The organism is Promicromonospora sp. CA-289599 (genome assembly GCF_050936155.1).
Lineage (GTDB): Bacteria > Actinomycetota > Actinomycetes > Actinomycetales > Cellulomonadaceae > Promicromonospora.
Window position 1 is genome coordinate 1,422,255 of record NZ_JBNJNI010000001.1, and the last position, 115,343, is coordinate 1,537,597.

Genomic DNA, 115,343 nt, shown 5'->3' on the forward strand with positions numbered 1-115,343 from the left:
CACCAGGATCGGGATGTCCGCCTTGGACGCCAGCGACGCGAAGGGGTTCGACGCGAGCAGCACCGTCCGCGCCCCCCGCGCACGGGCCATGTCGAGCGCTCCCCCGACGTACGGGGTGCCGCCGCTGGCGGCGATGCCGAACACGATGTCGGCCGGCCCGACGTCGGCGACCAGCGCGCCACCCGCCGCGATGTCGTCCTCCGCGCCCTCGGCCGCCTTCTTGAAGGCGTTCAGCCCGCCCGCGAGGTGCGGCACGAACATCTCCTCGCCCACGCCGAAGGTCGGCAGGAGCTCCGCGGCGTCGAGCAGGCCCATGCGACCCGACGTCCCCGAGCCCACGTAGTGCACCCGCCCGCCCGCACGGATCCCGTCCACCGCGATGTCGATCGCCTCGACGATGCGCGGGTGCGCGGCGCGAACCGCGGCGATCACCGCGGCGTCCTCGTCGGTGATCATGCGCACCATCTCGGCCGTGGAGACCACGTCGATGTCACGGGTCCGCGGGTTGCGCTCCTCGGTCGGTGAGACCGGGCGCGGCAACGACTGTGCGTGCCGTTCGAATCCAGCCTCCGCGATCATCGGCGGGCCTCTCTCTCATTACCTGCACTGCGTTGAACGCCGCGCTGTTGGTCTCGGTGCTGCTGTCGGTCTCTGTCCTGCTGTAGGTCTTGGTCCCTCTTCTGGAACCCGTGCTGCTCTTCGCTCATGGCTGCTCTCACTGCTCGCTGCTGCGCTGTTCTTCGCTGTCCCGCCGGTCCACGAGGCCGCGGAGACGCTCGACGGCGGCCGCCGCGTTCGCTCGTCCGGTCCCGCACGCCACCACGACAGCCGGGCCACCACCACTCAGCGTCCCGAACCAGTCGTCCACCGGTCCGGGAAGCCCCGTGTGGACCACTACGAGATCCGGCCGGGCCGCCCAGAGCCGTTCCAGGCGGTCGCGTTCGGCCGAACCCGGGACGGGTTCACGGGTGATCACGACGAGTGGTTCGGAGCGGTGCGCACCCCGGGGCCCGCCCCCAGGAAATTCTGCGCCACGTTTGACACCAGTTCTGTCGAGATCCGCCGATACACCGTACCGGGAGATTCGGGCAATAAGCACCGCAAGTCCAGATTCGTCGAGAAGAAGTTCCGCAGCCCCCTCCCCGTCGGCTTCCTCACCAGGCGTTTCCCCCGACTCGCCCGGCGACGGACCGCGCGACAGCCTGGCGCCCGGCCATGCCGCCGCGACCGCGGACTGCACGTGCCGGGCCGTGCGTCCGGCGGCATGGTCCAGCCGGGTACGCAGGTCGACGACGTCGGGCTCGGCGTCCGGCGGGAGCGGCACGAGCCGACCGCCACGCACGTGCACGACGGCGTCCGCGATGCGCCCCCCGAGCGCCGACAGGTCCGCGAGCGCCTCCTGCGCGGCATGGTCGCCGGTGGCCGTGCCGGCCGCAGCTCGCCGGTCCCGGAGTGCCGCCACGAGCTCGCGCGTGCGCTCCCCCGACTCCTCGAGCCGATCGACGGTCAGGCGGCCGGAAGCGACGGCCCGGCTCAGCGCGTCGTACGACTCCGGGTACAGGGCCGGGTCGAGCCCCAGGCAGAGCAGGTCGGCGCCGGCCTCGACGGCGCGGACGGCGGCCTCCCCCACCGAGCCGCTGAGCTCGCGCAGGGCGCCCATGTCGAGGGCGTCGGTGATGATCGGGCCGGTGTGGCCGAGCTCGCGGAGCAGCCGCGTGGCGGCCGGCTCGATGGAGGCGGGCGCCGGGCCGAGCGCGGGGAAGAGCACGTGGGCGGTCATGACCGCGTCGAGGGCCGACTGGCCGGCGTCCCGGCCCTCGGGCCGCAGGGCGCGCGTGAACGGGAGGAGGTCGCGCGCCCGGACGACGTCGAGCGGCTCGTCCACGACCGGCAGTCCCACGTGGGAGTCGACGGTGGTGGCGCCGTGGCCGGGGAAGTGCTTGCCGCAGACGCCGACGCCTGCGCTGCGCACGCCGCGGGCGAACGCGATGCCGTGCCGGGCGACGGCGTCGGGCGTGGTCCCGAAGGCGCGGACGCCGATCACGGGGTTGTCCGGCTCGGAGACGACGTCGAGCACGGGGCCGAGGAGCAGGTCGATGCCGGTCGCGGCCAGCAGCCGGCCCAGTGCCCGGCCGGCGTCCAGGGAGACGGTGCCGCCTCCGGGGTAGGCGCCGAGCGCTGCCGCCCCGGGCAGGGACGACCCGGTGGCCACCTCGAGCCGCGAGACGTCGCCGCCCTCCTCGTCGACGGAGATCAGCAGGTCGGGCGAGATCGAGTGCAGGGCGGCGGACAGCGCGGCGGTGGTGGCGACGTCCGGCGTGTTCCGCGCGAAGTAGACGACGCCGGCCAGGCCGGCGCGGGCGGCGTCGGCCAGCCAGTCCGGGACGAGCACGCCCTCGAAGCCCGGCAGGAGCACGCCGTTGACCGCCCGCTCCGTGCGGGAGGCGGTGCGCGCAGGCCCGGCGGGCTCCGCCGTCATGCCTTGACGGCCCCCGCGGTCAGCCCCGAGGCGAGCCGGCGCTGGACCAGGATGAAGAAGATCATGACGGGCACCGTGATGATCGTGGAGGCCGCCATGATGGCGCCCCAGTCGTTGGAGTGGATGCCGAAGAACGAGCGCAGACCGATCGCCACCGTGTAGTTCTCCGTCGCGCCGCCGAGCATCGTCATCGCGAAGATGAACTCGTTCCACGCGGTGATGAAGCTGAAGATGCTCGTCGCGACCAGGCCCGGCGCCACGAGCGGCAGCAGGACCGACCAGAACATCCGGCCCCAGCTCGCGCCGTCGAGGTAGGCGGCCTCCTCCAGCTCGACCGGGACCGCCGCGACGAAGCCGCGCAGCATCCAGATCCCGAACGGCAGCGCGAGCGCCACGTACACGACGACCAGGCCGATCAGGGTCTCCAGCAGCTGCAGGTCCCGGACCTGGACGAACAGCGGGATGACCAGCGCCTCGAGCGGCACCATCTGCACGATCAGCACCAGCATGAGGATCTGGGTGCGCATCCTGAAGCGGAAGCGCGCGACGGCCACCGACGCGAGGAGAGCCAGCACCGAGGAGACGAGCACGGTGCCGAGCGCCACCAGCAGGGAGTTGCGCAGGAACGTGCCGAACCCGCCCTCGGTGAGCACGAACACGTAGTGGTCGAGGGTCGGCTCGGCCGGCCAGAAGCTGTTGGTGAGCCCTGCCTGCGCGTCGAGCGAGCTGTTCAGCATCCAGTAGACGGGGAACAGGGTGAACACGAGCAGGAGCGCGACGAGCACACCCTTGCCGACCTGCCGCAGCGGCGAGCGCCGTGAGCTCATCGTTCCTCCTCCGCCAGCACGGTACGCACGTAGACAGCGGTGATGGCGAGCAGCAGCAGGGTCAGCAGGACGGCGATCGCCGAGCCGAAGCCGTACCTGTTCTGCCCGAACGACTCGACGTACGACCACACGCCCAGGTTGAGCACTGATCGATTCGATCCGGCGCCGCCGGGCATGAGGTACACCTGCGCGAACACCTTGAAGTCCCAGATCGTCGACAGGATGATCACGACGGCGAACACCTGCCGTAGCTGCGGCACGATGATCGAGAAGAACCTGCGGAACGACCCTGCGCCGTCCATCTCGGCGGCCTCCAGCATCTCCTTGGGCACTCCGAGCAGCCCCGCGAGCACCGTGACGGCGACGAACGGGAAGCCGTGGTGGATCACGTTCAGGAGCACGATGGCGTAGAACGTCCACCGGTCGGTGAACCAGTTGGTGGGGTCGTCCAGCAGGCCGAGGCCCAGGAGGACGTCGTTGAAGACCCCGCGGTCGGCGTCGAAGATCCAGACCCAGACGTAGGTGCCGGTGACCGCGGGCATGGCCCAGGCCGCCATGATCGCGCTGGACGTGATCGTGCGCCAGAAGGTCCCGAGCGACGCGAGCAGCACCGCCACGCCGGTGCCGAACGCGACGGTCCCCGCCACGGACAGCGCGGCGAACCCGACGGTGTTGGGCAGCACCACGGTCCACAGCTCGGGGGACGTGAGGATCTCGGCGTAGTTCGCCGTGCCGATCCAGTTCGGCTCGCCGGTGGTGATCTCGCGCAGGCCGTAGTCCTGCAGGGAGAAGAGGAACACCCGCACCAGCGGCCACAGGAGCAGCACCGCGAGCACGATCAGCGCGGGGGCGAGCAGCAGCCAGGGCCGCACGACGGCGGCCCTGGCCCGGCTGAGCCGCGGCAGCTTCTCCGGCCGGCTCACCTGCTGGCTCGCTTGCCGGCTCGCCCGCTGAGGCGCGTGCTGGGTCACTCAGACCCGTTCAGCACGCTCGTCATCTCCTCGGCGGCGGCCTTGCTCGCTTCCGCTACGTCGGCGCCCCCGGAGAGGATCGACTGCATCATCGTGCTCGTGGTGAGCTTCGCCTGCACCGCGCCGTAGGTGGGCGCGACCGGCACGGAGGCACCGCCCTCGACGAACTGCTGCGCGAACGGCGCCACGAGCGGGTCGGTGCTCGCGAGGGTCTCGTCGAGCAGGGAGACCTGGCCGGGGAAGTACCCGGACTCCTCGCCCCACTGCTGCGCGAACTCACCGGTGGTCATCATCTCGATGAACGCGAAGGCCAGGTCCTTGTCCTCGGCCGTCTCGAACATGCTCAGGTGCGAACCGCCGAGGACCGAGGGGGCGATGCCGCCGTCCTTGCCCGGGATCGGCACGGCGGCGAACTTGCCCTCCATGTCGGGGTTCGCGTCGACGATCGCCCCCGGCGTCCACGAGCCCATGACCGCCATACCGACGTCGCCCGCTGCGAACGTGTCGAGCACGTCCGTCTCGCGCCAGGTGGTGGCGCCCTCCGACGAGTAGCCGCCCTCGGTGGCCAGACCGGTCCAGAACTCGATGCCCTCCTGCGACTCGGGGCTGTCCAGGCCAGAGGTCCAGGTGTCGCCCTCGAGCGTGGCGACCTCGCCGCCGGCGCCCCAGACCCACGGGTAGACCGTGAACTCGGCGTCGCCCGGGACGGCCACCGCGAGCTTGTCCGGGTACTCCTCCTTGAGCGCCGCCGCGGCGTCCTCGAGCTCGGCCCACGTGGTGGGCGGCTCGACGCCGGCCTGCTCGAACATCTCCGTGTTGTAGACCAGCGAGCGCACACCGGCGTACCAGGGCATGCCGTAGAGCTGCTCGTCGTAGGTCCCGGCCTCCACGAGACCCTCGACCAGGTCGTCGCCGATCCCGGCGCCGTCCACGTACTCGTCGAGCGGCGCGAGCGCGCCGGCGTCGGCGAACTCGGGCGTCCAGGTGGTGCCGGTCTCCGCGACGTCGGGGGTCGTGCCGCCGGCGATGGAGGTGACGAACCGGTCGTGCGCGTCGCCCCACTCGACGAACTCGACGTCGAGCGTCGCGCCGGTCTGCTCCTCGAACGCGGTGGAGACGTCTGCGAAGAAGTCCTCGGCATCCGGGTTCGTGCCCTGCATGATCCACACGCTGAGAGAGCCGTCTCCCTCGCCGTCGCCGTTCCCGCTACCGCCACCGCACGCCGCCGTCGTGGCCGCGAGAAGCAGTGCACCGGTGGCCGCCGCTATGGGCCGCCGCATCGCTCGAGTCATCGTTCGGCTTCCTTCCGCTGGTCCTGCGCTGAGCGCCGCGAGAGTAGCCAGGTGAAATTGCTGAGAAATGAAATTCCCAATACGCGGCATTGCGTGGAGATTACTGACGTGATGAATGATCTGCTAGGGGTGTTACCAAACTGTGATTGCTCATCATGGCACGGGGCCTATGGCACGCGTGCCGTCCATTTCCGCGTGCCGAACTTCGACTCGACCAGCCCTTCGGCGAGCGCCCACTCCTCGGTGGTGATCTCGCCGGTCACGGTCCGGTACCGCGCACGGAACGACGCCTCCAGGGCGTCGATCACCGCGGTCCGGCCGAGCCCGGTCTGGGAGCGCAGCGGGTCCACCCGCTTGTTCGCGCTGCGGGTGCCCTTGTCGCTGAGCTTCTCGCGCCCGATCCGCAGCACGTCCGTCATCTTGCCGGCGTCCATGTCGTAGGCCATCGTCGCGTGGTGCAGGACGGCGCCCCCGGCGAGCCGCTTCTGGGCGGCGCCGGCGATCTTGCCGGCCGGCGAGGCGATGTCGTTGAGCGGCACGTACGCGGCGTCGATGCCGAGCCCGTGCAGGGCACCGATCACCCAGTCGTCGAGGAACGCGTAGGACCGCTCGAAGCTCAGCCCGTCCACGAGCGAGCCCGGCACGTACAGGGAGTACGAGATGGTGTTGCCGGGCTCCATGAACATGGCGCCACCCCCGGAGATCCGCCGGATCACGCGGGCCCCGTGCCGCGCGGCACCCTCGACGTCGACCTCGTTGCGCAGCGACTGGAACGATCCGATGATCACCGCGGACTCGTCCCACTCCCAGAACCTGAGGGTCGGCCCGCGCCGTCCGGCACCCAGCTCCTCGGTCAGCACCTGGTCGAGCGCGACGTTGAGCAGGGGCGACACCGCGGGGGTGCGGATCACCTGGAACTCGTGGTCCTCCCAGGCGGTCGCGTGGCCCAGCGCCCGCCGGGCGGCGACGGCCACGGCGTCGGCGTCGAACCCTACGGCGGTGGCACCCTGCAGCGCCCCCCGCACCGCCTCGGCCAGCTGGGCCTTCGAGGCGTCGGCGGGCAGCCCGTCGAGGGCCTCGCCCATGGCCTCCAGGGCCTCGTCGGGTTCGAGGAAGAAGTCCCCGCTCACCCTCGTGTCCGCCAGCCGGCCGGCCGACCCCTCGGTGTCGACCACCTCGGTCTCGACACGAACCAGCTTTCCGTGTGGAACCTTGAACTCTCCGCGCACGTGTTCACAGTAGGCGACGGTGCCTGCGGAGTCCGGCGCCGGACTCGACCTTGGTACGGAAGGCACGAGTCCGGCGTCGGGCACACCGGTCGGACACAACCGACATTTGGCAAGATGGCGCTGCAGAACAGACCAGAATTTCCTCCTTTCTTTAGACATCCTTGCCCCGGTTCCGTGTCAGAATGATCGGGTGTCCGAACTCGCACTGGATATCGATGAAGTGGCGATCGACGCCTGGGTCGTTGCTCTCGACGTAGGCGGTAGTGGCTCGCGCCTGGTCGCAGAGTTCGGCAACTCCACGCACCCCGAGCGCATCAGCCTGACCGGCCGCGCCGTGAAGGTGAACCACCACGGCAGCGATGCCGCGGCGGTCGTCGCATCGCTGTGCCAGTCCTTCAACGCGTGGGCCGCCCGCATGGGCCACGACGGCATGAGCGACGGCAGCACCGCTCCCGTCTCGTCCGCCGCCGTCGGCATCACCGGGCTGACCTCGCTGGTCGAGAAGCCCCTGGAGATCCACGACATCCTGGCCCGCGAGCTGCGGACCAACCGGACCGCCGTCGCGGGTGACGCGCTCACCGCGCACATCGGAGCCCTCCGCGGGCGCGCCGGTGCCGTGCTCTCCGTCGGCACGGGTGCTGTCGCCTTCGGGTTCGACGGCGTGAACCGCTGGCGTCGTGCCGACGGCTGGGGCCACCTGCTCGGTGACCTCGGAGCCGGCGTCTGGGTCGGCGGCGAGGCACTGCGTGCCGCCGGTCGGTACCACGACGGCGCGAGCCGCGGCGCCTCGAAGCGCCTGCTGGAAGCAGCGGTCGCCAAGTTCGGTCTCATCGAGAGCTGGCCCAACCAGTTCTACAAGAACGCCGAGCGCGCCAAGCAGCTCGCCTCGATGGCCCCTGAGGTCATCATCGCTGCGGCCGAGGGCGACCCGACGTCGATCAAGATCCTCGAGGAGGCGGGCCGGCACCTCGCCGACACGCTGTCGAGCGCACTCGGCAAGGGCATCCCGCCGCTCGCGTCCACGACCGGCCGCCTGGTGCAGGAGGAGTCACCGCTCACGGTGTCGCTGACCAAGCACCTCTCCGAGGACCGGCCCGACGTCTCCCTCGTACCCAGCGGCGGCACGCCGCTGGACGGTGCGCTCACCCTGGCCCGGCGCCTGACCAACGCGCCGCAGTCGGTCGGTGGCTTCCGCCCGTGGCTGACCGTCCGCGTCGACGGCCACCACACCCTGCACGAGACTCCGGAAGACACCGGCGCCAAGGAGATCCTCGCCGCAGAGCTCTCGGCCACCGAACTGCCTGGTGACGAGTTTCAGTGACCGACGGTCCGTCACTGACGCGTTCCTTCACTACCCCGTCATGCCCGAATCCCCGGTACGGGTGTATGTTTCCGAGCCCCAGCCCCACCACCCCAACCCGGGAGATGCGACATGACAGGTGACGTCCTCGTCCGACTCAGGCGCGCACTACCGACGCTGCGACCAGCAGAAGCCAGAGTGGCTCAGACGGTCCTCGACGACCCCAACACCGTCGTCCAGTCGACCATCACCGAGCTCGCGGGTCACGCGGACACGTCACAGGCCACAGTGGTGCGGTTCTGCCGTGCCGTCGGCTATGCGGGTTACCCCGAGTTCCGGATCGACCTGGCCCAGGCGACCAGCCGGCGCGAGGTCGAGATGGAGCGGTCCGGCATCGCCGAAGGCGAGATCAACCAGACCGACGACATCGAGGCCGTCGTCTCGAAGATCGCGTTCCACGAGGCGCGGACCATCGAAGAGACCGCCCGCATGATCGACACCGACGCGATCGAGCGGGTGGCCACGGCCATCGCCGAGGCCAAGCGGGTCGACGTCTACGGTGTCGGCTCGTCCAACCTCGCCGCCGCCGACCTCGCGATGAAGCTGCAGCGCATCGGCGTCTTCGTGTTCACCTCCCCCGACCCGCACCAGCAGCTCGCCTCGTCGGCGCTGCTCGAGCCGGGCAACGTCGCGATCGCCGTCTCGCACTCGGGTCAGACGCGCGAGACCAACCAGGCGCTCGAGATCGCCCGCAAGCGCGGCGCCCTCACCGCGGCGATCACGAACTTCCCGGACGCGCCGATCGGCCTCGTGTCCGACGTCGTCCTGGCCACCACGGCCCGCGAGACCCAGTTCCGGGTCGGGGCCATGTCGAGCCGCATCGCGCAGCTCACGGTCGTCGACTACCTGTTCGTCCGCGTCGCGCAGCGCACGTACGACCGCTCGTCGATCGCCATCAAGGCGACGTACGAGGCGGTACGCGACCAGCGCCTCGACCAGGGCAGGCCCAAGACGGACCGCCCGGCGGCCCCGGTCGCCTGACCCACCCCTCTCGTTCGAGACAGGCCTCTGGCGAGGGGTCTCGACAAGCTCGACCACCGGTGGTCGGGCTTGTCGAGACCCCTCGCCAGAGGCCTGTCTCGGCAATATCTACAGGCGGGGCTCCACGCCCGACTTGAGAAGGCCGTACACGTACGCCTCGGTGACCGCTTCCCAGGCCGCCTCGACCACGTTGGGTCCGACGCCGACCGTGGCCCACGAGTGCTCACCGTCGGTGGTCTCGATCAGCACGCGCGTGATCGCGTCGGTGCCGAGCTCCTGGTCGAGGATCCGTACCTTGAAGTCGATGAGCTCGAACCTGCTGAGCTCCGGGTAGACCCGCGACAGCCCGGTCCGCAGCGCGTGGTCCAGCGCGTTGACCGGCCCGTTGCCCTCGCCCGTCGTCACGATCCGCTCGCCGCCGGCCCAGATCTTCACGGTCGCCTCGGCCACCGCGACGGCGTCCGGCGCGTGGACCGGCGGCGCCGCCGCCCCCGCGGGAACGGTCTCGATGATGGTCCGCCACGACTCGACCGTGTAGAACTCCGGGCGTTCGCCCAGCTCTGACCGCAGCAGCAGCTCGAACGACGCGTCGGCGGCCTCGTAGGTGTAGCCGGCCGCCTCGTCCTCCTTCACGCGGTTCGTCACCCGGGACAGCAGCTCGCCCTGGCCCGCTAGGTCGAAGCCGAGCTCGCGACCCTTGAGCTCGATCGAGGCCCGGCCGGCCATGTCGGAGACGAGCATGCGCATGTCGTTGCCGACCAGGGTGGGGTCGGTGTGCTGGTACATGTCCGGGTCCACGCGGATGGCGCTGGCGTGCAGCCCGCCCTTGTGCGCGAACGCGCTCGCCCCGACGTACGGCTGGCGCGCGAACGGCGAGATGTTCGTGATCTCGCTGATGGCGTGCGAGATCCGGGCGGCCTCCCGCAGGCCGCCGTCGGCCAGGAGCGACATGCCGGCCTTCAGCTCCAGGTTGGCGACGACGGTGACGAGGTCGGCGTTGCCCGTGCGCTCGCCGTAACCGTTGACGGTGCCCTGCACGTGCGTCGCGCCCGCCTCGACCGCGGCGAGCGAGTTCGCGACGGCGCACCCGCTGTCGTTGTGCGCGTGCACGCCGAACTTCTGCTCCGGGCCGACGCCGGTCCGGGCGCGCAGCTCGCCCACCACCTCGCCGACCCAGGTCGGCAGCATCCCGCCGTTGGTGTCGCAGAGCGTGACGACCTCCGCCCCCGCCTCGAACGCGGTGGTGACGGCGCTCGTCGCGTAGTCGGCGTCGTGCCGGTAGCCGTCGAAGAAGTGCTCGGCGTCGAGGACCACGCGGCGGCCCTCCGCGACGAGAAAGCTCACGGTGTCGGCGATCATCGCGAGGTTCTCGGCGCGGGTCGTCCTCAGCGCCCGCTCCACGTGCCGCACGTCCGACTTGGCCACGAGCGTCACGACGGGGGTCGCGGCGTCGAGCAGGGCACGCACCTGCGGGTCGTCGCCCGCCCGGACCCCGGCGCGGCGCGTCGCCCCGAACGCGGCGAGCACCGCGTTCTTCAGGGTGAGCTCGGTGGCGGCCCGCGCGAAGAAGTCGGTGTCCTTGGGAACCGCGCCCGGCCAGCCGCCCTCGATGTAGCCGACGCCCAGCTCGTCGAGGAGTACCGCGATAGCGAGCTTGTCGGAGACGGAGAGGCTCATCCCCTCCTGCTGCGCGCCGTCGCGCAACGTCGTGTCGTACACCTGGAACGAGGCGGTGGTCATCGATGCTCCCAACGATGTATCTGCCGGGCCCGCTGGAGCGGGGCGGCCTGACCAACAAAAAAAGACCCTCCGAGTGTGGAAGGTCTGCGCGTCCGGTGGGGTGTCTCCGGACGCGCTAAGAAATGATGATCACCTGTCGCAGGGTGGAGCGCGGGGTCGTCATGCGGGTCATCGTGCCACAGCAGGGCGGACGACGGAAGCGGTGCCCAGCAGGCGGACCAGCGGGCCGCCCGAGCTTCTCCGGACCATGCCCCCCGGCGGCGGAGAAGTTCCGGTCCATGTCGGGCATCTCGCTTCTTACGCGAATGTTTGAACTTTTGTTTGCTAATCGCCATAAGTGCGGGATAGGTTGCTCGGGACGACGACGTCGAACCGGGGAGCGATGATGCACGACGCCTCTGCACGCCACGATGCAGCAGAACGCACGGGAGTCTGGTTCGTCGGAGCCAGGGGCTCCGTGGCCAGTACCGCAACAGCCGGCCTCGCGGCCATCGCCGACGGGCAGTCCCCGCCGACGGGCTGCGTCACGGCACGCGAACCCTTCGCCTCCGCGGGGCTGCCCGGGTTCGCCGACCTCGTGGTGGGCGGGCACGACATCTCCTCCGTCACCATGACGAAGCGGGCGGAAGCCCTCGTAGAGACGGGCATGATCCCGCCGCGCCTGCTCGCCGCGACCCACGACGCGCTCGAGCGGGCCGACGCCGAGGTGCGCCCCGGGTACGACCCGCGCGCGGGCAAGGAGAACGCCTCCCAGCAGGCGGTCGCCGAACGCCTCGCGGCCGACATCACCTCCTTCCGCGAGCGGCACGACCTGGCCCGGGTAGTCATGGTGGACCTCTCCTCGACCGAGCCACCGGTCGTCCACGTGCCCGAGCACGACGACGCCGACGCCCTGCTCACCGCTCTGACCGACCCGACCCGGGCGGTGCTCCCGGCGTCCTCGGTGTCGGCGTACGCGGCGATCCTCGCCGGTGCGGCGTACGCCGCCTTCACGCCGTCGGCCGGCATGGGCGTACCCGCCCTGGCCCGGCTCGCGCGCGAGCGCGGCATCCCCGTCGCGGGACAGGACGGCAAGACCGGCCAGACCTGGCTGCGCACCGTCCTGGCCCCGGCGTTCGCCGCGCGCAACCTGAAGGTGCTGTCGTGGTCCGGCACCAACCTGCTGGGCGGCGGCGACGGCGCGACGCTCGCCGACCCGGACGCCGTCCGCAGCAAGCTCGCCACGAAGGCCCGCGGCCTGACAGCGCTGACAGGCAGCGAGACGACGCCCCTGCACATCGACAACGTGCCCGACCTCGGGGACATCAAGGTCGCCTGGGACCACGTGCACGTCGAGGGCTTCCTCGGCTCGCGGCTCACGCTCCAGACCACCTGGAGCGCCCACGACTCGATGCTCGCCGCGCCGCTCGTGCTGGACCTGGCCCGCCTGCTCGCGCTCGCGCACGCCGCCGGGATCAGCGGGACCATCGAGGAGCTGGGCTTCTTCTTCAAGGACCCGTGGGACTCCGACGTGCACGACGCCGCCGACCAGGCCCGCGCCCTCGAGGAATGGGTCCGTCGCACGTCGGCGCGGGTCCAACGATGAACCCGGTGCCACAACCCCGGTTCGCACCCCGCTTCGACCCCCCGCTCGGCGACTCGTCGGACGAGCCCGCCGGGTATCCGGCCCGACGCCCGCCCGGTGCTCGGCCGAGCCTCCGGGACATCGGTGAGCTGGTGCGGGCGCCCGCCGCGCTGAGCGTGGTCGGCGACTCCCTGGCCGGGCTCGCGGCCGCCCGCGCCGGGACGCCGACGGCGCTCCGGGGACGCCACGCCCTGCTGCCCGTCGCGTCGGCCTGCCTCTACCTGGGCGGTATGGCACTGAACGACTACGCCGACCGGCACCTGGACGCCGTCGAACGCCCCGAACGGCCCATCCCCTCCGGCCGGGTCACACCGCGCGGCGCGCTGACGGTGGGCACGGCGCTCACCGCGGCGGGCGTGGCGGCCGCGGGCCTCGCGGGCGGACGCCGCGCCCTGGCGGTCGCCGTACCGCTCGCCGCCTGCGTCTGGACCTACGACCTGGTCGCCAAGGACCACCCGACGGGGCCGTTCGTCATGGCCGCGTGCCGCGGGCTGGACGTGCTGCTCGGCGCGACGCCGGGGCACCTGCGGTCCGCGCTCCCGGCCGCCGCGGGCCTCGCCGCCCACACGCTCGGCGTCACGGTGCTCTCGCGCGGCGAGGTGCACGGCACGACCACGCGGGTCGCGGGCGGCGTCGTCGTCGGAACCCTCGCGGGGGCCGCCGCTGCCGCCGCCACCGCGCCCGCCGCGGGCTCGGCCGCCACCGGCCGCCGCACCGCCGTCCGCTGGACCACCGTCGCGGCCGCGAGCGCCTACGCGGCGGCCTGCCTGCCCGCGCAGGTCCGCGCGGCGGTCACGCCGACCGCCGGCAACGCCCGGACCGCCACCCGGTCCGGGATCCAGGCGATGGTGCCGCTCCAGGCGACCTGGGCGGCCCGCTCGGGAGGCCTCGGCACGACGGCGCTCCTGGCCGGCGTCGCCGCCGTCGGGTACGGACTGCGGCTCCTGGGCCGCGCTCGCGGCAAGGCGGGGGTGAGCATCACGTGAGGCCCCCGTTCCTGCTGGGCTACGGCACCAACGGCTTCGGCGACCACCCCCTGCACCAGGCGCTCGACGTGCTCGACGACGTCGGGTACGACGCGGTGGCGCTCACCCTGGGCTTTCCGCACCTCGACCCGTTCGCGCCGCTGGCCGGCGACGACGTCACCGCGGTCCGCGCCCACCTCGCGCGGATGCGCGGGGGCTCCGGGGCCGCGGTGGTCGTGGAGACCGGCACCCGGTACCTGCTCGACCCGCTGCACAAGCACCGGCCCACGCTCGTCGACCGGGACGCCACGCTGCGCGTGCGCTACCTCGAACGCGCCATCGAGATCGCCGCGGACCTCGACGCCCGCTGCGTCTCGTTCTTCTCAGGGATCCTGCCGGACGACGCCGCGCCCGCCGACGGCTGGGCACGGCTCCGCGACCGCGTCTCCGCCCTGGTGGAGTACGCCGGGGAGCGCGGGGTACGGCTCGCGGTCGAGCCCGAACCGGGCATGCTCGTGGAGACGGTGGACGACGCCCTGCGGCTCCTGGACGACGTCGGCATGCCGCCCGAGCTGGGGATCACCGTCGACGTCGGGCACTGCCTGGTCGTGGAGCCCGACGGCGTGGAGGGCGCGCTCCGCGCCGCCGCGCCGTACCTCAGCAACGTGCAGCTCGACGACATGCCGCGCACGCACCACGAGCACCGGCCGTTCGGCGAGGGCGTCGTCGACCTGCCGATGGTGCTCGCCACCCTGGCCGACGTCGGCTACACGGGGGTCGCCGCCGTCGAGCTGCCCCGGCACTCGCACGACGCCCCCCGGCTCGCCCTCGACAGCCGCGCGGCCCTGATGCGGGCGTGGGGCGCCGTCATCGGCACGCCTACCGGAGAGAGGACCGGGTCATGAACGCCGACATCCCCGTCGACCGGGCAGGTTCGGACTGGCTGACCTCGGCCCTTGCCGAGGTCGCCCGCGACCCTGACAGCATCACCCGCGCGTTCGCGTTCGCCGCCCGCCGGGTGGGCCGTGCGCCGCGGCGGCCCGACGCGGACCCGTCCGGCGTCGTGCACGGCACCCTCGACGACGCCGCCCGGGCGGCCCTGGTCGTCGCACTGGCGGACGCGGTGGGCACCGGTCCGGACTGCGCGGACCGCCTGGCCTCCCTCTACCGGCAGGGCGACGCCGCCGAGCGGCGCGGGGTGCTGCGCGGCCTCGACGTGCTGGCGGAACGGGACAGCCTCGGCGGCGATGACGCGACGGCGCTCGTCTCGGCCGGCCTCGACCTCGCCGCGGACGCCCTGCGCGCCAACGATCCGAGCCTCGTCGCGGCCGCCGTCGGCCCGTTCGGCGCCCGGTACCTGGACCAGCACACGTGGCGGCACGCGGTCCTCAAGCTCGTCTTCCAGGGCGTGAGCCTGGAGGCCGCCAGCGGCCTCGCGGCCCGGGCCGACGACGAACTGGACCGCATGGCTCGCGACTTCGCGGCCGAACGCCGGGCGGCCGGCCGCGAAGTACCCACCGATCTCGACCGGCTCACAGCTCGGCCGTCGACCACAAGGGAGTGACGTTGCGCATCCTCGACCCCCACATCCACATGACGAGCCGCACCACCGACGACTACGAGGCCATGTACGCCGCGGGCGTGCGCGCCGTCGTCGAGCCGGCGTTCTGGCTGGGCCAGCCGCGCACCAGCGTGGGCTCGTTCACCGACTACTTCGACTCCCTGGTCGGCTGGGAGCGGTTCCGGGCCGCACAGTTCGGCATCCGGCACCACGCGACGATCGCGCTCAACCCGAAGGAGGCGAACGACCCGCGCTGCCGCGAGGTGCTCGCCGAGGTGCCCCGCTACCTGCTCAAGGACGGTGTCGTGGCCGTGGGCGAGGTGGGTTACGACTCGATGACGCCCGAGGAGGACGAGGTGTTCGCCGCGCAGCTCCAGATGGCGCGCGACGCCGAGCTCCCCGTCCTGGTGCACACCCCGCACCGTGACAAGCTCGCCGGCACGCACCGCACCCTCGACGTGGTGCGGGAGTCGGGCCTGGCGCCCGAGCGGGTGCTCGTGGACCACCTGAACGAGACCAACGTGGCGCTGGTGCGCGACGCCGGAGCCTGGGCCGGGTTCTCCATCTACCCCGACACCAAGATGGACGAGGACCGCATGGTCGCCCTGCTCAAGGAGTACGGGACGGAGCGCATGATCGTGAACTCCGCCGCCGACTGGGGCCGCTCGGACCCGCTCAAGACCGCGAGGACCGGCCGGGCGATGCTCGCCGCGGGGTTCACCGACGACGACGTCGACCAGGTGCTCTGGCGCAACCCCGTCGCGTTCTACGGGCAGTCCGGCAACCTCGTGCTCGACGCCGTCCCCGGGTTCACCGAGGGCGCGCCGCCCACCCCCGGCGTCGAGTTCGAGGGCTCGTCCGTGCTCCGCGGCGCGCGGGCCTGAGGGGATCACGATGCTGCTCTCCTACTGCACCAACGTGCACCCGTCCGAGGACCTCGACGGGGTCATCGACCAGCTCGCCCGCTACTCGGGCCCGGTGCGTGCGGCCGCGGGCCTCGACACGCTCGGCGTCGGCCTGTGGCTGCCCGCCGAGCTGGCGCACCGCCTCGACGCGTCCGCCGAGGACCGGGAACGGCTGCGCACGGCGCTCGCCGAGCACCGGCTCCAGGTGCACACCCTCAACGCCTTCCCGTACGGCGGCTTCCACCGCGAGGTCGTCAAGCTCGCCGTCTACTCCCCCACCTGGGCCGAGCGCGCCCGCCTCGACTACGTCCTCGCGTGCGCGCGCGTGCTGGCCGACCTGCTGCCCGACGGCGCCTCCGGGTCGATCTCCACCCTGCCCCTGGCCTGGCGTGCACCCTGGACCCGCGCCGACGACGACGAGGCGACCAAGGCGTTCGCCACGGTGTCCGCCGAACTGCGCGAGCTGGAGCGGCGCACCGGCAGGACCGTGCGGATCGCCGTCGAGCCGGAGCCGGGCTGCGTGCTCGACACGGTGGAGGACGTCGTCGCGTGGCTCGCCGCGCGCACCGGCCCCGAGTGGCCCGAGGATCGCCGCATCGACCCCGAGTACGTCGGCGTCTGCCTGGACACGTGCCACCTGGCGGTGTCGTTCGCCGACCCGGCGGGTGCCGTCCGCCGGATCACGGACGCGGGCCTGCGCGTGGTCAAGGTGCAGGCGTCCGCGGCCCTGGAGGTCGCGGACCTGTCGGCGCCGGGCGCGCGGGACGCCGTCGGACGGTTCGTCGAGAAGCGCTACCTGCACCAGGTGCGCGAGCTCACGGGATCCGGTGACGTGCTGGCCTCCGACGACCTGCCCGTGGCGCTCGGCGACACCGATCGGCGACCCGGTCTGCCGGGCGAGGGCCCGTGGCGCGTGCACTTCCACGTGCCGCTGCACCACGAGCCCGCGCCGCCGCTCACCGCGACGACCCAGGTGCTGCGCGACGCCGTCGCCGCCGTCCGGGCCGCGCCGCACGGCTCCGAGGCGCACCTCGACGTCGAGACGTACACGTGGTCGGTCCTGCCGCCCGACGTGCTGCCCGGCGGCGCCGACGAGCTCGTCACCGGGATCGCCGCCGAGCTGCGCTGGGCCCGGGAGAACCTGCTGGTCCGCGCCGACGTCACCACCACCACCAGCTCGGAAGGAACCTACGCATGAGGCCTGTCCTGCTGCTCGACGTCGTCGGGCTCACCGCTCGCGCGCTGGCCCGGATGCCGCGCCTGCGCCGGCTCGCGGCGGCGGGCTGGCAGTCCGAGCTCGCCACCGTGCTGCCCGCGGTGACGTGCAGCGTGCAGTCGACGATGCTCACCGGGCTGATGCCCGCCGAGCACGGGATCGTCGGCAACGGCTGGTACTTCCGCGAGCTCGGCGACGTGTACCTCTGGCGCCAGCACAACAAGCTGGTCGCGGGCGAGAAGATCTGGGAGGCGGGCCGCGGGCACGACCCGATGTACACGGCCGACAACGTGTGCTGGTGGTACGCGATGGGCATGACCACCGACGTCACGATCACGCCCCGCCCGATCTACCACGCCGACGGGCGCAAGTCGCCCGACGCGTACGTCCGGCCCGTGGCACTGCACGACGACCTGATCGGCCGGTTCGGCGACTTCCCGCTGTTCACCTACTGGGGCCCGACGGCCTCCATCGCCTCGTCGCGGTGGATCGTCGACGTGACCAGGCACCTGCTGCGGACCCGGAGGTCCCAGCTCACCACCGCGTACGTGCCGCACCTCGACTACGACCTGCAGCGGTTCGGACCGGAGTCACCCGAGGCCGACCGGGCGGCGGCCGAGCTCGACGTCGTGCTGACGCCCCTGCTCGACGACGCCGAGGCCGCGGGCGTGACGGTCGTCGTGGTCTCGGAGTACGGCATCGGTCCCGCGAACCAGCCGGTCGACATCAACCGGGTCCTGCGGCGCGAGGGCTTCCTGGAGGTCTACACCCAGGACGGCCGCGAACAGCTCGACCCGTGGACGTCGCGCGCCTTCGCCGTCGCCGACCACCAGGTGGCGCACGTGTACGTCGACGACGCCTCGGACGTGACCCGGGTCGCGGACCTGCTGCGCGGCGTGCCCGGCGTCGACGAGGTCCTCGACCGTGAGGCGCAGGCGAAGTACGGGCTGGACCACGAGCGGGCGGGCGAGCTGGTCGTCGTGGCCGAGCCACGCGCCTGGTTCACGTACTACTACTGGCTCGACGACGACCGCGCGCCCGAGTTCGCGCGCGGCGTCGACATCCACCGCAAGCCCGGCTACGACCCCGCCGAGCTGTTCTTCAACCCCGCCGATCCCCTGGCCAAGGCGAAGGCGGGCCTGAACCTGGTGCGCAAGAAGCTCGGCCTGCGGTACGCCATGAGCACCACGCCGCTCGACGCGTCGTACGTGCGTGGCACGCACGGCCGTCTGCCGGACTCGTCGGCGGACACGCCGCTCGTGCTGTGCTCGGACGCGGACGTCCCGGGGTCGGTGGCCCGCTGGGTCGACGACGACGCCGGCCAGGTCCCGGCGTCCGCCGTCAAGAACCTGGTCCTGGACCTGCAGCACCTCCGCTAGGGCCGGTGGGGGACGTGGCGGACCAGGACGGCGCTCTTCTCCTTCGGGTCACGGCCGCCCTCGACGCCGACGAGCTCGAGCTCGCCCTCGTCGAACAGGCCCACCCGCTGGCCGACCTCGACGTCCGACTGAGCGTGGCGGCCGTCGTCGGCGCGCACGAGCAGGCGCGCCGTCGGCACGCCGTGGCGCGGGCCGGCGACCATCACGCCGATCCTCGCCGTCCCGATCCGCAGCTGAGCGCTCTGCCGCACGCGGAGCACGGAATCCGCGGGCACGGCGGGGCTTCCTCCGTCGGACATGGCCATTCCTTCCGCTCCGAGAGCAGCCGCTCCGGCATCAAGGTCCGTCATTTCGTCCGCTCACCGTAGGTCACCGAGTCAAAGTTCTTGTAGAACTCCTCGGCCGACATCGTGAGCGTGCCGGGCTTCGAGGCGCCGTCCGACCCGGTACCGCCGGTCGGCCCCCACGGGTTGACCAGGGTGATCGTCTTGCCGTCCGCCGAGACGCCCTGCACCGTGTACACGTGGTTGCCCACCACCTTGTTGTCCGGAGGCGGGTCGCCGAACCAGCCACCGCCGTCCGGGGATGCCGCGACGACGGGCTCACCGTTCTTCACGCGCTCGCCGATGGACTCGAGGCTGGGCGGGTCCTCCCACGGCAGGACCGGATCGAGCGACTCGCTCGAGGTGTCCTTGCCGGTGATCATCTCCAGCGCCGTCTCGGCACTGTCGTAGTTCATGTCCTCGTACTCACCGCCCATGTACACCGCTGCCGCCTTCTCGTAGACCGTGATCCACGACGCGTTGCCGTTCGGGTCGCCCGCAGCGTTCTCGTAGGCGGTGTCCTCGACGGTGATGTGTACCGGTTCGCCGTCCCGGTAGAACGTCACCGTGTAGGTGCCGTCCTGGGCGTTGTACTTGATGTGGTCCTGGATCCACTTCGGGTTGCTCTCGGCCACGGCGCCCGCGGACGCGAGGAACCAGCAGTCGGCGAGCCGCCCCTGGTCGATCATGCTCGCGTCGATCGCCGCGTCGTCGAGCGGCACCTGGCCGATGTCCTCGACCTTGCCCATGTCGCCGGCCGCACCCGCCGGCTCCTTCTCCTTGCTCCCCTGCCCCTCGGACGAGCTTCCGTCGGTCCCCTCCGAGATCCCCGAGGGCACCCCGCCCCCGTCGTAGGACTCGCTCGTCTGCTCCTGCGCGTCCGCGTTGGCGACCGCCTTCGCCCCCGCGGCCGCGATCGCCTGCGCCACGGCCAGGAGCGCCACGGCATGGCGCGCCTGCCACTCGTTGACGAACTCCTCGTGGTCCTGTCCGGACCACTGGACCGAGTTCACGGCATCGGTGAGCTGCCCGACCGCGAGCTCGAGGGTCTCGCCGTGCCGCTCCATCGCGGTGCCCAGCGCCCGCAGTGCCTCGACGTCTGCGCCGTACATCTCACTCATGCCAACACCTCCACGTGCAGAGAATAGGGCTTGCGGACTGCGCGGCACCACGAATACCGCGTGGGGTGAAATATGCCGTGCGACCTGCGCCGATATGTGCCGTGCGCGCCGAGGCGCACGGGTGCTAGCTCGAGGATCCGTAGGCCGCCAGCACCACGAACGGCTCGTCCTGCGCCACGTAGACGTCGGTGGCGTACCCGCCGCCCGACACCGCGCTGTCCAGGGCGTCGGAAGAGAGCAGCGTGCCCGCGGGGAGCTTGTCCTGGATACCGCTGACCACGTCGGGCGGCGTGCTGACCGCCTCGGGCGCGTAGGTGGTACGCAGCTCGTCGGCGACGGCCGGGTCGACCTCGATCACCGCGTCGATCCAGTAGGTGGTAGGCCCCGGGGCGTCGCCCAGCGTGCCGCCCATCCACTCGGCGCCGACCGGCGTACCGAGAGTCGAGAACCGCTTGGTCAGCGGCTCCAGGTCCGTCCGCAGCTCGCCGTCCCCGAACTTCTCGCCGATCGCCGACTCCTCAGACATGCCGCCTCCTCGTCCGCCTGTACCGCTCGTACCGTCCGTACCGTTCGACCCGCCGCACGCCGTGGTCAGCAGCAGCACTGCCACCAGCCCCGCGACGAGCGCCCCGCTGCGACGCCTGTTCATCAGCGACCACCTTCCGGTTCCGCGACCTTGACGCTGCCCGGGTCGCCGACCGTCCACGTGACGACTCGCGTCAGCTGACCGTGGCTCTCGAACGGCTTCGCCCACCCCAGCTCCGTGAACCGCCCGTTCTCATCGTCCGGGGCCCCGCTCGCGATGTCCGCGTCGCCGGAGTTGAAGTTGTAGTAGTCCTCGGCGTGCACCGTCACGGTCATGGTCGCCTGGTCTCCGACGACCTCGACGTCGCCGCTGCTCCACTGCTGGTACCCGCCGATGGTCTTCTGCCAGTTCTCCGTCTTCGGGTAGAGGTTGTCGTCCGACGTCGCGTGGGCGTCCCCGGTCACGGAGAACTCCCCGCTCGCCCCGGACGCGATGAGCTGGTCGACACCCTGCTGCGTCCGGGCGATCTCGTTGTCCACGAGCTGTCGCACCGACTCGTCGTCGCTGTACGCCTCCTCGTAGTCGAACTCCTTGGGCAGCCCGGTGTTGTCCCGGTAGTGGCTGTAGAAGTCGGCCGCGTCCTGCAGGCCCGGATGCAGGTGGGCCGCCTTCTCCTTGAGCCCCCAGGTGTTCCAGTCGACGTAGTCGCCGAAACCCGGATCCGCGGAGCCGTACTCGAAGTCGTCGTCCCACGTGATGTCGGGCTTGGTGGGCGGACCGATCACCACGCCGGGCCCGCCTGCCTCTCCGGGTGCGTACCCGGGCGCGAACGGCCCCATCGGCGGGGCCTGCTCGGGCGCCGGGGCCTCGCCCTCGCCGCCGTCCCGCCCGGGGAGGGTCTGATGGGCCGCGACCGGCACCATCGACGGCGCCGGCCCGGCCGTGGAACCCACGACGCCGGCGCTCCCACCGAGGTCGGCGCTCGTCTGCTCCTGCGCGTCGGCGTTCGCCCGGAGCTTCTCGGCCATGTCGGACAGGGCCACCATCGCCGCCACGGCGGCCGGGCGGTGGAGCTCGTGCCACAGGGAGCTGAACTCCTCGGAAGCCGGCCCGAACCACGGCACGCCGTCGACCTCTCGGGTCACGGCCTCGAACGCGTTGGTCAGCCGGTCGGCCTCACCGTCCAAGGACGTGGCCATCGACCGCAGCTGCTCGACATCAGCACCGACGAACCCACTCACAACCGCCTCCAGCATCCGACGAACGACTGGACAGACCATAGCGATCGCGGCACGCGAGCACCATGGGCACCACTACCCACCGCGGTGCCCGCCGGGTTCGTCGCCGTCGCCGTCGCCGTCCAGGATTGCGGCCTTCCTGCTGCGCCCGTGCGTGCGGCTCGGTTCCATGGTGGAGTGGGACATAGGGCTCACAACCGGGAGGTACACCATGAGTGACCCGAACCGCCCCTACGGGCAGGAGTATGGGGAGCAGCCGCCGGCGGTCCAACCGCCGCCCGCACAGGCCCCTGGAATGCCCACCCAGGCGGTGGGACAGACGCCCGACGAGGCACAACAGGTACAGCCGGTCACGTCCGGCACCGAGGACCCGCGTCTCGGCCTCGAGGTCGGCCGGTTCTGGGCAGGCGCGCTGGCGACGATGGTCGTAGCGGCCCTGATCGGGCTGGCCGCCGACTTCATCCTGGAGGAGGTCCTCAACCTCGAGGTCCAGGCGCAGGCCGACCTGTTCGCCACCGGGTCCGACATGCTGGCCTGGGTGGTGGCGGGTGCGCTGTTCGCCCTGGTGGCGGCGATAGTGCTCTACCTGCTCGTCATGAGCACACCGCGGCCCAGGTCGTTCTTCGGCTGGGTCGTCGCCCTGGCCACGGTGATCCTCGCCATGGTGCCCTTCGCGGGCCAGTTCGAGATAGTCCCGGCGATCCTCGCCGCGATCGTCTGGATAGTCATCGGCTGCGCGGTCTGGTCCTTGCTGACGGGAACGCTGAGCCGCACGGTGGTCCGCCGCACGACCGCCTGACCGCCTCACCCGTAGATACCTCAGACCCGCAGGCCGCCGCGAGCGACCTGCGGGTCTGACGTGTCTACGGGGCATTTCGTTGACACCCACGATAGTTACCGGGTAAGCATGCCTCCAACAGGTACTTACTCGATAACTATTGGAGGACACCGTGTCCGTCCGACAGGGCTTCCTCGCCCTGCTCAGCGAACAGCCGATGCACGGCTACCAGCTCCGTCAGGAGTTCGAACGCCGCACCGGTAGCTCCTGGCCGCTCAACATCGGCCAGGCGTACACCACCCTCAACCGGCTGTTCCGCGACGGCCTCGTCGAGGCGGGCGACGGCGAGGCGACCGACGTCGACCCGTCGGCAGCCACCACGACCGGACGGACCGCCGAGCGGTATCACCTCACCGAGACCGGCCGGAGAGCGGCAGTCAGCTGGTGGGAGACGCCCGTCCCCCGCGGCAAGGCCGAGCGCGACGAGCTCGCGATCAAGATCGCCCTGGCCGTCACCGTGCCCGGAGTCGACGTGGCCGCCGTCGTGCGGCACCAGCGGGCAGAAACCATGCGCGCGCTGCGCGCACTGACCCAGGCCAAGCGCCAGGTCGACCCCGCGACCGATCGGGCCCGCTCCCTGGTGCTGGACGCGCAGGTCTTCGCCATCGAGGCGGAGGCCCGTTGGCTGGACCACGTCGAGGCGACGGTAGCCGACGGACCCCAGACCGAACGATCAAAGAGGAGCACACGATGAGCGTCGTGCTGGAGCTGGCAGACGTATCCCGCATCCATGGACAAGGACCGACGCAGGTCCGTGCCCTTGACTGCGTCGACCTTGCGGTCCGCGAGGGCGAGCTCGTCGCCGTGATGGGCCCGTCGGGATCGGGCAAGTCGACCCTGCTGAACGTGGCAGGCGGCCTGGACTCGGTGACGTCGGGCACCGTGCTCGTCGGTGGGCGCGACGTCACCGCGATGGACGCACGGCGTCGCGCGGAGGTGAGACGGCGCGACGTCGGCTACGTGTTCCAGGACCTCAACCTGATCCCGGCGCTGACCGCGCTGGAGAACGTGGCGCTCCCGCTGGAGCTCGACGGCGTGGGCGTCAGCACGGCACGGGAGCAGGCCGCCGATGCGCTGGATGCCGTCGGGCTGGCGTCGGCGCGCCAACGATTCCCGGAGGACCTGTCCGGTGGGCAGCAGCAGCGGGTCGCGATCGCCCGCGCCCTGGTGGGACCACGTCGGCTGGTCCTTGCGGACGAACCCACCGGCGCGCTCGACTCGGTCACCGGCGAGGCAGTGATGCGTCTGCTCCGCGACCGGGTCGACGCCGGTGCAGCGGGGCTCCTGGTCACCCACGACGCGCGGTACGCGGCGTGGGCGGACCGCATGATCCACCTACGCGACGGCGAGATCATCGGCACGGATGCCGGCGGTCACCCCGCCGGCCCGATGGGCGAGCCTGCCGACCTGATGGAGGCCGACACATGAGCGGGACGCGCGGCACCCTCATCGCCCGCTGGCGGCTCGGGCTGCGGCTCGCCAGACGGGACGCGCGGCGGCACGTCGGCCGGACCGCACTGGTCGCCGTGATGGTGGCGTTGCCGGTGCTGGCAGGGACCACGGCGCTCACCGCGCTGGAGTCGAGCAAGGAGAGCCCGGAGCGCGTCCGCGTCGAGTCGCTCGGACCCGACCTGCAGGCCTCGCTCATCTACCGGGGCGGGCACGTGCGCCAGACGTTCGACGCGACGAACGCCACCTGGGGCGGAGGTGCGGAGTCCGGGGAGCCGCCGACTCGGGCCGAGCACGAGGCGGAGCTCGCCGACGTGCTGCCACCCGGTGACCGGCTCGTGCCGGTCGAGGCGGTCGAGGTGGTGCTGCACGGGCCGGAGCTGCACCTCACCAGCAGGATGGCGCGGACCGACCTGCGCGACGCGGACGTCGCGGCGGCCTTCAAGGTCCGCGACGGCGCCGCGCCCGGACCCGACGAGATCGCCCTCGCACGTGGCGTCGCCGAGCAGATAGGCGTCGAGATCGGCGACGTCGTCGAGGTCGAGGCCCGGGGCGGCGGGACCGAGACCCGCAAGATCTCTGGGCTGCTCGGCAGGCACCTCCCCAAGGAGGCGGGGGCGGTGGTGCACACCGATCCCGACGACGTGTCGCCGTCTCTCTTGGCCGTTCCCGGTCGGGGTGAGGTCGGGTGGTTCGTCTCCGGTCCCACCCCGGTGACGTGGGACGACGCGCTACGGCTCAACGAGCACGGCGTCGCCGTCATCAGCCAGGAGGTGCTGACGGACCTCCCACCACGGGAGGCTCAGACGCTCTCCAACTACGGCGGGGGGCTGCTCGCGGACGAGCTCGCGCTCGGTGGCGCGATCACGATTATCGCCCTGCTCGAGGGGATTCTCGTCGTCGGCCCGGCCTTCGCCGTCAGCGCCCGGAGGCAGGAGCGTTCGCTCGCGATCGCCGCCGCGCAGGGCGCCTCGCCGAGAGCCCTCCGCGCACTGGCCATGGCTCCCGCCGTCGTGATCGGCCTCGGTGCGTCGGTGCTGGCGGCCCTCGCCGGCATCGCCGTGGCCGCGATTCCTGTCGCGTACTACGAGCTGCCCGCCGTGGTCGTGCCGTGGCCCAGGGTCGGCGGCATGGTGCTCGTCGGGCTGGTCGTTGCAGTTGCCGCGGCGTGGATGCCGGCCCGGGCCGCAGCCCGGCTCGACGTCGTCGCCACGCTGACCGGGCGCCGCGGGAACCGCCGCGCCAGGGGATGGGCCACCGCGTTCGGCGTCCTCCTCGCGGGCGCCGGGCTGGCCGGCACCTTCGCGGCCACGGCCGCGAACGGCGACGCCAACGTGCTCGCATGGTGCATCGTCGTGGCCGAGATCGGGCTCGTCATGACGACCGGCGGCATCGTGGCCGGGCTCGCCAGGATCTCCGGACGGCTCCCGCTGCCCACCCGCTTCGCTCTGCGGGATGCCGCCAGGCACCGTTCACGGACGTCGCCCGCCATCGCCGCGGTGCTCGTCGCCGTCGCCGGCGCCACCGCGGGGCTCATCTACCTGACGTCCGACTCCCAGTTCCGGGAGCGTGTCTACACGCCGATCTCGGCTCCAGGCGCCACTGTCGTCTACTCCACCGACACGACGCTGCCTCTCAACGGGCTGCGTCCGGAGATAGAGGCCACGATCCGGGGCGTCCTCCCGGGGGTCACCACGATCACCCCGGTCCCCGTCCTCGCGGAGGCGACGGACGGCACCAGCGCGATGGTCATGACCGTCGACCTGTCCGGTGCCGGGCGCAGCAGTGGCCTCGGAACGCCGGTGGTCGACGACGGTGACCTGGTTCCGGTGCTCGGCCTGACCGGGAAGACGGCAGATGCCGCAGTCACGGCCCTCCGCGCGGGCCGAGCGGTCGTCCCGCACGGCACGGTCTCTTCTGACGGCACGGTCGAGCTGCAGATCCAGACCTACCCCGCCTCCGAGGATGCGCTGACGGGCGAGACGTTGAGGTTCCAAACCGTCCGGGTCCCCGCCACGGAGGTCGGCGACGGCGTGGAAGCGGTCCCGAACCTTCCGATCATCCCGCCCGCGCTGCTCGACGAGCTGGGTAGCGAGGAACGAGTCGAGCGCTTTGTCGTCGAGACCGATACGGTCCCGACGACGGCTCAGACGGAGACCCTCGCGGACCGGCTCGGTGACCTCGAGATGCGTTCGGGGCTCGACCCCAGCGAGACCGAACCGGCCTCGGCCGGGAGCAGCACAGGGTTCGTGACCGCCCGCACCGAGCGAGGTCCCGAACCGACTGGCGAGGCTTTCGGAGCCCTGCTCATCGCGTTGATCGCGGCAGCCGTGGCACTGGGGGTCACCTGGCTCGCGGCCGGGCTGGCCGCTGCGGAGTCCCGGCCGGACCTGGCGACGCTCGAAGCCGTCGGCGCCACGCCCCGGACACGGCGGACGGTCGTCGCCGCACAGGCGGGAGCGATCTCCGTGGTAGGAACCGTCCTGGGGCTCGGCACCGGCGGAGTCCTCGGCGCTGCCCTCGTCCGCCTCATGCGTTCCTGGGAGATGGCATCGAACGCCGGTGCGTGGACCGTCGAGGTCCCCTGGCTGTGGCTCGTGGGCCTGGCAGTGACGCTGCCGGTGCTTGCGGTCAGCGCGGCCTGGCTGGTGACCCGGCCGCGGCTGCTGCTGACCCGGCGGTTGGCGTAGGAGCTCTCCGCGCCCGTGTGCCGGGGCAGTGGCCTTCCACTACCCCGGCACACGAGCACGAGAAGAAACCGCTACGGCGCCCCCACCACTGTCGATCCGTTCTTCGTCAGGGTGTAGGTCACCGTGTCGCCGCTCCAGAAGTGGAAGGTCAGGTTGACCGTCCCGTCGTTGACCTCGGCGAAGAACTCCGGCGTGAGGGAGATGGTCCCGGCGTCGTAGTTCGGCGAGAACGTGTAGGCGAACTCCTTGTACGACGTCCAGTTCTGCGGTCCAGCGTTGGTCCCGTCGGCGTACGTCGCCTCCATCGTCGCGAGCTGGTCACCCGTGAACGACGTCGGGATCGCAAACGACTCGGTAGTCCCCGACGTGCCCTGGAGCACCGGCGTCTCCTGGTTGAGGATCCGCACCGTCCACGGCACGCCGCTCGAGTACCGGACCACCAGCTCGTCGGCCGGACCCGGCGTGCGGTCCCCCGCGAGCTGTTCCAGCAGCGCCGCGGACAGCGTGAGCTGATCGCCCGTGAGCGTGTAGTCGGTCCCCTCCGTCAGCTCCGCGCCGTCGTGCAGGAGTGCGTCGAAGGTGGTCCCGTTCGGGTTGAGCGTCAGGCTCTGCGCGGTGACGTCGCCCGAGGCGGGCACGAACACCAGGTCCGACGACGCCGTCCCGGACCGCTCCGTCCAGCTCGACGAGATCTGGTCGAACAGCGCCTGGTCCCGCCAGCCGTACGCCGTGCGGTCGAAGTGCTGGCCGTTGTCCCACAGCATGGTCGTGAAGCCGCGCTGCCGGGCCGCGTGACCGAAGAACTCGAAGAACTTCAGCTTCTCGCCCTGCTGGACGGTCCCGGTGTGCCGGTCGAACCCGAGCAGCCCGTACTCCCCGACGACCACGGGCACACCGCGGGCGGTGAACGCGGCGTGCACCAGGTCGAACTGGTCGGTCAGGTTCTGCTGCACCTCGGCGTTGAAGCGGGTGTACCCGGCGATGTTCACGCTGAACGGCCAGAACCCGTAGTTGTGCACGGTGGCGATGAGGTTCGGGTCGTCCAGTGCGGCGATCTCCGCGGCCAGCGCGTCGAGCAGGGCCGGGTCGGACCCCGTGTGCAGCGTCGGCAGCACCAGTGGCCGGACGGCGTTCCGGCCACCGGAGTCGCGCACGATCTCGTGGAACACGCTGTTGAGCTCGGCCAGCAGCTCGAGCTCGGCGGTCTGGCCCGAGCTGTTCGCGAACTGTGGTTCGTTGATGCTCTCGAACTGCAGGCGGGTGCTGGCGTTGCGGAACCGGTCGGCGACCTGGGTCCAGGTGTCGCTGTAGCGGTCGAGCACGGCGTCGTGGTTCGTGGGCATCGTGTTCACCCACTGCCAGGAGTCGTGATGGATGTTGATCATCACGTGGAAGCCGTCGTCGAGCGCCCAGTCCACCACCTCCTCGACGCGGTCGAGGTACGCCGGGTCGATCGTGTGGTCCGGAGCGCCGCCCTGATGCTGGCTCCAGGTGACGGGGATGCGGATGCTCTTGAAGCCCTGGGCACGGATCTCGTCCAGGAACTCCTCGGTGACGCGCGGGTTGCCCCACGACGTCTCGTCGCTGCCGGTCGAGTCGAAGGTGTTGCCCAGGTTCCAGCCCGGCTGCATGTCGGCGGCGATGTCGGCGATGGTGCACTTGGGCTTGTGCTTGTGCTTGGAGACGGGCTTGCACTTCTGCTTGTGCTTGTACTTGTGCTTGTCCGCGGCATGCGTCTGGCCGGCTGCGCTGCCGGGCTCGGGGGCGGTGGTCGTCGCGGCTCCAGCCGCCGGGGCGACCGAAGCGAAGGTCAGTGCGAGGCCGGCGACTATGCCGGCCAGGGTGCGCGCAGTTCTCTGCATAACGAGGCCTTTCTCGTATGTACCCCTGTGGGAACGCTCCCATGCTGTGGGCGCCCCAGAGTGAAGTCAATAGTTGGACGCAAGCGCTTCGATGATTTATGCGAGACCCGCGTCACGAGCTGCGATCGCCGCCTGGACCCGGGACGTGACGCCGAGCTTGGCGAGCACCCGCGACACATGGGTCTTCGCGGTGGCCTCGCTGATCACCAGCTCGGCGGCGAGCTCCGCGTTCGACAGGCCGCTCCCGAGACCGGCCAGCACGTCGCGTTCCCGCGGCGTCAGGTCCGCGGGCAGGGACCGGACGCGACCGCCGCGGCCGCCCGCGCCGCTCCCGTCCGGTTCCGCCAGCTTCGCGATGAGCCGGCGGGTCACCTCCGGTGCCACGACGCCGTCACCAGCCGCGACGTGCCGTACCGCGTCGACCAGCGCCGTCGCCTCCGCGGTCTTCAGGAGGAAGCCCGCTGCCCCGGCCCGCAGCGCGCCGAACACGTACTCGTCCAGGTCGAACGTCGTGAGCACGAGGACCTCGGCCAGGCCCTCCTCGACGATCTGGCGGGTCGCGGTCACGCCGTCGATCCCCGGCATCCGGACGTCCATGAGGACGACGTCGGGCCGCAGCGCCCGCGTGTTCGTCACGGCGACCGCACCGTCACCGGCCTCGCCGATCACCTCAATGTCGCCGGCGGTCGCGAGCAGCATGCGCAGGCCCGCGCGGATGGCCGCATGGTCGTCGGCGAGCAGGACGCGGATCATGCGTGGAGCCCTGGGATCGCCCGGTCGGACGGCGCAGGCTCGGCCGCCGGTCCGGCCGCAGCGTTGTTCGCGGCTCCGTCCGGCAGCGGCAGGACCGCTCGGACCCGCCAGCCTACGCCGTCGGGCCCGCCACCGGACGAGCCCTCCCCCGGCCCGGCGGCGAACGATCCGCCCAGCGACTCGACCCGTTCCCGCATCGACACCAGTCCCAGACCGGTCCCCTCGCTGACGTCGGCCGGGTCGCGGGTGGCGCCGCCGGGACGGACGCCGTCGTCACGCACCTCGAGCTCCAGCGTGTCAGCCGCGGCGACCCGCACCTCCACGCGGGCACCCCCGTGCTTGAGCACGTTCGTCAGCGACTCCCGCACGACGCGGTACACCGCGTGGTCCGCCGCCGCCGGCAGGATCGTGTCGCCGCTCAGCACACCGCCGGGATCGGCCACCGTGAGGCCCACTCCCGCGAGCCGCACCTGCTCCAGCACGGGCGGCAGCTGCGCGACGCGCGGCGCCGCCAGCAGGTCGGAACCGCCGCCCGTCGCCCCGGTGGAACCCGCGGACAGCACCCGGATCATGGCCTGCATGTCCTGCAGCGAGGCGAGGCTCTCGGCGCGGATGCTGCGCAGCGCCGCCCGGTCCCGTTCGGGCTCCGGCGCCCCCGCGAGCGCCGCGCCCGACGTGATCGTGATCGCGGAGAGGTGCGAGGCGACGACGTCGTGCAGGTCGCGGGCGACCGAGGTGCGCTCGGCGCGGACGGCGTCGTGCCGTGCGGCCTCCGAGAGGCTGAGGAGCGCGGTGCCGCGCTCCCGCTCGAGCCGCGCCAGCTCGTGCGCGGCCGCGGTGAGCTCCCGGCCCTGCCGGATGTTCGCGCCCCACCACATGGGCATGACCAGGAGGGTGACCGCCTGGAGCCCGGCGAGGATCGCGAACCTGGCCTCGCCGGTCGCCTCGCCGACCACGATCATCGAGGCGAGCGAGATGACGCCGACGCCGATCGCCGTGACCCGGCGCGCCGCCGGTCGGCCGTGGATGTGCACCGCGTACAGCGCCTCCCACAGCACCACGAGCAGGCCGACGCTGCCGCCGAGCGCCAGGTCCGCGCCGAACGCGACGGTGACGACACCGAGCGCCCCGAGCGGATGGAACCGACGCCACAGCAGCGCGGCGCAGCCGACGACGGTGGGGACGACGAACCACCACGACGACACCCCGGCCGGCCCGCTCCACGAGGTGCGGACCAGGCCGAGCGCGTCGAGCGCGAGCGCGATCGCCAGGAGCCCGACCGCCGTGATGGCGTCCCCGCGCCGGTCCTCGGCCATGACCACTCTGGTGATCGGCGCGAGCAGGTCGGCGGTGCGGGACATGCCACCATCTCAGCACGCGGCGGAGCGGCGTGTGTCATCCGAAGGATGTATCGCCTTCTCGGCGCTTCGGCCGATGCGCCCGCACAGTGGCTGCACCAGGCTGTGCCGCATGGACTTCTTCTCCGCCGAGCTCACGGGCGCCGCGCTGATCGGTGCCCTGGCCGTGCTCGCGCTCATCGACTCGACGAGCTTCGGGACCCTGCTCATCCCCGTCTGGCTCCTCATGTCGCCCGGGCGGGTGCGCGTGGGACGGATGCTCCTCTACCTCGGGTCGATCGCCGGGTTCTACGCACTGGTCGGGCTGGCGATCCTGCTCGGCGCCGGGGCCCTGAGCGACACGCTGAGCACCCTGTCCGACACCCGCCCGTTCCTCATCGCGCAGCTCGTGCTCGGCGTCGCACTCTTCGCGTGGAGCTTCAAGCTCGACCCGGTCGGCGGCAAGAAGCCGGCAGAGCCGGTGGCGCCGGTGGCGCCGGTGGTGGGCAGCACGGCAGACGGCGCTGCGACAGCCGGCGCGACGGACGGGCAGGTGGCCGCGCCGCCGGTCACAGAGCCGGGCCGGGCCGGGCGGCTGAGCCGCTGGCGCGAACGGGTGCTCAGCAGCGAGTCCGGCAGCGGACGGGCGCTCGCGGCCCTCGCGATCGGGGCCGGGCTCGTCGAGGTCGCGACGATGCTCCCCTACCTCGCGGCACTCGGCCTGATCGGGACGCAGGGGCCGGGCTGGCCGGTGTCGGGCCTGTGGATCCTGGGGTACTGCGTGGTCATGATCGCGCCGGCCCTCGTGCTGACGGCGGCGCGCGTGTTCGCGTCACGGCTCGTGGAGCGGCCGCTCGGACGGCTGGACGGCTGGCTGACGAAGAACGCGGCGAGCACCACCGCGTGGGTGGTGGGGATCGTGGGCTTCCTCGTTGCCCGCGACGCGATAGGCCGCCTCTGGAGCTGAGCCCCAGAGGCGGCCGGCGGGCGGATCAGGCCAGGCGACGCATCCAGCCGTGCCGGTCCTCGGCGCGGCCGTACTGGATGTCGGTGAGCTCCTGGCGGATCGCCATCGTCAGCTCGCCGGGCTCACCGCCGTTGATCTCGTGGTCGAACGAGCTCCCCGCGAGGCGCCCCACCGGCGTCACGACGGCGGCGGTGCCGCACGCGAAGAACTCCTTGACCTTCCCGGACCCGAGCCCGGCCACGACCTCCGCGAGCGGGATGCGCCGTTCCACCACCTGGTACCCGCGGTCGCGCGCCAGCTGCAGGACCGAGGCCCTGGTGATCCCCTCGAGGATCGAGCCGAGCTCGGGCGTGTGGACCGTCCCGTCGTCCATCACGAGGAACACGTTCATGCCGCCGAGCTCTTCGAGGTACGTGCTGCTCCCGGCGTCGAGGAAGCACACCTGGTCGAAGCCCTGCTTCTGTGCCTCGCGCTGCGGCAGCAGGCTCGCCGCGTAGTTGCCGCCGAACTTCGCGTCACCCGTGCCTCCGGGCGGCCCCGCCCGGTGGTACTGCTCGGACACGTAGATCGACACGGGCTTGACGCCGCCCGCGAAGTACGGGCCGACGGGCGACGCGATCACCAGGTACTCGGCCTCGAGCGAGGGCCGCACACCGAGGAACGCCTCCGACGCGAACATGAAGGGCCGCAGGTAGAGCGACGAGTCCTCGCCGCCGGGCACCCAGTCGATGTCCGTGCGGACCAGGGCCGCCAGGGAGCCGATGAAGTCGTCCACGCTGAGCGCGGGCAGCGCCAGCCGGTGCGCCGAGCGTGCGAACCGCGCGGCGTTCTGGTCCGGGCGGAACGTCCAGACCGAGCCGTCGGCGTGCTTGTAGGCCTTGAGACCCTCGAAGATCTCCTGCGCGTAGTGCAGCACCGCCGTCGCCGGGTCGAGCTGCAGCGGACCGTACTTCTCGATCCGCCGGTCCTTCCAGCCGTCGGCGCTGGTCCAGGAGACCCGCGCCATGTGGTCCGTGAACACTGTCCCGAACTTCGGCGCGCTGAGCGCCGCGGCGCGCTCGGCGTCCGGCGTCGGCACGTCGGTGGGCCGCACGTCGAAGAGTGCCACCAGGTCTTCGAGCCGCGTCGGGAGGATGGGATCCGTCGTTGTTGTCATGTCGATGCCTTTCACCGGAATGCTGTTGTCAGTCTTCCACGCCCGGCAAGGCAGGAGGAGCATTCCGAGCCGGGCGCCTGCCCGGACGGCCTTCGACGTACGAAAGCGGCGCCCGGTTCGGTCTGCGTGACCCGGGCGCCGCCGTCGTGCAGCGTGCTTACCCGGTCACGCGGGCCGCGATGTCGCGGCCTACCTGGTCGGTCGTGCGTACGGCGTCGCCGCGGGCCGCGAGGTCGGCCGCGACGGCGTCGTGCACCCGCGCGGACTCCGCGGCGAAGCCGAGGTGGTCCAGCAAGAGGGACACCGAGAGGATCGTCGCCGTGGGGTCGGCCTTGCCCTGGCCCGCGATGTCCGGGGCCGAGCCGTGCACCGGCTCGAACATGGACGGCGCGGTGCGGTCGGGGTTGATGTTGGCCGACGCCGCGAGCCCGATGCCGCCGCTGATCGCAGCGGCCTGGTCGGTGAGGATGTCGCCGAAGAGGTTGTCCGTGACGATCACGTCGAACCGGCTCGGGTTGGTCGTCAGGTAGATGGTGGCGGCGTCGACGTGCGCGTAGTCGGTGGTGACGTCGGGGAACTCCGCGTTCACGGCCTCGACCGTGCGGCGCCACAGGTGGCCGGCGTGCACCAGCACGTTGTGCTTGTGCACCAGCGTGAGGTGCTTGCGCGGGCGGGCGTTCGCCCGGGCGAACGCGTCCCGGACCACGCGCTCGACGCCGAACGCCGTGTTGACGCTGACCTCGGTGGCGATCTCGTGCGGGGTGCCGACGCGCAGCGCGCCGCCGTTGCCGACGTACGGGCCCTCGGTGCCCTCGCGGACCACCACGAAGTCGATCTCGCCCGGGTCGGCCAGCGGGCTGGTGACGCCCTGGTAGAGCTTGGTCGGGCGCAGGTTCACGTAGTGGTCGAGCGCGAAGCGCAGCTTGAGCAGCAGCCCGCGCTCGAGCACGCCGCTCGGGACCGACGGGTCGCCGATGGCGCCCAGCAGGATCGCGTCGTGGCTCTTGATCTTCTCGAGGTCCTCGTCGGTGAGGGTCTCGCCGGTCGTGTGCCAGCGGCGCGCGCCGAGGTCGAACTCGGTGGTGGAGAGCTTGGTGCCCGACGGCGCGAGCGCCGCCTCGAGCACCGCGAGGCCCTGTTCCACGACCTCTGTACCGATGCCGTCGCCTGCGACCACTGCGAGGTCGATGCCCTCTGTCCTACCCACCTGTGCCATGTCCGAAGCCTACGCGCGCCAGCGGGCGAATGAGACGCTGGTCTCACGGAATGGACGAACGGATGCCCCGGTCGGACACCCGCCGAGCAGGTTCTGCAGGCGCATCACTCGAACGTCCAGGACGTCGCGCCACCCGGGTCACGCACCAACAGGGCGTTGGCCTTCGTGGGGGTCACGCGGTAGACGTGCCACGGAGCCGGCCCCGCCGACGGGGCGCTGTACGGAGCGGTGAGCGCGGTCCCGGACTCGTCCACCTCCGCCGGCCAACCGCCCGCGGCCGCCACCTCGGCGATGTGCGCGACGGTGGCGCCGTCGGTCACCAGCTCGGCCACCCCCTCGACGACGACGTCGTAGTCGTCCGCCGCCACGGCGATGGTGCACCGCGGCTCGCGCTCCATGTTCCGCCCCTTGCGGGCGCCGCGGCCGGACACGACGTAGAACCGGCCGTCGTCCCAGAACGCCCCGACGCCGGTCGTGTGCGGACTGCCGTCGGCATTGACCGTCGTGAGCCAGTGCGAGTGGCGGTCCGGACCTCGGCCACCGGGTGCCTGGTCCCCGATGTCCGCGAGCGCCGCGGCGACGGGCGCCCACTGGAGCGGTGACAGCTCGTAGAGGTCGCCGAGGTTCTTGGCCTTGAGGTGTGTGCTCATGCTCTACCGACGACCGCGCGCAGCAGAACTCATCGACCGCCGCTACTGGTCTCGCGCCGAGAGCACGCAGAACTCGTTGCCGTCCGGGTCCGTCAGCACGGTCCAGGTGGCGTCGGCCGGCTGCCCGACGTCGGTCACCGTCGCGCCCAGCTCGACCAGCCGGGCGATCTCCGCGTCCCGGTCGTCGCTCGTGTGCGGCGCGAAGTCCCAGTGCAGCCGGTTCTTGCCTACCTTCTCGTGCTCCACGGGCACGAACACCATGCCCGGCGGCACCTGGTGGAAGTCCAGCCTCTCGGAGAACTCGAGCGCCCACGGCGGCACCAGCACGGACTCCTCGTCCGTCTCGAAGATGACCTGCCAGCCAAGGGCCTCGCCCCACCAGTGAGCCAGCTTCTTGTGGTCGGTCGACTCGACGACGGTCGAGTACCAGCGCAGCGTCATTGCCATCACCTCGCGTGAGAACGGCGGCCCGTCGGTCCGGGCCGGTGCTCACACGGTAGGACGAGTCACTGACACTGCCCCCGAGCCGCTGGTATCAGAGCCGCGGGTATCAGAGCCGCGGGTATCAGAGCCGCGGGTATCAGAGCCGCGGGTAGAGCAGCTCGAACCGCTCGCACACGACCGGCATGTCCAGCGAGAACTCCCGGCCCTCCGGGAGGTTCCGGCGGAAGTAGGCCTCGTGCCCCTTGCGCCACGACTCCAGCGTCCGGTCGCCCTCGCCCTCCGCCGCAGCGAAGTCCTCGTCGACCTCCTCGAACGTGGTGGTCTCGACGCTCGTCGTGCGGATGAGGGCACGCGGGTGGTTCTCGCCGTCCAGCAGGATCGACAGCTCACCGGCGACGGGCATCGGCGCGCCTTCGTCGTCGTAGTCCCACAGGGCCGACGACGTCGCCGTCTTCTCCCCCGCGAGCACCGCGTCGAGCAGCTGCTCGGCGAGCTCGGGCTCGTCGCCGAACGACCAGGCCTGCGGCGGCACGGTCTCGCCGACGGTCTGGCCCACCACGATGCTCGCCTTGGCCAGGCCCGCGTACTGACGCGTGGCGGCCCAGAAGTCGAGGACCTCCCCGGCGAGCGCGGAGTCCTCCGCGGAAACCGCCTCGGGGTCGAAGGTCGCGGGGTCGAACGCCTCGACCCCCGGCTCGGCGTCGGTCGGCTCGTTGTCGTCCGCTGCCTGGGGGTTCACGTCGTGAGTCACGGGGACATCTTGCCCTAACCGCTGCCTCCGGGACGAGGGCGCCGCTGGCATGACAAGAACTGAACGATCCGGTAACGAACACTTACTCAGTTTGCATGTGCGAGTCCGGCCATGATCTGGTAAACGGCGGCCCACGTCCCCAGCGACATGTTAACGATTGTTTCCCAGCCCACAATTTCCTGCCAAGAAGAGGGGGCTCCGTGCCAGCTATCGAGGCACACAACCTGTACAAGGTGTTCGGCCGCAAAGGACGCGAGGGCGTCAGACGCCTCGAGGCCGGTGCCGACACCGACGAGCTGAAGAGTGCGGGCCTGACGCCCGCGGTCATCGACGCGTCGTTCACCGTGGAAGAGGGCGAGATCTTCGTCGTCATGGGCCTCTCGGGGTCCGGCAAGTCGACGCTGATCCGCATGATCAACGGGCTCCACCCCCCGACAGCCGGCCACGTGGAGCTCTACGGCGAGAACATCACCGCCGCCACCGGCAAGCACCTGCGGCGCCTGCGCCGCGAGCGGATCAGCATGGTGTTCCAGCACTTCGCGCTGTTCCCGCACCGCTCGGTCATCGACAACGCCGCCTACGGGCTCGAGACCCAGGGCGTCGCCAAGGAAGAGCGGCGCAGACGCGCCCACGAGGCGCTGGAGCTGTGCGGCCTCACCGGGTGGGACGACCACCTCCCCAGCGAGCTGTCCGGCGGCATGCAGCAGCGTGTCGGGCTGGCCCGGGCACTCGCCGCCGACACCGACATCCTGCTGATGGACGAGGCGTTCAGCGCCCTCGACCCGCTGATCCGACGCGACATGCAGGACCAGCTCATCGAGCTGCAGCAGAAGCTCGGCAAGACGATCCTGTTCATCACCCACGACCTCAACGAGGCGATGCGCATCGGCGACCGGATCGCCATGATGCGCAACGGGCGGATAGTCCAGATCGGGACGGCCGAGGAGATCCTCACCGACCCGGCCAACGACTACGTCGCCCAGTTCGTCGCCGACGTCGACCGCACCCGCGTCCTCACCGCGGCGTCCGTCATGGAACCGCCGGCCGCGGTCCTGGGGTCCGAGCAGGGGCCGCGCGCCGCACACAAGCTGATGCGCGAGCATCAGCTGGCGGCGATGTTCGTCACCGGGCGCGACCGCACCCTGAAGGGGTACGTCACCGAGGACGAGGTAGGCAGGCACCTCGACCACAAGGACATCACGAGCCTCATGAAGCCCGTGCCGGACGTCGCCCGCGTCACCCCCGACACGTCGCTCGCCGACCTCTTCGGCCCGGCCGCCGAGACCCCCGCCATCGCGGTGGTCGACGACGCCGGCCGGCTCAGCGGAGTCGTCCCGCGCATCACGCTGCTGTCGGCGCTCGCCGCATACGCGGAGGCGGAGACCGTGCCGGAGACCGAAACCGTGGCGGAACCCGCGGCCGACCGGACGAAGGAGGCCGTCCATGGTTGAGCGCACCGCTCCCCTGACGATCGTGCCGCCGCTGCCGATCGGAGACGTGCTCGAGGCGGGGTTCGAGTGGTTCAAGGACACCTTCGACGCGTTCTTCGACGTCGTCGGTGACATCGTCACCGGCGCCATCGACGGGATCGCCGGACTGCTCCTGGTCCCGGACCCACTACTCACCGCGGTCGTGTTCGCGCTGCTCGCGTGGCTCCTGCGCAACTGGAAGCTCGCCGCGGGATCGCTGGTGGGCATGGTCGTGATCATCGGCGTGGACATGTGGGAGCCCGCCATGGAGACCCTGGCCCTCGTGGTCGTGGCCACCTTGGTCGCCCTGCTGGTCGGGATCCCGCTGGGCATCCTGGCGGCGCGCTCAGCGGTCGTCAGCCGCATCCTCAAGCCCGTCATGGACTTCATGCAGACCATGCCCGGCATGGTCTGGCTGCTACCGGTGCTCATGCTGTTCAGCATCGGGGTGGCCGGGGCTCTGTTCGCCACGGTGATCTTCGCGCTCCCTCCAGCGGTCCGGCTCACCGAGCTGGGCATCCGGCAGGTCGACGGTGAGGTGGTCGAGGCCGGGCAGGCGTTCGGCGCCAACCCGCGACAGATCCTCAAGGACATCCAGCTGCCCCTGGCACTGCCGACCGTGATGGCCGGCGTCAACCAGGTGATCATGCTCGCGCTGTCGATGGCCGTCATCGCCGGCCTGGTCGGTGGTGGCGGCCTGGGCAACGAGGTCGTCGGTGCCATCTCGACGCTCAACCTTGCGCTCGGGTTCGACGCCGGCATCTCCGTGGTGATCCTGGCGATCTTCCTGGACCGGCTCACGGCGTCGATCGGCTCCCGCCGGCCGGGCCACGGCAGGCTCCGCGAGCTGCGTGGCCGGTTCACCCGCACCCAGGCCGGCAGCCCGGCCTGACCAGATCCTCTCCCCGAACCAAGAATCTCCCTACCCAACTCATCACATACATGACGATGCATATATACGAAACGGAAGGCTTGAAGATGATCGGCACGACCAGCAAGCGGATCGGAGCCGCTACGGCGGCTCTCACCCTGACCCTCGGCCTCACAGCCTGCGGCTCTGGCGAACAGAGCGGCGACGGCGGGGACGGCGGGGACGGCGGCGACCAGACCATCACGATGGGCATCATCCCCTCGTGGACTGACGGCCTGAGCACCGCCTACCTGTGGAAGAACATCCTCGAGGCGGACGGCTACACGGTGGAGATCGAGGAGATCAACGATGCCGCGCCGCTGTACACAGGGCTCGCCGAGGGCGACATCGACGTGTACCCGTCCGCATGGCCCGAGGTCACGCACAAGTCCTACATGGACAAGTACGGCGACGACATCGAGGACCTCGGCGCCTACTACGACGACGCCAAGCTGACCATGGCGGTCCCGGAGGACTCGGACCTGACCTCGATCGAGGACCTCGTCGGCAAGTCTGCCGACTACGACGGCAAGATCGTCGGCATCGAGGCGGGCGCGGGCCTCACGAAGGCCGTCCAGGAGCAGGTCATCCCGCAGTACGGCCTGGAGGAGGACGGCTGGGAGCTCCAGACGTCCTCGACGCCGGCCATGCTGAACGCTCTGGAGGAGGCGGTCGACGCCGAGGAGGACATCGTCGTCACGCTGTGGCGTCCCTTCTGGGCGAACAACTCGTTCCCGGTCCGCGACCTCGAGGACCCGAAGGGCGCCCTCGGCGAGGCTGAGGGCCTCCACGAGCTCGCGACGACCGGGTTCAGCGAGGAGTTCCCCGAGGTCGCCGAGATGATGGCGAACGCGAAGCTGGACGACGAGCAGTACGGCACCCTGGAAGACCAGGTCGTCAACCAGAACCCGGACGACCCGGCAGCCGGCGTCGAGGCCTGGCTCGCGGAGAACCCGGACTGGGTCGACTCCCTGAAGTCCTGACGGACTACCGACCACCCCGGCCTCCGCCGAGCAGAGCAGCGCCCCCGGACTCCGCGAGGAGTCCGGGGGCGCTGTGCCGTCAGCGGCGGGATCAGCGGGCCGCGGAACCCTCGACGTAGTCGGAGTCGGACGGCTTGATCCACGAGAACATCTTGCGCAGCTCGCGGCCCGTCGCCTCGATCGGGTGCTGCTCGCCCTTGGCGCGCAGCTCCTTGAACTCGGGGGCGCCGGCGTCCTGGTCGGCGATGAACCGCTCCGCGAAGGCGCCGTTCTGGATGTCGGCCAGCACGGCCTTCATGTTCTCCTTGACGCTCGGGTCGATGACCCGCGGGCCGGAGACGTAGTCGCCGTACTCGGCCGTGTCGGAGACGGACCAGCGCTGCTTGGCGATGCCGCCCTCGACCATGAGGTCGACGATCAGCTTGAGCTCGTGCAGCACCTCGAAGTACGCGACCTCCGGCTGGTAGCCGGCCTCGGTCAGCGTCTCGAACCCGTACTGCACCAGCTGCGAGGCGCCGCCGCAGAGCACGGCCTGCTCACCGAACAGGTCGGTCTCGGTCTCCTCGGTGAACGTCGTCTTGATACCGCCGGCGCGCAGGCCGCCGATGCCCTTGGCGTACGAGAGCGCGAGCTCCCAGGCGGAGCCGGAGGCGTCCTGCTCCACCGCCACGATCACGGGCACGCCGCGACCGTCGGCGAACTCGCGGCGCACGATGTGGCCCGGGCCCTTGGGGGCGACCATGAGCACGTCGTGGTCGGCCTCGGGCTTGATGTAGCCGTAACGGATGTTGAAGCCGTGCCCGAAGACGAGCGCCGCGCCCTCCTTCAGGTTCGGCGCGATGTCCTCGGCGTACACGTGCCGCTGCACCTGGTCGGGCGCGAGGATGACGACGACGTCGGCATCCCGGACGGCGTCCGGCACCGTCGCGACAGCAAGGCCCTCGTTCTCGGCCTTCTCGCGGGACGCGGAGCCCTCGCGCAGGCCGACGGTCACCTGCGCACCGGAGTCGCGCAGGTTCAGGGCGTGCGCGTGGCCCTGGCTGCCGTAGCCGATCACGGCAACCTTCTTCTGCTGGATGATCGACAGGTCGGCGTCATCGTCGTAGAACAGCTCAGCCACGGTTCTTGCTCCTCAATGTGATTTCTGGGATGGAAAGTAAGTCGGTAGGTCAGGCAGACCGGACGGCGCGCTCGAACGCGCGGTCGGTGATGGAGCGGGCGCCCCGGCCGATGGCCAGGGTCCCGGACTTGACGATCTCACGGACGCCGTACGGTTCCAGCGCCGCGAGGAGGGAGTCGAGCTTCGCGGCGGGTCCCGTGGCCTCGATGACCACGGACTCCGGCACGACGTCGACGACGCGCGCCCGGAACATCTCGACGACCTCGAGCACCCCGGTACGGGTGGCGGCGTCGGCCCGCACCTTGACGAGCAGCAGCTCGCGGTGCACCGACGACTCGGGTTCGAGCTCGACGATCTTGATCACGTGGATCAGCTTGTTGAGCTGCTTCGTGACCTGTTCCAGGGGGTGCTCCTCGACGTCGACCACCACGGTGATGCGCGAGATCTCCTCGTGCTCCGTGGGGCCCACCGCCAGGGAGTGGATGTTGAACGCGCGCCGGGCGAACAGCCCGGCGACGCGCGTGAGCACGCCGGGCTTGTTCTCCACGAGCACGGACAGGGTGTGCCTCGACATGGGATTCAGTCCTCGCTCAGTCTTCTCGGTCCCACGCCGGCGAGATGCCGCGTGCGTACTGGATGTCGTCGTTGCTCACGCCGGCGGCGACCATGGGCCACACCATCGCGTCGCGCGAGACGGTGAAGTCCACGACGACGGGCCGGTCGTCGATCTCGTTGGCCCGCTTGATCGCGGCGTCGACGTCGGAGGCGTGCTCCACGCGGATGCCCTCGCAGCCGTACGCGTCGGCGAGCTTCACGAAGTCGGGCACACGCATGGTGCCGTGGCCGGTGTGCAGGTCGGTGTTCGAGTAGCGCGACTCGTAGAAGAGCGTCTGCCACTGCCGCACCATGCCCAGCGAGCTGTTGTTGATCACCGCGACCTTGATCGGGATGTCGTTGATCGTGCAGGTAGCGAGCTCCTGGTTGGTCATCTGGAAGCAGCCGTCGCCGTCGATCGCCCAGACCGTCCGGTCCGGCTGGCCGACCTTCGCGCCCATCGCCGCGGGGACGGAGTAGCCCATCGTGCCGAGCCCGCCGGAGTTGATCCAGGTGTTGGGCCGCTCGTAGCTGATGAACTGGGCCGCCCACATCTGGTGCTGCCCCACGCCCGCGACGTAGATCCCGTCGGGCCCGGTCAGCTCGCCGAGGCGCTGGATCACGTGCTGCGGGGACAGGTTGCCGTCCTCCGGCTGGGTGTAGCCGCGGGGGTAGGTGCGGCGCCACTCGTCGAGCTGGTGCCACCAGCCCTCGACGTCGGGCTTGCCGTGTGCCTCGTGCTCCCTGGCCAGCTCGGGCAGCAGGTCGCCGATGACCTCGCGGAGGTCACCGACGATCGGGACGTCCGCCTCGCGGTTCTTGCCGATCTCCGCGGGGTCGATGTCGGCGTGGATGATCGCGGCGAGCGGGGCGAAGCTCGAGAGCTTGCCCGTCACGCGGTCGTCGAACCGGGCGCCCAGCGCGAAGACCAGGTCGGCCTTCTGCAGCGCCGCCACCGCCGGCACCGTGCCGTGCATGCCGGGCATGCCGAGGTGCTGCGGGTGGCTGTCCGGCACCGCGCCGCGGGCCATCAGGGTCGTCACGACGGGCGCCCCGGACAGGTCCACGAGCTGGCGCAGCAGGTCCGCCGCCCCCGACCGGATCACGCCGCCACCCACGTACAGCACGGGGCGCTTGGCGCTGGTCAGCAGCTTCGCGGCCTCCCGGATCTGCTTCGAGTGCGGCTTCGTCACCGGGTGGTAGCCGGGCAGCTGCAGCTCCTGCGGCCACGAGAACGTGGTGCGCGACTGCATCGCCGACTTCGAGATGTCCACGAGCACCGGTCCCGGCCGCCCCGTCGAGGCGATGTGGAACGCCTCGGCGATCGTGCGCGGGATGTCGGCCGGGTCGGTGACCAGGAAGTTGTGCTTGGTGATCGGCAGCGTGATGCCGACGATGTCGGCCTCCTGGAACGCGTCCGTCCCGATCGCGGCGGAGGCGACCTGGCCGGTGATCGCGACGAGCGGGATCGAGTCCATGTGCGCGTCCGCGATCGGCGTCACCAGGTTGGTCGCGCCGGGGCCCGACGTCGCCATGGTCACCCCGACCCGGCCGGTCGCGTGGGCGTAGCCCGAGGCCGCGTGGCCGCCGCCCTGCTCGTGCCGCACGAGGATGTGGCGGAGCTTCGCGGAGTCCATCAGCGGGTCGTAGAGAGGCAGGATCGCGCCACCCGGGATGCCGAAGACGGTGTCGACACCGACCTCCTCGAGCGAGCGGACGATGGACTGCGCACCCGTGACTTCCTCCGGACCGACGCGAGGCGTAATGGCCTCGGGCTCGGCCTTGCCGCTAACCACGCGGGACCGAAGCTCGGTGCGCACCTGGTCACGCGCCTCGGCGCGCGCAGCGATCTGTGCGGGTGTCGGTGTGCCGGTCATACGGATCTCCTGCCGTCGCGCCCCGTCCTGGGGCGAAAGCGAGCGTTCGTGACAACAAAAAAACCCCGGGTCCTTGGGGAGCAAGGACTGCCAGGGTGAGCGCGCGGACGATGCCTGTGCTGGGCTTAGGCCGCGCGCTCAGGAAGTACTACAAGAATGATCGTCTGCACGTGACGCACGTTACGCCGAATCTGCGGCGATGTCACTCAGCGGGCCGATGGTCCCACGATCCGAGACGACAGGGGTATCCAGCCGCAGGATCCCGCGCCTCAGCGGCGCAGCGGCAAGGCGGTCAGGGTACGTCCCGATGCCGGAAGGCCACCCAGCCGAGAACGGTCAGCACCGCCGTGACCCCCAGCAGCAGGAGCGCACTGTGCACGAGCGGGACGGCGAGCAGCCCGTCCCCGGACAGGAGCTCCGGAGTGCCGCGGACCCATGCGTCCGCGTTCGCGACCGGGAACCACTCCCGCCCCCTGGTCGCCGTGCTCAGGACCGTCTCCTCGACCAGGAACCACGCCACGACGAGCGGGACGGCGACCCACCAGCGTCGCACCAGCACACCCAGCGCCGCACCGCCGGCCGCCGCACAGGCTGCGAGCGCGAGCACTCGCACGCCGCTCCACGTGAGTGCGAGCGCCAGGTCGGACGGCGGCCCGCCGAGCGCTCCGACGTGAGCCTGCACCACGTACGTACCCGCTGCGAGCAGCGCGTATGCCGCGGCCACGCCCGGCAGGACCGCCAGCGCCGCTGCCGCCACCTTGCTCCAGTACACACGCCCCCGACGCGGTTCGACGGTCAGCAGGGCACGCGTACCGCCCGACGCCGCGTCCCCCGTCACGAGCAGCACGCCCGCCACGTAGGCCAGGAACACCGACGTCATCGCGTAGAACGAGATCTCGCCCTGCTCCAGCATCCCGGCGAGGGTCGTCGCGTCCACCTCGAACGCCGTCAGCACCACCGCGAGCGCCACGTGCAGCAGCATCACGGCCGCGATCCACCGGATCGCCGGGCGGACGCCGAACCGGCGCAGCTCGGCCCACAACAGCCCCGTCATCGTTTCTCCTCGGCGCGCTTCCTGGGCTTGTCCTGAGCCGACCCCTGCTGTGCCGGGTCCTGGTCTTCTTTCTTGTCTTCTTGCTGGTCCGGTTCCTTGTCCTGCTCGGTGGCCGGCTCTGTCTGCCCGCCCGTGGTCTCCGAGGCGCGCCGGCCCAGGAGCGCCCGGGCGCCGTCCTTCCGCGCCGCCGAACGCGCGGCGCGCGCGTCCGCCGCCGCCTGCTTCCTGGCTGCCTTCTCGTCGGCGGCCGCCCGCTTCTGCGCCGCCCGGTCGTCAGTCTTGGCCTGCCTCGCGGCCTCCTTGGCCACCGCTTCAGCCTCTTTCGCAGCCGCCTTGGCGCCGGCCGCCTCCTGCCGCTCGGCGATCCGCGCCCCGGCAGCCGCCTGCTTCGCCGCGACCTTGTCGTCGAAGGCCGCGCGCCGCTGCACGCGCTTCGACGGCTGCGAAGCCGCGTCGTCGTCCGCCGAGACCTCGGTGTCGGTGACCTTGGCGGGGGCCGCCTTGGCTGTGCTGGCCTTGTCAGCCTTCGCCTCGCCCTTCGCGTCGATCGCCGCCTGTCTCGCTGCCGCCTCCTTGTCGGCCTTGCGCTGGTCGGCGGCCTTCTTGCGGTCCGCAGCCTGCTGCTCGGCCGCCTTCCGTGCGGCCCGTTCTTCGGCGCGGCTCAGGGGCTTCGGGATCGGCGGCGCGACCGGACTCAGCCGCCCGACGACGGCCGCTAGGTCCTCGCGCTGCGGCACCAGCTCGCTCGCGAACAGCTTCTGCTTGGCGAGCGCCCGGGAGATGTCGGCTGGTTCGGCAACGCCGTCGACCTGGAGCGCGTCGCCGTCGTCCCGGACCGCGAACCCGGCGGCACGTAGCGCGGTGGCCGCTTTCGCCAGCTCGTCGAGACGGACCCGCACGCTGACCTTGGCGTCGCCCAGGAGCTCGGCGACGCTGCCCTGCGCGAGCACGCGGCCGCCATCGAGCACCGTGACCGTGTCCGCGATCTGCTGCGCCTCCGTGAGGACACCCGTGGCCACGAGAACGGTCTTGCCCTGGTCCGCGAGGCGACGCAGCGCCTGGCGGATCTCGCGGGTGCCGACGGCTCCGAGCCCTGCGCTCGGGTCGTCAACGACGAGCAGGTCGGGATCGCGCAGCAGGGCGGCCGCGAGCGCGAGGCGGCGTTCCTCCTCGGCCGAGTAGGTGCCGTAGGCGGCCTTGGCGCGGTCCGCGAGGAGAACACCCGTGAGCACCTCGTCGACGCGGGCACGCGGCGCGCCGGCCGCACTTGCGAGCAGCGCCAGGTTTCGGCGGCCGCTCAGCCGGGGCTGGAACCCGGGTTCGCCGACGACGGCGCCGATGCGCCCGGCGAGGTCGGGCAGGCCGTCCGGGACGGGGACGCCGAAGATCTTGATGGCGCCCGCATCCGCGCGGGCCAGGCCGGTGAGCAGGCGGAGCGTGGTGGTCTTGCCCGACTCCGGGAGCCCGAGCAGCGCGTGCACGCCACCGGCCGGCACCCGCAGGTCGAGCCCCTCGATGCCCACGGCACGCCCGCGCACCGTCCGGTACGCCTTGCGCAGCCCGAGCGTCTCGATAGCGACGTCGCCCCGTGGAATCACCCGCCCAGGGTAGGGCATTCCGGACAACAGCTTGTCTCGAACGAGCGGCTACCAGCTCATCGCGCCGTGCAGCGACGTCGGCGCCGGGTCGACGCCGAGCCGCTCGCGCAGCACAGGTCATAGGTGCGCTCCATCGCGAGGTGGCTGATGGCGTACCGCGACAGGCGCGGCGCCTCACGACCGATTGGTCGAGGGACTGACGACGCTGATTCTGAGAAGTTGTGGCGCTGGTGGCCCTGCGACTCGGAACGCGAGCTCGACGTACCAGCCCTCGCCCAGGTCGTGCGAGCGCCGGAACCCTAGTTGCGCCTTCTCTACGCCGCCACGAGGTTCATCAGCGGTCCATCCGTCGTCTTCGAGGATCTCGATCATTCGGTCAGCGGCCTGATCTGACGTTAGTTCTGCGTCGGGCGCGAGGACGATTGCCGCGTCCCACTGCCAGTACCGCCAGCCGTCAGGGTCGTCGTCGTTGACCTCAGCGTCCTCCCACCTTTCACCACCGCCGGCAATGTCGTCCTGGTAGCGGTCCACGCCGTCGATCGTGGCCGTGAGCGACTGCCCGATCTCTTCGGAGCGTTCCTGTAGCTGCTGGACTGTCACGTCACTCCTTGCGGCTCCTGGGCTGCATGCCGTGGCCAGGGTCATGGTCAGTGCGATGAGTCCGGCAAGTGCCAGCGCTCTCCGCTTTTCTGTTCGGGCCGTCTGTCGCACGGTCTACTCCTCCTGAGCGTCAATGTGGGCAGCCAACGCCGATTCGGCTGCGGTGTCGAGCCGACGGGGCGTATAGCTATCGGCCTCGATACCGCTGACGGATTCCGCCCGGGGGCCAGGCAGCGTGACATTCGGCGCGTAGGTCTCGACCGTGGTGCCGGTGATTACGCCGACGATGTTGTTGAACGAGGTCGAGCCCTTCGTGTAGACGGACGAGTGCGACTCGAAGGGGTCGTCCGCAGTGGTGTTGGTGTCCTCGATGGTGCCCGACTCCGGTCGCCGGTCCTCGACGAACCCGGTCTCCAAGCGGATGACTCCTGGGTCGTCCAAGGGTGAGGCGCCGTGGCCGAGCTCGCCCGCGTCGGCGGCCAGCCACGGGCCGACGACGAGGTCGTTGCGGGCCATCAGGGCATAGTGCGGAACGTTCTTGGTGTGCGGGAAGTCCTGGATCGAGGTGGGGTCAGCGTCGGTGACCGCTACCGCGAAGGTCGACAAGGTCGTGTGGGACATGGGCGACAGCACCACCGTGACCTGCGTGGGCGCTGGCACTCCGTACGAGGACCGGTTCGATACCAAGGAATCGCCGGACTGCGGGCACCGCTACACGAGACAGGGCAAGTACGAGGTCACCGCGACTTCCTACTGGACGGTGCAGTGGGAGGGCATGGGCCAGTCCGGCAGCATCCCGCTGGACTTCGAGGCGACGGCGAACATCGTGATGGGCGAGGCTCAGGTCATCACCCAGTAACCGCCACTACCAGCTCATCGCGCCGTGCAGCGACGTCGGCGCCGGGTCGACGCCGAGCCGCTCGCGCAGCACCGTGAGGTCGTAGGTGCGCTCCATCGCGAGGTGGCTGATGGCGTACCGCGACAGGCGTGGCTCGCGGCCCGTCCAGCGGGACACCCGCTCGCCCGCCCAGGCCAGGGCGTTGGCGAGCCGGACCGGGATGCCCACCACCTGCACGGGCCGGAACCTGGCGAACATCAGCAGCTCGAGCGTCTCGTGAAGGTCGACGGGCCGGGCGTCCGCCACGTTGGCCACGAGCGGACGGCCGGCGGCTGCCTCGGGCTCGACGTCGGCGACCAGCGCCGCGCGGATCGCCAGCACCAGGGTGTCGACGTGCGTGAGGTGCTGACGCACCTTGCCGCCACCGGGGATCGGCAGCCAGGCGCCGACCGCCGCCGACTCGAGGCGCGGCAGCAGTGTCGTGTCACCGGGGCCGTAGACCGCATGCGGCCGCAGGACGATGACGGGACCCCGGTCCCCGCGTGCGGCGTCGGCGGTCAGGTACCGCTCAGCGGCCGCCTTGGTGGAACCGTAGGCGTTGACGTAGCCGTGTGCCGGCGCCTCCGTCTCGCTCACCGTGAGGCTCGGGGTGCGGGGGTCGTACACGCTGCCCGAGGACACGTGCACGAACCGCGCCTCCGGGAACGTCTCGCGCACCGCGCGGGTGCCCTCGACGTTGACCACCCAGGCGCGGGCGTGGCTGCCGCCGTCCCGCACCGCGGCACCGCAGTGGACGACGGCGTCGACGTGCTCCGGCCGGTCCTCCTTGGCCAGCGGCCCGTCCCGGAGGTCCCAGACCTGGTGCACGGCCTGATGCGGCGAGCCGACGGGCAGGCACGGAACCCGGCGCGAGAACGCGATCACCTCGTGTCCGCGCGCCGCCAGGTCGCGGACCACTGCACCACCAACAAAACCAGACGAACCGGTCACCGCCACCCTCATGCGCGCACTGTACCTGTCAGCGGTGAAACCAAGTTGACCAGTGCACGACGATCAGGCTTCCGGGACCGGCCGGCGACCGGCAGATACGTCGCCTCGACGACCAGGTCCGGCAGTGCACCGTGGTCCAGGACCTGTGCCACCTGGTCGGCGACCGCCCGGGCCAGCTCGGTACCCGTCCGGACCACCGGAGCGCCCGCCTCCCGGGTGCCGCCCTCAGCAGTGACGACGAGGACCACCCGCTCGTCGCCGTCGGGCACCGGAACACCGACCAGCACGGCGTCGGCAACGCCCGGCAGCGCCCGCAGCCGGGGCTCGAACAGGCCCGGGTAGATGTTCACCGTCCCGCGGATGATCATGTCCCGGTTCCGACCGACGAGCACGATCCACCCCTCGGCGTCCTGATAGGCGAGGTCGCCGGTGCGGTGCTCGACCGCTCGCGCCCCGCCCGCGTCGAGGTCGGCGAGATACCCGGCCATCAGGGACGGACCCGTCAGCACGAGCTCGCCCACCTCGCGAGCGTCGTCCGGATCGGCGGAGTCCTCCGGGTCCCCTGGGTCCGCCGGGTCCCGCGCCGCCTCCGTGTCGATCCGCACACCTATGCCGCCGAGCGGACGGCCGACGAGATCCCCGGCCGCGGCCGCCGCGATCTTCTCGTCCGCGTCGGTCACCGCCGCCGGCAGGATCTCGGTGGCGCCGTACACGGCGAGCCAGCGCGTGCCCGGCAGGACACGGCGGCCACGTTCGAGCAGCGCGACCGTGACGGGCGCCGCACCGACCGCGAGCACGGCCGGACCCGCTGCGCTCGCGGCAGGCCCCGCGTCGCTCCCGGCTTCCAGGACGTCGAGCAGCGCGGTCACGTCCGCGGGCACGAGGAACGAGGAGTCCGCCCCCGCGACCCCGCGCGCGAACGCCTCCGGCGCATCCTTCGGGGCCTTCGCGGGAATCTCCCACGTACCGCCCGCGATGATCGCCGGCAGCCCGAGGAACATCTGGTCCGTATGCGCCCGCTGCCCCGACTTCAGGTCCCCGACCTGCGCGAACAGGTCAAGCATGCCGCCGAGCGTGCGCGCGGTGTGCACCACCGCCTTCGGGTCCGAGGTCGTCCCGGACGTGAAGACGACCAGCGCCTCCCGGTCCGCCTCCGCCACCTCCTCCGGGGCCTGGACAGTCCCGGGAACCGCCCGCACCAGCCGAGCCACGCGGTGCGCGCCCCGCGGCACGCCGGGCAACCACCGGCCGGTGTACAGGTGCCGCACCGGCAGCTGCCCGTAGTCCGGGAGCAGCAGGCCGCGCGACCGCGCGATCCCCCGCAACGGCCCCGACGACGCCGCGTACAGCAGCGCCTCCGTCGCGGCCCAGCGCGGCCTCGCCGCCGCGATCCGCGCCGCGAACAGCTCCGGCGTCGACCCCGGGTCCACGAACACCACCGCGCCCCCCGCCCGCAGGACCGCGAGGCACAGGACCACGCCCTCCGGACGGGGCCGGATGCTGAACAGCACGCGGTCGCCGGGCTCCATGCCCAGCGCACGCAGAGCGGCCGCCGTCCGCTCCACCCGTTCGGCGAGGCCGCCGAACGTCACCTCCTCGCGCACACGCCCGCCGTCACGGCCGCCGAACCAGCGGAGCGCGACGACGTCGGGCGTGCTCCGCGCGACGTCCAGCAGCTCGTCGACGAGGTGCTTCACGACGCCTCCCCCGTCCAGGCCGGCGCCGGGACCAGGCTCGCTGCGCCGTCCGCGCCCCGCAGGCCGAGCTCCAGCGAGCTGTACGCGGGGACCAGCACGCCGCGTGCGGCGCGGCGTCGTCCCACGACCGGCACGCGCCCGTCCGACGCTGCCGCCGCGAGCGCGTCGAGGACCACGTCGACCTGCGCCATCGCGAGCGGCATGCCCAGGCAGAAGTGCGGGCCCGCCCCGAACCAGAGGTGCCGCACCGCGGGTTCGATCGGCCGATCGGGATCGAACCCGCCGCCCGCCCGGCAGCAGTTCACGGTGGCGATCACCACACGGTCCCCCGCGGTGACCGGCACGCCGCCCACCGACGTGTCGGCCCGCACCGAACGCAGCATCGCGGGGGTCGGCACGGTGACGCGCAGCCCCTCCTCGACGGCGCGCCTGCGCAGCTGCGCGTCGTCCGCCAGCAGGCGCGTGGTCCACCCGGTGTCGTGCGCGATGGCCACGAGCCGCGGCACGAACGACTGGATGGTCTCCGTCCCGGTGAGCACGAACGCCCCGACGGCCCCCATCGCCTCCCGCTCGGACAGCCCCAGGTCGCGCATCCGCCCAGGGACGGTCGCCGGGTCGCCGGCGCGGTAGGCCGCTCGCGCGGGCGCGGTGAGCTGCTCCAGCACGGTGCGCGCCTGCGCCACCTGGGACCGGGTGAGCCCGTGCCTGTGCAGCCGCACCATCCCGGTGATCGTCTGCGCGGCGGTCATCGACGAGCGCACCGCGTCGTCGGTCGGCGGCAGCCCCACCATCCCGCAGATCACCGCGCCGGCCTGGGCGCCGACCGCCGCCGCCAGGTCGACGGTCTCCCCCGCGGCGAGCCGCCGCGTCAGCTCCGGCAGCACGCCCGCACCGCGGTCGCCGTCCGCTGCCACGAGCTCACGGACCGCCCGGGGCGAGAACAGCGGCCCCAGCGCGCGCCGCAGCGCGGCGTGCTCGGCACCCTCCATGTTGAGCAGCACCGACGGCCCGAGCACCGGCGTCCACAGGTCCGACGGCGCTCCCGGGCCCACCTTCGAGAAGTGGTCCAGGTCGAGCAGCACCTCGCGGGCGAGCTCCGCGTCGCTCACGACCACCCCGATGCGCGGCACCCGCACCACCGGCCGGTCCCGTGCGGACCGCAGCGCCGGGTATGCGAGGGGGTGCGCGGCGCGCTGCACGCGTTCCTCCCAGAAGGCCTCGGGCGAGGCCCAGCCGAGGCCCTGTGCGGTGACCACGGGTGGTCGGCGATCGACCACGGCAGCCGCTGGCACGGCAGCCGCTGCCAAGGAAGCCGTCATCGGATGTCCACCACCTCGGGCCGGTAGCGGTGGTCGGCGTACCAGCCGAGCGTGCGCACGAGCCCCCAGGCGTGCACGCGGCGCGTCGACGCACGCACCCACACCGTGCGGTGCTCGGCGTACCGCGTCGTCAGCCGCCGTACCGCGTTGACCAGCGCGCGGTCCTCGTGCAGGTCCTCGATCCGGGTACGCGGGAACCCGCCCGCCCGCTCGTACAGGGACGCGGTGATCGCCATGTTGCAGCCGGGCGTCATGACGTACGGACCGAGATACCCCTCGTCCTGGTTCCCGGGCCGGATCTTGCCGAACGTGCTCGACGCCCACAGCGCGAACGACAGCACGGCCTGCTGGAACCTTGATACGGGCAGGTCGTCGTCGCGCGGGACGAGCCGACCGGCGACGAGCTCGTCGCCCGACGCGAACGCCTCCCGCACCGCGCTCGTCCACCCCGGCGGCGGCAGGCAGTCGGCATCCGTCCGGGCCAGCAGCTCGGCGCCGAGCGCGATCGCCGCGCGCATGCCGGTGTCCGCGGCGGAGCCGGTCCCCTTCTGGTCCTCGGTGACGACCTGCCAGCGCAGCCGCCCCCGGTCGGCGATCGCCTTGCGCACGATGTCGGGCGTGCCGTCGGTGGACCCGTTGTCCACGACCACCAGGTCGAAGTCGTCGTCCTCCTGCGCGTGCAGCGCCTCGAGCGTGCGCAGGATCCCGTGCTCGTGGGCCTCGTTCAGCGCGGGCACGACGACGGCGAGCCGCGGGCGTCCCGCCACCGGGCCGAGCTGTCCGTCGCTCACCACCGGACCACCATCGCGCCCATGCTGATCCCGCCGGCCAGGCCGAGCAGCAGCACGACGTCGCCGCGCCGCAGACGGCCGGACTCCAGCGCCGTGGCGAGCTGCAGGGGCAGCGTCGCCGAGGCGATGTTGCCGTGGTCGGCCACCGTGAGGATCGTGCGGTCCGCCGGTACGCCGAGCGCCCGGTGCACGTCCGCGAGGTAGGCGACCGCCACCTGGTGCACGGCGATGAGCGCGACGTCGTCGATGGTCACGCCCGCGGCGGCCAGCGCCTGCTCCACGGGGCCCGGGCCGAAGGCGACGAAGGCCTCGCGCAGCCGCGAGCCGTCGATCTCGAAGTAGCTGCGCTCGGGGTCACGCGGGTTCACGGTGCCGCCGCCCGGGAGCATGCCGACGTCCCAGTGCTGCGACTCGGCGGTGAACACCGAGGCGAGGATCCCCGACGGCTTGTCCGCGGGCTCGACGAGCCCGGCGAGCTCGGCCGCCAGGTCGTCCTCGAAACCGTCCTCGGTCCGGGCGCCGGTCGCCTCGACGAGCACCGCGGCCCCGGCGTCGGACATCGTGTAGCCGGCCGCGGACATCGCGTACGTGCTGCGGTCGGGCACGTCCCAGCGCACCCCGCGCGTGGGCATCTCGCCGCACGCGACGAGCACACGGCGGTACCGGCCGGTGCCGATGAGCGCCTCGGCCACCTCTATGCCGTTGAGCACGGAGTTGCATGCGTTCTTGACGTCCATCACCGGTGCGCGGACGCCGAGCTTGGCGGCCACGATGTGGCTGGTCGCCGGCTCGATCATGTCCTGCGTGGCGGAGGCGAAGAGCAGGAGGTCGACGTCGGCCGACCGCAGGCCCGCACGGTCCAGGACCGTCCGGGAGGCGGCGACGGCGAGGTCCGAGGCCTGCTGGTCGTCGTCGGCCACGTGGATGCGGCGCACTCCCGTCAGGCGCGAGACCATCGGGATGCGAGGCGCGACCTTCGGGTTCCTGCGGTGCAGCTCGCGCTCGGCCTCGGCCACGTCGCGCGTGCGCTCGGGCAGGTGCACGGCGACGCCGGCGATGCGGGCGACGGGGCGCGGGGACGGCCGGGGCGACGCGGAGGGCTCAGCAGGTCGAGTAGGTGCCGGGTTCAGCACGGCGGCCGGTTCGGGAAGCACCCGCGACAGAGTAGGGCACGCCCATAACGCGCCGGTGACGGCTAGACGTTTTAACGTCTAGAGATGACTTCGCTACCGGACTGGATGCGTCCTCCACGCCCGGAGGGTTGGCTCGCCGAAGACCTGGATAACCTTCCGGAGGCACCCAACAACACGGAGCTGATCGACGGAACCCTCGTCTTCAGGATGTTTCCTCAATGCCATTGGCACAGCCGTGTGATCCACGCCCTCCACAGCACCTTGAGTTCACAGGTACCAGACGCGATCGACATCAACAGCAAGATGACCGTCCGCCTCGACGAGCGCAATCGGCCCGAGCCCGACGTGATCGCGTCGACCAAGTCGATCCCGCCAGATGCCACCTGGTACGACGCCAAGGACATCGTCCTTGCGGTCGAGGTGGTCTCCCCGGAGTCGGAGCATCGCGACAGGGCAGTGAAGCCGCACAAGTACGCCGAGGCAGGCATCCGCAGTTTCTGGCGGGTCGAGGACGTCGACGCGGTCACCACGATCCATGTCTACGAGCTTGACGACATGACAAGGACCTACGTGCCGACCGGCATCTTCCGGGACACCCTCAAGGTCGACCTGCCGTTCCCGATCGAGCTGGACGTCCAGAACCTCTACGGCTGATCGCCCGGCTCGGTACCGCGCCGGTTCCACCCGCCCGTAATGTGACGGCCGTGATCCAAACCCTCCCGACCACCCGGCACGAGCTGGGCCTCCTCTACCGCGCCCGGCCCGCGATGGCGGGGCTGCTCCTGGCCGGCACGGCCGCCCAGGGGTCACCTCTCGGCGGTTCACCGGTTCGGAAAGTGCCCGGCATCGGGTGGGTCTCGGCGGACCCGGTGGTGGCCCGCACGGTCCTCCGTGACCACCGTTCGTTCACGATCCTCGGCGAGGGTGGTGTCGGGAACCTGTGGGCCCAGATCCTCGGCGACTGGGTGCTCGACCTGTTCGACGGCGCCGGGCACCACGACCTGCGTACCCGCACGCGCGAGCTGTTCACGGAGGCCGTCTCGCGCGACCTCGTGAGCGCCGCCTGGGACGACCGGGTCGCCGTCGCGGGCGAGGTGCTGCGCTCGGGCGGCACGCTGGACGTCGCGCGCCTCTCCCGCGCCCTGGTGGGCCGCATGGTCATCAGCCTGCTGGGCATCCCTCGGCCCGCGGGACACGGCGGGTCCTGGCCCGACGACGAGGGCGCGCTGGGGATCTTCGAGACCGGCGAGCGGCTGGCCTCCGTGGCCCTCGGCACCGCTGGATCGACGATCCTGACGCCGGACCAGGTGGCTACCGCGCAGGGCATCGTCGCCGAGCTGAACGCCGGGATCCCCGACGGCTGGCGGAACGCGCCGCCGGACACCCTGCTCGGCCGGTGCCGGGAGCTCGGCCTCGGGCTCACCGAGACGTCCGGCCTGGCCTCGCTCCTCATGGTCGCGGGCACCGAGACCGCCGCGAGCGCCATGGGCCGGATCACCGCCCTGCTGATCGACACGGGTGAGCAGCACCGGATGCTCGCGGCGGTCCGTGCGGGTGCCGAGCCGGATGCGACGGCCCCGACGCCCGGGCGGGACGGGGACGACGAGCGTACGGCCGGGCTGCTGAACCCCGGGGAGGGTGACCCGGTCGAGAACGTGGTGCGCGAGGGGCTGCGGGTGACGAGCCCGGCGTCGGTGATCGGCAGAGGGGTCGCGGCCGACGTCGAGGTGGGCGGCGCACAGCTGCGTGCCGGCGACCGGATCATGCTGCTGGTCTGGTCGGCGAACGCCGCCGCGGGGCCGTTCCGCGCCGACCGCCCGTACGTGCGCGAGTCTCGCCAGCTGTGGTTCGGCGCCGGTCGGCACCTGTGCCTGGGCGCGGCGCTGGCCCGGGCCGAGATCGGCACCCTGCTGCGGATGCTGTGGTCGGAGGACCGGCCGCTGCGTGTCGTCCGCCGTCGGGCGGCCCGGGACGTACTGATCCCCGCCTGGTCGGAGCTGCTCGTCACCCGCACCTGACCACGCTCTGTCGTGGGCGCAGCAGGTGGTCAGCGGCGGGTGGCGCGGTAGATCTCGCGGACCACGTCCTCGATGTCGGGCTCGGCGATCGAGAGGTCCAGCACCTCCGCCCGCTCGGCGACCGCGGCGAGCACGCGGGCCGCCGTCGTGCGCTGCGGGTCGAAGGCGAGGCGCTGCCGCAGGCCGCCCGACTCGCTGCGGACGTGCTCCGCGCCGTCCAGGTCCACCAGGTCGCCCGTCGGGGTGGCGAGGTCGACGACGAGCTCGCGCCGGGCTCCGACGGTCCTGGCCAGTCCGCCGAGGGTGCCGTCGAACGCGAGCCTGCCGTGGTCCACGACGAGGATCCGGTCGCAGAGCCGCTCGACGTCGCCCATGTCGTGCGTGGTGAGCAGCAGTGTCGTGCCGTGCTCGCGCCGCTGCGCCACGAGGAACTCGCGCAGGCGCTGCTTGGACAGCACGTCCAGGCCGATGGTCGGCTCGTCGAGGATCAGCAGCTCGGGCCGGTGCAGCAGCGCGGCGGCGACCTCGGCCCGCATGCGCTGGCCCAGCGAGAGCTGGCGCACCGGGGTGCTCAGGAACTCGCCCATCTCGAGCATGTCGACCAGCTCGGCGGTCCTGGTGCGTTCGTCGGCCGCGGACAGGGAGTGGATGGCCGAGAGGATGGAGAACGACTCCCCCACCGGCAGGTCCCACCAGAGCTGGGACCGCTGCCCGAAGACCACGCCGATCCGGCGGGCCAGCGCGCGGCGCTGCTTCAGGGGGTGCAGCCCGACGGTGGTCACCGTGCCGCTCGTGGGCACCAGGATGCCGACGAGCATCTTGATCGTCGTCGACTTCCCGGCGCCGTTGGCCCCGATGTAGCCGACCGCCTCGCCCGCCTCGACGGTCAGGTCGAGGTCGTCGACGGCGACGTGCCTGCTGCGGCGGAACCCGTTCTTCCGGTCGGGCCGCCCCGTGAACACCCGGGTCAGGCCGTCGGTCTCGATGATGTTCATCCACCTGCTCCTCGGTAGTGACGAAGGCCCCAGCGCCAGCACAGCCCCGCGACGGCGGCCGCCCAGAGGGCGGCGACCGGCGCGAACCAACCGAGCCAGGTCGGCAGCCCGGCGGGGCCCGGCATGCCGAGCAGCGTGGCCACCGGCAGGTAGGCCGCGAAGGCGACAGGAAAGATGCCGCCGAAGACGACCAGCAGGGCGCGCGGCCACACACCGGCCGGCTGTGTGGCGGCGTACCGGCCGCCGTAGACGAACGCGTTGGTCATCTCGGAGCCGTTGATCAGGAAGAACTGCAGCCCGGCGGCGGTGACGAACTGCGCGGTGAAGATGACGAACCCGGAGACCAGGGCGAGCGCCAGCAGGCCGACGGTGCCGACGCTCCAGTCGATGTCGTTGAGCACCAGCCCCACGGTGAGCGCCGTCGCACCCACCAGGCACCGCCCGATCCGGCGCAGGCTGAGGTCGCTGGTCATCAGCTGCGCCAGCAGCGGCTGCGGCCGCAGGAAGAACACGTCGAGCGTGCCCGCGCGCACGTAGGTCGGAAGGTTGTCGCAGTGCCCCGCGACCAGGTCGGCCAGGGAGAACGCGAGGTCGGACAGGCCGAACACGAGCATGATCTGGGCGAGCGTGAACCCGCCGATCTGGTCCGTCGCCGAGTACAGCACCCAGATCTCGGTGAACTCGATGAGCCCGACGAGCATCGCCCCGACCAGGTCCATCCGGAAGCTGGTCCGGTGGCTCGCCTGCGAGCGCGCACGGCTCGCGAGGACCGCCCGGTAGGCGCGCAGCACCCGCGCCCGGCGCACGTCAGCCACCCTGCACCTCCAGCCGGCGGCGCCCGGCCCGCGTGGTCAGGTGCCCGACGACGAGCACCACCGCCAGCCACACCAGCTGTACTCCGAGGTGCTGCCACGCCGCGGAACCGGTGACCTGCCCGGAGAGCACGTCGATGGGGAACTGCATCATCGACGGGAAGGGCGTGAGCAGCGCGAAGGTCAGCAGCCAGTCCGGGAACAGGTAGATCGGCGTGAACAGGCCGGCGAAGAATCCGGAGACCGCCATGTAGAACACGCTGACGCCGCGGGTCTCCACCAGCCAGAACCCCGAGGTGGCTACCACGTAGACGGTGGCGTGCGAGACCGCGATGCCGATCAGCAGGCTGGTCAGCCCCAGCGCGTACGCGGCAGCATCGGGCGGCAGGGCCATGCTGGAGACGAGCACCCCGATGACGACGCTCGGCAGCCCGCGGGGCAGCAGGGCGAACAGCCCCTTGCCGATGTCCGTCAGCACGTTGGCCGCCTGCACGCTCACGGGCCGCAGGAAGTCGACGGCGACGTCGCCCGACTTGATCCGGGTCTGGAGGTCGCTGCCGCCCCAGAAGTTCACCGAGCCGAGCATGCCCTGGCCCAGCCAGACGAACGCCGCCATGGTCGCCGCGGAGTAGCCGGCGAGCTCACCGCCCGAGCTCTCGACGGCCGCGCCCATGATCCCGCCCTTGAGCAGGCCGAAGGTCGCGTTCGCCACCAGGCCGGCGAGCGTGGCCAGCGGGTAGGCGGACTGCCCGCGGAATCCCGCTACCAGGAACCGCCAGTAGGGGTTCCGGGCTGGGGAAGGGGGCGGGCGCACAAGCGAGAGACCTTACTCGCCCTGCGGCCGGATCTCACTATCTTTTAGAACTGGTCCTGCCACGTGGAGACGCATGCCTCGTTGCCCTCGACGTCGGCGAGCACCCACCAGGCCGGGGCGAACTCGTCGGTGACCAGCCGGCCACCCGCCGCGAGCGCCGCCGCGACCCGTCGCTCGGCGTGGTCGTACGGCACCCACACGTCCACGTGGATGCGGTTGCGCTGATCCCGCCGCTCGTCGGACTGCTGGAACCAGACCGCCGGCAGTCGCCGGTCCGGGTCGCTCAGCCGCGCCGCGGCCGCGTCGCCCGCGGGGTCCGGGCCTGCGTCGTGACCCAGCAGCGCCTGCCAGAACGCCTGCACCTGGGGGCCCGCCGTCGCATCGATGCAGAGGGCGACGTCGCTGACCCGTGCGGGGTCCGCCGCGACGTCCAGCTCGCGGGCGGCCATCGAGATCTCCCGGGCGAGCGCGACGTCCCGCGCGGACAGGGCGCCGACGTCGTGCGACCAGGTCCGCACCGTGACGGACCCGTAGCGCAGGTCGACGTCCGGATGATGGTTCGCGGCCTCCGCGAGGGCGCCGATGCGGGTCACCAGCCGCACTCCCCGGGTGAACGAGCCGGTGGCGAAGCGCGCGACGGCGGAACTTCTGAGCACACGCCAGTCACCCGTCCCCTCGCCCGCGGTGAACTCGGCGGCGGTGATCGCGTCGGTCATGGGTCACTCCTGGGGTGTGTGTCGTCAGGCCCCCACCATGGCACGAGTCACCGACACTCGAACATCGTCGTCCGCCGCGGACCACCCGGGCCCGGGTGCGGCACCCCGAGGCGCCGCACCCGGACCGGTCAGCGGCGCCGGAGCCGGGCCACGTCCCGCACGGCGCCCTTGTCGGCCGACGTCGCGAGGGCCGCGTAGGCCTGCAGCGCCGGGGACACGTACCGGTCGCGGTCCACGGGCTGCCACGGCCGCTCCGAGGACTCCATCTTGGCGCGGCGCTCGGCGAGCACATCGTCCGGCACGTTGACCCGGATCATGCGGGTGTCGACGTCGATCTCGATCTCGTCGCCGTCCTCGATCAGGCCGATGGTGCCGCCCGCGGCCGCCTCCGGGGAGACGTGCCCCACGGAGATGCCGCTGGAGCCGCCCGAGAACCGGCCGTCCGTGATGAGGGCGACGACCTTCCCCAGGCCGCGGCCCTTGATGTAGGACGTCGGGTAGAGCATCTCCTGCATGCCCGGTCCGCCGGCGGGGCCCTCGTAGCGCACGACCACGACGTGTCCCGGCTCGACCTGCTTGGTCAGGATCTTCTCGACGGCCTCGTCCTGCGACTCGCAGACCAGCGCCTTGCCGACGAAGTGGAACACGTCCGGGTCGACGCCCGCCGTCTTGAACACGGCGCCGTCCTCCGCGAGGTTGCCGCGCAGCACCGCGAGGCCGCCCTCGACGGTGTACGCGTGCTCGACCGAGCGGATGCAGCCGCCCGCGCCGTCGGTGTCGAGGGTCTCCCACTGGTTGTTCGTCGAGAACGCCTTGGTGGTGCGCACCCCGCCCGGCGCCGCGTGGAACAGGCCGAGCGCCCGCTCGGTGGCCTTGCCGCCGCGGATGTCCCAGTCGTCGAGCCACGCGCGGAGCGTGGGCGTGTGCACCGAGGTGACGTCGTGGTCGAGCAGGCCGCCCCGGTCGAGCTCGCCCAGCAGCGCGGGAATGCCCCCCGCCCGGTGGACGTCCTCCATGTGGTAGTCCGGGTGGTTCGGCGCGACCTTCGACAGGCACGGCACCCGGCGGCTGATGCCCTCGATGTCGGCGAGCGTGAAGTCGACCTCGGCCTCCTGGGCCGCGGCGAGGATGTGCAGCACGGTGTTGGTCGAGCCGCCCATCGCGACGTCGAGCGTCATCGCGTTCGCGAACGCCGCCTTGGTGGCGATCCCGCGCGGGGCGGCGGTGTCGTCCTCGTCCTCGTAGTACCGGCGGGCGAGGTCGACGATGGTGCGGCCGGCCTCGAGGAACAGCTCCTTGCGGGCCGCGTGCGTCGCGAGCGTCGAGCCGTTGCCCGGCAGCGACAGGCCCAGCGCCTCGGTGAGGCAGTTCATCGAGTTCGCGGTGAACATCCCGGAGCACGAGCCGCACGTGGGGCAGGCGTTCTCCTCGACCAGACCGAGCGCCGCATCGTCCACGTTCTCGTCGGCCGAGTAGTTGATCGCGTTGATCAGGTTCAGCGGAGTCTTCGCGACACCGTTCGCCACGACGGCCTTGCCGGCCTCCATGGGCCCGCCCGACACGAAGATCACCGGGATGTTCAGTCGCAGCGCGGCGTTGAGCATGCCCGGCGTGATCTTGTCGCAGTTCGAGATGCACACGATGGCGTCAGCGGTGTGCGCCTGCACCATGTACTCGACCGAGTCTGCGATGAGGTCGCGGCTGGGCAGGGAGTAGAGCATCCCTGCGTGTCCCATGGCGATGCCGTCGTCGACGGCGATCGTGTTGAACTCCTTGGCGACGCCGCCCGCCTCGCGGATCGCGGACGCCACGAGGTCACCCATGTCCTTGAGGTGTACGTGCCCCGGCACGAACTGCGTGTACGAGTTCGCGATCGCGATGATCGGCTTCCCGAAGTCCTCGGCACCCATGCCCGTGGCGCGCCACAGGGCGCGGGCTCCGGCCATGTTGCGGCCGTGGGTGGACGTCCGGGAGCGCAGGGGACGACTCATGACTGTTCAGCTCCTTCGATGCTGGATGGCCGCACGCCATGCGGGGTGGGCGGCTCCTGCACGCTACCTCCGGTCCGCGGCGTCCGACACGCAGCGTCCACAAGGTGGCCCGTGCTGTGGTATCGAGCGGCACGCCGTCGCAGCTGACCAACCGTCCAAACCATTGACCGCAAACCGATGTATCGATACATTGAGCCTCGCTCTGAACCCTCCGAAGGGCTGAGACATCCCCTGCGGCTGCCATGCAGAGCGTCCGATCGCAAAGGATCGCAAAGGAGCGACAGATGAGACGGATGATCGCGGTTGCCGTGGTGGCCGCTATGGGTTTTGCCACGTTCGCCACAGCCTCCCCCGCCCAGGCCGTCAGGAGCGACTTCTACATGGGCGTCGACGTCGGCACGCTTGCCGAGGTCGAGGCCGACGGCGAGCGCTTCTACGACGGCGGTGTGCAGGGCGACGCACTGCAGATCATGGCCGACAGCGGCGCCAACCTGGTGCGGCTGCGGCTGTGGAACAACCCGTACGACGCCTCGGGCCGGCCCTACGGTGGCGGCACGAACGACCTGGCGAAGACCATCGCGCTGGCCCAGCGCGCCAAGAGCCTCGGCATGGACGTCCTGCTCGACCTCCACTACTCCGACTTCTGGGCCGACCCTGGCAAGCAGATCAAGCCCAAGGCCTGGCAGAACATGTCCTACAGCCAGCTGACCACCGCGGTGCGCACCTACTCCCGCGACGTCGTCTCCCGGATGAGCGCCGCGGGCGCGAAGCCCGACATCGTCCAGGTGGGCAACGAGATCACCCACGGGATGCTGCAGCCGACCGGCAGCACCTCCAACTGGTCGCAGCTCGGCGGCCTGCTCAAGGCCGGCATCGCGGGCGTCCACGAGGGCGGCACCGGAATCGAGATCGCGCTGCACCTCGACCGCGGCGGCAACAACGCCGCCTACCGCACCTGGTTCGACAACGCCCGCAACCAGGGCGTCCCGTACGACATCATCGCCATGTCGTACTACCCGTACTGGCACGGCACCATGAACCAGCTGCGCACAAACATGAACGACGTGGCCGCGCGCTACGGCAAGGACGTCATGGTCGTCGAGACCGCGTACGCCTGGACCCTCGCCGACGGCGACGGTCGCGGCAACATCTTCACCAGCAGCCACGCGAACGAGTCCGGCTACCCCGCTACCGTGGCAGGCCAGACACGGTTCCTGCGCGACCTGCAGGACGCCATCGCCGACGTGCCGAATGACCGCGGACGCGGCCTGGTCTGGTGGGAGGCTGCGTGGACCGGAGACACCACCTGGGCCACGCAGGCCGGGATGACGTACATCAACGACCACGCCGGGCAGAGCAACTCCTGGGACAACCAGACCCTGTTCGACCACAACGGGAACAAGCTCTCGACACTGGACTTCTTCGGCGAGGTGACCGGTGGAGGTGGCGGCCCCGGACCTGGACCCGGCGAGAACGTGCTCGCCAACGGGAGCTTCGAGTCCGGCAGCGGCAGAACGGCGAGCGGCTGGGCCCAGAGCACGAACACCGACGCGGGCTTCAGAGAGACGCGCGGGAGCATCCACCAGGGCGCCGCCAAGTTCACGCACTGGAAGAGCTCCCCCTACATCACCTCGACCTACCAGTCGCGCAGCGTCCCGAACGGGACGTACACGCTCACCGCCTGGGTCATGAACGGCGGCGGCCAGAACGCCGCACGCATGTACGCAAAGGGGTACGGCGGCAGCGAACGCCAGGCCAACCTGCCGGTGACCGCGCAGTGGACGCAGGTGTCGATCACGAACATCCACGTCACCAACGGGCAGATCGAGATCGGGTTCCACTCGAACGCGAACGGCGGCAACTGGATCAACTTCGATTCCGCGGCCCTTACCCGCACCAGCTGAACGTAGGGGGGGCCGCCCGGCCCACGGGCGGCCCCCCTCACTCCGCGGTGGGACCCGGAGTCGGTGGATCGATACAGCAGTCTGCCTCGGAACGCCGCACCGGAACGAACAGCAGAACTTCCTTGAAGGAGCTCTCATGTCAATGCATCGACGAACTTTCCTCGGGCTGAGCGCGGCCGCGACGCTCGGCGTGAGCGGGTCCCTCTTCGGCTCCAGCTCCTCGCTCGCCGGCCCGGTATCCGCCAGCTCCTCGCTCGCCGGTCCCGCGCCGGCCACGCCGTTCAGGGTCGGTGTGCGTCGGTACAGCTGGACCCGTGGTAGCCGCCAGGTCACCACGTTCGTCTTCTACCCGGCCGCCGGCACACCGGGCGGCAGCCCCGTCGTGGACGCTCCGCCCGCCGACGGCGTCTTCCCGGTGTACAACTACACCCACGGCCTGGGCGGGAACCCGGAGAACTCCACGTTCGCGCCGGAGCTGGCCGCGGCAGGCTTCATCGTCCCGGCCCCGCACTTCAACCACAACCTGAACGACGTCAACAACGGCTACACCTCCCGCGACGTCTCCCAGGCCCTCACCAACACCCTGGCGCTCAACAACAGCGGTCCCCTGGCCGGGCACATCAACACCGACATCGGCGTCGGCGTCTGCGGCCACTCGATGGGTGGTATGACCACCCACGGCCTGCTGACCTCCTGGCCCGACAGCCGCATCATCTCCGCCAACCCGCAGTCCTGCCTCGACATGGGCACCCCGTCCAGCACGGTCAACGCCAAGGTCCTGTTCGTCCACGGCGACCAGGACCCGACCACGGCGTACTCCTCGGGACGACAGGCGTACAACGAGATCACGTGGCCGAAGGCATTCCTCACCTTCCTCGGCGGCGGCCACTCCAGCTTCTGGGACGATCGGCGATTCAGGAACACCGTCGTCGACTGGGCGCGCTGGACCATGTACGGGGACACCGCCGCGCGCGACCGCCTCCCGGCCGACGCGGCCGGAAGCGACACCAGGTGGGAGGCCCAGCTGGGTGGCGACACGCCCAGCGAACCCGGCACCTACACCCTGATGGCCCAGCACAGCGGCAAGCACGCCGACATCAACGGGGTCTCCACCGCCGCCGGCGCCCTGCTGCACCAGTGGTCCTCCACCGGCGGGACCAACCAGCAGTTCGAGTTCATCGACACCGACAACGGCCACGTCAAGATCAAGGCGCGGCACTCCGGCCTGGTCCTCCAGGTCGCGAACAACAGCAACGGGGCCGACATCACCCAGCAGGCCGACACCGGCGCCACCAGCCAGCAGTGGCGCCTCACGGAGCACGGCGGCGACGTCGTCAGCATCATCAACCGGCAGTCCGGCCTGGCCATGGACGTCTGGGAGAGGTCGTCCGCCGACGGCGCCCGCATCTCCCAGTACACCTACAACGGCAGCACGAACCAGCGTTTCGCCCGCCGAGCCATTTGATCCGAGCACCGTCCCGCTCACGTCATACGTCTGGGTGGCCGCTTCCGCACGCCGACTCCGGTGCGCGGGGGCGGGCACCCGACACCCTCAGGCCGACTCGCCACCCTTGACCCAGCCGTGCGCCGTGTGCACACTTGCTACCGGCAGGCAGTCGACGTCGAAGCCATCGACCCTGCCTGCAAGGATGCCGGTCACCTGGACGCCGCTGTTCGGGACCCGTGCGCGTCACGCATGTATCCGCTCACTGCCAAGTACAACGAGGTGCGACATGGCGAAAACGTTTACCACTGCGAAATCGTTTACCGAGCGATCAGGTCCGCCGCGCCGCGGCCGCCTGCTCAAGACGCTGGCAAGCATCGGCGCCACTCTGACCCTGCTCGCGGCCGGGATGGTGGCCACCGCCGGCCCCGCAGCCGCAGTGGACCGCAACGAGACCGGCAACCACGGCGGGTACTTCTACTCGTTCTGGACCGACGCGCCGGGAACCGTCTCGATGAACCTCGGGTCGGGCGGCAACTACTCCACCCAGTGGAGCAACACCGGCAACTTCGTGGCCGGTAAGGGCTGGGCCACCGGCGCCCGGCGCAACGTGAGCTACTCCGGCACGTTCAACCCCTCCGGCAACGCCTACCTCACGCTCTACGGGTGGACCCGCAACCCGCTCGTCGAGTACTACGTGGTCGACAACTGGGGCACCTACCGGCCCACCGGCGAGTACCAGGGCACCGTGACCACAGACGGCGGCACCTACGACATCTACCGGACGATGCGCTACAACCAGCCGTCGATCGAGGGCACCAGGACGTTCCCGCAGTACTGGAGCGTCCGCCAGGGGAAGCGCACGGGCGGCACCATCTCCGCCGGCGCGCACTTCGACGCCTGGGCAGCGCGCGGCATGAACCTCGGCAACCACGACTACCAGATCATGGCGACGGAGGGCTTCCAGAGCAGCGGCAACTCCAACATCACCGTCGGAACCGGCGGCGGCGGGGGCGGAGGCGGAGGCACGTCCTGCACCGTCAACGTGACCCGGGGCCAGGAGTGGGGCGACCGGTTCAACGTGAACCTCTCGGTCAGCGGCACCAACAGCTGGACCACCCGTATCAATCTCTCCGGCGGACAGTCCCTGCAGAACAGTTGGAACGCCAACGTCAGCGGCAGCACCGGCACGCTGACCGCGACGCCCAACGGCTCCGGCAACAACTTCGGCATCACCGTGTACAAGAACGGCAGCACCAACCTGCCTACGGCCACGTGCTCATGACGCACGTACCCCGCTAGCCGGGGCGGGATGCGTCAGCGGCGGCGCATCCCGTCCCTTGCGGCCACCACGCCGACCGGTCTCTCCCCTATCTGAACTTCGCCCGGTGCCGTACCGTCGTTGCGGGAGCCCGCAATGACGCGGCCTCCGGCGTGCAGCGATGGAGGTGCTCGGATGCGGGTAACAGAGGCACTGCGACGCAAGGACAGCACGGTGGTCACCATCTCCAGGGACCGGAGCGTGCGCGACCTGCTCGCCCTCCTCGCCCAGCACGGCATAGGCGCGGTAGTGGTGTCCGACGACGGCGCGAGAGTCGACGGGATCGTGAGCGAGCGCGACGTCGTCCGCCGCCTGCACTCGGACGGCGACGGCATCCTGGACGGCCCGGTGGAGGCGATCATGACCGCCGCGGTGCACACCTGCGGGCCCGAGGCGACACTCGACGAGCTGATGCCCCTGATGACGGAGCACCGGGTCCGGCACGTTCCCGTGCTCGTCGACACCAGGCTGACCGGGATCGTGAGCATCGGCGACGTCGTCAAGCACCGGATCGCCGAGGTGCAGGCCGAGCGCGACCAGCTGACGGCGTACATCACCGGCGGGCCGTAGGGCAGGCCGGTTCGCTCAGTCCTGCAGCGCTCGGTACTCGTCCTCGAGGATGCTCATCACCACGGCGTCGGCCCAGGTGTCGCCGTCGCGGTAGATGTCCCGCAGACGACCCTCCTCACGGAAGCCGAGCGACTCGTACAGCGCCTGCGCGCGCGGGTTGATGCTGAGCACGTCCAGGCTCACCCGGTGCAGGCCGAGCCCCGGTTCGCCCTCGACACCGTCGAAGGCGAACCGGAGCACCTCGAGGATGGCCTCCCTGCCGTAACCGCGGCCCCGGTAGTTCGGGAGCAGCTGGAGCCGGAGGTTCGCCGAACGGACGTCCTCGTCGAGGTCGTTGAGCACGATCTCGCCGATCATCTCGTCGCTGACCGGCTTGCCGTCCCGCATCGCGGCCGGGCAGATCGCCCAGTCGTAGCGGCCCGGCCGGTCGCTGACCGTGCTTGCCCACTCGTTGATCTGCTCGCGCGTGAACGTGGCGGTGGTCCCGGTCAGCCGGGTTCCCTCCGGATCCTGCACCGCCTCCCACAGGCGTTCCGCGTCGCGACCCTCGATGGGGCGCAGACGCATCATCTCGCCGCGCAGGAGCGGCCCGCGGGTCACCTGCGTGCCCTCGAACCGCGACTCACGAGCCGATCCGATCCAGCACCAGCTCGCGAACCCGCTTCGCGTCCGCCTGGCCCTTCGTCGCCTTCATGACGGCGCCGATGATCGCGCCGATCGGCCCCTGGTTGCCACCACGGACCTTCTCCACGATGTCGGGCTGGGCCGCGAGTGCGTCGTCGATGGCGGCGAGCAGCGGGCCGTCGTCCGACACGATCTCCAGGCCGCGGGACACGACGACCGCCTCCGGGTCGCCCTCTCCGGCGAGCACGCCGTCGAGCACCTGGCGGGCAAGCTTGTCGTTGAGCCGGCCGGAGTCGACGAGCCCCTGCAGCTGCGCGATCTGCGCCGGGGTCACCGCGAGGTCCTCGAGCGTGACCTCGTCCTGGTTGGCCCGCCGGGCCAGCTCGCCCATCCACCACTTGCGTGCGCCCGCGGCGCTCGTGCCCGCGGCGACGGTGGCCTCGATGAGATCCATGGCGCCCGCGTTGACGACGTCGCGCATCTCGGCGTCGGCGTAGCCCCACTCGGTCTGGAGCCGACGGCGGCGCGCCACCGGCATCTCCGGAAGCGTCGCCCGGATCTCCTCGACCCACTCACGGCTCGGGGCCACGGGCACCAGGTCCGGCTCGGGGAAGTAGCGGTAGTCCTCGGCGTCCGACTTCACGCGGCCCGACGACGTGGTGCCGTCCTCCTCGTGGAAGTGGCGCGTCTCCTGGATGACCGTCAGCCCGGCGTCGAGCACGCCCGCCTGGCGGGAGACCTCGTAGCGGACCGCGCGCTCGATCGAGCGGAACGAGTTGACGTTCTTGGTCTCGGTCCGGGTGCCCAGGGGCGACTCCGGCGTCGGGCGCAGCGACAGGTTCACGTCCGCGCGGACGTTGCCGCGCTCCATCCGCGCCTCGGAGACGTCGAGCGAACGGAAGATGTCACGCAGCGTCTGCACGTAGGCGCGCGCCACCTCGGGCGCACGCTCGCCGGCGCCCTCGATGGGCCGCGTCACGATCTCCACGAGCGGGATGCCCGCGCGGTTGTAGTCGACGAGCGAGTACTCGGCGCCCTGGATGCGGCCGGTCGCGCCACCCACGTGGGTGTTCTTGCCGGCGTCCTCCTCCATGTGCGCGCGCTCGATCTCGACGCGGAACACCTCGCCGTCGTCCAGCTCGATGTCGATCCAGCCGTCGAAGGCGATCGGCTCGTCGTACTGCGACGTCTGGAAGTTCTTCGGCACGTCCGGGTAGAAGTAGTTCTTCCGGGCGAAGCGGCAGTTCTCGGAGATGGTGCAGTTCAGCGCCAGACCGATCCGGATCGCGTACTCGACGGCCTTGCCGTTAACGACCGGCAGCGCGCCCGGCAGGCCGAGGCTCACCGGGGTGACCTGGGTGTTGGGCTCGCCACCGTAGGCGACCTCGGCCGCGCAGAACATCTTGGTGAGCGTGCCGAGCTCGACGTGGACCTCGATGCCCAGCACCGGGTCGTAGCGGCGGACGGCGTCCTCGTAGGCGACCAGTCCGGTCGTCGTTGCGGCGGTCATCGGGCGAGCTCCGTGGTCTTGAGTTCGGGTGCCTTGTTCAGCAGAGGTCCGCCCCACCGGGACTCGAGGGCCGCCTCGAGGGCCGCGCCCACGCGGTACAGCCGGTCGTCCGCCTTCGCGGGCGCCAGGATCTGGAACCCGACGGGCAGGCCGTCGTCGGACAGGCCGTTCGGCAGGGACATGCCGGGGACGCCGGCGAGGTTGGCGGGGATCGTCGCGATGTCGTTGAGGTACATCGCGAGCGGGTCGTCGAGCTTCTCGCCGAACTTGAACGCTGTGGTCGGCGCCGTCGGCGAGACCAGCACGTCGGCCTGCTCGAACGCCGCGGCGAAGTCGCGCTGGATCAGCGTGCGGACCTTCTGCGCGCTGCCGTAGTAGGCGTCGTAGTAGCCGGCGGAGAGGGCGTACGTGCCGAGGATGATGCGGCGCTTGACCTCGTCGCCGAAGCCGGCCCCGCGCGTCGCGCCCATGACGCGTTCCGCGGTGACCGGGCCCTCGGCCGGCTCGACGCGCAGGCCGAACCGCATGCCGTCGAACTTGGCGAGGTTGCTGGAGGCCTCGGCGGGCATGATCAGGTAGTAGGCGTCCAGCGCGTAGCCGAAGCTGGGGCAGGAGACCTCGACGATCTCGGCGCCCAGCGCGCGCAGCTGGTCGAGCGACTCGTCGAACCGCGCGGACACGCCGGCCTGGTAGCCCTCGCCCGACAGCTCCTTGACGACGCCGACCCGCAGGCCCTTCAGGTCACCCTTGGCACCCTGCTGAGCAGCGGCGACGACGCCGGGAACCGGCTCGTTGATCGACGTCGAGTCGTGCGGGTCGTGACCACCGATCAGCTCGTGCAGCAACGCCGCGTCGAGCACGGTGCGGGTGACGGGACCTGCCTGGTCCAGCGAGGAGGCCATGGCGATCAGGCCGTAGCGCGAGACACCACCGTAGGTGGGCTTCACGCCGACGGTGCCGGTGACGGCGCCGGGCTGACGGATCGAGCCGCCGGTGTCGGTCCCGATGGCGAGCGGCGCCTCGAAGCCGGCGACAGCCGCGGCCGAGCCACCACCGGACCCGCCAGGGATACGGTCGAGGTCCCAGGGGTTCTTGGTGTTGCCGTACGCCGAGTGCTCGGTCGAGGAGCCCATGGCGAACTCGTCCATGTTGGTCTTGCCGAGAATCGGCAGGCCTGCTGCCTTGATGCGCTCCACGAGCGTCGCGTCGTAGGGCGGGATCCAGTCCTCGAGGATCTTGGACCCAGCGGTCGTGGGCAGCCCCTTGGTGACCACGACGTCCTTGACGGCGATGGGCACACCGGCGAGCGGGTGCAGCTCCTCGCCGGCGGCACGCTTCGCGTCGATCTCCGCGGCAGTGGCCAGCGCCTTCTCGGAGGAGACGTGCAGGAACGCGTGCAGGTCCCCATCTACGGCGGCGATCCGGTCCAGGTGTGCCTGCGTCGCCTCGACGCTCGTGACGTCCTTGTTCCTCAGCGCGGACGCGAGGTCAGAGGCGCTGAGCCTGGTGATGTCCTGTGTCATGTCGTTGGTTCCCATCACTCTTCGCCGAGGATCTGCGGGACGGCGAACCGTCCGTTCTCCTGCCGCGGGGCGCCGGCCAGTACGTCCTGTATCGGCAGGGCAGGCTCCGGTACGTCGTCTCGGAACACGTTCGTCAGCGGGAGGGGGTGGCTCGTTGCCGGCACGTCTGCGGTAGCGACCTCGCTCACGCGAGCGATGGACTCGACGATCACGTCGAGCTCACCGGCCAGGCGCGAGACCTCGTCCGGTCGCAGGTCGATCCGTGCCAGCGCAGCCACGCGCGCAACCTCGTCACGGGAGATGGTGGACATGGCCCCGAGTCTAGTCGCCGGACGGCGTTCGATCTCCCGGATAGCGGTGCGTTCGCTGTGAGATCTCGGCTGAAACACTGCCTGGGAATGCAGGTAGGGGGTGGAGCCTGGCACCCCAGCCCTTACGGGCCGTGTGCTGGCTCCACCCCCTACCAGGAATGGTTGTCCGGCGGCGTCCTACTCTCCCACCCCGTCTCCAGGGCAGTACCATCGGCGCTGTAGGGCTAAGCTTCCGGGTTCGGAATGGGACCGGGCGTTTCCCCCACGCTAAGACCACCGTAACACTATCGAGACAGACAAAACCCTCACCCACCCACCAACCAAACCCCTCAAAGAGGATGGTGGTGAGACAAGGGGGTTTGGTGCCCGTGACTCGGGAACCGCATAGTGGACGCGAAACAAAACTTTGAGCATTATTAACAGTAAAGTTGTGTTGTGAAGTTATCGGCAGTTAGTACCGGTCAGCTCCGACAGTCTTTAGTCCTGTCTTCCACATCCGGCCTATCAACCCAGTGGTCTGCTGGGTGCCTCCCACACAAAGTGTATGGAAACCTCATCTCGAAGCAGGCTTCCCGCTTAGATGCTTTCAGCGGTTATCCCTTCCGAACGTAGCCAACCAGCCATGCTCCTGGCGGAACAACTGGCACACCAGAGGTTCGTCCGTCCCGGTCCTCTCGTACTAGGGACAGCCCTTCTCAAGTTTCCTGCGCGCGCAGCGGATAGGGACCGAACTGTCTCACGACGTTCTAAACCCAGCTCGCGTACCGCTTTAATGGGCGAACAGCCCAACCCTTGGGACCTACTCCAGCCCCAGGATGCGACGAGCCGACATCGAGGTGCCAAACCATGCCGTCGATATGGACTCTTGGGCAAGATCAGCCTGTTATCCCCGGGGTACCTTTTATCCGTTGAGCGACGGCGCTTCCACAAGCCACCGCCGGATCACTAGTTCCGACTTTCGTCCCTGCTCGACCTGTCGGTCTCACAGTCAAGCTCCCTTGTGCACTTGCACTCGATACCTGATTGCCAACCAGGCTGAGGGAACCTTTGAGCGCCTCCGTTACATTTTAGGAGGCAACCGCCCCAGTTAAACTACCCACCAGGCACTGTCCCTGATCCGGATCACGGACCGAGGTTAGACATCCGAAGCGATCAGAGTGGTATTTCAACAATGACTCCACCCGAGCTGGCGCCCTGGCTTCACAGTCTCCCACCTATCCTACACAAACCGCACCGAACACCAATACCAAGCTATAGTAAAGGTCCCGGGGTCTTTCCGTCCTGCTGCGCGTAACGAGCATCTTTACTCGTAGTGCAATTTCGCCGAGTTCGCGGTTGAGACAGCGGAGAAGTCGTTACGCCATTCGTGCAGGTCGGAACTTACCCGACAAGGAATTTCGCTACCTTAGGATGGTTATAGTTACCACCGCCGTTTACTGGGGCTTAAATTCTGAGCTTCGCCTTACGGCTGACTCGTCCTCTTAACCTTCCAGCACCGGGCAGGCGTCAGTCCGTATACATCGTCTTGCGACTTCGCACGGACCTGTGTTTTTAGTAAACAGTCGCTTCTCCCTGGTCTCTGCGGCCCTCCCCGCGTCCCCCAGCAAGTGGGTTAACGGTTCAGGCCCCCCTTCTCCCGAAGTTACGGGGGCATTTTGCCGAGTTCCTTAACCACGATTCTCTCGATCGCCTTAGTATTCTCTACCTGACCACCTGAGTCGGTTTAGGGTACGGGCGGCTAGTCCCTCGCGTCGAGGCTTTTCTAGGCAGCATAGGATCACCAGATTCCCGCATACACGGTCTCTATCAGCTCTCACCCTATACGCCCCACGGATTTGCCTATGGGACGGGCTACGACCTTGGACATGGACAACCATCGCCACGCCTGGCTACCTTCCTGCGTCACCCCTGTTAACACGCTTACCTACTACCGGATCAGGTCCCACGCCTCCCCAACGATGAGACCCGAAGGTCTCGGTGCTGGCTCGGGGTGGTTAGTATCACCGGGCTCGGTATGGGCGGTACTTCGCCGGTAGGAGAATATCAACTCCTTGTCCATCGACTACGCCTGTCGGCCTCGCCTTAGGTCCCGACTTACCCAGGGCGGATGAACCTGGCCCTGGAACCCTTGGTCATTCGGCGGACGGGATTCACACCCGTCATTCGCTACTCATGCCTGCATTCTCACTCGTGTAGGCTCCACCGCTGGATCACTCCGCGACTTCACTGCCCACACGACGCTCCCCTACCCACCCACACACCTGAACACACAGAACAAGTCTGGTGCTGGGCTAACGTATGAGTGCCACGGCTTCGGCGGTGTGCTTGAGCCCCGCTACATTGTCGGCGCGGAATCACTTGACCAGTGAGCTATTACGCACTCTTTCAAGGGTGGCTGCTTCTAAGCCAACCTCCTGGTTGTCTGTGCAACTCCACATCCTTTCCCACTGAGCACACGCTTTGGGGCCTTAGCCGGTGATCTGGGCTGTTTCCCTCTCGACCACGGAGCTTATCCCCCGCAGTCTCACTGCCGCGCTTACGACTTACCGGCATTCGGAGTTTGGCTGACGTCAGTAACCTGGTGAGGCCCATTAGCCATCCAGTAGCTCTACCTCCGGTAAGAAACACGCGACGCTGCACCTAAATGCATTTCGGGGAGAACCAGCTATCACGAAGTTTGATTGGCCTTTCACCCCTAACCACAGGTCATCCCCCAGGTTTTCAACCCTGGTGGGTTCGGTCCTCCACGCCGTCTTACCGGCGCTTCAACCTGCCCATGGCTAGATCACTTCGCTTCGGGTCTAGACCCGGCGACTCAATCGCCCTATTCGGACTCGCTTTCGCTACGGATACCCCACACGGGTTAACCTCGCCACCGAGCACTAACTCGCAGGCTCATTCTTCAAAAGGCACGCCGTCACCCCTGCAAACCCCTAAGGGCTGGAGGCTCCGACGGATTGTAGGCACACGGTTTCAGGTACTATTTCACTCCCCTCCCGGGGTACTTTTCACCTTTCCCTCACGGTACTTGTCCGCTATCGGTCACTAGGTAGTATTTAGGCTTAGCAAGTGGTCTTGCCAGATTCACACGAGATTTCACGGGCCCCGTGCTACTTGGGATCCCCTCAACCAGGCCGCACCATTTCGTCTACGGGACTCCCACCCACTACGGTCCGGTATTCAACCCGGTTCGACTATGACACGACTTTCTTACTGGCTGAAGAACTGTCAGATTCTTCCAGAAGGTCCCACAACCCCGCACACGCAACGCCTGACAGCTTGACACGCATACGGTTTGGCCTCATCCGCTTTCGCTCGCCACTACTCACGGAATATCTCTTCCTGTCGGTACTGAGATGTTTCACTTCCCGACGTTCCCTCCACACGCCCTATACATTCAGGCGCGGGTAACCGAACATGACTTCGGCTGGGTTCCCCCATTCGGAGACCCTCGGATCACAGCTCGTCTGCCAACTCCCCGAGGATTATCGCAGGCTACAACGTCCTTCTTCGGCTCCTAGTGCCAAGGCATCCACCAATGTGCCCTTAAAAACTTCAGGCAACACTACAATCACAGAAACCAAGATGACCACAAAACAACAACCACAAGCCAAAGACCCATGGTCGTACATTCTTGCGATCGCAATCTTGGAAAATTTCAAAGATGCTCGCGTCCACTATGCAGTTCTCAAGCAACGGACGAACCCACCAGGCAAACCCGTGACACCACACCCAACAACTAGGCCAGTCCTCAGACCAGTCAGCGTGAGCGGGTATGACACGAACCAAGTGACCCGTACTCGATCCAGAAACACACAACCTTGCCTACCCCCGAAGGGACAAGCCGGCCGGTTGTCTCAGGACCCAACAGTGTGCTTGGCGAACCCCCGACCACCCGGCAGACCGCGTTCCAACCCGTCACGACCCTCCGAGGAGGACACAACCGGCGTACTAGCAATCAGCCCAGGCAGGGCGACTCTTCGTCAATGTTCCACCCATGAGCAACCATCCCAGACGCGTACGGCCTGGGCCTGGCCTCTGCCACCAGCACCAACCATCGCCCCCACCCCGTGAAGGATGAACACGTGCTCCGTAGAGCGGCCGGCGTCCCCACTATGTGGGGCCTGATGGAGATGAGCTCCTTAGAAAGGAGGTGACCCAGCCGCACCTTCCGGTACGGCTACCTTGTTACGACTTAGTCCCAATCGCCAGTCCCACCTTCGACCACTCCCTCCCTTGCGGGTTGGGCCGTGAGCTTCGGGTGTTACCAACTTTCGTGACTTGACGGGCGGTGTGTACAAGGCCCGGGAACGTATTCACCGCAGCGTTGCTGATCTGCGATTACTAGCGACTCCGACTTCACGGGGTCGAGTTGCAGACCCCGATCCGAACTGAGACCGGCTTTTTGGGATTCGCTCCACCTCACGGTATCGCAGCCCTCTGTACCGGCCATTGTAGCATGCGTGAAGCCCAAGACATAAGGGGCATGATGATTTGACGTCATCCCCACCTTCCTCCGAGTTGACCCCGGCAGTCTCCCATGAGTCCCCGGCATGACCCGCTGGCAACATAGGATAAGGGTTGCGCTCGTTGCGGGACTTAACCCAACATCTCACGACACGAGCTGACGACAACCATGCACCACCTGTGTACGAGTGTCCAAAGAGTTCGTTATCTCTAACGCGTTCTCGTACATGTCAAGCCTTGGTAAGGTTCTTCGCGTTGCATCGAATTAATCCGCATGCTCCGCCGCTTGTGCGGGCCCCCGTCAATTCCTTTGAGTTTTAGCCTTGCGGCCGTACTCCCCAGGCGGGGCACTTAATGCGTTAGCTGCGGCACAGAACGAGTGGAACCCGCCCCACACCTAGTGCCCAACGTTTACGGCATGGACTACCAGGGTATCTAATCCTGTTCGCTCCCCATGCTTTCGCTCCTCAGCGTCAGTAACTGCCCAGAGACCTGCCTTCGCCATCGGTGTTCCTCCTGATATCTGCGCATTCCACCGCTACACCAGGAATTCCAGTCTCCCCTACAGCACTCTAGTCTGCCCGTACCCGATGCAAGCCCACAGTTGAGCCATGGGATTTCACACCAGACGCGACAGACCGCCTACGAGCTCTTTACGCCCAATAATTCCGGACAACGCTTGCGCCCTACGTATTACCGCGGCTGCTGGCACGTAGTTAGCCGGCGCTTCTTCTGCAGGTACCGTCACTTTCGCTTCTTCCCTGCTGAAAGAGGTTTACAACCCGAAGGCCGTCATCCCTCACGTGGCGTCGCTGCATCAGGCTTTCGCCCATTGTGCAATATTCCCCACTGCTGCCTCCCGTAGGAGTCTGGGCCGTGTCTCAGTCCCAGTGTGGCCGGTCGCCCTCTCAGGCCGGCTACCCGTCGACGCCTTGGTAGGCCATTACCCCACCAACAAGCTGATAGGCCGCGAGCCCATCCCCCACCGAAAAACTTTCCAACACCCACCATGCGGCAGGTGCTCATATCCGGTATTAGACCTCGTTTCCAAGGCTTATCCCGAAGTAGGGGGCAGGTTGCTCACGTGTTACTCACCCGTTCGCCACTGATCCACCCAGCAAGCTGGGCTTCACCGTTCGACTTGCATGTGTTAAGCACGCCACCAGCGTTCGTCCTGAGCCAGGATCAAACTCTCCGTAAAAGAGAAACATCCACACCCACCGCAAGGGCAAGGTGTGAACAATGATACCGGCCAGACCAATCTGATGATTAAGATCTGTCCAAAACAACCCCCACAACGATGCGACCCGACTAACCGGACGGTCAGACAAGGCCACACCCGCAAGGGGTTAAAACATTGGCATTGACTATCAAGCACACTGTTGAGTTCTCAAACAACCGACGCACACCGTCAGGACCGCAATCTTTCCGATCGCTTCCCTGTCCGGGGCAGTGCCTGTAACTTACCAGGCTCTTTCGGACTTTTCCAAATCCTCGTCAGCCTCTCAGCCGGGAGAATTCTTCGACCATCCGAAGCATTTCCGATTTCCGTAACTTACCAGATTCTTTCAGCCGATCAAATTCGCTTCCGTTTCTCAGAAACGGAGGAATTGCGTCTGCCTGCCGAATGCGGCACCACATCCTGTTCCGGGGAACGTAAAGTTTCCCGGTCCTGCGATGTGGGTTCCAGCCCCGGCACGGCCACCCGTCCGTTTCCGGCTGGTGTCCGTCTGCCCGTCGGGCTGACCTGGAGAACATTACACACGATCCCCCGCGGACGCCACTTCGCTCGGAGTGGCCTGCGGCACACTACGTTTCCGCAGGTCAGGGCCTGTTTTGAACAAGTCATGACACCCCCTGGCGCGATGCTTGTGACGGGGGCCACGTCGGACAGCTTCCCGCGCCCATCCACGGCGCCGGACCGACCCACCGTTGCCCTGTCCAGCACCGGCATTTTCCTGTTCGGGCCTCCTGATCCCCGCTGACCGCCCTCGTACTACGTTCGGACAGTGACATCCGAGCCCCGGGCCGCATCCTCCGCCCCCACAGAGAAGCCCACCGAGCCCACTGGAGCACAGCTCGCCACCGCGTCCGGCATCGTACGCAGGGCTACCGGCGACGACGCGGCCGAGGTCGCCTGGCTTGCCGCCCTGACCTTCCCCCTGGCATGCCCGCCCGAGGCCTCGCGCACCGAGATGGCGACGCACATCGCGCAGAAGCTGACTCCCGCGCGATTCCGTGAGTGGGCCACCAGCGACCGGCACGCGCTGTTCGTGTACGACGACGGCGCGCGTCTGCTCGGCTACGCGCTCCTCGTCCTCGGCACCCCCGAGGGCGCGGCCGAGGCCGCGACCGTCCAGAGAGCGAGCGGGCGGCCGGCGCCCTACGTCGAGCTGTCCAAGATCTACGTGCAGCCCGACGTGCAGGGCGGCGTCGTCTCCGGGGCGCTCATGCGCGCGGCGACCGAGGTGGCGGACGAGCTCGGCCACGGCCTGCCCTACTGGCTGGCCACGAACGCGCAGAACCTGCGCGCCCAGGCCTTCTACCGGAAGCACGGCTTCGAGGTGGTCGGCAAGCGCACCTACGTGGTGGGCGGGCTGGAGCACGACGACGTGGTCCTCCTGCGAACGACCCGCTAGAAGACCGGTAGCCCGACGCCGGCGCCCAGCAGGAAGGGGTGTGGCCGACGCCGGACGGCGTCGGCCACACCCCTTCTCCTACCGGATCAGCAGCGCTTGGCGCGCAGCGACCGGATCTCGACGTACGACCGCTCGGCGTTGCCGAACGAGTCGACCGGGAAGCCCGGCGCGGCCACCGTGGCGGCGTTGTCCTGCTCCCAGATGCCGTGCCGGCGCCCGGAGCCCGCGAGCGCCGACAGGAACTCGGTGTACGGCAGGTCGCCGGCGCCGAACTCCACGATGTCGTAGCCCCCGGTGTTCGCGGGGTTCGCGTCGCCGTCCTTGAGGTGCAGGAGCGGGTAGCGGTGTGGGTTGCGCTTGACGTAGTCCACCGGCTCGAAGCCCGGGTAGCGGTGCTTGCCCACGAACGCCCAGTAGACGTCCATCTCGAGGAAGACCTTCCTCGGGTCGGTGTTGTCGTAGAAGACGTCGTAGAGGCGGACCTCCGGGTCGTCGGTGGCGAAGCTGAACTCGCCGTCGTGGTTGTGCTGGTAGAACTTCAGGCCGCGAGCGCGCGCCGCCGCCCCGAAGCCGTTGAACTGCTCGGCGGCGGCGAGGTAGCCCGCGACCGTGCGGTCGTTCGTGGGTGCCTGCGCGGTGCCGATGTGGTCCATACCGAGGATCTCGGCGATGTCGAGCTCGCGCTCCATGTTGTTCGCGAAGTCGGCGATACCGCGGTGCGAGCCGACGGCGCGCAGGCCGTTGTCGTCCAGCAGCTGCCGGATCTCCTCGGGGGTGATCGCGCCGACCTGCCCCTGCGTGTACCCGGCGAACTCGACCTCCGCGTAGCCCATGTCGGCGAGCCGCTCGAACACGGTGCGGAAGCCGAGCGAGGAGACCTTGTCCCTGATCGAGTACAGCTGGATGCCGATGTGCCCGGCGGGCACGAGCACCCGGCCACGACCCCGGCCGGCGGTCGCCGCTCCGGTCGCTGCGGCGGGCGCGAGGGTCGAGGCGGCTGCGCTGCCCGCGAGTCCGGCGCCGGCCAGCGAGGCCGCACCCACGGCTACGGTGCCGCCGGCCAGCCTCAGGAAGTTCCTGCGGTTGACGTCAGTGCGTGATTCCATCACTGCTCTCCTTCGGTCTGAGCGGCCCCGGTCGGGCCGGTCGAGCTCTGTGCGGCCGAAGCGGGCGCGCCGACGCCCTCACCGACCATCGTGATCGCGTCAACGTCGAGGCCGCCGGTGGCGGTGATGTAGAGCGTCCCCGTGGTGCTGCGGTCCCGGAACCGCAGGTCGATGTCCCGCCAGGTGCGGGCGTTGACCTTGGCGCTGGCGAACGGCTTCGCCTTGGGCGAGCCCCAGCGCAGCTCGACCTTGCCCTTGCCGCGGATCTTCGCGGTGGCGCTGTCGATGCCGGAGAGGTTCACCCGCTCCAGGGCGATCGAGTCACGCTTGGCCAGGCCGTCGACGTACGCGCCGGCCGAGGCTGCCTCGTCCTCGACCACCTCGACACCCTTGAGGGTCGCGTGCTCTGCCTCCTGCAGCTTCGGGTTCAGGCGCAGCGTGGCCTCACCCTTCGCGGGCGGCAGGCCGTTGGCCCCGTTGTCGGTGTAGGTGACGACGACGGCGCCGTACAGGAGCGAGCCGGCGCCGTGCTCCGGGGAGTTGGGGTCGGTCGGGAAGGCACCCGTGCAGCCCGTGCCGGAGACCTCGGGGTGGGCGTGCTCGTCGTGGCCGAGCCCGTAGGACCATGCGACCCGGCTGCAGACCGTCTCGCTGCCGTCCTCGGCGTCCTGCGTGGTCACCTGGAACGGCACCGCGTCGCCCCAGTCGAAGAACCCGCCGTCGGCCGGGAACTCGACGGTGACCTCGGGTGCCTGGTTGCCGACGCTGATCTCCTGCGAGGTCAGCGAGAACTTGGTTCGTGCGTCGGTGACCCGGAGGCGGGCCGTGTACACGTCGAGCTCGGTGTAGGTGTGGGTGGCCTGGGCGCCGTTGGCGTCGAACGTCCCGTCGCCGTCGAAGTCCCACTCGTACGTCAGCGCGTCACCGTCGGGGTCGGTCGAGGCGGATGCGTCGAACGAGACCTCCACAGGGGCGGACGACGACGATGACGGTGTGGCCGTGAACCGCGCCTGGGGCGCCTTGTTGCCCTCCGCGTAGTCGATCCGGTACAGCCCGGAGTCGGGGTTCTGCCGGAAGAAGCCGTCGCCGTACTCCAGCACGTACAGGGAGCCGTCCGTGCCGAACTCGAGGTCGATCGGGTTGTCGTTGCGGAACATCCCCGCCGCCTCCAGTGCGGTGTTGGGGAAGAAGTCCTCGATCTCGCCGACCTCGAACGTGGACCAGTCCACACTGAACGCCGCGAGGTAGTCCTGCGAGAACTCCCCGAAGAACGCCTTGCCGTCCCAGACCTCAGGGAACTTGCCCGGCGCTGTCTCGTCAGCGTCGTAGTGGTAGACCGGGCCGCCCATGGGTCCCTGTCCCGTTCCGGAGCCGAAGTTCACGAGCTCGTCGCGCGGCTGCTGCCCCGGCTGGTCGCCGTAGTACAGGGTCGCCGCCCGGGCCGAAGGCAGCTCGGTCAGGCCGGTGTTCCAGCGGGAGTTGTTGACGGGTGCCGCGCAGTCGAAGAACTCCCGCGGCGTCGCGGTCTCGAAGTTCCACTCGTTGTAGGCCGCGTTCGGCCCGTGGCAGTACGGCCACCCGGAGTTGTGCGGGTCGTCGAGCCCGACGGCGTTCCACTCCACGTAGCCCATCGGCCCGCGGTCCGGGTTCGCCGCGCCGGCGTCGGGGCCGTAGTCCGCCCAGGTGAGCGAGCTGGTCTCCGGGTCCACCTCGATACGGAACGGGTTACGCACACCCATCACGAAGATCTCGGGGCGGGTGCCCTCGGTGCCCGGGGCGAACAGGTTGCCCTCGGGGATGTCGTAGGTGCTGCCGGCTCCCGGCGGGGCTCCGGCCGGGATCTCGTCCTTCACGTCGATCCGCAGGATCTTGCCCCGCAGGTCGTTGGTGCTCCCCGCACCGCGACGGGCGTCGAAGCCCGGGTTCATGTTCGGGGCGTCGTTGTTCGGGGCGTACCCGTTGGCGCCGGGCGTGCCGGCCGGGGTGTTGTCACCTGTCGACAGGTAGAGGTTGCCCTCGCCGTCGAAGTCGATGTCCGCGCCGACGTGGCAGCACTGGCCGCGCTGCACCTCGATGTCGAGGATCGGCTGCTCCGAGGCCGGGTCCAGCGCGTCACCGGTGAACGTGAACTTGGACAGGCGGTTGACGCCCACCCACCGGTCCCAGTAGCTCTCGTCCTCGCCCGCGGGCAGCGAGCCCGGCGCGTTGCCCGTCGGCGTGTCCGCCGCGCCGTCGCCGTCGGCGTCCCGCGGTGCGTACACGAGGTAGACCTCGTTGCTCTCCGCGAAGTCCGGCGCCAGGGCGATGCCCTGCAGACCGTCCTCGGAGTTCGCGTACACGTCGAGGGTGTTGACCAGCTTGGTGACCCCGGTGGCCGGGTCGGTCAGGCGCACCTGCCCGTTGCGGGCCGTGTGCAGCACCCGCGAGTCAGGAAGGACCGCCATGTCGATGGGCTCACCGACGTCCTTGGTGAGCAGGATCTTCTCGTAGTTGCCCCAGTCGGTGTCGGCCGCTGCCTCGGCGTCCTGGGTGTCGTGGCTCGGGTGACCCGGGTGGGCGGACGCCGTCGGCACGGCCAGGAGGGCCGTGCCGACGAGCGCGGTCGCCGCGACCACCGCGAACGCCTTCTTTTGCCGCGCTCGCGCGCGCGCCTGGATAGTCTTCATACGTGATGCAGCTCCTCGTCGAGTTTCGTCACGCGGGCCGGGCCTCGTCCGCACTCCCATTCGTCCGGGGCCCGGTCCTTGTCAGTGCTCTTGCTGGATCAGCAGGTCCGCGTCAGCGCGTCGAGAAGGCCGCGTCGAACGCAGAGTCCGGCGCGTCGTACGCGTGGGAGCGCACGAACTCGAGTGCCTCCGGGGCGCCGACGAGACGGTCCATGCCGGCGTCCTCCCACTCCACGGAGATCGGGCCGTCGTAGCCGATCGTGTTGAGCATCCGGAACGCGTCCTCCCACGGGACGTCTCCATGCCCGGTCGACACGAAGTCCCAGCCGCGGCGCGGGTCGGCCCACGGCAGGTGCGAGCCCATGCGGCCGTTGCGGCCGTTCGTCATGCGCTTCTTCGTGTCCTTGCAGTCCACGTGGTAGATCCGGTCCTTGAAGTCCCAGAGGAAGCTGACCGGGTCCAGGTCCTGCCACACCATGTGGCTCGGGTCCCAGTTCAGGCCGAACGCCTCGCGGTGGCCTATCGCCTCCAGGGTCCGCACGGTGGTCCAGTAGTCGTAGGCGATCTCGCTCGGGTGCACCTCGTGCGCGAACTTCACGCCCACCTCGTCGAACACGTCGAGGATCGGGTTCCAGCGGTCGGCGAAGTCCTGGTAGCCGGCCTCGATCGTGGCGTCCGAGACGGGCGGGAACATCGCCACGTACTTCCAGATGGCGGAGCCCGTGAACCCGACGACGGTCTTGACCCCGAGCTTGGCGGCCAGCCGCGCGGTGTTCTTCATCTCCTCGGCGGCACGCTGCCGCACGCCCTCGGGGTCGCCGTCGCCCCACACCCGGTCGGAGACGATGTCACGGTGCCGCTGGTCGATGGGGTCGTCGCAGACGGCCTGGCCCTTGAGGTGGTTCGAGATCGCCCACACCTTCAGGCCGTGCCGCTCCAGCAGCTCAAGGCGCCCGGCGACGTACTCGTCGTCGTCCCAGCGCCAGGGGTCGAGGTGGTCGCCCCAGCAGGCCAGCTCCAGGCCCTCGTAACCCCACTTCGAGGCGAGGCTCGCGACCTCCTCGAGCGGTAGGTCGGCCCACTGGCCGGTGAACAGGGTGATCGGTCGTGCCATTTTTCTTTCCTCCTGTGCGTGACGATCCGGCATCGCCGGTCGTGCCCATCGGTCTTCGGTCACGTCCTGCGCCGGCGCAGGAGGACGACGGCCGCCACTCCTGCGGCGACGAGCGCCCCCAGCACCCAGCCGGACCAGCTCGGCAGGCCCCCGGACGACGGCGACCCGTCGCCGGCCGGTGCCGCGACGGCGCCGTCCCCCTCCGCGACGGCCTCCTCGGCCCCGGGGCCGGACGTCTCGGACGGCGCGGGTTCGGACGGCGGAGCGGCCGGCGGAGCGACGTCCACCTCGACCTCGACCTTCGCCTTCCCGGGTTCCTTCACCTGGGCGGTCAGCGTCCAGTGCCCCTCGTCGAGCAGCGCGGGCTCCGAGCGGTACCAGCCGACGCCTTCCGACGCGGAGACGAGCGTGACGGGGCCGACCTCGTCGCCGGCATCGGAGACGCCTCGCACGACCACGACGGCCGACTCCTCGACCGGGTGCCCGTCAGTCACCCAGGTCAGCGCCGCGGAGACGCCTCCGGCACCGTCGGTGCCGAGCTCGACGTCGATCTTGCCGCCGTGTGCCGCGGCGACGGCGGCGGGCCCGGCGACGAGCCCGAGCGCCAGCAGGAGCGCCGCGCCGAGGCGGGTGAACCGTTCCATGTTCGTTCCTCTCCGACTCACAGGGGCCCGGGGTCACCAGTCCTGCCGTTGACCCCGGGCCACGGGGCGACGGGGCGTGCACCGGTGACCGGTGCACGCCCCGCGTCTCTCAGCTGACGCACTCCTCCTCGACGGTCACGATGACGAACGCCTTGCCGGACGGGCTGAGCTGCCAGTCCCCGGCCGCCGTCAGCTCGGCGCCCTTGGCCGGTGTGGCGATCACCCGGTAGTCACCCGCAGGCAGGTCGCGCAGGTTGCGCGGCTTGCCGTCCGCCTCGCCGTCGACCCAGTTGTGCACGACGTAGCTGCGCACCCCGGGCAGGACGACCGGAACGATCGACCCGCCGTCGTCGCACGTCGCCGCCGTCACCACGACGTCCGGCGTGTTGGGGTCGGGGCACTCCGGCTGCTCGATCGTCACGAACAGGATGGCGAGCCCGTTGTCCCGGACCCTCCAGCCGTCCTCGCCGACCAGGACGTACCCTTCGGCAGGGCGGGCCGCGACCCGGTACCTCCCGGGAGCGACGTCGTCCAGGTCGTCGACGAGGTCACCGGCGGCGCCGTCGACCCACTCCCGCACGACGTAGGACCGCACGCCCTCCACCTCGGCCGTGACCAGCGCACCGCCGGTGACGACCTCGGCACCCGACTGGTTGTAGTGGCAGGTCGGCTGGACGATCTCGACCGCGGGCGTCGCCTCGGTGAACTGCGGTTCGAAGATGGTGAACTCGACGGGCTCGCCGACCACGGTCTCGCCGTCCGCCGAGGCCCGCACCTGGACGGTGTGGGCGCCGAACGTCGAGATCTCCACCGGCGCGGTGTACTCGGTCCAGCCGTCGTCGTCGACGTTGACCTCCCGGTACACCGTGGCGCCGTCCGGGCCGCCCGTGGTCTCCACCGTCACCGTGACCGGCCCGAGCCACTGCCCGTCCGGGCCGTCCGGCTCAGCAGGCGACAGCGTGCCGGTCACCTCGAGCGGCTCGGCCGCGTCGGCCACCCGGAAGTGGTCGAACGACGCCGTGGCGACCGACTGCTGCGGGCCGCCGAGTGCGAACAGACCCACCCGGCCGTCCTGCAGTCCCTCGTGCGTCACCGGCTCGGCGAGGGCGGTCCATTCCTCGCCGTCCGCGCTGTACTCACCGGTGAAGGTGGACCCGGCCTTCGACAGCCGCAGGTGCCACACGCGAGACGTGAGGTCGTTCGCGCCAGGCTGCGGGTCCTGCACCACGGCGTCGACCTCGCTACGCAGCTCGATGCGCTGTGTGACGGCGCTGCCCGGAGCGTTGTCGGTCACGAGGTCGAGCTTGACGTAGTTGTCGTCGTCCCCGTACACGATCAGACCGCCCTGCTGGTACTGCTGGTCGAAGGCCGACCCGTCCACGAGGGTCTCGACGGTCCAGTCGTCGTCCGGCAGGTCCTGCACGACGATGTTCGGCGTGCCGGTGTTGTCGCCGGTGTAGATGTCCGTCGCCGTCGTGTCGATCTCCAGCGCGCCACCGGTCACCCGGTAGCCCGTCGGGTCCTCGCGCACGATGTCCCAGCGGCAGGCGTCGAGGGCGTCCCCGTCGAACTCGTCCGCGGGCCCGGGGGCCGCGGACGTGTCGTCCGGGGTGATGTGGAACCAGTCGAACTGAGCGTCCACGACGTCGGCGGACGAGCCGGCGCCGGCGAGCGCGAACAGCCCGATCCGCGGTTCCTCGATACCGGCGAGCGCCTTGGTCTGCGGCATGGCCGTGAAGTCCACTCCGTCCGCCGAGTAGGACGCCGTCAGGTCCTCGCCGTCGCTGCTGGCCAGGCGTACGTAGACGGTGTCCGGGTACGCCGCCCCGAGAGCAGCGGTGTTGGAGTCACCGACCTCGTTCGGTGCGCCGGCCTCCTCGCGGACGTACTGGAAGATGCGCGTGGCCGGGTCGGCGGGTGCCGAGCGACCCTGGAGCACCATCTTCGCGTAGTTGTCCGCGTCGCCGTAGATCACCAGACCGGCCTGCTGGTATTGGGCATGGGCCGGGATGGTCACCTTGGCCGTCGCGGTGAACGGACCGTCCGGCAGGTCCTGCAGGACGATGTTCGGCACGGTGGTGTTGTTCGTCCCGTAGAAGTCCGCGGCGGTCGCCGGGATCGTGAGGAGACCGTCGGCGACCCGCAGGTCCTGGTTGCGGTCGAGCACCGTCCAGCGGTCCGGGTCGAGCTCCTCACCGAGGAAGTCGTCCGAGCGGCCCGACAGGCAGAGCTCCGGCTCCGGGACGATCCCGGTGACCTCGACCATGACGTACTCGACGGCGTACGCGCCGCCCTCGTCTGTGACGCGCACCTGGAGCCGGTAGCTGCCCGGCTCGTCGTAGGTGTGCTCGAAGGACGACGTGCCGTCGACGAACCCCTCACCGAGCCCGGCGTCCCAGGCGTAGGTCAGGTCGCCCGTACCGTCGGGGTCGGTGGCCTCGGCACTGGCGGTCACGGTCAGCGGGGCGTCGCCCGCGACCGGGTCGACCGTCAGCTCGACCTCCGGCCGTTCGTTGTCGGTGACCCCGCGGCCGTCGATCTCCATCCAGTTCGCGTTGACCCCGCCGGAGAGCAGCACGAAGTGCAGCGAACCCGAGCCGGACGGGACGTTGCTGAGCTCGGTCGAGGCATCGACGTACTGCTGCCAGCCACCCGTGCTCGGCACCGTGATCCGGCCGATCTCAGGACCGTCCGGCGCGTCCCACCGCAGCGAGATCTCCCCGCCGGCGGCACCAGAGGCGGCGCGCAGCGAGATGGCCTCGACGCCGGACAGGCCCACCGGCTCATGGGCCCAGTAGTCACCGGGCTCGATGAACCCGATGTTCTGGCCGCCACCCGCGGTGTCGCCCGTCTCCTCGATCAGGACGCCGGGGTCACCCGTACCCTCGCCGATGCCGTCGACCCGGCCCGTTCCGGTGAAGAACTCCGACTGGACCAGCTTGGGCTGCAGCACCTGCAGGTCGGTCGCCGTCAGCGGTGCGCCCGCCGCGCCGCCGTCGTCCGTGTAGAAGGCCTCGATCACCCAGAAGATGTTCGACTCGATGCCGTGGCCCTCGTCACGGGCCGTCTGGATGACACCCTCGCACCCGGTCAGCTCGTCGAACGGGTGGGCGTGGGAGTCGTGGCCCAGCGAGGTGAACAGCGAGACGTTCTCACAGCTCACGTCGCCGTCGGGGTCGTCGACCGCGATCTCGTAGCGGACCTGGTCACCCCACTCGAAGAAGCCGCCGTTGTCGGGGAAGGTGATAGTCACCTCGGGTGCGACGTTGCCGACCACGATCGTCACGTTCGCCACACCGGTCTGCCCGGCGGCGTCGGTCGCGACGAGCTGGGCGGTGTAGCGGCCGTTCTCGGTGTACGTGTGGGTCGGGTTCTCCTCGGCGCTCGGCGCCGAACCGTCGCCGAAGGTCCACTGCAGCGTCAGGGGTTCGCCGGCCGGGTGCCGGGTGCCCTCCGAGGAGAACTGCACGGTCAGCGGTGCCAGACCGTCGGTGACGTCGGCACTGGCCTGGGCGATCGGCGCCGGGTCGCCCTTGACGTAGTTGACCTTGTACACGCCCGAGCTGTCGTTGTTGCCGCCGAAGCCGGAACCCCAGTCGACGACGTACAGCGCGCCGTCCGGCCCGAAGTCGAAGTCCATCGGCCGGTCGAAACCGGCCTCCGGGTCGAAGATCTGCGGCAGGACCCGGTTGATGTCCACGAGGTCGTCGCGCTGCTCACCGGCGAGCTGGAACGAGTACATCCGCCCCTGGTTCCACTCGCCGAACAGCGCCTTGCCGTCCCAGTAGGCCGGCCACTTGACGTCGGACTCGAGCTCCGGGTCGTAGGAGTACACCGGGCCGCCCATCGGTGCGCCACCGCCGCCGATCTCGGGGAACAGCGGGTTGGTGCCGTACCCGTACCAGACCTCCGCCTCGACGGCGGCGGGCAGCTGCGTGATGCCGGTGTTGTTCGGCGAGTTGTTCGCCACCCCACCGGCGCAGTCGTACGCCGCCCCGGACTGTCCCGTGGCGAAGTCGTAGTCGAGGTACGCGTTGTTCGCGCCCGTGCAGTACGGCCAGCCGTAAAACCCGGGCTCGCTCACGACGTTCCACTCGACCGTGCCGGCGGGCCCGCGCGTCGCGCTGGCCGCACCCGCGTCCGGACCGTAGTCGGCCACGAGCACGTTGCCGTTCGCCGGGTCGACGCCGATCCGGAACGGGTTGCGGAAGCCCATCGCGTAGATCTCCGGCAGCGTGTCCGCCGTGTCCGGCGCGAACATGTTGCCGTCGGGGATCGTGTACGAGCCGTCGTCCTGCGGCGTGATCCGCAGCACCTTGCCGCGCAGGTCGTTGCTGTTGGCCGAGGTGCGCTGCGAGTCGTAGTTCGCCCGCCCGGACCGCTCGTCCAGCGGCGCGTAGCCCTGGGACTCGAACGGGTTCGTGTTGTCGCCGGTGGCCACGTACAGGTTGCCGTCGGAGTCGAAGACCATGTCACCGCCCGCGTGGCAGCACGTCTGGCGCTGCGTCGGGATGACCAGCACGGTCTCCTCGGTGGCCGGGTCGATCGTGCCGGCGGCCGTGTCGTACTCGAAGCGCGAGACCCGGTTGTGCGGGCCGTCGTCGCCCACGTCCTGCGGGGACCAGAACAGGTACACCCAGCTGTTGGACGCGAAGTCCGGGTCGAGCACGACGCCGGTCAGCCCGTCCTCGTTGGACTGGGTGACCTCCAGCGCCACCGCGGTGCTCGTGGTGTTCGACTCGGGGTCGATCGTCTGGACGCGGCCGTCACGCTCGACGTAGAAGACGGTCCCGTCGGGGGCGACGTCCAGCATCATCGGGTTCGCGGTGTCCTCGTCGAGCGGCACCATCTCGTAGCTGTCGCTCTGCGTCGCGGCGCAGTCGGAGTCGACGACGCCCGCCGCGGTCTGCAGACCGCCCAGCAGGTGCTCGACGAACTCCGGCTCGGTGTACGAGGCGTCGGTGTGCCCGCCGCCGGTGTACCAGGACCGGCCCCCGTCGTACTCCTGGCACCAGGCGATCGGGTGCTCCGCGCCCATGGCGCCCGCGCCGGCGTCGTAGGAGGACTCGTCCAGGGAGGCGAGGACGTGCACCTCGTCGCGCGGGTTCGTGCGGAAGTTGTACCACTCGTCGTGGCGGTCCCAGCGGTCCGGCAGGTGCGCCGTCGAGGTGTGCTCGTGGTCCTCGACCTTGACCGTGGCGTCCTGGTTCTGCGGGTGGGAGTTGAAGTAGGCCCCCACCAGCTCGCCGTACCAGGGCCACTCGTACTCCGTGTCCGAGGCCGCATGGATACCGGCGTAGCCGCCGCCACCCTGGATGTACCGCTCGAACGCGGCCTGCTGGTCCTCGTTCAGGACGTCGCCCGTGGTCGAGAGGAACACGACCACCTCGTAGTCGGCGAGGCCCTCGTCGGAGAACACGCTCGCGTCCTCGGTCGCGGTGACGGTGAAGTCGTTGGCAGCACCCAGCTGGGTGATCGCCTGGATGCCGGCGGGGATCGAACCGTGCCGGAAGCCCGCCGTCTTGGAGAAGACGAGGGTGTCGAAGGGCTCGGCCGCTACGTCGCCGGGGGCGGCGGCAACCTGGGCCTGCGCAGGCTGCGCCGACGTCGGTTGTGCGGTGGCCGTCACCGCCAAGGGAACAGCAAGAGCGGTAGTGGCTGCTGCCACGACCACCGACCGCAGAATGCGGCGGGTTCGTTGCACGTGTCTCACCTGGAGCTCCTCATCGAGTCGGGTCAGTACTAGTGCTGTGCAAGTGCTACTTCGGTGCTACTTCGGTGCTACTTCGGTGCTGCTGCCGTGCCACTGCGGTACTTGCTGTGGTGCGGACGCCGGCCCGGAGCGGTGCGGTGCACCGCTCCGGGCCGGGAGCTCAGACCAGCGACACCCATCCCCCGCCGCCGTCCGCGCTGCGCTCGACGGCGTCCAGCACCCGCTGGACCACCAGGCCGTCGCTGAACGACGGCGTCGGCTGCCGCCCTGCCGCCAGGTCGCCGACGAGGTCGACCACCTGGTGCGTGAACGCGTGCTCGTAGCCGAGCCCGTGCCCCGGCGGCCACCACGCGCCGCCGTACGGGTGCTCCGGCTCCGTGACGACGATCCGGCGGAAGCCGGCGGTCGCCGCGTCGTCGGACGCGTCGAAGAAGTGCAGGAGGTTCATGTCCTCGAAGTCGAACGCGAGCGAACCCTTCGACCCGTTGATCTCCAGCCGGATCGCGTTCTTGCGGCCCCACGCGAACCTGGTCGCCTCGAAGGTCGCCAGCCCGCCGCCGGACATCCGCCCGAGGAAGATCGCGGCGTCGTCCACCGTGACCTTGCCCATGCGGCTCGTGTCGGCCACGCCCGACAGGCTCCCCGACGCCGCCGACTCCGGCCGCTCGTGCACGAACGTCTCGAGCAGGCCGCTCACCCCGGTGAGCAGCTCGCCCGTGACGTACTGCGCGAGGTCGATCACGTGGGCGCCGATGTCGCCCAGCGCGCCGGAACCCGCCTTCTGCTTGTCGAGCCGCCACGACATCGGTGTCTGCGGGTCGGCAATCCAGTCCTGCAGGTACTGCGCGCGCACGTGCCGCACCTGGCCGATCCGCCCCTGCTCGACCAGCTGCCTGGCCAGGGCGATGGCGGGTACGCGGCGGTAGGTGAAGCCCACCATCGCGTGCACGCCACGCTCCGCGGCGGCCTCGGCCGCCGCGACCATGGTCTCCGCCTCGGCCACGCTGTTGGCGAGCGGCTTCTCGCACAGGACGTGCTTGCCCGCCTCGAGCGCCGCTATCGCGATCTCGGCGTGCGTGTCACCGGGCGTGCAGACGTCGATCAGGCCGATGTCGTCCCGCTTCAGCAGCTCGCGCCACCCGACGACCGCCTCGTCCCAGCCCAGCTTGCCGGCCGCCGCACGGACCGCGGCCTCGTCCCGCCCCGCCACCGCGCGCATGCGCGGTGCCAGGGCCAGGTCGAAGAACCGCGGCGCCGTGCGCCAGGCCTGCGAGTGTGCCGCCCCCATGAACGCGTAGCCGACCATGCCGACCCCGAGCTCGTTATCGACGGTGCTCATACCGCGCCTCCCCCCACTGTCGTCTCACTGCCGTTCCACATGCCCCTGCGGGCGTCGTCCTGATGCGTCACCGCGTCAGGAGTCGAAGCCGATGGGCAGGTACTCCTCGACGTTGTCCGCCGTGACGACGGGCGCGAAGAGCTGGACCGTGCGGGGCACGCCGATCGAGGCGAGGTCGCCCACCGTCTTGTTCTGTGCGATCAGGCGGGCGAGCTTGACGCCGTCGGCGGCCTGGGTGGACGGGTAGATGACCGTGGCCTGGACGACGCTGTCGCCGGACTGGATCTCTTCCATCATGTTGCGCGACCCTGCGCCGCCCACCAGGAAGAACTCGTCGCGACCGGCGTTGTCGATGGCCGCCATCACGCCGACGCCCTGGTCGTCGTCGTGGTTCCAGATGGCGTCGATCTCGGGCTCGGCGGACAGCAGGTTGGCGGTCGCCTCCTCGCCGCCCTCGACCGTGAAGTCGGCGGCGACGCGGGCGTCGACGTCGAGACCGCAGTCCCCGAGCGCGTCCTTGAAGCCGTCGCTCCGGTCCGTCGTCAGCGGCAGGGCGTCGATGCCGGCGATCTCGGCGACCACCGCGTCCTCGTTGTCACCCAGCTGCTCGCAGATGTAGGTGCCGGCGCTCACACCCATGCCGTAGTTGTCGCCCAGCACCGTGGTGCGCGCGGCGAACGGGCTGCTGAACTCGCGGTCCACGTTGATGACGGGGATGCCGGCCTCCATGGCGTCGAGCGCCACGTCGGTCAGAGCGGCACCGTCGAACGGCAGGAGCACGATGGCGTCGACGCCGTCGTTGATGAAGCCCTCGATCTGGCTGATCTGCACGTTCACTTCGTTGGTGCCCTCGGCGACGCGCAGCTCCACGTCCTCGTACTTCTCGGCCTCGGCCTGGGCCGCCGAGGTGATGGCGCCCATCCAGCCGTGGTCGGCGGCCGGGGCGGAGAAGCCGATGACTACCTCGTCGCCGGGCTCGTCGTTCTCGGTGGTCGTGACGGGGCCGGTAGCGGCCGTCTCCTCGTCGCGGGGCTCGTTGCTGACGCAACCGCTGACGACGAGCGCGGCACAGGCCGCTGCGATGAAGGCGCCGGAAACCCTGCGCGTGCGTACTGCGGTGGACGAGGTCATGGTGATCTCCCTTGATCTGGGGCGGAGCTTGTCTGGGTTGACTGGAACGACTTGGCCTGAAAAGGCGCTGGAGGGCGCGCCGCTGGATGGCGCCGGGCTCACGTGCTCGCCGCCTTCTCGCGCGAGGCGAACCACTGCTGCAGCAGCACGGCGCCCACGATGATCGCGCCCTTGGCGATCGCCTGGACCGAGCTGTCGAGGTTGTTGATGACGAACACGTTGGTGAGCGTCGAGAAGATGAGGACGCCCAGCACGGTGCCGGTGATGGTGCCGCGCCCGCCGGCCAGCAGGGTGCCGCCCACGACGACCGCCGCGATGGTGTCCAGCTCGAGGAGCGTCCCGTGGGTGGAGGAGCCGGAGGTGGTCCTGGCCAGCAGGATCACGGCGCCGATGCCTGCCGTCAGGCCGGATAGCCCGTACAGGTACAGCGTGTGCCGCTTGATCTTGATGCCCGCCAGGCGGGACGCCTCGGGATTGCCGCCGATGGCGACGGTGCGCCGCCCGAACGTCGTGCGGTTCAGCAGGAACCAGCCGGCGGCCGCGACCACGACGAAGATCCACACGATCACGGGCACGCCCAGCGGCCGGGCCTGGAACACGTCGAAGAACGGCTCCAGGTCGTCGAGGATCTGCGTACGCCGTCCGGCGATGAGCTCGGCGAGGCCCCGAGCGGCGGCCAGCATGGCGAGGGTCGCCATGAACGCCGGCACCTTGCCGTACGCGATGATCACGCCGTTGATGAGCCCCGCGACGAGCCCGACCGCAAGCGCGGTCACCACGATGACCCACCAGCCGTAGTCCTGCGCCAGGTACTGGGTGGACAGGGTAGAGGCCCAGATCGAGGCCAGGGCGACCACCGCGCCGACCGACAGGTCGATACCGCCGGACGTGATGACGAACGTCATGCCGATGCTCACCACGCCGGTGACCGCCGCGAGGCTCAGGATCGTGGTGACGTTGCCGAAGCTCACGAACCGCTCGCCTCCGGTCACCACACCGACGACGACGAGCAGGATGAGGGCGAACACGAGTCCACCCATCCGCAGGGCTGGGCCCATGAGGGCCGATCGTCCGCTCACGCGGCACTTCCTTCCATGACCAGGTCGAGCACGGCGTGCTCGTCGATGTCTTCGGCCGGGCCCTCATGGACCGTCCTGCCGTCGGAGATGACCAGTACGCGGTCCGCGAGGCCGAGCACCTCGGGGATCTCGCTGGAGACGACGACCACGGCGGCGCCCTCGTCGGCCAGGCGGCGGATCAGCGTGTAGATCTCGGCACGCGCCCCGACGTCGACGCCGCGCGTGGGCTCGTCGAGCAGCAGGACCCGGCAGCCGTGCACCAGCCAGCGCGCCAGCAGCGCCTTCTGCTGGTTGCCGCCGGACAGGGTGCGGGCGTCGCGGTCCGCGGAGGCGGGCCGCAGGTCGAGGGCCTCGATCTGCTCACGCGCCGCGGCGCGCTCGGCCCCCTCGTCGAGGAGTCCCCCACGCGCGAACCGCCCGAAGGTGGACAGCGTGATGTTCCGGTACACGGGCTCGTCCAGGAGCAGGCCCTGGCTCTTGCGCTCCTCGGGGCACAGCCCGATCCCCGCGGCGACCGCCGCGTGCACCCCGGACCCCAGGCGCTTGCCACCCAGGCGCACGGTGCCCGACGTCGAGCGCCGGGCCCCGTAGACGGTCTCCAGGATCTCGGAGCGGCCCGAGCCCACCAGGCCCGCCAGCCCGACGATCTCACCGGCCCGGACCGTGAGCGAGACGTCCTTGAAGACGTCGCCCAGCCCGAGACCCTCGACCTCCAGCACGGGTGCGGCGTCCTCCGGGACACCGGGACGCTCGGGGAAGGCGTACTCGACCGAGCGGCCCGTCATGAGACGGATCAGCTCGTCCGTCGGGGTGTCCGCGACCAGCAGGCTCGTCGCCACGGTCCGGCCGTCCTTGATCACGGTGATCCGGTCGCCGAGCTGGCGGATCTCCTCCAGCCGGTGCGAGATGTAGACGACGGCGACGCCGTCGGCGGTGAGCTCACGCACGATGCGGTGGAGGTTCTCGACCTCCTCGGAGTCCAGCACGGCGGACGGCTCGTCCATGATGACCACGCGCGCGTCCCGGGACAGCGCGCGGGCGAGCGAGACGATCTGCTTGCCCGCCGCAGGGAGGCTGCCCACCTCGCGGTGCGGCGAGATCTCGGAGTGGCCGAGCCGCTTCAGGATCTCCCGGGTGTTCCGGGCCGCGTCGGACCGGCGCGTGACGCCGCCCCGTGCGAGCTCGTGCCCGAGGTAGATGTTCTCGGCGACGGTGAGCCCGTCGACGACGTCCAGCTCCTGGTAGATGGTCGCGATGCCGAGGTTGAGCGCCGCGACAGGATCCGAGATCGTCACCGGTTCCTCGTCGAGCAGGATCTCGCCCTCGGTGGGCTGGTGCGCCCCGGCCAGGACCTTGATCAGGGTGGACTTGCCAGCCCCGTTCTGACCCAGCAGGCAGTGCACCTCGCCGGGGCGGACCTCGAGGTCCACGCCGTCGAGCGCCCGCGCGCCGGGAAATTGCTTCACGATGCCACGCATACGCAGCAGGGGCTGCTCATCCCGTTGCTCTGCCCGCTGGGGGTCCACGTCGACCATGTATCGAACGTAGAGGGACTTTTGCCGACCGTCAAGCAAAAGTCGTGACTTCGCCCGCCATGATTGACTAGAGGCATGGTGGAAGTGGCACGGGAAGTGATTCAGCAGGCGCCCAAGGTCTCTGGGGCAGGGGACATGTTCCAGCTCTTGCGCGACGGACGGCCTCGCACGCGAGCCGATCTTGCGGCGGTGACGGGCCAGGCCCGCTCGACCGTCGCGGCACGCATCGACCTGCTCATGACGGCGGGGCTCATCGCTCCCGCGGGTGAGGCGTCCTCCACCGGCGGCCGCCCGCCGGCGACCTTCGCGTTCGCGCCGTCCGCCCGGGTGGTGCTCGGGGTGGACCTCGGCGCGACGCACGCGCGGCTCGCCCTGACGGACCTCGCCTCCACGGTGCTCGCGCACCGCGACCTGCCCCTGCTGATCACCGACGGGCCTGAGCTGGTGCTCGACCAGGTCGCGCGGACGGGCGCCGAGCTGCTGCACGAGGCCGGCCGCTCCCCCGGCGAGCTCGCCGGGGTCGGCGTCGGCCTGCCCGGGCCCGTCGAGCACGCCACCGGCAAGCCGAACAACCCGCCGATCATGCCCGGCTGGGACAACGCCGACGTCCCCGGCATCCTCGGCGCGCGGTTCCACGCGCCGGTGCTCGTGGACAACGACGTCAACATCATGGCCCTGGGCGAGCATCGCGTCGCCTGGCCCGACGTCGCGGACCTGCTGTTCGTCAAGGTCGCCACCGGAATCGGCGCGGGCATCATCTCCGACGGTGCGCTCCGGCGCGGCGCCCAGGGTTCGGCCGGCGACATCGGGCACGTCGCGGTGCCGGGCGTGACCGACGTCGTCTGCCGGTGCGGCAACATCGGCTGCCTCGAGGCGATCGCGAGCGGGCTCGCCGTCGCGAACGCCCTCGAGGGTGCGGAGAAGCCCGCCGACGTCGTCGCCATGGTGCGGGCCGGGGACGTCGCCGCGAGCCAGGCGGTGCGCCAGGCCGGCCGGGACATCGGCGCGGTGCTCGCCACGAGCGTCAGCCTGCTCAACCCGTCGATGATCGTCATCGGCGGCATCCTGGCCGACGCCGGCGAGCACATAGTGGCCGGCATCCGTGAGGTCGTCTACCAGCGGTCCCTGCCCCTGGCGACGCAGCACCTGCGCATCGTCACCGCTCGGACGGGGCCGCAGGCCGGCGTCCTGGGCGCGAGCGCCATGGCGGTGGACCAGGCGCTGTCCTCGGAAGCGGTGGACCGCCTGGTCGCGTAGGACCGGTCTGGCTCGCGAAGTAGAGCGCCTGTCCGGGTCTCCCTGTAGTTGCCAGGGAGACCCGGACAGGCGCTCTACTTCGCGGACCCGGCAGGGTCAGCCCAGGTTCTTCACCCGGACGTCGCGGTAGTAGATCGTCTCCCCGCCGCCATGGTTCTGGAGACCCACGTACCCCTGAGCGAGGTCACGCGCGGGGTCGGTGCTGTCGAAGTCGTTCACCAGCACCCCGTTGAGCAGGACCTTGATGTTCTGCCCCACCACGCGGATCTCGTAGGAGTTCCACGAGCCCACGGGCTTCAGCGCCTGCTCCACGGCGTCCGGGTCCGCGCCCTGGAAGGTGTAGATCGACCCGGTGGTGCGGTCGGGCTCGTCGCTCGCGTCGACCTGGATCTCGTAGCCCTGGTCGACGGCGACCCACGGGTCGTTCCCCGGGTTCGGGAAGCCGACGAAGATGCCGCCGTTGTCGTCCTTCACGAGCTTCCAGTCCAGCTTGAGGCTGTACTCGCCCAGCTCCTGGCCGGTGTGCCAGAGCAGCCCCATGCCGCCCGTGCTCCGGATCGAGCAGTCGGCCTGGCGGCCGAATGACCCGGCTCCCGCGAGGCGCCACTCGTCGAGGGACGCCAGGGTGCCGTCGAACAGGGCCTGATAGCCCCGCTCGTACCGCTCCGGCCGGCAGATGTCCGGGCTGCCCGCGCCGACCTTGAGCACGTCGAGGTTGACGTTGCCGTCGTCGTCGGCGTCGTAGCGCAGCGTGATGGTGTTGACGCCCTTGCGGAGCGGCAGGTCGCGCGTCGCCGTCGCCCAGGTCTTCCAGTCACCCGTCGACTCCAGCGCCCACGGCTCGACCTCCTGCCCGTTGACGAGCACCGACACCTCCTTGGTGCCCTCGAACGGGTTGGGTCCGTTCGAGTACCGCAGGCTCACGGGCTGGTTACCCCGACGGCGGACGTCGGCGGTGAAGGTCGCCGAGGCGCCCACCTGGCCGAACCCGGCGGCGAACCCGGAGCCGGAGTAGCCGCTGTGCTCGGTGGCGACGTTCGCGCTGCCGCGCAGCGTGGCCTCCTCGGCCTCGAAGTACCCCTGCTCGGCCGGAGCCTTGTAGCCGGGGATCGCGTTGAGCGTGTACCAGGCCTCGGTGTTCCACAGCTCGCGGCCCTCGGCGTCCGCGAACGGGCGCGGGCTGCGCAGGTGCACCACGCGGCCCGGCTCGAGGCCGTCCACGGTGAGCGTCACCTTCGTGCGGTCGCGCGAGACCTTGGCGCCCGCGACGAACAGCGGCCGCTCGTCGATCTTCGGCCCGCCGTAGCTGCGGGTCGGCACGTAGCGCCAGTGGTCCATCCGGAACGCCGCGTTGGGGTCCTCGGCGATCTTCGCCACCGTCTCCGCGGAGAGCGGCTGCGTGTACTCGACCTCGAAGCCCTTCTTGGTGACCCGCATCTCGGTCATGTCGAAGGCGTCCTCGCCATTGGGCGCGAGCTTCTGCAGGCCGTAGCGCAGCTTGCCCGGCTCGCTCCAGTTGCCGCCCTCGCCGATGCCGCCGACGTACAGGGCGCCGTCGGGCCCGACGACGGTGCGGTTGACGCCTGCCTCCAGGCCGGCCGAGTGCCGGAAGACAGCACCCTGGTACTCGCCGTCGACCTTCTCGAGGAAGCCACGCTGGAGGCCGCCGTAGGTGACGTCGCCGAACACGAGCTGGTCCTCGAACGGACCCTCCTCGATCTGCACCGGGGCGCTCGGCGAGTTGCCGATCTCGTTCTGCGGCACCCACAGGGCAGGCGCCGAGACGGGCTGGTCGTCGTACGGGCCGGCCGGGTTGGTGAAGTGGTTGAAGAACTTGCCCTGCTCGACGTGCACGAGCTTCGAGCTGGGCAGCCAGGCGCCCTGGTTGTCCATCACGAACAGCTCGCCGTCCGGGCCCTTGACCATGCCGTTCGGCGTGCGCAGGCCGCCGGCGACGTAGCTGACCTTCCCGGTCCGGCGGTCCACCTTGATCGCGGTGCCGCGGTTCTCGGCGGGCTGCGGGTCCGTGGTGGCGCCGCCGTTGTTGATGGCCACCGACAGGTTCACGTAGAAGTACTTCTTGTCGTGCAGCAGGCCGAAGGCGAACTCGTGGAAGTTGCCGCCGAAGGGCCACTCGGCCACCGTGCGGTGGTCGTCGTAGAAGCCGTCGCCGTCGGGGTCCGTGAGCTCGGTGAGCTTGTCCCGCTCCGAGACGTAGATGGACTCGCCGATCACAGCGATACCCATCGGGTTGAACAGGTCAGTTGCGACCTTCTCGTAGGTCACCTGGTCCTTCGAGGTCTCGCCTGTCACGTTGTCGAGCAGGAACACCTCGCCCGGCTCGGGGTCCTCGACCCAGCCACCGGGGCTCACCGAGCCGGACGTGACCACGGCGAGGCGGTCGTCGTCGGTCCAGTCGAGCCCGGCGACCATGGGCTCGAAGCCCTCCGGACGCAGGTCGGTGAGCGTGTAGCCCGGGTGCACGGCGTCGAGGCGCATGCCGTCGCCCGCCGAGTCGTCCTGGCCCTCGCAGTACTTGGTGCCCGGGGCGGTCACGCGCACGACGCCGGCCTCGGTGCTCAGCACGCTCTCGGGGACGACGACGAAGTCCGCCGTGCCCGGCGGGCGCCACTCGAGCCGCAGGATGTTGTCGTTGGTGTTGTCGAAGTACTCCACCCGCAGGTCGTGGAACCCTGCCTCGAGAGCGACGGTGCCCTCCTTCGACTCCGCGCCGTGGAGGCCGTCGTTGTCGATGACCTCTGCGTCGTCGATCACCAGGCGCGAGCCGTCGTCGCTGGTGAGCCGGAACTCGTAGTTCCCGGCGGACGGCACCGACAGGTTCGCGAGCGCGTGCGCGATGAAGCGCTCGCCCATGCCGAAGTCGGCCTCCGTCGAGTAGTCGATGGTCGGCTTGAGCTGGTCCACGTTCGGCGTCTGGCCGGAGCGGAGCGTGCACAGCTCGCTCAGGTCACGTGCCAGGTCGTAGGTCCGCAGGGTGACGCCGGGTTCCTGCGGCGGCAGATCGTCCGCTGCCGACGCGAGGGGGACGGCTCCCGACAGCATCACCGCTGTCAGTGCTACGGCAGTCGCGCCTGCGCCTGCCTGTCTCGCGCGGATTCTGGTTCCACGTTGTCTCATCAGTTCTCCTCGGTCGGCGTTGACCCTGCGGGCAAGAACCTACGAGGGACTTCTGCCGGTAGTCAAGCAAAAGTCGTCAACTAGTCACCATTAATCGCCCCGCGTGTGCGAGGGCGTCGCGACTGCACGAGGCATGACCGCGCGAGGCATGACCGCGACACCGGACGCGCAGGCTGCCGGGCGCGACGGGCGCGGCCCTGCCCCGAACGCGTCGGCGCCCAGCTGTCCGAAGTGGCGCACCCCGGGGAGATCCAACGCCCAGCCCGCGAGCGCCCAGCCGAGATGCACGTGCGCCAGCGCGCGAGCGACGGCGGCGACACCCTGGGCACGCACGGCGGGCGCCTCGTAGGTGATGCGGTACAGGACCTCCGGGTGATCGGCGGCCGGCCGGATCTCGAGGTTGACCGGGCTGCGGTGCGCGAACCAGCGGGCGACGCCCGTGCACTCCACGCAGTCGGCGGCGACCCACAGCGTCGCGGCCGGGAGCACCGGCGCCGGGCGCCACCGCGGCAGCCACGGCCGTACAGCGGCGCGGTACGCCTGGTACGGCGGCCCGAACGCCTGTCGAAGCTGCTCCCCCTCGTGCCATTCGCCCAGCCCTGCCGAGTATCCGACGGCGATCAGGGTGCCGAGGAGGAGGGCTGGCTCGCCGAAGGTCAGCGCGAGCCCTGCGTACGAGACAGCGATGGTGGCCTGCATGGGGTTGCGCACGTACGCGTAGGGCCCGGAGGCGACCAGGCGCGACGGCGGGTCGTACGGGAGGGGCGTGCCGCGCCCGACGGCGGCGAGCTCCCGCATCGCGGCCACGCCCGGCAGGCAGGCGAGCAGCGTGAGCTGGACACCGATGGACGTGACCGGTGCGGGCCAGCGCTGCTCGGGCGCGAGGGCGAGCACCGGCAGGGCGAGCAGCAGTCCGCCGGCCCAGATCGCCTGCCCCCACGCCCGGAGCACCACGCGTGTCCGGCGCAGGGTCCAGCGGGCCAGGAGCAGGGCCGGCACCAGGGCCGTCGCGACCCCCAGCGCCTCGCCGACCAGCCAGGCGCCGCCGAGCACGACCACCGGCTCGCCGAGCGGCATGAGCGCCAGGTCCAGCCAGACCAGGGCGGCGGCCAGGAGCACGAGTGCTCCGGTCCCCCTGCCGTGCTCGGTACGGAGCTGACTCAGGACCAGGGCGGGTACCGCTCCCCAGAGCAGCGACCAGCCGAGCCAGAGGTCGACGGGCACGCCGAACCAGACCGCGCCCGTCGCGTGGAACGTCCACCAGCCGAACGAGGGCGCCGCGACGTTCAGTGGCAGGAGCAGCACCGCGGCCCACGCCGTCGCGGTGACGGTTGCGCCGATCACGCGCGGGCTCGGCGTCCGCCGGACGCAGAGGGCGACCACCAGGAGCAGCGGTCCGACCACCGCCGCTCCACGCACGACGACGGCAGCCGTGCCCGGGTCGAGCAGGCCCGTCACGCCTCCGCCCGCTCCGCCGTGGCCGCGAACGTGTCGATCAGGTACTCGGCGGCCAGGCCTGACGCGTAGTGCTGGATCGGGCCGAAGTACCAGGACGGGTCGAAGGTGCGCGTGTACTCCAGCGCCCAGGTGACCCGGGTCCGGCCGGCACCGGCCGCCTCCCACGTGACGTCTGCGGCGTGCAGGTCCATCCAGCGGGCCAGGGTGGTGTCGGAGGTGACGTCGAGCCGCAGGTGGCCCCCGCCGTCGGACACCTGGGACCGCACGACGCGCAGCGACATCGCCCGCGGCGTCGTCCCCGCGTCGATCCCCAGGCTGCGCCGCGGGGTGAAGGCCACGTGCCGCTCGTCGCCGACCCGGAGCCCGTGCCCTGTGGCGGACACCGGCTCGGGGAACGGGACGGCGCGCAGGAACGGGGCCTCGAACTCCCCGTACGCGGGCGGGGCAGCCAGGGCGGCGGCCACCTGATCGGGCGTCGCCTGCACGACGACGGTCGCGACGCCGACGTCCTCCCGCGGAATCAGGCTGAACCCGCCGATCCCCTCGGCCACCAGCACGAGGAGCAGCGGCGCCGCCGCGAGCGCACGCCCTCGATGGTTGCGGGACTTCTGGACGATCCCGCCGACGAGCGCCGCGACGCCGTAGAACAGCGGCGCCGCGATGACCAGGCACACGACGCCCTCGTCCAGGAGCGGGCCCGCGAGCGCCAGCCCCACCGTCGTCGTGGCCAGGGCGGTACCGACGGCGCTCCTGGGCCGGGCGGTGAGGATCACGGTGAGGGCGATGACCGCCGGGATGCCCACGTAGAAGAGCGCGGTCTGCTGTGCGCCCGCGGAGTCGAGGAGCTTGGCCACGAGCATGGCAGCGAACAGGGCGAGGGCGATCCCGGCCAGCAGGAGCCGTGCGCGGCGCGCCTCGGGCGCCAGCGGAGGGCGTGGCGCGCGGAGCGGCTCGGGATCTGCGACCCACTCCGCATCGGGGCGCAGGTCCCGGCGGCCCTGCCGTCCCGGGTCGGGATCGATCTCCCGGGGTGGGTGCGTGGGCTCGCCGGCTAGCTCGTTGGCTGGCTCGTTGGTGGTCTCGTGCACGGTGTCCTCCGGGATCGGTCGCCCGGCGGGTGGCACGGGCAGTCGTTGATCGATCGATTTGATCAGTCGCTTTAATCAGGTGATTAAAGCATATGATCAAGCAACGACGGAAGGAGCCGGCGATGGCCCAGACAGGGCGTGGGACGGCCGAGGACACACGGAAGCGGCTGCTGGACGCGGCGGACCAGGTGCTGCGCGAGCAGGGGTACGCCGGGACATCAGCCAGATCCATCGCGACGGCGGCCGAGGCCAACTCGGCGCTGGTCTTCTACCACTTCGGGGGTGTCGACCAGCTGCTCCTGGCAGCGCTCGACCGCGCCACCGAGGAACGCATGGCGTTGCACCGCGCCACGGCGGCGAAGGCCCGGACCGTGGAGGAGCTGGTCGAGGCAGCGACCACCATCTACCGCACCGACCTGGAGCGCGGGTACATCGCACAGTTCGGCGAGCTCGTCGCGGCCGCCGTCACCAAGCCGGCGCTGCGGGCGGAGATCAGCGTGCGCGCCGAGCCCTGGGTCAGCTTTGTCGCGGAGCAGTGGGAGCGCGTCGTCGGCGGGACCCCGCTGGGCAAGCTCCTGCCCGCACGCGACGTCGCCGACGCCGCGATCACGTTCTACCTGGGCGTGAACCTGTTCTCGGTGATCGACCCCGACCGGCAGCGCACCGACGGCGTCTTCGCCCTCGCCGCCCGGCTCGCGCCGCAGGCGAAGCTGCTCACCATGCGACTGCCGGGGCGGCGGTGAGTGGGCTCAAGGTCGCTCCACCAGCAAAGAATGCAGGACGCTTGCCGCCCCGTGCTCGTCGATCGTCCCGGTAACCTCATCGGCGACAGTCTTGAGGGCATCCGGTGCGTGCGCCATCGCGACAGCGTAGGCAGCCCACGCCAGCGCCTCGACATCGTTCATCCCGTCGCCGACTGCCACCGTGTCCTCGGGCGAGACGCCGAGGTCGGCACGGACCCCCTCCAAGGCAGTGGCCTTCGACAGGCCGGTCGGCGTGACGTCGAGCCACGTGTCGGTGACCGTATTGACTGTCACGCGGAGCGCCCGCAGCCGATCGACCATCGACAGGACGCCGTCGCCCTGGAGGATCACCCGCGCGGACGGCACCATTTTTAAGGCCTCCCGGTCGACGATGCGCTGAGCACCATTGACCTGCTCAGGTGAGAACAAGTGGTTCACCCAGTATCCGCTCCCGGTTTCCTCGACACCGACCCGCACCCCGGGGAGAGCTGCCAACGCGAGATCAACCACGGGGCCGACGTCGAACCGCAGCACCTGTTCCAGCACGTACCCGACCGGCGCCTCCGGGGTCAGCCGCGCCGTGACCGCGCCGTTCGAGGCGACCACCCATCCCCGGACCATCCCGAGCTGCCGGGCCACCGGCAACACCCCCACGAGCGAGCGACCAGAAGCAAGAACCACATGGTGACCCGCCGCCCGCACCCGTCGCACGGCCCGTACGGTGACCTCCGGCACCGGCTCACCGGTACGCAGCAGCGTGCCGTCGATATCGAGCGCGACCATGGCGGGCGCAAAGCTCTCACGACAGTCGGGCTGCGGCGCCTGGGTCGCAATCGCGTTCATGCGCACAGCCATTCGGCTGTCGAGGGACTGGCGGCGGGCACAACGGCGCAGACAGCGTCGATGCGCTTCAGTACGTCTGTCAATGATCGGTACCGGGCCGCCATCGGCGCACCCTCCGGCAGAAACATGCGGGCTGCACCGTAGGCGTCGGCGATCTCCAACAGCTCGCTGAGAGTGACCGAGTCGTGTGGGTCCTCCACGACGTGCGCCAGGCTCATGCCCGCGCTCGCGGCATGGGTTGCCAGTACCTGGTGCTGTTGCCGGTGGGCGTCGTCCGAGACGGCGCTGACGTAACCGACAGCGATCGGCCTGGTGACGGTCGTGGGATTGCCCTCGGTGCTAGAGGCGGGGAACCGCTGCTCCACCCCCGTGGCCCGTGTTTCGGTCTTGGTCGTCATGTGCATGAGCGTCCCATCGCAGGGCATCCGACGGTGCGCAATTGCTCCAGCAGAAGCAATTGCGCACGGCGCTCCCACGTGGCGTGCCACACTTCCCAGGCAAGGATTCTCACCGCCGAGCTGCCAACCCATGGAGGAACGATGGACATCGAGTTCATGTGGAAGGACGAGGATTCCAAGGTCGACAACTGCCCCGCCCTGTACCGCACCGACGGCGGGTATGTCGTCCAAGGCATCAAGCTCGACAACGAGACCCGCGCTCGTCTGCGTCAGCTCGACGACGACGACGGTGTGTTTGTCCCTGCGAACGTGCTCGACAGGCTGAGGGGTGCTGCGCTCTGAACGGCCGGGAGATCGGATGGGACGAGTTCCATGAGCTGACGCACAACTTTGCCGCAACGGCATTCCGGCTCGAACAGCAGCCCGTCTACGCCGTCGACCTCGACGACCACTACAAAGCGTTCCTGGCGGGTCGCGCGGGATACCCGGAGGAGCTGGATGGGTATGTCGCATGGCTGGATCAGATCCGTGATCTGACGGCAGCGGGGAAGCGGATGGAGCGTGTGCGGGTCCAGACGGAGCCACTCAGCGACTACCACCGCTACGCCCGATGGGTCGGGCAGTGGAACGTCGAGGCGGGCGAGATCATCCACTACATCACCCGCGAACAGGCCGAGGCGTCCGGGCTCCTTCCCGCCGCCGGGAACGACGACTGGTGGTTCCTGGACGACTCGCGGTTGCTCGTCATGGAGTTCGACGACGCCGGCAACATGGTCACCCGCAGGCTTGAGACTGACGATGTGGCGCTCACACGTGCCCGAACTCTGTGGGAGCTTGCCCTGCGCGCTGTACCGTCCTGACATGCCCGGACCGAACCACCTCGAGGACCTGGGCCGGCGCCTGCGTGCACTGCGCGTGGGCGCCGACCTGGCAGGTAAGGACCTCGCCGCAGCCCTCGGTTGGCCGGCGTCGAAGGTGTCCCGCATCGAGCTTGCCCGGCAGAACGCTTCCCCGGCCGATGTCGACGCCTGGCTCGCCGTGACCGGCGGCTCCGAGACCGAGCGCACGCGCCTGCTCGGGCTCCTGGACCAGTCCCGCGAGGACCAGCACAGCCACCGACGACGCGCCCGGCGCGGACAAGCGCCCGTGCAGGCCGGATACAACGCGCTCGTCCAGGGCTGCACCCACTTTCGCGAGTTCCACAACGTCGTCATCCCCGGCATGCTGCAGACGCCCGACTACGCCCACGCGATCCTGACCGCCGCGGCCCGGGCGCACGAGGTCTCCGTCGCCGATGTCGAAGAGGCCGTCGCGACGCGCATGGAGCGTCAGAGGTACCTGTACACGTCGCGCCGGTTCGAGTTCGTCCTCGCGGAACCCGTGCTGCGCTGGGGCCTGGTCCCCGCCGATGTGATGCGCGCCCAGATCGATCGCCTGCAGTCGGCGATCGGGCTGCCCAACGTACGTCTCGGCGTCCTCCCGTACGGTGCTGCTGACGATGTCCCGACGCACATGTTCGAGATGTTCGACGATCTCGTCTGTGTCGAGACGACCTCGCGCGAGCACCGCTATACCGGTGCCGAGACCGAGGCCTATATCAAGACCTTCACCGCCCTGCAGAAGGTCGCACTCACTGGCGAGGATGCCCGCCGCTTCCTGCTGCGCATCGCCAAAGAGCTCACCTGACGAGCCGACACACGAGGGCCACCGGCTCACAGCGCCTCCGGGCCGCCCTCCAGCAGCTTCTTGAAGCCTTCCTCGTCCAACGTCGGGATCTCCAGGGCCTCCGCCTTGGCCGCCTTGGTCCCGGCGTTCTCCCCCAGCACCACGTAGTCGGTCTTCTTGGAGACCGAGCCGGAGGCCTTGCCGCCCGCGGCGATGATGGCCTCCTTGGCGCCGTCGCGCGTGAAGTCCTCGAGCGATCCGGTCACCACCACGGTCAGGCCGGCGAGCGGGCCGGTGGGCCCGGTGTCGGTCTCCGCCATCGCGGCAGGTCCGGGATGGCCCGGAGTGGCGAGCTCGACGCCCGCGGCGCGCCACGCCGCGAGGATGTCCTGGTGCCACTCCACCGCGAGCCAGGCCTTGATCTCGGCAGCGATCACCGGGCCGACGCCGTCGACGGCGGCCAGCTCCTCCTCCGACGCCGCCTCGATGGCGTCCACGGAACCGAACCAGCCCGCGAGCGCCCGCGCCGCGACCGGCCCGACGTGCCGGATGTTCAGTGAGACGAGCTTGCGCCACAGCTCCTTCGTCTTGGCACGCTCCAGCTCTTCGAGGAGCTTCGTCGCGTTGGCCGACGGCGCCCACTCGTCCAGGGTCTCGCCGGTTTCCTCGGCCGCGGCGCGCTGCGCCTTGCTGTACGACACCTTGCGCCGGAACGGGGCCCGTCGGCGCACCACGCCGTCGTCGTCCATCTTGGGCAGGCCGGTCTCCGCGTCACGGACCACCGCCTCGATGGGGAGGAGCTGGTCGAGCGTGAGCGAGAACAGCTGGGCCTCGGTGACCAGGGGCGGGGTCTCCGGCACGTCGGGCTGCGTGAGCGCCGCGGCGGTGACCTCGCCGAGGACCTCGATGTCGAGGCCGCCGCGCGAGCCGATGTGCTCGACGCGCCCGCGTACCTGGGCCGGGCACGACTCCGCGTTCGGGCAGCGCAGGTCGACGTCGGCCTCCTTCATGGCGCGTAGCGGCGTACCGCACTCCGGGCACTCCGCGGGCATGACGAAGTCCTCGCGCGGGTAGCCGTCGTCGGCGAGGGCGGACACCGGCCCGACGATCTCCGGGATGACGTCACCTGCCTTGCGCAGCACCACGACGTCGCCGATGCGCACGCCCTTGGCCCGCACCACGTCCTGGTTGTGCAGCGTCGCCTGACGCACCGTGGAACCCGCGACCTTCACCGGCTCCATGACGGCGTACGGAGTGGCGCGGCCGGTCCGGCCCACACCGACCTGGATGGCGAGCAGGCGCGTGTTGACCTCCTCCGGCGGGTACTTGAACGCGATGGCCCAGCGCGGCGCGCGGCTCGTGGAGCCCAGCCTCCGCTGCCGTGCGAGGGCGTCGACCTTGAGGACGATCCCGTCGAGCTCGTGCTCGATGTCGTGCCGGTGCTCGCGGAAGTACTCGATCATCTCGAGCGCGCCGTCCAGGCCGTCGACCACCCGGTTGTGCGGGGAGACAGGGATGCCCCACTGCTCGAACAGGGTGTACGCGTCGGACTGCCGCTCCAGCTCCGTGTGCTCGCCCTCCTGCCACTGCAGCGCGCCCACGCCGTGCGCGTACATGCGCAGGCCCTCCACCCGGGCGAGACCCGCCTCCAGCTCGAGCCCGTCCTTGTTCTCCAGCAGCTGCCGCAGGCCACCCGCTGCGGCGTTGCGCGGGTTGGCGAACTGCGGGAACCGGCGGAGCGCTGCGACACGTGCTCGCTCGACGTCGAACTCCTTGCCGCCGACGTTCCGCTCGGACCGTTCGCGTGCGTCCTCGACCGCCCGCTCGCGCAGCTCGGCCTGCAGCTCGTTGAGCCGCGCGAAGGTGGCGACCGGGATGAACACCTCGCCGCGCACCTCGACGACGTCGGGGTGCCCCTCGCCGGTGAGGGTCTGGGGGATCTCGGCGATCCGCAGCACGTTGCGGGTCACGTCCTCGCCGACTCGCCCGTCGCCGCGCGTGACGCCACGCACCAGGCGCCCCTTCTCGTAGACCAGGGAGATCGCCAGGCCGTCGATCTTGACCTCGCACAGCAGCCCCGGACGGTCCGTACCGAGGTCACGGTTGACCTTCTCGGCCCACACCGCCAGTTCGTCGGTGCTGAACGCGTTGTCGAGCGAGAGCATGCGTTCGATGTGCTCCACCGTGACGAAACCCGCCGCCGCCGCGCCGCCGACGCTCTGCGTCGGCGACTCCGGCGTCACCAGGGCGGGGTGCGCCGCCTCGAGGGCCTGCAGCTCACGCATCCGCGCGTCGTACTCGGCGTCCGACGAGACGGGCGCGTCCGCCTCGAAGTAGGCGCGCCGATCCTCCTCGATCCGGGCCACGAGCTCGGCCCACCGCCGCTGTGCGGTGGCCTCGTCGCTCATGGCTTCTTCACGTTCCGGGATGCCTGTCGTCTCGCTCACAGACACAATCATGGACTGAACCACTGACATTCGAGTGGCGTGTCGCCGGACCCTGTTCCGAAGTGTCAGCCGACCTGGGCATTCGCCTCGATCGACCTCTGTCGCACAGGGTCCGACACCGCTACCATTCGTGAAAAATGCCGGAAATCTACAGAGAGCAGGGGCCCCTTGAAGATCGCCGTCGTCGGTGCCGGTTTCGCAGGACTGGCTACCGCGAAGATCCTCCGCGAGTTCGAGCATGACGTCACGGTCTTCGAGAAGGCGCCGGACGTCGGCGGGGTGTGGAGCGCGACCCGTCGGTACTCGGGCCTCCGGACGCAGAACAACAAGGACTCGTACGCCTTCTCGGACCTGCCGATGCCCCGGGAATACCCCGAGTGGCCCACCGGCGAGCAGGTCCAGGCCTACCTCGAGCGCTACGTCGCGAAGTTCGAGCTGCGCCCTCTCCTGCGGCTCGCCACCGAGGTCGTCCGCGCCGAGCTGACCGATGCCGAGGACGGCTGGATGATCACCGCGCGGCGCATCGGCGCGCCGGTCTCCGCGCCCGAGCGGTTCGACCACCTGGTGGTCGCGAACGGGATCTTCTCCGACCCGGTCTTCCCGCAGTACGAGGGGTACGCCGACCTCGTCCGCGCCGGCGGCAAGCTCGTCGCCTCCAGCCAGCTCAACACGCTGGACGACGCCCGCGACAAGCACGTGGTGGTCGTCGGGTACGGCAAGTCGGCGTGCGACGTCGCCTCCGAGATCGGCCAGGTGGCCAAGTCCACCACCGTCGTCGCCCGGCGCCTGCTGTGGAAGATGCCCAAGCGCATCGCCAGCGCCCTGAACATGAAGTACCTGCTGCTGTCGCGCCTCGGCGAGGCGCTGTTCCGCTACCAGGAGCTGCCCAACAGCATGGAGCGCTTCCTGCACGGCCCCGGGGACAAGGTGCGTGCGGGCATGCTCTCGAGCATCGGGTCCGTCGCGACCTGGCAGTTCAAGCTCAAGAAGCTCGGCCTGGTCCCGCACGGCGAGTTCGCCGACATCGCCAACAGCACGGTGTCGCTGTCCACCGACGGGTTCTACGAGCAGGTCGCCGACGGGACCATCAAGGTCCACCGCGACACGGAGATCGAGCGCTTCGAGGCCGAGGGCGACCACCCGGTGGCCGTACTGAGCGACGGCGCCCGGATCCCGGCCGAGCTCGTGGTCTGCGGTACCGGGTTCCACCAGCGCGTGCCGTTCCTCGACGACACCATCGCCGCCCGCCTGGTGGACGACCAGGGCAACTACCAGCTCTACCGCCAGATCCTGCCCGAGGGCGTACCGAACCTGACCTTCGCCGGCTACAACTCGTCGCTGTTCTCGCCGCTGTCCGCCGAGGCCGGCGCGATCTGGATCGCCGCGTACCTGGCCGGCGTCGTCGAGCTGCCGCCGATCGAGGAGCGGCGCAAGCACGTGGCCGAGCGCGTGGCGTGGATGGAGAAGCGCACGGGCGGCAAGCACGCCCGCGGCACCAACGTCATCCCGTTCTCGATGCACCAGATCGACGAGACGCTCGACGAGGCCGGCGTGAACATCAGCTCGACCGCCCAGACCATCCAGTGGCTCCTGCCGATCAACCCGGCGGTCTACAAGAACGTCGTGCCGCGGCTCAAGGAGAAGGTCAAGGAGCGGGCGGCCTCGGAGTCCTGAGGCCTACGTCGGTCGAGCCTGTCGAGGGGTCTCGGCAGGCTCGACCGACGGCGGGGCAGGCAGGTCAGCGCTCTGGGCGCGGGCCGCCCGAGGTCAGCGGTGTGGTGAACCGGACGGGCAGCTTGCGCGGGTAGCGCGACCACGGCGAGGCCGACATCTTGAGGGAGTCCGCCGAGACCGACAGCTCCATGTCGAGGATCCGGCGCAGCAGGGTGTCCACGGCGATACGGCCGATGAGCGGCCCGATCCGGTGGGCGGGGCACGCGTGCGCGCCGGCACCCCAGGTCAGGTGGAACCGGCTGCCCAGCTCCTCCCACGGGTCGTCCGTCCGGATCGCCCGGTCCGCGTTCGCGGCGGCTACGGCGGGCACGAGGGCGTCCCCGTACGCGATGCGGCGTCCGCCCAGCTCGCAGTCCTGCCGGGCGAACCGGGGCAGCACGTGCGGGGTGGGCGGGTTGCGCCGCGACACCTCGTCCAGCGCGTCGTCCAGGTCGAGGCGGCCGCGACGCACCCGGGCGGCGAACGCCGGGTCGGTCAGGATCATGTGCAGCGTGCTCGCGATCCACGCGATCTCGGCGTCGTGCCCCAGGCTGAACATCACGCCGATCGAGGCCATCACCTCGACGTCGTTCTCGTGGTTCGGATGGTTGACCAGAGCGGTGGTCAGGTCCTCGCCGGGCTCGGCCCGGTGCGTCGCCACGAGCACGGCCAGCAGGGACTCCTGCTCCATCGCGGCGGCGCGCGCCCGCTCCCGGCCCGCGTAGACCGCCTCGGTGAGCTCGTGCATCCGATTCCCGTCGGACAGGCTCATGCCGAACATCTCGGTCATGACCATGACGGGGACCGCCACGGCGTAGTCCTTCACCAGGTCTGCCTCGCCGCGGGGCATCAGCCGGTCGATGATCGCCTCGCACGTCACGGCCACCGTGCGGGCCAGGCGCTTCTCGTCGATGGAGCCCAGGGCGTCGTCGAGCGGGGCACGCAGCCTGCGCTGCTGCATGCCGTCCAGGTAGTACGCGCTCTCGCGCGGCGCCAGCGCGGCGAAGACCCCCGAGTCGGCGGGCAGGGAGCGCTCCTGGACGTAGCGCCAGTTGCGGGAGTTGCGGGAGAACAGCAGCTCGTTGCGCATCACGCTGCTCGCCTCGTCGTACCCCAGGACGAGCCAGGCGGGGACACCGGGCTCCAGGTCCATCGGTGCGACCGGACCCCACTCGTCACGGAGCTGCTCGTACAGCTTGTGCGGATCCCGGGCCGACGTGATCTCCGACAGCTGCATCCGGTCCGAGATGTCTTCCAGCCGGAGATGCAGTCTGTTGGCGAGTGTCACGCGTTGACCTTCTGGAACACCGGGAACGTCATCGCGTGCTCGACGAGGGTGATCAGGGTGAGTACGGCGGACTGCCGGTCGCGTGCGTCGCACTCGACGATCGGTGTCTCGGGCAACAGGTCCAGCGCGGCGCGGACCCGCTCCAGCGGATAGTTCGGCGAGTCGGGGAACTGGTTGACGACCACGGCGAACGGGATCTTGGTCCGCAGCTCGAGCTGGTCCAGTACCTCGAAGCTGTCCTCGAGGTGCCGGGTGTCGATCATGACCAGCGCACCGACGGCGCCGTCCGCCAGGCCCGCCCACAGGTCCCAGAAGCGGCGCTGGCCCGGGGTGCCGAACAGGTACAGGGCGATGTCGTCGGTCACGGTGATGCGACCGAAGTCCATCGCGACCGTCGTCGTCTCCTTGTTCGGCTGCCCCGGGTCGATGCCGACGCTCGCCGTGGTGATGCGCTCCTCGGTGCGCAGCGGGTCGATCTCGCTCACCGCACCGATCAGCGTCGTCTTGCCCACGCCGAAGGCGCCCACCACCAGCACCTTGACCGACCGCGCAACGGTCGGTGCCAGGTGCTGCCCGGGCGCCGGGCGGTCAGAGCTTGCGGAGTCCATCGAGAATCTTCTCCAGGATGTCCTTGCCGGGCAGGACGTGCGCTTGGTGGTTGGAACGAATCGTCAGGTTCCCCGTGTCGACCAGGTCCGAGACCATGACCGCCACGAGGCTCACGGGTAGCTGCAGGTAGGCAGCCACCTCGGCCAGCGCGAGCGTGCCGCGGCACAGCTCGACCAGCTCACGCTCCAGCCGGCTCGCCGTCGAGAGCACTGGCCGACTCTCCACCGCACGGACAAGTGTCTCCGGGCGCAGCGTGTTGCGCGACGGGTGCGCCCGCCCCGAGGTGAGCACGTACGAGCGCACCGGGTGATCGCGGTACTCCTCGGTGTCCATCCCCTCGCCCCCTGTTGGTCGGTCAGGTATCGGTCGAGCCGGTGGTGCCTGGTACGGCCGAGCCTCACGAGGCTCGGGTGGTGCTTTCCGGAACGGTGCCTGGGGCGGGGTCAGCTGGAGATCCGCTCCGTGCCCAGGGTGCGCTCCCCGATCATGAGGACCTGGGCCTGCATCTGCTGGGCAATCAGCGCCGGGTCGATCACCGTCTCCGTGACGACCGCGAGACGCGAGCCGTCACCGGCTCCCCGGACGAAGAGGAATCCGCCGTCGAACTCAACCATCACCTGGCGGATCGTCTCGCTGTTCCCGAACTCCCTGCTCATTCCCATCCCCAGCGCCACAAGTCCGGCACATGCCGCAGCAACCTTGTCGGCCACGTCCAGCGGGGTCTGGTCCGTCCGAACTTTCATCAGTCCGTCGGAGGTGAGCACGACAACATGCTTGACCCCCCGTACACCACTGATGAGCTCGAGCATCCAGCTATTACCGTCGGTGCTGGTCATGCCGTCGGCGTGCGTAGTCATCGGTCCTCCGAAGGTCCACCGGCTCCAGCCGGCGGTTCGCTGCTGTCTGGTGAGTCCCCGAACTGCGCCTCGGTCGAGCTGAAGAAGGCACCCATCCACTCACCGGCCTCCTCGGCCGTCTGAGCGGGACCAGGAACTTCGGTACGGGGCTCCGTGGCCTTGGTCCGGTCGTCGGTCGCTTCCGCCTCTCCACGGCGCGATCGCCGCTGCGGGAGCGCAGACGGCTCGGGGAACTCGTCGTCCTCCGGGCGGGCTCGCCCAGGACGCAGGGGCAGCTCGCCAGGGGCCTGCACCGGGGCACCGGCCACGGGCGTCTCCTCCTCTTCGTCGGCCACGACGCCGGGCGCGCTCAGCGGCTCGACGGGAACCACGGTAGCCGGGTCGGGCGCCGCGGGTGCGGGCCACTCGTCGTCGTCCGCGGGCTTTGCGCTGGGCAGCTCGGTCACGAGCGGTGCCTCGGCGACCGCGGTGGCGCTGCGGCGGGACCCGAGCGCGGAGGCCCCACTGGTGTGGGAGCCGGCGCTCGGCAGCGTCGCCGCCGGCGTGAGCATGCCCGACGGCACCACTGCCTCGGTGAGCTCTGCCGGGATCATGACGATGGCGCGCAGGCCGCCGTACACCGACTCGGTGACGTCCACGCGGAACCCGTGGCGCCGCGCGTACGTACCGACGACGGCCAGACCGGTCTGCGGGATCTCGCCCAGCTCGGTGATGCTGATCTCGCGCTTCCCGGAGGCGATGTCGCGTGCCTGCTCGAGCTGCTTGAGGTCGAGGCCCACACCGCAGTCGTCGATCTCGACGACCGCGCCGCGCTGCACCTGGCGCAGCGAGACGAGCACCTGCGTGGTGGGCGGGGAGGACTGCGTGGCGTTGGACAGCAGCTCGGCCACGAGATGGATGAGCGGCTCGACGATGCGCGCCGAGACGGCGACGCCGGGGTCACCCGACACCTCGACCCGGTGGAACGCCGTGATCCGGCTCGCGGCGCCCTTGACGACGTCGGGCAGCGGGAGCGGTTCGCTCCACTGCTGACCCGGCCACTCGCCGCACAGCGCCGCGAGGCTCTGCGCCTGACGAGCCTGCTGAGCGGCGGCGTGGTCGACACGCATCGACGTCTGCAGGATGTCCGGGTCGGTGGGGTGGCGCTGGACCATGCGCGCCGCCTCCTCCTGGATGCGGTGCGCGGCGGCCTGGACCTTGCGGCTCAAGGCGACCACGGCGACCTGGACGGCGTCGCGACGGGCGACACGCTCCTCCTGGACGCGGGCGAGCATGGCCGCTGCCTCGTCCAGACGAGCCTGGGCGCCCGCGTCACCCGGAAGGTGCGGGAGCGGCGGGGCGGGCTCGCTGTCGAGGAACGCGGGCAGCTGCTCGTTCGCCAGGGCGTCGAGCGCCCTGGACGCCGCGTCCGCACGCTCCTCGGCCCGGCGGTGTGCCAGGACGAGGTCCTCGTGCGCGGCGAGGTCGTCCCGTGAGGACCGCGCGGCGATCAGCGCGGCCGCCACCGCGAGCCCGACGGCGGCGATGCCGACGAGCCATGCGGGCCACGTGGACGAGGCCCCCGTGGCGGTGAACAGGACTGGTGCTACGAGTACATAGGCAAGCACGCCGGCGACACACACCCATGGTGCGACCTGGCGCAGCCTGCTCGGCGGAGGAGAAGAAGACATCGAGCTCACCGAGCCGATCCCCCTAATAGTTGTCTCGTCAGAGTTTGGGAAGGCCGGTCACGGCAGATACCGCGGCTTGCTCCACGAACTCGGCTGGAGGAGGCGAACAACCCCCTGGACTGCAGTTTCTACCACAGGGCGTCCCACGCGTGGAAGGGCACGACCGTGGTGCGACCAGCGAAAATATGTGCCACTGAGGAATAGGGCAGCCCCGTGGCGCAATAGCCGCACAATACTGTACAAACCGGGCATGTCTTCTCCGGCCCGAGGCATACGGTCCCAGGAGGGCCGGTGCCGTGACCGGCCGCGTAGGGTGCTCTCCATGAGCGTCGAGCACACCCAGACCGCCCCCCGAACCGCTCTCCCGGCCACGCCCCTCGACCCCGCAGCCACGGACCCGTTCGCATGGCTCGAGGACGTCGACGGAGAGACCGCCCTGAGCTGGGTCCGCGAGCGCAACGCGCACAGCGCCCAGGTCCTCGGCGGTCCCGCCTTCACCGAGACCGAGCGTGCGGTGCGCGAGGTCCTCGACTCGGACGACAAGATCCCGCACGTCTCGAAGGTCGGCGAGCACTACTACAACTTCTGGCAGGACGCCGAGCACGAGCGCGGCCTGTGGCGCCGCACGACGCTCGACTCCTACCGGACCGACGACCCCGAGTGGGAGACGGTCCTCGACCTCGACGCCCTCGCGGCCCAGGAGGGCGAGAGCTGGGTCTGGCACGGCGCGAGCGTCCTGCGCCCGACGGCGGAGCAGCTCGCGGCGGGCGAGCCGCGCAGGCACGCGCTGGTCGACCTGTCGCCCGGCGGGTCCGACTCCGACGTGACGCGCGAGTTCGACCTCGTCACCAAGCAGTTCGTGCCCGAGAGCGACGGCGGCTTCGTGCGCGCCCAGGCCAAGGGCGGGCTGTCCTGGATCGACGCGGACACGGTCTACGTGTTCACGGACTTCGGCGAGGGCACGATGACGCCGTCGGGCTACCCGCGGGTGGTGAAGCGGTGGCTGCGCGGCACTCCCCTGGCCGAGGCGACCGTCGTCTACGAGGGCACCGACCAGGACATGTACATCAGCGCGTCCCGCTCGCACACCCCGGGCTTCGAGCGGGACCTGGTGCACCGCGCCCTGCGGTTCTACGCCAACGAGACGTACCTGGCGACGAACGCGGGCACGCCCGAGCAGACCCTCACCAAGATCGACGTGCCGGACTCCGCGAACGTGGGCATGCACCGCGAGTGGATGCTGGTGCGCCTGCGCGACGACTGGACGGTCGGCCGCACGACCTACCTCGCCGGGTCGCTGCTCGCCGCCGGCTTCGACGACTTCATGGCCGGGTCGCGCGACCTGACGGTCCTCTTCGAGCCGACGCCGACGACGTCGCTCGCCGGGATCACCTGGACGCGGAACCACCTGGTGGTCAACGTGCTGGACGACGTGAAGAACCTGCTGCACGTGCTGACGCCGCCCACGGTGGCCACGCCGGACGGCGAGTGGGCACGCTCCGAGCTCCCCGTGGGCGGCGAGCTGCTCACGGTCGGGGTCGGCGCGGTGGACGTCGTCGACTCGGACGACGTCTGGGTGGTCACCACCGGCTACCTGACGCCGTCGACCCTCGGCCGCACCACCGTCGCCGGACCCGGCGAGACGGCGGCGGCGCCCGAGGCGCTCAAGTCCGCGCCGTCGTACTTCGAGGCGGCCGGCATGGAGGTCCGCCAGCAGTTCACGGAGTCGGACGACGGCACGCGCGTGCCGTACTTCGTCGTCGGCCGGGCGGACCTCGTCTCGGGCGAGGCCGGACCGGCGCCCACCCTGCTGTGGGGCTACGGCGGGTTCGAGCACGCGATCCTGCCCGGGTACTCGGGCACCGTCGGCCGCGCGTGGCTGGAGCGCGGCGGGGTGTACGCCGTGGCGAACATCCGCGGTGGCGGCGAGTACGGGCCGGCCTGGCACCAGGCCGCCCTGAAGGAGAACCGGCACCGCGCGTACGAGGACTTCGCGGCAGTGGCGCGTGACCTCGTCGCCCGAGGCGTGACCGTGCCGGAGCGGCTCGGGATGGAGGGTCGCTCGAACGGCGGGCTGCTCGCCGGCAACATGCTGACGCAGTACCCGGAGCTCTTCGGCGCGATCATCGTGGGCGTGCCGCTGCTGGACATGAAGCGGTACTCCCACCTGCTCGCGGGCGCGTCCTGGATGGCCGAGTACGGCGACCCGGACACCTCTGACTGGGAGTTCGTGCGGAGCTTCTCGCCGTACCACCTGTTCGACGCCGCGCGCGACTACCCGCCGGTGCTGTTCACGACGTCGACCAAGGACGACCGCGTGCACCCCGGCCACGCCCGCAAGATGGCAGCGCTCATGCTGGCCGCGGGCAAGGACGTGACGTACTACGAGAACATCGAGGGCGGTCACGGCGGCGCGGCCAACAACGCCCAGGCGGCGTACATGGCGGCGACGCACTGGACGTTCCTCTGGACCCGCTTGTCGGGCGCGACACCAGCGAGCTGACTCGATAGACCTGGGCAGCCGAGTCAGCTGCGTGGTCGGACCAGCCTGCTGACTCGGCGCACCTCGGACGCCGAGTCAGCAGGCTATGCAGTGTGCTGTCGACGGCGGTCCACCAGCGCTTGGCGCAGGATGAGGTCGAGCGCCTCCGGGTCGGTCACGTCTTTCCACGACAGATCGACGATCCACCATCCAGCTTCCATGAGCGCCTGTGTTCGCGCCGACTGATCCTGCCGCCGGCCGTCAGGATCGCCGAACTCGCCGCCCGAGAACTTCACGGCCCCGCTGAACTCGAAACCGATCTTGAGATCCGACCAGCCGGAGTCCACCCAGTAGACGCCGCGTCGCGTCGTCACGGGAATCTGTGTATCCGGCCGTTGGGGCCGAAGGCGCCGGGCCGCATGGTAGGTGAGCACCTCGCCAGGCGAGGCACATCCCGGCTCGACCGCTGCGACCACCTCACGCGCCTGGACGATGCCGCGGGCGCCGCACATCTCGACGAGGATCTCACCGACCAGCTTCGGGTCCGCTCCGAGCCGGAAGGCGGACGTCACCAGCACTATCCCGCTGTGGAACGGCAGCAGGCGAGCACAGTCCACGATCGTCCGCTCAAGCGTCGTGACCGGGATCCCGTCAATGGCCGTGCGATCGCGGTGGCTCAACGTCGCCCAGTGTTTGCGCACGCCATCTCCCGCCAAGCTTCGGGTGTGCGGCTTCGCGAGATAGGTGACATGAACCGCCCGGGGAACGCTGTAGAGCCAGCATCCGTGCAACAACGCCGCCGTCGTGTGGCTGAACAGGAAGCCCGAGCGCGACGCCTCGACCACCCCGCGCACTGTGCGTGCCGTCGTGGTCTCGCT

Annotated in this window: 93 protein-coding genes and 3 rRNA genes (2 of these 96 cut by a window edge); 32 read left to right on the forward strand and 64 right to left on the reverse strand. The window is 70.2% G+C overall.

What is annotated here, in order from left to right:
- The 6 genes from murQ to ACQEVI_RS06390 all read right to left on the reverse strand — a co-directional run.
- Positions 1-579: the 5' portion of an N-acetylmuramic acid 6-phosphate etherase gene (gene murQ / locus ACQEVI_RS06365; RefSeq protein ID WP_432895807.1), read on the reverse strand. It extends 381 nt beyond the left edge of the window; 579 of the gene's 960 nt are visible here — the first part of the coding sequence; its start codon is at positions 577-579; its stop codon lies off the left edge, out of view.
- A 136-nt stretch (positions 580-715) separates the two neighbouring features.
- Positions 716-2,479 carry a glycoside hydrolase family 3 N-terminal domain-containing protein gene (locus tag ACQEVI_RS06370; protein WP_432895809.1) on the reverse strand — a complete coding sequence of 588 codons (1,764 nt, stop codon included), beginning with the start codon at positions 2,477-2,479 and terminating at the stop codon, positions 716-718.
- On the reverse strand, positions 2,476-3,306 hold the full coding sequence (locus tag ACQEVI_RS06375; RefSeq protein WP_432895811.1) for a carbohydrate ABC transporter permease: 831 nt from the start codon (positions 3,304-3,306) through the stop codon (positions 2,476-2,478). The genes ACQEVI_RS06370 and ACQEVI_RS06375 overlap by 4 nt, the downstream gene beginning before the upstream one ends.
- Positions 3,303-4,229 (reverse strand): carbohydrate ABC transporter permease, encoded by a 927-nt coding sequence (locus ACQEVI_RS06380; protein WP_432895813.1) that lies wholly within the window; start codon positions 4,227-4,229, stop codon positions 3,303-3,305. The genes ACQEVI_RS06375 and ACQEVI_RS06380 overlap by 4 nt, the downstream gene beginning before the upstream one ends.
- A gap of 44 nt (positions 4,230-4,273) precedes the next feature.
- Positions 4,274-5,569, reverse strand: coding sequence for a sugar ABC transporter substrate-binding protein (locus tag ACQEVI_RS06385; RefSeq protein WP_432895815.1), 1,296 nt, complete (start codon positions 5,567-5,569; stop codon positions 4,274-4,276).
- A gap of 167 nt (positions 5,570-5,736) precedes the next feature.
- On the reverse strand, positions 5,737-6,798 hold the full coding sequence (locus tag ACQEVI_RS06390) for a lipoate--protein ligase family protein (RefSeq protein WP_432895817.1): 1,062 nt from the start codon (positions 6,796-6,798) through the stop codon (positions 5,737-5,739).
- 190 nt (positions 6,799-6,988) lie between these two features.
- Between ACQEVI_RS06390 and ACQEVI_RS06395 the strand changes: the two genes are divergently transcribed.
- Positions 6,989-8,119 (forward strand): N-acetylglucosamine kinase, encoded by a 1,131-nt coding sequence (locus ACQEVI_RS06395; RefSeq protein WP_432895819.1) that lies wholly within the window; start codon positions 6,989-6,991, stop codon positions 8,117-8,119.
- A gap of 111 nt (positions 8,120-8,230) precedes the next feature.
- Positions 8,231-9,139 (forward strand): MurR/RpiR family transcriptional regulator, encoded by a 909-nt coding sequence (locus ACQEVI_RS06400; RefSeq protein WP_432895821.1) that lies wholly within the window; start codon positions 8,231-8,233, stop codon positions 9,137-9,139.
- A 108-nt stretch (positions 9,140-9,247) separates the two neighbouring features.
- Here ACQEVI_RS06400 and cimA read toward each other — a convergent pair whose 3' ends face one another.
- On the reverse strand, positions 9,248-10,879 hold the full coding sequence (gene cimA / locus ACQEVI_RS06405; protein WP_432895823.1) for a citramalate synthase: 1,632 nt from the start codon (positions 10,877-10,879) through the stop codon (positions 9,248-9,250).
- A 385-nt stretch (positions 10,880-11,264) separates the two neighbouring features.
- Between cimA and ACQEVI_RS06410 the strand changes: the two genes are divergently transcribed.
- The 7 genes from ACQEVI_RS06410 to ACQEVI_RS06440 are packed head-to-tail and all read left to right on the forward strand — an operon-like array spanning position 11,265 to position 18,529.
- Positions 11,265-12,464, forward strand: a complete 1,200-nt coding sequence (locus tag ACQEVI_RS06410; RefSeq protein ID WP_432895825.1) for an inositol-3-phosphate synthase — start codon at positions 11,265-11,267, stop codon at positions 12,462-12,464.
- Positions 12,465-12,469: 5 nt separating this feature from the next.
- Positions 12,470-13,489, forward strand: a complete 1,020-nt coding sequence (locus tag ACQEVI_RS06415; protein WP_432895827.1) for an SCO3242 family prenyltransferase — start codon at positions 12,470-12,472, stop codon at positions 13,487-13,489.
- Complete coding sequence (locus ACQEVI_RS06420; protein WP_432895829.1) at positions 13,486-14,373, forward strand: sugar phosphate isomerase/epimerase family protein; 888 nt, start codon at positions 13,486-13,488, stop codon at positions 14,371-14,373. The genes ACQEVI_RS06415 and ACQEVI_RS06420 overlap by 4 nt, the downstream gene beginning before the upstream one ends.
- The gene (locus ACQEVI_RS06425; RefSeq protein WP_432895831.1) at positions 14,370-15,032 is read left to right on the forward strand and encodes an EboA domain-containing protein; all 663 of its coding nucleotides are present in this window, start codon (positions 14,370-14,372) and stop codon (positions 15,030-15,032) included. Before ACQEVI_RS06420 ends, ACQEVI_RS06425 begins: the two co-directional genes overlap by 4 nt.
- Positions 15,029-15,913, forward strand: coding sequence for a TatD family hydrolase (locus tag ACQEVI_RS06430; RefSeq protein ID WP_432895833.1), 885 nt, complete (start codon positions 15,029-15,031; stop codon positions 15,911-15,913). Before ACQEVI_RS06425 ends, ACQEVI_RS06430 begins: the two co-directional genes overlap by 4 nt.
- 10 nt (positions 15,914-15,923) lie before the next feature.
- A complete protein-coding gene (gene eboE, locus ACQEVI_RS06435; protein WP_432895835.1) occupies positions 15,924-17,132 on the forward strand; it encodes a metabolite traffic protein EboE in 1,209 nt (402 codons plus the stop codon).
- Entirely contained in the window at positions 17,129-18,529 is a 1,401-nt protein-coding gene (locus ACQEVI_RS06440) for an alkaline phosphatase family protein (protein WP_432895837.1), read from the forward strand. The genes eboE and ACQEVI_RS06440 overlap by 4 nt, the downstream gene beginning before the upstream one ends.
- Here ACQEVI_RS06440 and ACQEVI_RS06445 read toward each other — a convergent pair.
- The 4 genes from ACQEVI_RS06445 to ACQEVI_RS06460 form a co-directional block, all read right to left on the reverse strand.
- Positions 18,526-18,828: a hypothetical protein gene (locus tag ACQEVI_RS06445; RefSeq protein ID WP_432895839.1), complete on the reverse strand. Its 303-nt coding sequence runs from the start codon at positions 18,826-18,828 to the stop codon at positions 18,526-18,528. The genes ACQEVI_RS06440 and ACQEVI_RS06445 overlap by 4 nt on opposite strands.
- A gap of 47 nt (positions 18,829-18,875) precedes the next feature.
- The gene (locus ACQEVI_RS06450; protein WP_432895841.1) at positions 18,876-19,973 is read right to left on the reverse strand and encodes a C2 family cysteine protease; all 1,098 of its coding nucleotides are present in this window, start codon (positions 19,971-19,973) and stop codon (positions 18,876-18,878) included.
- A 124-nt stretch (positions 19,974-20,097) separates the two neighbouring features.
- The gene (locus ACQEVI_RS06455; RefSeq protein WP_432895843.1) at positions 20,098-20,622 is read right to left on the reverse strand and encodes a hypothetical protein; all 525 of its coding nucleotides are present in this window, start codon (positions 20,620-20,622) and stop codon (positions 20,098-20,100) included.
- On the reverse strand, positions 20,622-21,740 hold the full coding sequence (locus tag ACQEVI_RS06460; protein WP_432895845.1) for a hypothetical protein: 1,119 nt from the start codon (positions 21,738-21,740) through the stop codon (positions 20,622-20,624). The genes ACQEVI_RS06455 and ACQEVI_RS06460 overlap by 1 nt, the downstream gene beginning before the upstream one ends.
- A 208-nt stretch (positions 21,741-21,948) precedes the next feature.
- Here ACQEVI_RS06460 and ACQEVI_RS06465 point away from each other — a divergent pair, with 208 nt between their 5' ends.
- From ACQEVI_RS06465 to ACQEVI_RS06480, 4 genes are all read left to right on the forward strand, one after another.
- On the forward strand, positions 21,949-22,536 hold the full coding sequence (locus ACQEVI_RS06465) for a DUF6069 family protein (protein WP_432895847.1): 588 nt from the start codon (positions 21,949-21,951) through the stop codon (positions 22,534-22,536).
- A 151-nt stretch (positions 22,537-22,687) separates the two neighbouring features.
- Positions 22,688-23,269 (forward strand): PadR family transcriptional regulator, encoded by a 582-nt coding sequence (locus ACQEVI_RS06470; RefSeq protein WP_432895849.1) that lies wholly within the window; start codon positions 22,688-22,690, stop codon positions 23,267-23,269.
- Entirely contained in the window at positions 23,266-24,003 is a 738-nt protein-coding gene (locus ACQEVI_RS06475) for an ABC transporter ATP-binding protein (protein WP_432895851.1), read from the forward strand. The genes ACQEVI_RS06470 and ACQEVI_RS06475 overlap by 4 nt, the downstream gene beginning before the upstream one ends.
- Positions 24,000-26,714 carry an FtsX-like permease family protein gene (locus ACQEVI_RS06480; protein WP_432895853.1) on the forward strand — a complete coding sequence of 905 codons (2,715 nt, stop codon included), beginning with the start codon at positions 24,000-24,002 and terminating at the stop codon, positions 26,712-26,714. The genes ACQEVI_RS06475 and ACQEVI_RS06480 overlap by 4 nt, the downstream gene beginning before the upstream one ends.
- A gap of 71 nt (positions 26,715-26,785) precedes the next feature.
- Here the strand turns inward: ACQEVI_RS06480 and ACQEVI_RS06485 are convergent, their stop codons facing one another.
- The 3 genes from ACQEVI_RS06485 to ACQEVI_RS06495 all read right to left on the reverse strand — a co-directional run bounded on the left by ACQEVI_RS06485 (position 26,786) and on the right by ACQEVI_RS06495 (position 30,690).
- Entirely contained in the window at positions 26,786-28,576 is a 1,791-nt protein-coding gene (locus tag ACQEVI_RS06485) for a cellulase family glycosylhydrolase (RefSeq protein WP_432895855.1), read from the reverse strand.
- A gap of 96 nt (positions 28,577-28,672) precedes the next feature.
- Positions 28,673-29,329, reverse strand: coding sequence for a response regulator (locus tag ACQEVI_RS06490; RefSeq protein ID WP_432895857.1), 657 nt, complete (start codon positions 29,327-29,329; stop codon positions 28,673-28,675).
- Positions 29,326-30,690 (reverse strand): sensor histidine kinase, encoded by a 1,365-nt coding sequence (locus ACQEVI_RS06495; protein WP_432895860.1) that lies wholly within the window; start codon positions 30,688-30,690, stop codon positions 29,326-29,328. The genes ACQEVI_RS06490 and ACQEVI_RS06495 overlap by 4 nt, the downstream gene beginning before the upstream one ends.
- Positions 30,691-30,799: 109 nt before the next feature.
- Between ACQEVI_RS06495 and ACQEVI_RS06500 the strand changes: the two genes are divergently transcribed.
- Positions 30,800-31,633, forward strand: a complete 834-nt coding sequence (locus tag ACQEVI_RS06500) for a GAP family protein (RefSeq protein WP_432895862.1) — start codon at positions 30,800-30,802, stop codon at positions 31,631-31,633.
- A gap of 25 nt (positions 31,634-31,658) precedes the next feature.
- Here the strand turns inward: ACQEVI_RS06500 and ACQEVI_RS06505 are convergent, their stop codons facing one another.
- From ACQEVI_RS06505 to ACQEVI_RS06525, 5 genes are all read right to left on the reverse strand, one after another.
- Entirely contained in the window at positions 31,659-32,789 is a 1,131-nt protein-coding gene (locus ACQEVI_RS06505; RefSeq protein WP_432895863.1) for a branched-chain amino acid aminotransferase, read from the reverse strand.
- A 157-nt stretch (positions 32,790-32,946) separates the two neighbouring features.
- The gene (locus ACQEVI_RS06510; RefSeq protein ID WP_432895865.1) at positions 32,947-34,005 is read right to left on the reverse strand and encodes a 3-isopropylmalate dehydrogenase; all 1,059 of its coding nucleotides are present in this window, start codon (positions 34,003-34,005) and stop codon (positions 32,947-32,949) included.
- Between the two features lie 104 nt (positions 34,006-34,109).
- Positions 34,110-34,655 (reverse strand): pyridoxamine 5'-phosphate oxidase family protein, encoded by a 546-nt coding sequence (locus ACQEVI_RS06515; RefSeq protein ID WP_432895867.1) that lies wholly within the window; start codon positions 34,653-34,655, stop codon positions 34,110-34,112.
- Between the two features lie 42 nt (positions 34,656-34,697).
- Positions 34,698-35,096, reverse strand: a complete 399-nt coding sequence (locus ACQEVI_RS06520) for a VOC family protein (RefSeq protein ID WP_432895869.1) — start codon at positions 35,094-35,096, stop codon at positions 34,698-34,700.
- Positions 35,097-35,235: 139 nt separating this feature from the next.
- A complete protein-coding gene (locus ACQEVI_RS06525) occupies positions 35,236-35,850 on the reverse strand; it encodes an ASCH domain-containing protein (RefSeq protein ID WP_432895871.1) in 615 nt (204 codons plus the stop codon).
- 200 nt (positions 35,851-36,050) lie between these two features.
- Here ACQEVI_RS06525 and ACQEVI_RS06530 point away from each other — a divergent pair, with 200 nt between their 5' ends.
- The 3 genes from ACQEVI_RS06530 to ACQEVI_RS06540 all read left to right on the forward strand — a co-directional run bounded on the left by ACQEVI_RS06530 (position 36,051) and on the right by ACQEVI_RS06540 (position 39,212).
- Positions 36,051-37,301 (forward strand): quaternary amine ABC transporter ATP-binding protein, encoded by a 1,251-nt coding sequence (locus ACQEVI_RS06530; protein ID WP_432895873.1) that lies wholly within the window; start codon positions 36,051-36,053, stop codon positions 37,299-37,301.
- Positions 37,294-38,211, forward strand: a complete 918-nt coding sequence (locus ACQEVI_RS06535; RefSeq protein WP_432895875.1) for an ABC transporter permease — start codon at positions 37,294-37,296, stop codon at positions 38,209-38,211. The genes ACQEVI_RS06530 and ACQEVI_RS06535 overlap by 8 nt, the downstream gene beginning before the upstream one ends.
- 86 nt (positions 38,212-38,297) lie before the next feature.
- Positions 38,298-39,212, forward strand: a complete 915-nt coding sequence (locus tag ACQEVI_RS06540; RefSeq protein ID WP_432895877.1) for a glycine betaine ABC transporter substrate-binding protein — start codon at positions 38,298-38,300, stop codon at positions 39,210-39,212.
- Between the two features lie 91 nt (positions 39,213-39,303).
- Here ACQEVI_RS06540 and ilvC read toward each other — a convergent pair whose 3' ends face one another.
- The 7 genes from ilvC to ACQEVI_RS06575 form a co-directional block, all read right to left on the reverse strand.
- A complete protein-coding gene (gene ilvC, locus ACQEVI_RS06545) occupies positions 39,304-40,332 on the reverse strand; it encodes a ketol-acid reductoisomerase (RefSeq protein ID WP_419705775.1) in 1,029 nt (342 codons plus the stop codon).
- 49 nt (positions 40,333-40,381) lie between these two features.
- On the reverse strand, positions 40,382-40,906 hold the full coding sequence (ilvN, locus tag ACQEVI_RS06550; RefSeq protein ID WP_116676587.1) for an acetolactate synthase small subunit: 525 nt from the start codon (positions 40,904-40,906) through the stop codon (positions 40,382-40,384).
- A 16-nt stretch (positions 40,907-40,922) separates the two neighbouring features.
- Positions 40,923-42,803 (reverse strand): acetolactate synthase large subunit, encoded by a 1,881-nt coding sequence (locus ACQEVI_RS06555; protein WP_432895880.1) that lies wholly within the window; start codon positions 42,801-42,803, stop codon positions 40,923-40,925.
- Positions 42,804-43,095: 292 nt separating this feature from the next.
- Positions 43,096-43,857 (reverse strand): hypothetical protein, encoded by a 762-nt coding sequence (locus ACQEVI_RS06560; RefSeq protein ID WP_432895882.1) that lies wholly within the window; start codon positions 43,855-43,857, stop codon positions 43,096-43,098.
- Positions 43,854-45,455, reverse strand: a complete 1,602-nt coding sequence (locus tag ACQEVI_RS06565) for an ATP-binding cassette domain-containing protein (protein WP_432895884.1) — start codon at positions 45,453-45,455, stop codon at positions 43,854-43,856. Before ACQEVI_RS06565 ends, ACQEVI_RS06560 begins: the two co-directional genes overlap by 4 nt.
- Before the next feature lie 174 nt (positions 45,456-45,629).
- A complete protein-coding gene (locus ACQEVI_RS06570) occupies positions 45,630-46,055 on the reverse strand; it encodes a hypothetical protein (RefSeq protein ID WP_432895886.1) in 426 nt (141 codons plus the stop codon).
- 114 nt (positions 46,056-46,169) lie between these two features.
- Positions 46,170-46,676: a hypothetical protein gene (locus tag ACQEVI_RS06575; protein ID WP_432895888.1), complete on the reverse strand. Its 507-nt coding sequence runs from the start codon at positions 46,674-46,676 to the stop codon at positions 46,170-46,172.
- On the opposite strand from ACQEVI_RS06575, the gene ACQEVI_RS06580 reads away from it, so the two are divergent.
- Positions 46,675-46,914 (forward strand): hypothetical protein, encoded by a 240-nt coding sequence (locus tag ACQEVI_RS06580; protein ID WP_432895890.1) that lies wholly within the window; start codon positions 46,675-46,677, stop codon positions 46,912-46,914. The genes ACQEVI_RS06575 and ACQEVI_RS06580 overlap by 2 nt on opposite strands.
- 6 nt (positions 46,915-46,920) lie before the next feature.
- On the opposite strand, the gene ACQEVI_RS06585 is transcribed toward ACQEVI_RS06580, so the two are convergent.
- The 5 genes from ACQEVI_RS06585 to ACQEVI_RS06605 are packed head-to-tail and all read right to left on the reverse strand — an operon-like array spanning position 46,921 to position 52,844.
- Positions 46,921-47,895 (reverse strand): NAD-dependent epimerase/dehydratase family protein, encoded by a 975-nt coding sequence (locus tag ACQEVI_RS06585; protein WP_432895892.1) that lies wholly within the window; start codon positions 47,893-47,895, stop codon positions 46,921-46,923.
- Positions 47,892-49,580, reverse strand: a complete 1,689-nt coding sequence (locus ACQEVI_RS06590) for an AMP-binding protein (RefSeq protein WP_432895894.1) — start codon at positions 49,578-49,580, stop codon at positions 47,892-47,894. Before ACQEVI_RS06590 ends, ACQEVI_RS06585 begins: the two co-directional genes overlap by 4 nt.
- Positions 49,577-50,899, reverse strand: a complete 1,323-nt coding sequence (locus ACQEVI_RS06595; protein WP_432895896.1) for a cytochrome P450 — start codon at positions 50,897-50,899, stop codon at positions 49,577-49,579. The genes ACQEVI_RS06590 and ACQEVI_RS06595 overlap by 4 nt, the downstream gene beginning before the upstream one ends.
- The gene (locus tag ACQEVI_RS06600) at positions 50,896-51,690 is read right to left on the reverse strand and encodes a glycosyltransferase (RefSeq protein ID WP_432895898.1); all 795 of its coding nucleotides are present in this window, start codon (positions 51,688-51,690) and stop codon (positions 50,896-50,898) included. Before ACQEVI_RS06600 ends, ACQEVI_RS06595 begins: the two co-directional genes overlap by 4 nt.
- Positions 51,687-52,844 carry a 3-oxoacyl-ACP synthase III family protein gene (locus tag ACQEVI_RS06605; protein ID WP_432895901.1) on the reverse strand — a complete coding sequence of 386 codons (1,158 nt, stop codon included), beginning with the start codon at positions 52,842-52,844 and terminating at the stop codon, positions 51,687-51,689. The genes ACQEVI_RS06600 and ACQEVI_RS06605 overlap by 4 nt, the downstream gene beginning before the upstream one ends.
- A 63-nt stretch (positions 52,845-52,907) precedes the next feature.
- Between ACQEVI_RS06605 and ACQEVI_RS06610 the strand changes: the two genes are divergently transcribed.
- On the forward strand, positions 52,908-53,477 hold the full coding sequence (locus tag ACQEVI_RS06610; RefSeq protein WP_432895903.1) for a Uma2 family endonuclease: 570 nt from the start codon (positions 52,908-52,910) through the stop codon (positions 53,475-53,477).
- A gap of 50 nt (positions 53,478-53,527) precedes the next feature.
- Positions 53,528-54,841 (forward strand): cytochrome P450, encoded by a 1,314-nt coding sequence (locus ACQEVI_RS06615; RefSeq protein ID WP_432895905.1) that lies wholly within the window; start codon positions 53,528-53,530, stop codon positions 54,839-54,841.
- Positions 54,842-54,870: 29 nt separating this feature from the next.
- On the opposite strand, the gene ACQEVI_RS06620 is transcribed toward ACQEVI_RS06615, so the two are convergent.
- From ACQEVI_RS06620 to ilvD, 5 genes are all read right to left on the reverse strand, one after another.
- Positions 54,871-55,836: an ABC transporter ATP-binding protein gene (locus ACQEVI_RS06620; protein ID WP_432895908.1), complete on the reverse strand. Its 966-nt coding sequence runs from the start codon at positions 55,834-55,836 to the stop codon at positions 54,871-54,873.
- The gene (locus ACQEVI_RS06625; protein ID WP_432895910.1) at positions 55,833-56,651 is read right to left on the reverse strand and encodes an ABC transporter permease; all 819 of its coding nucleotides are present in this window, start codon (positions 56,649-56,651) and stop codon (positions 55,833-55,835) included. Before ACQEVI_RS06625 ends, ACQEVI_RS06620 begins: the two co-directional genes overlap by 4 nt.
- Positions 56,644-57,462 (reverse strand): ABC transporter permease, encoded by an 819-nt coding sequence (locus ACQEVI_RS06630; RefSeq protein WP_432895912.1) that lies wholly within the window; start codon positions 57,460-57,462, stop codon positions 56,644-56,646. Before ACQEVI_RS06630 ends, ACQEVI_RS06625 begins: the two co-directional genes overlap by 8 nt.
- Before the next feature lie 44 nt (positions 57,463-57,506).
- On the reverse strand, positions 57,507-58,178 hold the full coding sequence (locus tag ACQEVI_RS06635) for a VOC family protein (protein WP_432895914.1): 672 nt from the start codon (positions 58,176-58,178) through the stop codon (positions 57,507-57,509).
- 128 nt (positions 58,179-58,306) lie between these two features.
- Positions 58,307-60,169 carry a dihydroxy-acid dehydratase gene (gene ilvD / locus ACQEVI_RS06640; RefSeq protein ID WP_432895916.1) on the reverse strand — a complete coding sequence of 621 codons (1,863 nt, stop codon included), beginning with the start codon at positions 60,167-60,169 and terminating at the stop codon, positions 58,307-58,309.
- A gap of 284 nt (positions 60,170-60,453) precedes the next feature.
- Between ilvD and ACQEVI_RS06645 the strand changes: the two genes are divergently transcribed.
- The 4 genes from ACQEVI_RS06645 to ACQEVI_RS06660 all read left to right on the forward strand — a co-directional run bounded on the left by ACQEVI_RS06645 (position 60,454) and on the right by ACQEVI_RS06660 (position 65,408).
- Positions 60,454-62,073 (forward strand): glycoside hydrolase family 53 protein, encoded by a 1,620-nt coding sequence (locus ACQEVI_RS06645; protein WP_432895918.1) that lies wholly within the window; start codon positions 60,454-60,456, stop codon positions 62,071-62,073.
- 142 nt (positions 62,074-62,215) lie between these two features.
- Positions 62,216-63,538, forward strand: coding sequence for an RICIN domain-containing protein (locus ACQEVI_RS06650; protein WP_432895920.1), 1,323 nt, complete (start codon positions 62,216-62,218; stop codon positions 63,536-63,538).
- Between the two features lie 268 nt (positions 63,539-63,806).
- Complete coding sequence (locus tag ACQEVI_RS06655; RefSeq protein WP_432895922.1) at positions 63,807-64,802, forward strand: glycoside hydrolase family 11 protein; 996 nt, start codon at positions 63,807-63,809, stop codon at positions 64,800-64,802.
- A gap of 171 nt (positions 64,803-64,973) precedes the next feature.
- Positions 64,974-65,408, forward strand: coding sequence for a CBS domain-containing protein (locus ACQEVI_RS06660; protein ID WP_432895924.1), 435 nt, complete (start codon positions 64,974-64,976; stop codon positions 65,406-65,408).
- A 15-nt stretch (positions 65,409-65,423) separates the two neighbouring features.
- On the opposite strand, the gene ACQEVI_RS06665 is transcribed toward ACQEVI_RS06660, so the two are convergent.
- The 7 genes from ACQEVI_RS06665 to ACQEVI_RS06695 all read right to left on the reverse strand — a co-directional run bounded on the left by ACQEVI_RS06665 (position 65,424) and on the right by ACQEVI_RS06695 (position 75,044).
- On the reverse strand, positions 65,424-66,008 hold the full coding sequence (locus tag ACQEVI_RS06665; RefSeq protein WP_432895926.1) for a GNAT family N-acetyltransferase: 585 nt from the start codon (positions 66,006-66,008) through the stop codon (positions 65,424-65,426).
- Between the two features lie 22 nt (positions 66,009-66,030).
- A complete protein-coding gene (gene gatB, locus ACQEVI_RS06670) occupies positions 66,031-67,542 on the reverse strand; it encodes an Asp-tRNA(Asn)/Glu-tRNA(Gln) amidotransferase subunit GatB (RefSeq protein ID WP_432895928.1) in 1,512 nt (503 codons plus the stop codon).
- Positions 67,539-69,065 (reverse strand): Asp-tRNA(Asn)/Glu-tRNA(Gln) amidotransferase subunit GatA, encoded by a 1,527-nt coding sequence (gene gatA / locus ACQEVI_RS06675; RefSeq protein ID WP_419705757.1) that lies wholly within the window; start codon positions 69,063-69,065, stop codon positions 67,539-67,541. The genes gatB and gatA overlap by 4 nt, the downstream gene beginning before the upstream one ends.
- 14 nt (positions 69,066-69,079) lie before the next feature.
- Positions 69,080-69,376 carry an Asp-tRNA(Asn)/Glu-tRNA(Gln) amidotransferase subunit GatC gene (gene gatC, locus ACQEVI_RS06680; RefSeq protein WP_419705756.1) on the reverse strand — a complete coding sequence of 99 codons (297 nt, stop codon included), beginning with the start codon at positions 69,374-69,376 and terminating at the stop codon, positions 69,080-69,082.
- A gap of 164 nt (positions 69,377-69,540) precedes the next feature.
- A 5S ribosomal RNA gene (rrf, locus tag ACQEVI_RS06685) occupies positions 69,541-69,657 on the reverse strand.
- Between the two features lie 151 nt (positions 69,658-69,808).
- A 23S ribosomal RNA gene (locus tag ACQEVI_RS06690) occupies positions 69,809-72,936 on the reverse strand.
- A gap of 586 nt (positions 72,937-73,522) precedes the next feature.
- Positions 73,523-75,044 (reverse strand): 16S ribosomal RNA (locus tag ACQEVI_RS06695).
- Together the 16S, 23S and 5S rRNA genes form the textbook arrangement of a ribosomal RNA operon.
- An 808-nt stretch (positions 75,045-75,852) precedes the next feature.
- Between ACQEVI_RS06695 and ACQEVI_RS06700 the strand changes: the two genes are divergently transcribed.
- Positions 75,853-76,482: an N-acetyltransferase family protein gene (locus ACQEVI_RS06700; protein ID WP_432895931.1), complete on the forward strand. Its 630-nt coding sequence runs from the start codon at positions 75,853-75,855 to the stop codon at positions 76,480-76,482.
- 86 nt (positions 76,483-76,568) lie between these two features.
- Here the strand turns inward: ACQEVI_RS06700 and ACQEVI_RS06705 are convergent, their stop codons facing one another.
- The 9 genes from ACQEVI_RS06705 to ACQEVI_RS06745 form a co-directional block, all read right to left on the reverse strand.
- On the reverse strand, positions 76,569-77,588 hold the full coding sequence (locus tag ACQEVI_RS06705; RefSeq protein ID WP_432895933.1) for a sugar phosphate isomerase/epimerase family protein: 1,020 nt from the start codon (positions 77,586-77,588) through the stop codon (positions 76,569-76,571).
- Positions 77,588-80,254 (reverse strand): PQQ-dependent sugar dehydrogenase, encoded by a 2,667-nt coding sequence (locus ACQEVI_RS06710; protein WP_432895935.1) that lies wholly within the window; start codon positions 80,252-80,254, stop codon positions 77,588-77,590. Before ACQEVI_RS06710 ends, ACQEVI_RS06705 begins: the two co-directional genes overlap by 1 nt.
- A gap of 112 nt (positions 80,255-80,366) precedes the next feature.
- Positions 80,367-81,368, reverse strand: a complete 1,002-nt coding sequence (locus ACQEVI_RS06715) for a sugar phosphate isomerase/epimerase family protein (RefSeq protein WP_432895937.1) — start codon at positions 81,366-81,368, stop codon at positions 80,367-80,369.
- Positions 81,369-81,427: 59 nt separating this feature from the next.
- Entirely contained in the window at positions 81,428-82,012 is a 585-nt protein-coding gene (locus tag ACQEVI_RS06720; protein WP_432895939.1) for a hypothetical protein, read from the reverse strand.
- Between the two features lie 109 nt (positions 82,013-82,121).
- Entirely contained in the window at positions 82,122-87,716 is a 5,595-nt protein-coding gene (locus ACQEVI_RS06725; RefSeq protein WP_432895941.1) for a ThuA domain-containing protein, read from the reverse strand.
- Between the two features lie 169 nt (positions 87,717-87,885).
- On the reverse strand, positions 87,886-89,064 hold the full coding sequence (locus ACQEVI_RS06730) for a Gfo/Idh/MocA family protein (protein ID WP_432895944.1): 1,179 nt from the start codon (positions 89,062-89,064) through the stop codon (positions 87,886-87,888).
- A gap of 75 nt (positions 89,065-89,139) precedes the next feature.
- Complete coding sequence (locus ACQEVI_RS06735) at positions 89,140-90,195, reverse strand: substrate-binding domain-containing protein (RefSeq protein ID WP_432895950.1); 1,056 nt, start codon at positions 90,193-90,195, stop codon at positions 89,140-89,142.
- Positions 90,196-90,293: 98 nt separating this feature from the next.
- A complete protein-coding gene (locus ACQEVI_RS06740) occupies positions 90,294-91,253 on the reverse strand; it encodes an ABC transporter permease (RefSeq protein WP_432905824.1) in 960 nt (319 codons plus the stop codon).
- A 17-nt stretch (positions 91,254-91,270) separates the two neighbouring features.
- A complete protein-coding gene (locus tag ACQEVI_RS06745) occupies positions 91,271-92,752 on the reverse strand; it encodes a sugar ABC transporter ATP-binding protein (RefSeq protein ID WP_432905827.1) in 1,482 nt (493 codons plus the stop codon).
- 132 nt (positions 92,753-92,884) lie between these two features.
- Here ACQEVI_RS06745 and ACQEVI_RS06750 point away from each other — a divergent pair, with 132 nt between their 5' ends.
- Positions 92,885-94,066 carry an ROK family protein gene (locus ACQEVI_RS06750; protein ID WP_432895953.1) on the forward strand — a complete coding sequence of 394 codons (1,182 nt, stop codon included), beginning with the start codon at positions 92,885-92,887 and terminating at the stop codon, positions 94,064-94,066.
- 96 nt (positions 94,067-94,162) lie between these two features.
- Here ACQEVI_RS06750 and ACQEVI_RS06755 read toward each other — a convergent pair whose 3' ends face one another.
- From ACQEVI_RS06755 to ACQEVI_RS06765, 3 genes are all read right to left on the reverse strand, one after another.
- A complete protein-coding gene (locus ACQEVI_RS06755; RefSeq protein ID WP_432895956.1) occupies positions 94,163-97,204 on the reverse strand; it encodes a family 16 glycoside hydrolase in 3,042 nt (1,013 codons plus the stop codon).
- 90 nt (positions 97,205-97,294) lie between these two features.
- The gene (locus ACQEVI_RS06760) at positions 97,295-98,662 is read right to left on the reverse strand and encodes a methyltransferase family protein (protein ID WP_432895958.1); all 1,368 of its coding nucleotides are present in this window, start codon (positions 98,660-98,662) and stop codon (positions 97,295-97,297) included.
- On the reverse strand, positions 98,659-99,750 hold the full coding sequence (locus ACQEVI_RS06765; RefSeq protein WP_432895961.1) for a hypothetical protein: 1,092 nt from the start codon (positions 99,748-99,750) through the stop codon (positions 98,659-98,661). Before ACQEVI_RS06765 ends, ACQEVI_RS06760 begins: the two co-directional genes overlap by 4 nt.
- Before the next feature lie 122 nt (positions 99,751-99,872).
- On the opposite strand from ACQEVI_RS06765, the gene ACQEVI_RS06770 reads away from it, so the two are divergent.
- On the forward strand, positions 99,873-100,493 hold the full coding sequence (locus tag ACQEVI_RS06770; RefSeq protein WP_432895963.1) for a TetR/AcrR family transcriptional regulator: 621 nt from the start codon (positions 99,873-99,875) through the stop codon (positions 100,491-100,493).
- Between the two features lie 6 nt (positions 100,494-100,499).
- Here the strand turns inward: ACQEVI_RS06770 and ACQEVI_RS06775 are convergent, their stop codons facing one another.
- Both ACQEVI_RS06775 and ACQEVI_RS06780 read right to left on the reverse strand, forming a co-directional pair.
- Positions 100,500-101,336 (reverse strand): HAD family hydrolase, encoded by an 837-nt coding sequence (locus ACQEVI_RS06775; RefSeq protein WP_432895965.1) that lies wholly within the window; start codon positions 101,334-101,336, stop codon positions 100,500-100,502.
- Positions 101,333-101,734 carry a hypothetical protein gene (locus ACQEVI_RS06780; RefSeq protein ID WP_432895968.1) on the reverse strand — a complete coding sequence of 134 codons (402 nt, stop codon included), beginning with the start codon at positions 101,732-101,734 and terminating at the stop codon, positions 101,333-101,335. Before ACQEVI_RS06780 ends, ACQEVI_RS06775 begins: the two co-directional genes overlap by 4 nt.
- A gap of 141 nt (positions 101,735-101,875) precedes the next feature.
- On the opposite strand from ACQEVI_RS06780, the gene ACQEVI_RS06785 reads away from it, so the two are divergent.
- From ACQEVI_RS06785 to ACQEVI_RS06795, 3 genes are read left to right on the forward strand one after another with little or no spacing between them, the layout of a single operon-like run.
- Positions 101,876-102,076 (forward strand): hypothetical protein, encoded by a 201-nt coding sequence (locus ACQEVI_RS06785; RefSeq protein WP_432906159.1) that lies wholly within the window; start codon positions 101,876-101,878, stop codon positions 102,074-102,076.
- Between the two features lie 11 nt (positions 102,077-102,087).
- On the forward strand, positions 102,088-102,594 hold the full coding sequence (locus ACQEVI_RS06790; protein WP_432905830.1) for a DUF6879 family protein: 507 nt from the start codon (positions 102,088-102,090) through the stop codon (positions 102,592-102,594).
- A gap of 1 nt (position 102,595) precedes the next feature.
- Positions 102,596-103,420 carry a helix-turn-helix domain-containing protein gene (locus ACQEVI_RS06795; protein ID WP_432895971.1) on the forward strand — a complete coding sequence of 275 codons (825 nt, stop codon included), beginning with the start codon at positions 102,596-102,598 and terminating at the stop codon, positions 103,418-103,420.
- Between the two features lie 26 nt (positions 103,421-103,446).
- On the opposite strand, the gene ligA is transcribed toward ACQEVI_RS06795, so the two are convergent.
- Positions 103,447-105,858, reverse strand: coding sequence for an NAD-dependent DNA ligase LigA (gene ligA, locus ACQEVI_RS06800; RefSeq protein WP_432895974.1), 2,412 nt, complete (start codon positions 105,856-105,858; stop codon positions 103,447-103,449).
- 156 nt (positions 105,859-106,014) lie between these two features.
- Here ligA and ACQEVI_RS06805 point away from each other — a divergent pair, with 156 nt between their 5' ends.
- Complete coding sequence (locus ACQEVI_RS06805) at positions 106,015-107,520, forward strand: flavin-containing monooxygenase (RefSeq protein WP_432895977.1); 1,506 nt, start codon at positions 106,015-106,017, stop codon at positions 107,518-107,520.
- A 64-nt stretch (positions 107,521-107,584) separates the two neighbouring features.
- Here ACQEVI_RS06805 and ACQEVI_RS06810 read toward each other — a convergent pair whose 3' ends face one another.
- From ACQEVI_RS06810 to ACQEVI_RS06830, 5 genes are all read right to left on the reverse strand, one after another.
- A complete protein-coding gene (locus ACQEVI_RS06810) occupies positions 107,585-108,847 on the reverse strand; it encodes a cytochrome P450 (protein WP_432895980.1) in 1,263 nt (420 codons plus the stop codon).
- Positions 108,844-109,455 (reverse strand): GTP-binding protein, encoded by a 612-nt coding sequence (locus tag ACQEVI_RS06815; RefSeq protein ID WP_432895983.1) that lies wholly within the window; start codon positions 109,453-109,455, stop codon positions 108,844-108,846. Before ACQEVI_RS06815 ends, ACQEVI_RS06810 begins: the two co-directional genes overlap by 4 nt.
- The gene (locus ACQEVI_RS06820; RefSeq protein WP_275005546.1) at positions 109,436-109,789 is read right to left on the reverse strand and encodes a DUF742 domain-containing protein; all 354 of its coding nucleotides are present in this window, start codon (positions 109,787-109,789) and stop codon (positions 109,436-109,438) included. The genes ACQEVI_RS06815 and ACQEVI_RS06820 overlap by 20 nt, the downstream gene beginning before the upstream one ends.
- Before the next feature lie 110 nt (positions 109,790-109,899).
- Positions 109,900-110,292 (reverse strand): roadblock/LC7 domain-containing protein, encoded by a 393-nt coding sequence (locus ACQEVI_RS06825; protein WP_116677953.1) that lies wholly within the window; start codon positions 110,290-110,292, stop codon positions 109,900-109,902.
- 17 nt (positions 110,293-110,309) lie between these two features.
- A complete protein-coding gene (locus ACQEVI_RS06830) occupies positions 110,310-111,983 on the reverse strand; it encodes an ATP-binding protein (RefSeq protein ID WP_432895988.1) in 1,674 nt (557 codons plus the stop codon).
- Between the two features lie 322 nt (positions 111,984-112,305).
- Between ACQEVI_RS06830 and ACQEVI_RS06835 the strand changes: the two genes are divergently transcribed.
- Positions 112,306-114,486, forward strand: coding sequence for a prolyl oligopeptidase family serine peptidase (locus ACQEVI_RS06835; protein WP_432895991.1), 2,181 nt, complete (start codon positions 112,306-112,308; stop codon positions 114,484-114,486).
- A gap of 83 nt (positions 114,487-114,569) precedes the next feature.
- Here ACQEVI_RS06835 and ACQEVI_RS06840 read toward each other — a convergent pair whose 3' ends face one another.
- A protein-coding gene (locus ACQEVI_RS06840) for a type IV toxin-antitoxin system AbiEi family antitoxin domain-containing protein (protein ID WP_432895994.1) crosses the window boundary here: on the reverse strand, positions 114,570-115,343 show its 3' portion. 258 nt of this gene lie beyond the right edge of the window; only the last 774 of its 1,032 coding nucleotides appear in the window; its start codon lies beyond the right edge, outside the window; its stop codon occupies positions 114,570-114,572.

Excerpts from the sequence above, each read along its gene's own strand:
- ACQEVI_RS06635 (WP_432895914.1), bottom strand. The coding sequence starts at position 58,178 with ATGACCGACGCGATCACCGCCGCCGAGTTCACCGCGGGCGAGGGGACG.
- ACQEVI_RS06655 (WP_432895922.1), top strand. The coding sequence starts at position 63,807 with ATGGCGAAAACGTTTACCACTGCGAAATCGTTTACCGAGCGATCAGGT.
- ACQEVI_RS06585 (WP_432895892.1), bottom strand. The coding sequence starts at position 47,895 with ATGAGGGTGGCGGTGACCGGTTCGTCTGGTTTTGTTGGTGGTGCAGTG.
- ACQEVI_RS06510 (WP_432895865.1), bottom strand. The coding sequence starts at position 34,005 with ATGGCACAGGTGGGTAGGACAGAGGGCATCGACCTCGCAGTGGTCGCA.
- ACQEVI_RS06775 (WP_432895965.1), bottom strand. The coding sequence starts at position 101,336 with ATGAACGCGATTGCGACCCAGGCGCCGCAGCCCGACTGTCGTGAGAGC.
- ACQEVI_RS06410 (WP_432895825.1), top strand. The coding sequence starts at position 11,265 with ATGCACGACGCCTCTGCACGCCACGATGCAGCAGAACGCACGGGAGTC.
- ACQEVI_RS06520 (WP_432895869.1), bottom strand. The coding sequence starts at position 35,096 with ATGACGCTGCGCTGGTACTCGACCGTCGTCGAGTCGACCGACCACAAG.
- ACQEVI_RS06740 (WP_432905824.1), bottom strand. The coding sequence starts at position 91,253 with ATGGGCCCAGCCCTGCGGATGGGTGGACTCGTGTTCGCCCTCATCCTG.
- gatA (WP_419705757.1), bottom strand. The coding sequence starts at position 69,065 with ATGACACAGGACATCACCAGGCTCAGCGCCTCTGACCTCGCGTCCGCG.
- ACQEVI_RS06465 (WP_432895847.1), top strand. The coding sequence starts at position 21,949 with ATGAGTGACCCGAACCGCCCCTACGGGCAGGAGTATGGGGAGCAGCCG.
- ACQEVI_RS06620 (WP_432895908.1), bottom strand. The coding sequence starts at position 55,836 with ATGAACATCATCGAGACCGACGGCCTGACCCGGGTGTTCACGGGGCGG.
- ACQEVI_RS06715 (WP_432895937.1), bottom strand. The coding sequence starts at position 81,368 with ATGGCACGACCGATCACCCTGTTCACCGGCCAGTGGGCCGACCTACCG.
- ACQEVI_RS06475 (WP_432895851.1), top strand. The coding sequence starts at position 23,266 with ATGAGCGTCGTGCTGGAGCTGGCAGACGTATCCCGCATCCATGGACAA.
- ACQEVI_RS06830 (WP_432895988.1), bottom strand. The coding sequence starts at position 111,983 with ATGTCTTCTTCTCCTCCGCCGAGCAGGCTGCGCCAGGTCGCACCATGG.
- ACQEVI_RS06375 (WP_432895811.1), bottom strand. The coding sequence starts at position 3,306 with ATGAGCTCACGGCGCTCGCCGCTGCGGCAGGTCGGCAAGGGTGTGCTC.
- ACQEVI_RS06735 (WP_432895950.1), bottom strand. The coding sequence starts at position 90,195 with ATGACCTCGTCCACCGCAGTACGCACGCGCAGGGTTTCCGGCGCCTTC.
- ACQEVI_RS06575 (WP_432895888.1), bottom strand. The coding sequence starts at position 46,676 with ATGTCCCACACGACCTTGTCGACCTTCGCGGTAGCGGTCACCGACGCT.
- ACQEVI_RS06645 (WP_432895918.1), top strand. The coding sequence starts at position 60,454 with ATGAGACGGATGATCGCGGTTGCCGTGGTGGCCGCTATGGGTTTTGCC.
- ACQEVI_RS06370 (WP_432895809.1), bottom strand. The coding sequence starts at position 2,479 with ATGACGGCGGAGCCCGCCGGGCCTGCGCGCACCGCCTCCCGCACGGAG.
- ACQEVI_RS06560 (WP_432895882.1), bottom strand. The coding sequence starts at position 43,857 with ATGACGGGGCTGTTGTGGGCCGAGCTGCGCCGGTTCGGCGTCCGCCCG.
- ACQEVI_RS06795 (WP_432895971.1), top strand. The coding sequence starts at position 102,596 with ATGCCCGGACCGAACCACCTCGAGGACCTGGGCCGGCGCCTGCGTGCA.
- ACQEVI_RS06750 (WP_432895953.1), top strand. The coding sequence starts at position 92,885 with ATGGTGGAAGTGGCACGGGAAGTGATTCAGCAGGCGCCCAAGGTCTCT.
- ACQEVI_RS06815 (WP_432895983.1), bottom strand. The coding sequence starts at position 109,455 with ATGGACTCCGCAAGCTCTGACCGCCCGGCGCCCGGGCAGCACCTGGCA.
- ACQEVI_RS06540 (WP_432895877.1), top strand. The coding sequence starts at position 38,298 with ATGATCGGCACGACCAGCAAGCGGATCGGAGCCGCTACGGCGGCTCTC.
- ACQEVI_RS06495 (WP_432895860.1), bottom strand. The coding sequence starts at position 30,690 with ATGTCCCGCACCGCCGACCTGCTCGCGCCGATCACCAGAGTGGTCATG.
- ACQEVI_RS06480 (WP_432895853.1), top strand. The coding sequence starts at position 24,000 with ATGAGCGGGACGCGCGGCACCCTCATCGCCCGCTGGCGGCTCGGGCTG.
- ACQEVI_RS06515 (WP_432895867.1), bottom strand. The coding sequence starts at position 34,655 with ATGAGCACACACCTCAAGGCCAAGAACCTCGGCGACCTCTACGAGCTG.
- eboE (WP_432895835.1), top strand. The coding sequence starts at position 15,924 with ATGCTGCTCTCCTACTGCACCAACGTGCACCCGTCCGAGGACCTCGAC.
- ACQEVI_RS06505 (WP_432895863.1), bottom strand. The coding sequence starts at position 32,789 with ATGACAACAACGACGGATCCCATCCTCCCGACGCGGCTCGAAGACCTG.
- ACQEVI_RS06710 (WP_432895935.1), bottom strand. The coding sequence starts at position 80,254 with ATGAAGACTATCCAGGCGCGCGCGCGAGCGCGGCAAAAGAAGGCGTTC.
- ACQEVI_RS06660 (WP_432895924.1), top strand. The coding sequence starts at position 64,974 with ATGCGGGTAACAGAGGCACTGCGACGCAAGGACAGCACGGTGGTCACC.
- ACQEVI_RS06425 (WP_432895831.1), top strand. The coding sequence starts at position 14,370 with ATGAACGCCGACATCCCCGTCGACCGGGCAGGTTCGGACTGGCTGACC.
- gatB (WP_432895928.1), bottom strand. The coding sequence starts at position 67,542 with ATGACCGCCGCAACGACGACCGGACTGGTCGCCTACGAGGACGCCGTC.
- ACQEVI_RS06455 (WP_432895843.1), bottom strand. The coding sequence starts at position 20,622 with ATGAACAGGCGTCGCAGCGGGGCGCTCGTCGCGGGGCTGGTGGCAGTG.
- ACQEVI_RS06500 (WP_432895862.1), top strand. The coding sequence starts at position 30,800 with ATGGACTTCTTCTCCGCCGAGCTCACGGGCGCCGCGCTGATCGGTGCC.
- ACQEVI_RS06450 (WP_432895841.1), bottom strand. The coding sequence starts at position 19,973 with ATGAGTGAGATGTACGGCGCAGACGTCGAGGCACTGCGGGCGCTGGGC.
- ligA (WP_432895974.1), bottom strand. The coding sequence starts at position 105,858 with ATGATTGTGTCTGTGAGCGAGACGACAGGCATCCCGGAACGTGAAGAA.
- ilvD (WP_432895916.1), bottom strand. The coding sequence starts at position 60,169 with ATGAGTCGTCCCCTGCGCTCCCGGACGTCCACCCACGGCCGCAACATG.
- ACQEVI_RS06535 (WP_432895875.1), top strand. The coding sequence starts at position 37,294 with ATGGTTGAGCGCACCGCTCCCCTGACGATCGTGCCGCCGCTGCCGATC.
- ACQEVI_RS06385 (WP_432895815.1), bottom strand. The coding sequence starts at position 5,569 with ATGACTCGAGCGATGCGGCGGCCCATAGCGGCGGCCACCGGTGCACTG.
- ACQEVI_RS06580 (WP_432895890.1), top strand. The coding sequence starts at position 46,675 with ATGGGCGACAGCACCACCGTGACCTGCGTGGGCGCTGGCACTCCGTAC.
- cimA (WP_432895823.1), bottom strand. The coding sequence starts at position 10,879 with ATGACCACCGCCTCGTTCCAGGTGTACGACACGACGTTGCGCGACGGC.
- ACQEVI_RS06730 (WP_432895944.1), bottom strand. The coding sequence starts at position 89,064 with ATGAGCACCGTCGATAACGAGCTCGGGGTCGGCATGGTCGGCTACGCG.
- ACQEVI_RS06400 (WP_432895821.1), top strand. The coding sequence starts at position 8,231 with ATGACAGGTGACGTCCTCGTCCGACTCAGGCGCGCACTACCGACGCTG.
- gatC (WP_419705756.1), bottom strand. The coding sequence starts at position 69,376 with ATGTCCACCATCTCCCGTGACGAGGTTGCGCGCGTGGCTGCGCTGGCA.
- ACQEVI_RS06595 (WP_432895896.1), bottom strand. The coding sequence starts at position 50,899 with ATGACGGCTTCCTTGGCAGCGGCTGCCGTGCCAGCGGCTGCCGTGGTC.
- ACQEVI_RS06820 (WP_275005546.1), bottom strand. The coding sequence starts at position 109,789 with ATGGACACCGAGGAGTACCGCGATCACCCGGTGCGCTCGTACGTGCTC.
- ACQEVI_RS06610 (WP_432895903.1), top strand. The coding sequence starts at position 52,908 with ATGACTTCGCTACCGGACTGGATGCGTCCTCCACGCCCGGAGGGTTGG.
- ACQEVI_RS06705 (WP_432895933.1), bottom strand. The coding sequence starts at position 77,588 with ATGGAATCACGCACTGACGTCAACCGCAGGAACTTCCTGAGGCTGGCC.
- ilvN (WP_116676587.1), bottom strand. The coding sequence starts at position 40,906 with ATGTCGAGGCACACCCTGTCCGTGCTCGTGGAGAACAAGCCCGGCGTG.
- ACQEVI_RS06555 (WP_432895880.1), bottom strand. The coding sequence starts at position 42,803 with ATGACCGGCACACCGACACCCGCACAGATCGCTGCGCGCGCCGAGGCG.
- ACQEVI_RS06745 (WP_432905827.1), bottom strand. The coding sequence starts at position 92,752 with ATGCGTGGCATCGTGAAGCAATTTCCCGGCGCGCGGGCGCTCGACGGC.
- ACQEVI_RS06650 (WP_432895920.1), top strand. The coding sequence starts at position 62,216 with ATGCATCGACGAACTTTCCTCGGGCTGAGCGCGGCCGCGACGCTCGGC.
- ACQEVI_RS06490 (WP_432895857.1), bottom strand. The coding sequence starts at position 29,329 with ATGATCCGCGTCCTGCTCGCCGACGACCATGCGGCCATCCGCGCGGGC.
- ACQEVI_RS06445 (WP_432895839.1), bottom strand. The coding sequence starts at position 18,828 with ATGTCCGACGGAGGAAGCCCCGCCGTGCCCGCGGATTCCGTGCTCCGC.
- ACQEVI_RS06825 (WP_116677953.1), bottom strand. The coding sequence starts at position 110,292 with ATGACCAGCACCGACGGTAATAGCTGGATGCTCGAGCTCATCAGTGGT.
- ACQEVI_RS06835 (WP_432895991.1), top strand. The coding sequence starts at position 112,306 with ATGAGCGTCGAGCACACCCAGACCGCCCCCCGAACCGCTCTCCCGGCC.
- ACQEVI_RS06780 (WP_432895968.1), bottom strand. The coding sequence starts at position 101,734 with ATGACGACCAAGACCGAAACACGGGCCACGGGGGTGGAGCAGCGGTTC.
- ACQEVI_RS06755 (WP_432895956.1), bottom strand. The coding sequence starts at position 97,204 with ATGAGACAACGTGGAACCAGAATCCGCGCGAGACAGGCAGGCGCAGGC.
- ACQEVI_RS06770 (WP_432895963.1), top strand. The coding sequence starts at position 99,873 with ATGGCCCAGACAGGGCGTGGGACGGCCGAGGACACACGGAAGCGGCTG.
- ACQEVI_RS06485 (WP_432895855.1), bottom strand. The coding sequence starts at position 28,576 with ATGCAGAGAACTGCGCGCACCCTGGCCGGCATAGTCGCCGGCCTCGCA.
- ACQEVI_RS06440 (WP_432895837.1), top strand. The coding sequence starts at position 17,129 with ATGAGGCCTGTCCTGCTGCTCGACGTCGTCGGGCTCACCGCTCGCGCG.
- ACQEVI_RS06785 (WP_432906159.1), top strand. The coding sequence starts at position 101,876 with ATGGACATCGAGTTCATGTGGAAGGACGAGGATTCCAAGGTCGACAAC.
- ACQEVI_RS06720 (WP_432895939.1), bottom strand. The coding sequence starts at position 82,012 with ATGGAACGGTTCACCCGCCTCGGCGCGGCGCTCCTGCTGGCGCTCGGG.